The following is a 115,343-nucleotide window of genomic DNA, read 5'->3' on the forward strand; positions in this document are numbered from 1 at the left end:
CGATCAGCGTGCGGGAAGGGGAAGCGCTTCTGCTCTCTGCTCAGCCCGGAGTGAGTTACACCGAAATTAACCTGAGCAAAGATCGCCCGCTGACGCGCATGCAGCTCTGGCTGGCCGCCTGTCCGGAGCGCGAAAATCCGCGGATGCAGAAAATAGTCCTCACAGATGGCCGCGTGTCTCAGTTGATTGCTTCGCCGGATGGCGTGGACGACAGCCTGCAACTGCGTCAGCAGGTGTGGATCCATCAGGTCGAGCTGGCACCGGGCGAACATTACTCGCTGCCGATACAGGGGCCACGAGCCTACCTGCAGTCGATTCACGGTTCGCTGGAGGCGATGTCCGGCACGGATCATCAGGAGAAGCTGGGCTGTGGCGATGGTGCCTTTTTGCAGGAAGAGAAGCAGTTGCAGCTGACTGCAAAAACCGCGACCCGCGCGCTGGTGATCGACATTCCGGTCTGAAACGGTCTGAAAAAAAAGCAATAAAAAAGGCGGCCAGGGCCGCCTTTTTGCGTTTTTATCGGTTACTTCAGCATGGTAAAGGCGGTGGTGACGTGCTTCACGCCACTGACGCGGCTGGCAACATCGGCCGCGGCCTGCGCTTCCTGTTGCGTCACCAGACCCAGCAGGAACACTTCGCCATTCTCGGTCGTCACCTTCACGTTGGAGGATTTCACCTGATCGCTGCCCAGCAGCTGCGAGCGGATTTTGGTGGTGATCCAGGTATCTGAGGACGTGGTGCCCAGCGTCACTTTCTGGCCGATGCGGATCTCGTTGTAGACCTCGGTTGCGCCATCAACGCCCATGGTGATTTGTTTGGCACGATTGGCGATCTCCTGCGAAGGTGCCTGGCCGGTCAGCAGCACTTTGCCCTGATAAGCCGTGGCGATGACGCGGGCATCGGTTTTAATCTGCTGATCTTTCGCCAGCGCGTTAGTGACGCGCAGCTCCAGGGTGCCGTCATCAACCTGCGTCCCTACCGAGCGGGGATCGGTCGCCGTTTTGGTGGCAACCGCTGCGCCGCCAGCCACAACCGCAACGCAGCCCTGCAGCAGCATGGCGGTTAACAGAATAGCTATAGCATTCAATGCTTTCATTCGTGCTCCTTCGGTCATTCCTGATGGGGAAAGAGAGTGTTATCGATCAGATCGCATAAGCAATTAACGGTGAGCATATGCATCTCCTGAATACGGGCGCTGCGGTGCGACGGAATGCGGATTTCCACATCCTGCGGACCCAGCAGTCCGGCGAGCTCTCCGCCATCATACCCGGTAAGCGCAACGATAGTCATATCGCGTGTTACCGCCGCTTCTACCGCCTTGACGATGTCGCGGGTGTTGCCCCGGGTTGAGATAGCCAGTAACACATCGCCTGCGTGTCCCAGTGCGCGTACCTGCTTGGCATAGATTTCATCATGCAGACGGTCGTTACCAATCGCGGTCAGCATCACGTTGTCGGCACTTAAGGCCAGCGCCGGTAAGCTGGGGCGTTCGGTCTCAAAACGGTTGATCATGCTGGCGGCGAAGTGCTGGGCATTGGCAGATGAAGCACCGTTACCACAGCTCAGGATTTTATTGCCATTCAGTAGCGACTGCACCAGCGTCATGGCCGCGCGCGAGATAGCATCGGGCAACGCCTCGGCTGCGGCAATCTGGGTTTGAATACTTTCGGTAAAACACGCTTTAATTCTTTCCTGCACACGACCACCTGGTTCTAAACGTCTGCATTAAAGGCATTCGGCAGCCACTCGAGCGCCGTGCCGGTAATGGCGATGATGTCGAAACGGCAATTCACTGTTTCAAAACTGCCGCCGCGTTGCGCCAGCCAGAGAGCGGCAGCGCGCAGCAGCTTTTGTTGTTTATTCCGGGTAACGCTGGCAAGTGCGCCACCGTAACGCGCATCGCGCCGGTAGCGGACTTCAACAAACACCCAACAGTGCCCGTCACGCATAATCAGGTCAAGTTCACCATTGCGAAAGTGAACATTGCTGGCGACCCATATCAGGCCAGCCTGCTCCAGATAGCGCCGGGCATCTTCTTCATGCCCGGCACCAATCTGACGGCGATTTAGTTGGCCGGTGCGATTTCGCCCCGACGATACTGGTTCCATGTCAACTTCCTGTTGATCACACAATCCGTGTCGGCGCTGAGCTTGCCGGTATTGCCATCCAGCGTAAAGCCAGGAGACTGACGCATCTGGTTGAAGTGATTCGCCAGCGTCCAGGCATCCATACCCATGGCATAGAGACGCACCAGCGAGTAGTCATTATTGAATGACTTTGAGGTCTGCTGCATCAGGCCAGGGTTGCTGCCGGAGAGCAGCGGAATATCGCTGAACTGCAGGCCATCCATTTCCAGACGGAAGTCCGGGCCGGCACCCGCCTGCGCGCTGCGCGAGCTGGCATACAGCGAAATGTTGCTGCGGCTGCCGGTGCGCATGGCAATCATAGGCTTGATCAGCTGCAGTTCATCCTGCGTGGAGACGATGTAGACCGCATCGACGCCGCCACCGCTGCTGGTGCTGACCACATCTGGCGTGCTCTGTTGCGGTGCCGGAATGGTCAGGCCCGCAATCGAAACACCCTGCGGCTCAGCAGGTGCAGCGTTCACCGGCGTACCCGATAAGCTGATGCCCGCACCGCTGTTGATGCCCTGTTTCAGCTCAGATGTCGAGCCAAATCGCTGCTGCATGACGGTGCTGCCACCCAGTTTCTGCCACTCCTGAGCAAAAGCGTTGGTGACGCGATCGCCCAGTCCGCTGCGCGGCACCAGCAACAGCGGCTGGCGTTTGCCCTGATCCCAGATATGGTGCGCGGCATCGCGCGCTTCGTCTTCAGGAGAAAGCGCAAAGTAGCAGATATTCGGATGGTTCTGGATCTTCTCCGGCTCATTGAGCGCAAGCACATTCAGTGGCGTCTGGCTGTTGGCGACCTTTTCAACGTTGCTCTTCAGCAGCGGGCCGACCACGATAGTCGCGCCATCCTGCTGAGCCTGCTGCATGACCTGCTCAATAGGCTGGCTGCTGGTGTCATAGACTTTGATCTGGGCGTTGCTGGCCGGTGCGGCAGTAGCAGGCTGAGACTGGGGCTGTGACTGAGGTTGGGTTGTGGTGTCAGCAGACTGCTGCGGCGCGCTGATGGGATCGGCAGCCGATCCCGCTGCAGCGGCAGGTTGCGTGCTGGCCGTCGCATCTGCAGCGGCAGGCTGGGCAGCAGCAGGCTGAGCGACCGGTGCGGAGACGCCGTTCTTCGCGTCGTTAAAGCCTTTCTGAATCGCATTCGCGAACACCTGCGCCTGGCCGTTCAGCGGCAGCAACAGCGCGATGATGCTGGTTGAGGCTTTGGTGTAGTTCTGCATCTGGCTTAGCTGCGTCGGCAGCGTTTTGGCCGCCGGGTTCTGTGGATAGCGGGTCTGCCAGTCTTTGATAGCTGACTTCAGCATCTCCGCATCCTGCGCGTTGGCGCGCCAGACCGCGAGCAGATCGAGCCAGCCCTGCAGCACATTTTCGTCGGCATTAATCACCAGGTTGCTGGCCTCCTGCGGCGACATCTGCGTCAGTGTCTGCCAGGTGGCGTCAATGTTGGCCTGATGATCGGTGCCTTTCAGCAGCGGCTCATGCGCAATATAGGTGCGCAGCAGTGAGAGTGAAGGGCGACCCTGGGCGCTGGCGATCTGCAGGCTGTAATAACGCGCCAGCTGATCCTGCGACAGCGAACCGGTTTTCACGGCAGCTAATAGCGGTTCAGCTTCTTTGGTTTTCTGCTGTGAAATCAGCAATTGCGCTTTCAGCAGCAGGGATTCCTGTTGCTGCGTCTCAGAGAGTTGCTGCGGCAACTGGCTCAGTTGCTGGGTCGCCTCAGGATACTTTCCTTCCTTCAACAGGGCGCGGATTGCGAGTAATTGCCAGTCGGTCTTGCTATCATCGCTGCTTTGCTGCGCTTGCTGCAGATAGTAAGCGGAGCTGGCGGTGACTGGCCCCTGAATATTGACGGTTGAGGTTTGCGGCCCCTGACCGCTACATGCGGCTAAAATCAGCCCAGCAAGAATGACAGGCAGAAAGCGTCCTGCTTTATGACGAACGACTTTTGAAGGAAGCATACTGTATCCAGTGATGTTTTTTTCAAGATGCTCAATATTAAATCGGCAATTCGGATGAAACAATGAAACAACTCGATCGGGCAGAGATTTCTGCCAGCACGCTCTACATCGTTCCAACCCCGATTGGTAATTTGGGTGATATCACCCAGCGGGCGCTGACGGTGCTTTCGAGCGTCGATCTGGTCGCTGCGGAAGATACACGTCATACCGGGCTGTTGCTACAACATTTCGCCATCAATGCGCGACTCTTCTCACTTCATGACCACAACGAGCAGCACAAGGCTGAACTGCTGTTAACGAAGCTGCAGGAGGGTCAAAGCATAGCCTTAGTTTCCGATGCTGGCACGCCGCTGATCAACGATCCGGGCTACCATCTGGTGCGTCGCTGCCGTGAAGCGGGTATTCGTGTGGTGCCGCTGCCCGGTGCCTGTGCTGCCATTGCCGCGTTAAGTGCTGCAGGACTGCCATCCGATCGTTTCTGTTACGAAGGGTTTCTGCCCGCCAAAACCAAAGGCCGCTGCGATGCGCTGCGGGCGCTGGTACAGGAGCCACGCACGCTGATTTTTTATGAATCGACCCACCGTCTGATCGACAGTCTGCAGGATATGGTGAGTGAGCTGGGGGCTGAACGCTACGTCGTGCTGGCGCGCGAGCTGACCAAGACCTGGGAGTCAATTTACGGTGCACCGGTTGGCGAACTGCTGGCCTGGGTGAAAGAAGATGACAATCGTCGTAAAGGTGAAATGGTGCTGATTGTTGAAGGGCACAAGGTCGATGACGAAGACGCGTTACCGGCCGATGCGCTGCGTACGCTGGCGCTGCTGCAAAAAGAGCTGCCACTGAAGCGCGCCGCTGCGCTGACCGCTGAGATCCACAGCGTGAAGAAGAATGCCCTCTATAAGTATGCGCTGGAGCAGCAAGAGGCGTGACAAATGCCGGCGAATGTCCTATTATCCCGCGCCGAAGCTGACCAGACAGTCGCCGCTTTGTCGTCGTCCTCACTTGTGGGGAGACGGGCAGAGGGGAGGAAAGTCCGGGCTCCATAGGGCAGGGTGCCAGGTAACGCCTGGGAGGCGCAAGCCTACGACCAGTGCAACAGAGAGCAAACCGCCGATGGCCCAGAAATGGGATCAGGTAAGGGTGAAAGGGTGCGGTAAGAGCGCACCGCGCGACTGGCAACAGTTCGTGGCACGGTAAACTCCACCCGGAGCAAGGCCAAATAGGGGTTCACAAGGTACGGCCCGTACTGAACCCGGGTAGGCTGCTTGAGCCAGTGAGCGATTGCTGGCCTAGATGAATGACTGTCCACGACAGAACCCGGCTTAACGGTCAGCTTCGACTTTTTACCAGAAACCCCGCCTCGGCGGGGTTTTTGCTTTTGCGGGCCTGGTGCAGGCAGCGATGAATGACTGTCCACGACGCTCTCTATGAAAAGAACGCGGCTTAACGGTCAGCGTCGACTTTTTACCAGAAACCCCGCCTCGGCGGGGTTTTTGCTTTTTGGCGCTAACAACATTTAACCGCGGCCGTGCGGTTCATCCCAGTCAAACGCCGGGCCCAGCGAAATGACGCCGCTCGGGTTGATGGTCTTGTGGCTGCAGTAGTAGTGATGACGGATATGCGGCAGATTGACCGTCTCCGCAATGCCCGGCATCTGATAGATATCACGCAGGAAACCGCTGAGGTTTCTGTAGTCACCGATCCGGTGACGATCGCATTTGAAGTGGGTCACATAGACCGGATCAAAGCGCACCAGCGTGGTCCACAAACGTAGATCCGCTTCGGTCAATTGATCGCCGGTGAGATAGCGATGCTGGCCCAGGATCTGCTCCAGCCGTGACAGCGAATGGAACAGCGCAGTGACGGCCTCATCGTACGCGGATTGCGACGTGGCGAAGCCCGATTTATAGACGCCGTTATTCACGGTGTCGTAAATCCAGCCATTCAGCTCATCAATCTTTTCACGCAGCGCAACGGGATAGTAGTCACCGGCACGGGCGCCCACCGCATCAAACGCACTGTTGAACATGCGGATGATATCCGCTGATTCATTGCTGACGATGGTGTTCTGCTGCTTGTCCCACAATACCGGCACAGTAACGCGGCCACTGTATTGCGGGTCGGCGTGCAGATAGAGCTGATAAAGGAACTCGTTCTGGTAGAGCTTATCGCCGGTCGCATCCTGGAAGGTGTCATCGAACGTCCAGCCATTCTCCAGCATCAGTGGATTTACCACGGAGACATCGATCATGCTGTCCAGACCTTTCAGCTGACGCATCAGCAGCGTGCGGTGCGCCCAGGGGCAGGCCAGCGAGACATAAAGATGATAGCGATCGCGCTCAGCGGCAAATCCCGCTTTACCGACCGGACCGGCGCTGCCATCCGACGTTACCCAGTTGCGAAAAGCCGATTCTGAACGCTTGAAACGTCCGCCGGTAGATTTGGTGTCGTACCAGGTGTCATGCCAGACACCGTCAATTAACTGTCCCATAATGGCTCCAATGCAAGCAGGGCGGGGAAATGTCCCCGCCCTGTTAAGTATATGTGGCAATACGCTTTATGTGAGATTAGCGCGCAATTGATGCCTGTGGTTTTCTTTTGCTGATCAGGCGATCAAGGCTGTATGCACCCGGGCCCACCAGACCTAACACCAGGAAACCACCTGCGATAGAGAGGTTCTTCATGAACATCAGCTGGTTTACGCCTTCTGCGAAGTTACTGTGAAACAGAAACGCGGTCAGGATGGTGAAGCCGGCAGTGAACAGGGCAGTAAAACGGGTCAGGAAACCAAACAGAATCGCCAGACCGCCGCCAAACTCCAGCAGGATAACCAGTGGCAGCATAAAGCCAGGGACGCCCATCGCTTCCATATATTGCTGAGTACCTGCATAACCGGTGATTTTGCCCCAGCCGGCCGTAATGAACAGGATTGGCATCAGGATACGAGCCACTAATAAACCAACGTCTTCGAATTTTTTCATCATTTACTCCAGCGCTATCAGGGATGCAGGGCAAGCTGCCCGCAGGGTTTATGCCCGCTGAAAGCAGTTCTGCATTCATTGGGTTGATAGCTGGAGATGATAATCGCGGCGTGGAAAGGTTGTAAGCGAGATATACTGTCAGTGTTCTTCAGAAATTCTGAAGAAGAAAAGCCGGCCTTTTCAGGACCGGCTTTAAGCGGGATTAACGCGGGGGAAGAGCAGACTTGATCATGCGCCAGGTGCTCCAGGCACCGAATCCCCGCTTCGCCCAGCGCAACAGCTTGCTCGGACTGCGAATGGAGTAAACGGCGAGCGCGCTGCTGCCAATGGCCAGATAGCGACGTAAGCTGAGGAAAGTAAACCAGCCGCGATCGTAGTGGGCGGTGCCTTCCAGCCAGTCACGCCGCGCAGCGCTTAAATCCAGCCGCTGCTGCTGCACATGCTTAAGCAGTTCATGGATGCGTTCTTCACGCTCGCGGCGGCTCATCAGCGCTGGTCCTCAAGCAAATTACGGTCTGTTTCCAGCTCTTTGCGCGTATGGTGCAACAGCGTGGACTGACGTGATTTGTGAAGCGTCCAGAGCCCGAAAATAACCGCCAGCAAAAACAGCGTACCGGTCGTGATGCCAATCGCCATCAGACGATATTGTGCATCGACTGCCCAGATGATCAGGACCATCAGGCTCATCAGACCAAATGCAGTGAACAGCATTGTCAGGCCAATCATCAACAGCATCTGTATCAGATTCGCTTTCTCATGCTCCAGTTCCACTACTGCCAGACGAACGCGTGTCTCAACCATGCCAACCAGCGTGGTAACGATACGCTGGCCGATGTTAATGACCCCTTTAGCCGGGCCGTGGTTCTGCTGTGAGTCGGCCATGGTTAGCGACGCGAAATGAGCATGCCGAGTGCGACGCCAATCGCTGCAGCGATACCCACACCATGCCATGGATTCTCACGCACGTAGCCTTCGGCTTTCTGCGCCGCTTCGCGCGTAGTCGCTGCGATGCGCTCGCCTGATTCGCCCAGACGCTCACGTGAGCTGTCCAGCGCATCACGCGCTTTACTGCGAAGTTTATCCAGCTCGCCTTTGGATTTTTCGGTGCTGCTGCTCAGCACTTCTTCCAGGGTGTCGGCAAGGTTTTTCAGTTCAGCACGCAAATGTTCCGATGATGTGTCTTTAGACATAAAATACTCCTTTAACATCAGTTGGTTAATTCCGATTAATAGGGCTCCGCCTGTAACTTTTTCAGCTCCCGGCGCGCTTCATCCAGTTTTTGTTGTCGTTTGGCAATCTTCTCCCTGTCATGGCCCTCTTCACGCTCTTCCCTGAGTGCGTGCTCACGCTCAGCCACTTTCTGCTTCTGAGCATTAATTCTTTCCAGATGGGCGGCTTCCAGCTTTTTATCGCTGCAATCAGCCCGGACTTCGGTCAGCGCGCGCTCCAGGCCGTTAACCCGGCGCTGGTTGTTATGCTTCTGCGCCATCCCGATTTCACGCTGAATATCCTGTTCTTTCTGTTCACAAAGCGATTCTGCTGCCAGCAGCGAACCCGACAGCGAAAGCAGCGCGACGCCCAGCAATACTTGATATTTCATCGGTCCTGAACCTTCCATTGCGACCTGATTCGTCATCACGCGTCAGGCATTATGCCTGCAGGTGCTGAAAATCGACTCTCGGTTAAGCATAGACACCGATAGTAAAAAGTTCAAAGAAGACCGGGAGATAGAGAGCCTTTCAGACCGCCACACCCTGCCGCGGCGGTCTGAAAGCAAAGAGAGGGTCAGATTACGCCAGAGAGAGGTGCTGAGCGTGATCGTGCTGAGCGACGATAAAGCCCTGCGGCAGAAGGCGGCGTAATACCTTCTGTGCGGCCAGGCTCTGCTCTTCACTGTCAAAATGAATGATCAGTGCGTCACCCGCAGGCGTGATGCTTTTGATACGGATCCCCTGCGCGCTTAATTGCTGATAGAGATAAAAGCCATCAGGCAGCGTTGCGCCAGCATGAGAAACCCGAATCTGCACCACCGTCTCGTGCTGCATCAGAGGAGGAACCACACAAAGCGCGGTCAGCGCAAGCGCGCCAGCAATCAACCACGGTATCCACCGTTTAGGAATAGCCTGCAGCAGTTTCATTACTCGGCTTTCCCGTTCTGATTCGCCTGACGCTTACGCCATAACACGACCAGCGACCCCACCAGGCCAAAGACCAGCAGCGCCAGCGGCAGCATCATCAGGAAGAACATCATCTCATCTTCATAACGACGGAAAATGGGGGTTTTACCCAGCGCAAAGCCGATAACGGTCAGAATGACCACCCAGAGGAAAGCACTCACCCAGTTGAAGAACTGAAAGCGGGCATTGCTGAGGCCTGATAACCCGGCGATGGTCGGCAGCAGCGTTCGCACAAAGGCGATAAAGCGGCCAATCAACAGGGCAGATAAGCCGTGACGGTGGAACATGCTGTGCGCGCGCAGATGATACTGGGCGGGAAGGTGAGAAAGCCATTTCTGTACCGTAGGCGTATTGCCCAGCCAGCGGCCCTGAATGTAGCTCACCCAGCAGCCGAGGCTGGCTCCGGTGGTTAAAACCAGAATCGTTAATGGGAAACTCATGGTGCCTTTGGCAATCAGAACGCCGACCAGAATCAGCAGACTGTCACCCGGCAGAAATGCGGCAGGAAGCAGGCCATTTTCTAAAAACAAAATCATGAACAGCACGCCGTAAATGGCCCATACCAGCGTGGGGTCGGAGAGGGTTTCGTAGTCCTGTTGCCACAGGGCATGCAGCAACGCTTGCAAAATATCCATCAATCATTCCTGAACATCATTGTTAAACATGTCCCACAGGGACTTAAACGCAGACCGGCATTTCGTTATAAATTTTAGGAGCGCAGCCTGGGCGGGGTTTTCCGGATCCTTCCAGAATTGATTGTTAAATCAGCGACTTTATAAAACCCTGTCGCAAAGGGTAATAAAAGGGCGATAACTGTAACAAAAATCGCCTGTCTGAGACAGGAAAACTCTCTGGCGAACAGGAGTTTTACCTTGTGAAACGGCGTGTAAAAAGGAGCTTTACATGACCTGACATTATTGCAGATTAACTGACCATCTCAGGGTGTTTTCAGGCACGTTTAGCGGGCGTTATTGGACCCATCAGGCAGGATGACCGGATTTTCACCAAACATGTAACGATCCACGTTAAATTCAAAATCATCCGCCGTCGCGTTAAACAGCATCTGTTTAGTATTTTCCAGATGTTGCCACATCGCCAGTTTGCTGGCGGCGGGATCTTTACGCATCAGCGCTTTAAGAATCTGATCGTGGTCGTCGCACCAGCTGAGAATGCTGCGCTGGTCGATATGTTCGTGAAGTTTAAGCCAGTAGGGATTGTGCAGACGATGCAGCCACATTTTTTCAACGATGGCGGCTAAGGCACTGTTCTGGGTGGATTGCGCAATACGCACATGAAACTGCATGTCCCACTCGGAGTCGCGGAAGTGATCCTCCTGGCGGGCTTTTTCCTGTATCGCCATCAGATCGATAATGTCCTGACGCGTTACCTGGGTGGCAGCGAATTCCGCCACGTTACTCTCAATCAGCTGGCGCGCCTGAAGTAATTCAAACGGACCAAAGGTGGCAAACTCGAGCTGGCTGCTGGTGGCGGCGATACGATTCTGCTGCTGGCTGGCAATGACGTGAATGCCTGAACCTTTACGGACCTCAACATAGCCTTCCACTTCCAGCATGATGATCGCTTCGCGGACGACGGTACGGCTCACTTCCATCTCTTCGGCAATCAGGCGCTCAGCAGGCAGTTTGTCACCCACCGGATAGATTCCGGTTTCAATGCGGCTTTTCAGCTCGCTGGCCAGCTGTTGATAGAGTCGACGGGATTCAGTGATGTCCATAGCACAATCCTGGTAGCAGACAGATAAGTTGTTATACCACTTCAGGGCGTGCGAGGAAATGGGCTGGCGCAAGCCAGCCCGGCAGATTAACTGCGAACAATGCTAGCCTGTGGAATAACCGCTTCAGTATTCAGCTCTGAAATCGGTTTATTTTTCAGGACCGTCCAGATAACAACGGCACCCAGCAGATCAAACACCGCCAGTGCGGCAAACAGCGGGCTGAAGCCCAGCGTATCGGCCAGGGCGCCGACAACCAGCGCAAATAGGGTGCTGGCGGTCCAGGCGGCCATGCCGGTTAAGCCGTTAGCTGTCGCAACTTCGTTGCGGCCAAAAACGTCTGACGACAGGGTGATCAGCGCGCCAGAGAGGGCCTGATGCGCAAACCCGCCGACGCACAGCAGACCAATGGCGACGTAAGGACTGGTGAACAGCCCGATGGTGCCCGGCGCTATCATTAACACTGCACCCATTGTCACCACCAGCTTACGGGAGACGATCAGGTTAACGCCGAACCAGCGCTGAAACAGCGGCGGCAGATAGCCACCCAGAATGCAGCCGAAATCCGCAAACAGCATCGGCATCCAGGCGAACATCGCAATCTCTTTCAGGTTGAAGCCGTACACCTTGAACATGAACAGCGGAATCCAGGCGTTGAACGTACCCCATGCCGGTTCTGCCAGAAAACGCGGCAGGGCAATGCCCCAGAACTGGCGGTTACGGATAATCTGCAGGGCCGACATTTTGCGGGTGTTGCCGGTCTGATGCTGCGCTTCCTGACCGGAGAGAATATAGTCGCGCTCTTCATCGCTCAGCTTCTTCTGCTGTTTCGGGTGCTTGTAAAACACCAGCCAGCAGAGCGCCCAGGCCATGCTCAGTACGCCGGTCATGATAAAGGCCATCTGCCAGCTGTGCGCCACGATCGCCCAGACCACCAGCGGCGGAGCCAGCATCGCCCCGATAGACGAACCGACATTAAAATAACCCACTGCGACGGAACGCTCTTTGGCCGGGAACCACTCACTGCTTGCCTTCAGTCCAGCCGGAATCATCGCTGCTTCAGCTGCACCGACGGCGCCACGTGCCAGAGCCAGGCCGCCCCAGCTGCCTGCCATCGCGGTTGCGGCACAGAATATTGCCCACAACACGGCAAACATGGCATAGCCGACTTTGGTGCCGAGAAGATCCAGCACATAACCTGCCACCGGTTGCATCAGCGTGTAGCAGGCTGAATAGGCCGCAATGATGTAGGAGTACTGCTGCGTGGTGATATGCAGCTCTGACATTAATGTCGGAGCCGCCACGGCAATGGTGTTACGGGTCAGATACCCCAACACTGTGCCGATCGTCACCAGTCCAATCATGTACCAGCGTAACCCTTTGATCTTACGCATCCTCTACCTCTTCCAGTTCTGTATGCGGTCTTGCCGCTGTTGTTATCTGGAGCGGGACAGCACGTGATGCAGCTCTGCTCACGCCCGCAGGTTCTGTGTGAGCAACCCTGTTATGACCTTGCCGTTATCTGAGTCTCTAACGACCTCATGATGGAGCGAGAGCCTAACTTGTTATACAACTTTAAAAGTTGAGAGCCATCACAAAAACCCTTTCTGCACTGTGGGATACTGGAAACCTGCGTAATGACAGCCATTTAGCGCGCTGCGGGCGACAGAAACGTCCATAGCGGCAGTCAGGGACCGCCGTTTATGTGAGCAGGATCGCAAATAAATCCGTAACGGACTAAAATTGGTATGATAACTTTGGGCCATCAGTGGTTCAGTCGATGAGGAAGCTTGTATGTCACGTTTCATGACCGAGGATTTTTTACTGGATAGCGAATTCGCCCGTCGTCTCTATCACGACTACGCGAAGGATCAGCCGATTTTCGACTATCACTGCCACTTACCGCCGCAGCAGATTGCCGAAAACTATCGTTTTGCTAACCTTTATGACATCTGGCTGAAGGGCGATCACTACAAATGGCGGGCAATGCGCGCCAACGGTGTGGCTGAAGCGTTCTGTACCGGTAACGCCAGCGATCGTGAAAAATTTGATGCCTGGGCACGCACCGTGCCGCACACCATCGGCAACCCGCTTTATCACTGGACCCACCTGGAATTGCGCCGGCCTTTCGGCATTACCGATACGCTGCTTTCTGAGAAAACCGCCGACAGCATCTGGCATCGCTGCAATGAACTGCTGGCGCAGGATAGCTTTACCACGCGCGGCATCATGCAGCAGATGAAGGTGAAGATGGTCGGCACCACCGACGATCCACTGGATGACCTGCGCCATCACCGCGCACTGGCAGACGATGCCAGCTTCAGCGTCAAGGTGCTGCCGAGCTGGCGTCCGGACAAAGCCTTTAATATCGAAGCCGACACCTTCCTGCCGTGGATCGCGATGCTGGAGCAGCTGACCGACATCAGCATGCAGCGTTTTGACGATCTGCGCCGCGCACTATATCAGCGGCTGGATCACTTTGCGGCTCACGGCTGTAAAGTTTCCGATCACGCGCTGGATGTGGTCTGTTATGCCGAGGCGGATGACGCCACGCTGGATGCAATCCTGGCGCGTCGTCGTAGCGGTGCCGCGCCGAACCCGCAGGAAACGGCCCAGTTTAAAACGGCGGTACTGGTCTGGCTGGGCAGCGAATATGCCCGCCGTGGCTGGGTACAGCAGTACCACATTGGCGCACTGCGCAATAACAACCCGCGCCAGTATCAGCTGCTGGGGCCGGATGTGGGCTTTGACTCCATCAACGACCAGCCGCTGGCGGAACCGCTGGCACGCCTGCTGGGCGCGCAGAATCTCAACAATGCACTGCCGAAAACTATCCTCTATTGCCTGAATCCGCGCGACAACGAAGTGCTGGCCACCATGGCGGGCAATTTCCAGGGAGAAGGTCAGGCGGGTAAAATGCAGTTCGGTTCAGCCTGGTGGTTCAACGATCAGCTGGACGGTATGCAGCGTCAGATGACGCAGCTGGCGCAGATTGGCCTGCTGAGCCGCTTCGTCGGGATGCTGACCGACAGCCGCAGCTTCCTCTCCTACACCCGCCACGAATATTTCCGCCGGTTGCTGTGCCAGATGATTGGCCGCTGGGTAGAGCAGGGTGAAGCCCCCGCCGATGAAGCGCTGTTAGGTCAGATGGTACAGAACATCTGCTTTAACAACGCCCGCGATTACTTCGGTATCGAGCTGGGAGCCTGATAATGAAAAGGCTAAACCGCCACGACTTTCCCGGTGCAGTCTATCGCGACCGGGTGATCCAGTTTGGCGAAGGCAATTTCCTGCGCGCCTTTATCGACTGGCAGATTGACTGGCTGAATGAACATCAGGGCACCGATGCCGGGATCGTGGTGGTGCGGCCACGCAACCGTGAAGTCAGCGACAGCCTGAACCAGCAGGATGGCCTCTACACCACGCTGATCCGCGGACTGAACGATCAGGGCGAGCAGGTCAGCGAAACCCGGCTGATCCGCAGCCTCAACCGTGAAATCCAGCCCTGGCAGCAGTTCGGCGAATTTATGGCGCTGGCCCGGAATCCTGACCTGCGTATGGTCTTTTCCAACACCACTGAGGCGGGCATCACTTTTGTCGGCACGGACCAGCTCACCGATCAGCCTGCCAGTAGCTTCCCGGGCAAACTGACGCAACTGCTGTGGGCGCGCTATTCACACTTCAATGGGGCCAGCGATCGGGGCTGGCTGGTGGTGCCGTGCGAGCTGATTGACCATAACGGCGACGCGTTGCGCGATCTGGTTCTGCGCTACGCCGATCACTGGCATCTTCCATCCGAATTTAAAACCTGGATTCATCAGCACTGTGCTTTCTACAACACCCTGGTTGACCGCATCGTTACCGGCTTCCCGGCGGAAAGCGAGCAGCTGCAACGTGAGCTGGGTTATGAAGATCGCTATCTGGTGGCGGGTGAAGTCTACTATCAGTTTGTTATTCAGGGGCCGTCGGCGCTGTTCAGTGAGCTGAAGCTGGCGGCGCTGTCGCCGCAGGTCCGGCATGTGGATGACATTGCGCCCTATAAAGCGCAGAAAGTGGCCATCCTTAATGGCGCGCATACCGCGATGGTGCCGGTGGCGTTTCTGGCCGGGATTGAGAGCGTGGGTGAGGCGATGGCCGATCCGGCCATTGCCGGATTTGTGGACAACCTGCTGCGTTACGAAGTGATCCCGACGCTGGATCTGCCGACAAACGAACTGCACGCCTTTGCCGATGCGGTTCAGCGGCGCTTCCGCAATCCGTTCATTCGTCACGCGCTGCTGTCGATTGCCCTCAACGGCATGACCAAATTCCGCACCCGTCTCCTGACGCCACTGCTTGCCGCACATCAGCAAACCGGTGAATGGCCGACACACATCACGTTTGCGCTGGCGGCGCTGATTGCTTTCTACCGCGGTGAGTCAGCCGGAAAAAGCTGGCCGTTACAGGATGAGCCGCAGTGGCTACAGCGCTACGCCGACGGCTGGAAAGCGGTTGATGCGGACCAGATGTCGCCGCAACAGCTGGTGCACGCTGTGCTCAGCGACGCGCAACACTGGGGCGAAGATTTAACCCGTCAGCCCGGACTGGCTGCGGTTGTTACCCGACACCTGCAAAATATCATCGCTCACGGAATGCGTGAGGCGCTGAGCCAACTGAGATAACGCTATGCAAGATGCAATCAAAATTGATCCCCGCGACAACGTCGCCGTGGCGTTACGTGACCTGGATGCGGGCGCCACGATAGCGCTGCCGCCACTGAGCGTGGCGCTGCAACAGGCCGTGGGACGCGGGCATAAATTTGCCCTGAAGCCTATCGCGCAGGATGAGCTGGTAATCAAATATGGGCTGCCAATTGCCCATGCCACACAACCTGTGGCCGCCGGTGAGGTCATCCATTCGCAGAACGCCCGCACTAATCTCAGCGATCTGGATCATTATGCGTATCAGCCCGATTTTGTGACGCTGCCACCGCAGCCGGGTGACCGTGAGGTGCAGATCTACCGTCGCGCTAACGGCGAAGTCGGCATCCGCAATGAGCTGTGGATCCTGCCGACCGTTGGCTGCGTCAACGGGATTGCACGTCAGATCCTGCAGCGTTTCCTGAAAGAGACCCAGGAGGCAGAAGGCATTGACGGTGCATTCCTGTTCAGCCACACCTTCGGCTGCTCGCAGCTGGGGCAGGACCACGAAAACACCCGCACCATGCTGCAGAATATGGTGCGCCATCCCAACGCGGGCGCGGTGCTGGTGATTGGTCTGGGTTGTGAGAACAATCAGGTCGATGCCTTCCGCGATACGCTTGGCGCGTTCGAAAGTGACCGGGTCGAATTTATGGTCTGCCAGCAGCACGATGACGAGGTGGAAGCCGGGCTGGAGCGTCTGCATGCGTTGTATGAAAAAATGCGCCACGACCGGCGCGAGCCAGGCAAGCTCAGCGAGCTGAAGTTTGGTCTGGAGTGCGGCGGCTCAGACGGTTTTTCAGGTATCACTGCCAACCCGCTGCTGGGGCGTTTCTCAGATCAGATGATCGCTAATGGCGGCACGACCGTGCTGACCGAAGTGCCGGAGATGTTTGGCGCAGAGCGGATTCTGATGAGCCGCTGCCGCGACGAAGAGACCTTCGGCAAAACGGTGGCGATGATCAACGACTTTAAACAGTACTTTATCGATCACCAGCAGCCGATCTACGAGAACCCGTCACCGGGTAACAAAGCGGGCGGCATCACCACGCTGGAAGAGAAGTCGCTGGGCTGTACCCAGAAAGCAGGGCAGAGCCAGGTGGTCGATGTGCTGAAGTATGGCGAGCGGTTAAAAACGCCGGGGCTGAATCTGTTGAGCGCACCGGGTAATGATGCAGTTGCCACCAGTGCGCTGGCCGGAGCCGGTTGCCACATGGTGCTGTTCAGTACCGGACGCGGCACACCGTATGGGGGTTTTGTGCCGACGGTGAAGCTGGCGACCAACACGCCGCTGGCGGAGAAAAAACCGCACTGGATCGACTTTAATGCCGGACGGTTGATCGAGGGGATGAGCATGGATGCGATGCTGGAAGATTTTGTCGACAGCATTGTGGCAATTGCCAGCGGTCAGCAGACCAACAATGAGAAAAACGATTTCCGCGAGCTGGCGATTTTCAAAAGCGGTGTGACGCTCTAAACAAAAACGACCCGCCAGAGTGCGGGTCGTTTCAAATCGTTGATAAAATCTGGCCGGTTGCAGGACCTACGTTTTGCGTTGTTCAAAAAATGCTCATGGCGTTTTTATCCGGGGGGCGGACCGCTTATCCTGCTCTGCCCGTATTCCCTGCGCTTTAAGGCGAAGAGAATGTCAGACACAAAGAAACATCTTTTCGATCGCCTGGACTTAATTTTCCTTGTTTGCGAGCTATTGATGTGTGTAGTCTACCCACATCAATACGCACGCTGGAGGTTTATATGGGTGAAGTAGCCACAAAACCAACGAAAAACATCAACGTCACTATCGACACGAAACTGGCCCTGGAAGCGCGTGAAGCAGGGATTAACTTCTCTCAGACACTTGCTAAAGCGGTGCGCGCAGAGCTGAAATCTCTCGCAGCAGAACGCTGGAAACATGAAAACGCGGACGCTATCGACTATCTGAACCAGCTCAGTGACGAGCATGGCCTTTTCTCTGACGAACACAGGACGTTCTGATGCAGTTTGACGTTTACAGGAACACCGGGAAGGCGGAGATATACCCATTAGTTTTGGACGTTCAGAGCGATATCATTGGCCGGCGGAAAACCCGGATGGCTATTCCTCTGTTCCCGCATGAGAACTACAAAGGGCCACGTGCTGAACGGCTAACGCCAATTCTGGTCATAGAGGGGCAAAAATACGTGATGATGACCCACGAAATGGCGAGTGTACCGGAAAAGGCGCTACGCGAAGACGTGGAGAACATCAGCGGTCAGGCGGTGGTGATAAAATCTGCCCTCGATTTTCTGTTTGATGGTATCTGAAACCTTACTGAAAGGGCTGGTTTTAAGACACACGTTAAACCATATCGTGTTTATCACACCCTAACGTGTCCGCCATTTGAAATCCTGCCCGCTTTAAAGGACAGGCAGTATGCCAAAAACGTCAGGTCGCGCCCGGCTACCCATTGCCTGGTGATTCAGGCATTGAAGCGACCTTCTTGTTATCGGCTTATCAGGGTGAAACAGGCGTAAGACCCAAATCTGAATTCAAAAATGTAATCAGTTAACGAATTCAGTCGGTACTTGGTTCAGGCAAGGCGCAAAGGCTTACTGTGAGCCGTCCAGGGCCATATACCGACTAATCGTCTTTTTGTCTTCCAGAATCAGGCCCGGCTGGTTTCGCGCTCCGCTTCTGCCTGACAGACCGCGGCGGTAAACAGAATATCCGTTGAGGAGTTCAGCGCGGTTTCCGCTGAATCCTGCAGGACGCCGATAATAAAGCCCACGGCCACCACCTGCATCGCCAGATCATTCGGAATGCCGAACATATTGCAGGCCACCGGGATCAGCAGCAGCGAACCGCCCGCCACGCCCGATGCACCACAGGCACAGAGTGACGCCACCAGACTCAGCAGAATCGCCGTCGGCACATCAATGCTGATCCCCAGCGTATGCACCGCCGCTAGCGTCAGCACGGTAATGGTGATCGATGCACCCGCCATACTGATGGTCGCGCCCAGCGGAATCGACACCGAATAGGTATCCTCATCCAGATCCAGACGTTTCGCCAGCGCCATATTCACCGGAATGTTGGCGGCAGAACTGCGGGTAAAGAAGGCGGTCACGCCGCTTTCACGCAGGCAGGTGAAGACCAGCGGATAGGGGTTACGACGGATTTTCCAGAACACCAGCAGCGGGTTTACCACCAGCGCCATCAACACCATGCAGCCCAGCAGCAGCGCCAGCAGATGGGCATATTGCCACAGCGCGCCAAAGCCGGTTGAGGCCAGAATCGACGCCACCAGACCGAAAATACCAACCGGGGCGCAGCGGATGACGCAGCGCACCAGCCAGGTCACCGCCTCAGAGGCATCGTTGAGAAAGGCACGGGTGCTGTCACTGCTGTGACGGAACGCCAGCCCCAGGCCAATCGCCCATACCAGAATGCCGATGTAGTTCGCCTGCATCAGAGCCGTGATCGGATTCGACACCATGCTCATCAACAGTCCACGCAACACTTCGGTAATGCCGGAAGGGGGAACGATTTCCGTGCTGCCCACCGCCAGCGTCAGCGTTTGCGGGATCAGATGGCTGAAGACCACCGCGACGACCGCCGCGAAAAAGGTGCTCAGCAGATAGAGCATGATGATTGGCCGGATATTGGTTTTCTGGCCCTGCTGGTGGTTGGCAATCGAAGCGATTACCAGTACCAGAACCAGCAATGGCGCGACCGCTTTCAGCGCACTGACAAACAGTTCACCCAGCAGACCGACCGCCAGCGCGGCATCGTGTGAAATCCAGGCGAGCGCCACACCGGCGATCAGCCCAATCATGATTTGCTTCACCAGGCTTCCGGCGAGCAGTGTGCCCAGACGTGCGGAGAGAGTTTTCTGCATAATATTTTCTATATTTTGTCGCGGATGTAGTTTCAGACGCGATGTTTTACATCGGCTAAAACGGTTTGCCCGGCGGAGTATAAGGAAATGACAGGCTGAGAAAAGAGAAAGTTCTGTCGCTGTGGCACAGGTCAGGTTTTTATTATGCTGGATAGTGGAAGTGTGACAGAGAGATGAAATGGCGTGACAGGCTGCCACAAAATAAAACAGGGGCATCCGCTGCCCCCGCAGGTAATTATGGTGCGAGCTTTTTCTGGTCTCTTTTGCGGTTAACCCAGGCGTTGATCAGCAGGGTAGACGCCAGAATGGCACCGACTACACCCAGTGAGATCCCGACCGGGATATGGTAGAGGTCGACAATCAGCATCTTGAAGCCGATGAACACCAGCACAATCGCCAGGCCATACTTCAGCATCGAGAAACGTTCCGCCACGTTCGCCAGCAGGAAGTACATGGCACGCAGGCCCAGGATAGCGAACAGGTTTGAGGTCAGCACGATGAACGGGTCGGTGGTCACGGCGAAGATCGCCGGGATACTGTCGACGGCAAAGATCACGTCGCTGAGTTCCACCATAATCAGCACCAGCAGCAGTGGGGTCGCAAACAGCACGCCGTTTTTGCGGGTGAAGAACTTCTCGCCGTCGAGATCGTCGGTCATGCGTAAATGCTTACGCAGCCAGCGCACCACAGGCTTGTCGCCGACCGCACCGTCATCCTCTTTCGCCAGCGCCATTTTCACGCCGGTAAACAGCAGGAAGGCACCGAAGACATAGAGGATCCAGCTGAACTGCGTGACCAGCCAGCTACCCGCGAAGATCATGATGGTACGCAGTACGATAGCGCCCAATACGCCGTAGATCAGCACGCGGCGCTGCAGATTAGCCGGAATAGAGAAGTAGCTGAACAGCATCAGCCAGACGAAGACATTATCGACCGCCAGCGCTTTTTCCAGCACGTAACCGGTCAGAAAGGCGAGCGTCTGCGTATTAGCCACTTCACGTCCTGCGCTACCCTCCAGATACCACCAGAAGGCGGCGCTGAACAGCAGTGAGACAGAAACCCAGATCAGCGACCAGACAGCCGCCTGTTTGAAAGACATGGTCTGCGCGCCGCGGCGTCCCTGCAACAGCAGGTCGATAGCCAGCATGATCAGCACCACAACCGCAAAGCTGCCCCACAGTAGAGGCGTACCCACAGTTTGCATATTCGTATCCTGTCTTAAAAATAAAAAAACGGCTGAAGTCAGAAGACGTCAGCCGCTTATTTTTGTGTAAGCAAACCTCGCCTTCCGGCAAGGTCTCACTTACAACACAGAAATGGATTCCGGGTTGCCTGATGACCGGATGCTTGCGCAACGTAATGACGATCAATCAGCTTACAAGTTACTCCCCTTTGCAGGAGGGTAAGTTACGGTCTCGCCGCACAGGAAGCAACACCTCGCAGACATATTTAGAAATATTTACACAGCCGCCCGATCGGCCGGGAAGATCACGCCGGTCTGACGGCGGATTTCAGTCAGCAGTGCGGCGGTAATGCGCGAAACCTCAAGTCCCGGATGGTCCACCTGGCGCTGCTCAACCAGCCGGGCAAATGCGGCCGCTTCATACAGCATGGTATTGATATGCTGCGGCTGGCTCAGCGCCTGCTTTTCCGCACCGCGAGGGATAAAGGTCAGCTGCTGGCACTCCGATAGCTTTTCAATGACCAGCGCGCCCGCCTCCCCCTGAATCTCGCTGGGCAGGCTGGAATCGCTCACCTTTGAATGCAGGATCGTCACGTCGAAGTCGCCGTAGCTCAGCACGACGACGCCATGCGCATCCACGCCGCTCGCCAGCAAGGTCGCGGTGGCCTGCACACGATCCGGCTCGCCCCACAGCGCCACCGCCGAGGCCAGGCAGTAATACCCGATATCCATCACCGAGCCATTTGACCAGCGCGGATCAAAGGTATTGGGGTTCTCGCCGTTAAGATAGCGCGGATAACGTGAGGAGTACTGACAGTAATTCAGCAGCGCTTTTCGCAGTTTGCCCACGTCAGGCAGCGCCTGCTGCAGCCGCAGGAAATTCGGCAGGCTGGCGGTTTTAAACGCCTCAAATAGCACCACCTGATGCTCACGGGCGCAGGCGATCATCTTCTCTGCTTCCGCCAGATTCGAGGCCAGCGGTTTTTCGCAAATGACATGCTTGCCGTGCGACATAAACAACAGCGCCTGCTCGCAGTGCAGGGCATTGGGACTGGCAAGATAGACCGCATCAATCTCCGGGCTGGCGGCCAGGGCGTCCAGTGAAGTGAAGGTCTGTTTGCAGGGATAATCGGCAATAAAGCCGTCAGCCTGTTGCTGACTGCGTGAATAGACCGCGCAGAGCTTCATCGCTCCGGTTTCATGAGCGGCATCAATAAACTGGCGTGTAATCCAGTTTGTTCCCACAATGGCAAAACGAATCACGTCATCTCTCCGGCAGCGGTAAAGCGGCAGAGTAACATCTCACCGACGCGGTGCAAGCGCGCCGGGCAGGCAGGGATTGATCCTGCGATCCGCATTCCAATACTATGCGGAAGCGATAATAAACAGGCATCAACCAGGGAGCACAGGTGAAAGCAAGTAAGCACGCATTAAACTGGACCACATTGCTGATTGCCATTCCGGTCGGGTGTGCGGCGTCGCTGGTGACGCTGGCTTTTCGCGGCGTCATTGAGCTGATCAACCATCTGCTGTTTGCCCGCAGCGGCGACATTACCGAATCACTGCATCTCTGGCCGTGGATCTTCTGGCCGCTGCTGGTGGGCGCAGGCGGGGTGCTGGCGGGCTATTTCCTGCGTTATGCGGTAGCCATCGAGCAGCAGCAGACGGTGAAAACGGATTACCTTGAAGTGATCAACGCCCGGCTCGACGCGGTGCCGACCAAAACCTCGCTGTTCCGCGCCTTGTCGTCGATTGCCAGTATCGGCAGCGGTGCGTCGATCGGTAAAGAGGGGCCGATGGTGCAGCTCTCGGCACTGTGCGGCAGCGCGATTGGCCGCCTGTTACCGTCCTCGCTTAACCTGAAAAACAGTGACGTGGTGGCGATGGCGGCCGCGGCAGGCCTCGCGTCGGTCTACCATGCGCCGCTGGCCTCCGCGATTTTCGTCGCGGAGATCGCCTTCGGCATTTCCGCGTTGCAGCGGCTGATCCCCCTGATCATCGCCTCGGCAACGGCGGTGATGACCATGTGGACGCTGGGCTTTCGCAGCGCGCTCTATCCGCTGGCGGAGGCGAGCTTCGCCATGGATCTCAGCAGCCTGCTGATGACGGTAGTGATTGGTCTGAGCGCCGGACTGGCGGGCTGGATGCTGATTAAGTGCATCGCCCGTAGCAAAATGATGTTCAGCCAGGTTGCCTCGCTGCCCGTGCGTCTGGGCGTGGGCGGCTTTGCGGTAGGCTTACTGGCGCTGATCTCCACCGATATCCTCGGCAACGGCTATGAAGTCATCGTCAAAGTGATGGCGGGCAACTATCTGCTGCCGGGGCTGCTGCTGTTGCTGTTGCTGAAAACCCTCGCCACCAGCCTGTCGGTGGGATCGAACGCGGTCGGCGGACTCTTCACACCTTCGCTGCTGATTGGCGCACTGCTTGGCGTCATCATTGCCACGGTGGGGGCAGCGCTGCATCTGCCGCTGGGTAATGTGCTGCTTTATGCCGCGATTGGCATGGCGGCGGTGCTGGCGGCAGTCAGTCAGGCGCCGTTGATGGCGATGCTGATGGTGCTGGAGATGACGCTTAACAGCAGCCTGCTGTTCCCGCTGATGATCGCCACCGTGCTGGCTTCAATGGTGGTCTATCGCCTGCAATCGGCCAGTACCTATCCAGTAGTGAGTCATCATTTCAGCCGTTCAGAGGCGAAATATGATTTCGATAACATGCGCATTGCCGAGTTAATCATTCCCGGTGCGGCGCTGCAGCCGGAAGAGTCAGTGGGGCAGGCGCTGGCGGTCAGCTCGCTGAAGCGTGAACGCTACGTCTATGTCATTAATGCCGCCGGCGCTTTCCTCGGCGTGGTGTCGATTCATGAGATTTCGCGCCGGGTGCTGGCGCAGGAGATCACCCTCGATTCACCGGTGCAGTGCGTGATGGATCAGGATTTCCCGGTGGTGTTTGAGAATCAGAGTATGCGCGAGGGCTGGGAGGCGTTTGCGGCGGTCACGCTGGAGCGACTGCCGGTGCTGAACAATCCCCGGGAGCGACGCTTTCTGGGGGCGCTGACCAAAACCAGCCTGATTCAGAAAGCGCAGGAGTTTCTTTAAGCTGCGTTGCCGCGCATCGCCTGGTCAGTCATCCAGAGTCGCGCATCAAATTCGAGCTGGTGGTAATCCGGCTCCATATGGCAGCAGAGCTGATAGAACGCCTTATCGTGATCTTTCTCTTTCAGGTGCGCCAGCTCATGCACCACGATCATCCGCAGAAACGGCTCTGGCGCGAGGCGGAAAAAGGTCGAGATGCGGATCTCCGCTTTCGCCTTGAGTTTACCGCCCTGAATCCGTGAGATGGCCGTGTGCAGGCCAAGTGCGTGTTTCATCACCTTAATCTTGTTATCCCACATCACTTTGCTGATCGGTGGTGCGTTGCGCATATAGCGGCTTTTCAGCGCCTGGGTGTAGTCATACAGCGCTTTATCACTCATCACGTCGTGGGTGTCGGGATAACGTTCCTGCAGAAACGCACCTAAGCGCTGATGGGTAATCAGCGTCTGAACCTGCTCAAGCAGAGGGGCAGGATAGCCCTGAAGGTAGATCAGTGAGGACATTAGGGATTCCAGGCGAAAGACAGTATACTGCGCCCCCGTTTTTGGGGCGAAAATCAACCAAAGTGTACCACGCCGGAGAATTCATGAGCCAACTTGAACTGAACGATCGCACACTGATCCTGCATCGCTTCCCGCAGATGCGTGACGAAAGTCCATTACAAGCCTGGGATGCGGCTGATGAATATCTGTTACAGCAGGCGCTGCCGGGAGGACCGGTGCTGGTCTTCAACGACAGTTTCGGGGCATTAACCTGCGCCCTGAGTCCACGCACCGTCTGGCACGTCAGCGACTCCTGGCTCAGCCAGCAGGCCGCCCGTCAGAACCTTTCCTTTAATGGGCTGGATGACAGCGACGTACATTTTGTTGATAGCCTGGCTGAACTGCCGGCGGCTCCGGCGGCGGTGCTGATTAAGATACCGAAAACGCTGGCGCTGCTTGAGCATCAGCTGCGTGCCATTCGCGAAGTCGTCACACCTGATACGGTGATTCTGGCGGCGGCGCGCGCCAAAGAGATCCATAACTCGACTCTGCAGCTGTTCGAACAGATCATCGGTGAAACTAAAACCTCACTGGCGTGGAAAAAAGCGCGTCTGATTTTCAGCCAGTTCAGCAAGCCTGCACTGCGTGAGGCGACGCCGACGCTGGTCTGGCCGCTGGATGGCACCCCTTACCAGATTCACAACTACGCCAACGTCTTCTCACGTTCGTCGCTGGATATCGGCGCACGGCTGTTTGTGCAGCATCTGCCGGAAAACATTGAGGGTGAGATTGTCGATCTGGGCTGTGGCAACGGCGTGGTAGGGCTGGTGGCGCTGGAGCAGAATCCGCAGGCCGAAGTGCATTTCCTTGATGAGTCTTATATGGCGGTCGCCTCCAGCAAGCTTAACGTGGAAGTAAACCGCCCTGACGATCTGTCGCGCTGCCAGTTCCTGGTGAACAACGTGCTGAGCGGCTATCCGTCAGATCGGCTGCATGCGGTGCTGTGCAACCCGCCGTTCCATCAACAGCACGCCGTCACCGATCATCTGGCATGGCAGATGTTCCGCGATGCGAAACGCTGCCTTCAGTATGGCGGCGAGTTGCGCATTGTCGGCAACCGCCACCTCGATTATCACCACAAGCTGAAGAAGCTGTTCGGCAACTGCACGCTGATCGCCTCTAACCAGAAGTTTGTGGTGCTGCGCGCGGTGAAAATGCGCTAGTCAGACCGTTAACGCCAGCTGCGTCGCCTGCGCAATCGCGCGGCGCGCATCCAGCTCCTGCGCTACGTCTGCCCCACCTATAACCGTCACCACCTGTCCCTGTGCACGCAGCGCGGCTTCCAGTTCGCGCTGCGGCTCCTGTCCGGCACAGATAATGACGTTATCCACCGCCAGCAGCAGCGTTTCGCCGTTGCGCCGCAGATGCAGGCCGCTGTCATCAATCGCCAGATACTCCACGCCGCCCCACATCTCCACGCCGCGCGCCTGCAGACTGGCGCGATGGATCCAGCCGGTGGTTTTTGCCAGGCCGGCACCGGGTTTCCCCGTCCTGCGCTGCAGCAGCCAGATTTGCCGTAACGCGGCAGGCGGCTCAGGTTTCACGATGCCACCGCGCTGCGTCAGGCTGTGGTCGATGCCCCATTCGGCGTAAAATGCCGCCCGATCCTCGTCATGGGAAGGCTGTGACAGATACTCCGCCACATCAAAGCCAATCCCGCCCGCGCCGATAATCGCTACCCGTTTACCCACCGGGCGCTTATCGCGCAGCACCTCAAGATAGCTGAGCACGCTGGGATGATCGATGCCCGGAATATCGGGCGTGCGCGGCTGGATGCCGGTTGCCAGCACCACTTCATCGGCGTCACACAGCTGATCCGCCGTGACCCGACAGCCGGTTTTAACCGTCACGCCCGCTGCCGCCAGCTGATTGCGGAAATAGCGCAGGGTTTCGCTGAACTCAGATTTGCCGGGAATCTGCCGGGCAATATTGAACTGGCCGCCAATGTCGGGCGCGGCTTCATAGAGCGTCACCTGATGACCGCGCTGCGCTGCCTGCAACGCAAACGCCATTCCGGCGGGACCGGCACCTACCACCGCCAGCCTGCGCGGTGCGATGGTGGCAATGACCGGCATCAGCGACTCATGACAGGCGCGCGGATTGACCAGACAGGAGGTGATCTTCCCGGCAAACACCTGGTCGAGGCAGGCCTGGTTACAGGCAATGCAGGTGTTAATGCTGTCGGGTTCACCGCGCTGCGCTTTGCTGACAAAAGCAGGATCGGCGAGGAAAGGGCGCGCCATCGAGACCATATCGGTGCAGCCCGACTGCAACAGCTCTTCGGCAACGGCGGGGTGGTTAATGCGGTTGGTGGCGATCACCGGCACAGACACGTGGGCTCGCAGGCGCTGCGTTACCCAGGCAAAGGCTGCGCGCGGCACGCAGGTAGCGATGGTCGGGATGCGCGCCTCGTGCCAGCCAATGCCGGTATTGAACAGCGTGACGCCACACTGCTCCAGCTCGCCCGCCAGCAGCAGCGTCTCCTCCAGCGTGCTGCCCTCTTCGATCAGGTCGAGCATCGACAGCCGGAAGATGATGATAAAGGCGTCGCCGGTTGCGGCACGCACCGCGCGGGTAATTGCCAGCGCGAACTGCATCCGCTGGCGGAAGTCGCCGCCCCAGCGATCGGTGCGCTGATTGGTGTGCTTCACCAGAAACTGATTAATCAGGTAGCCTTCGGAACCCATAATCTCCACGCCATCGTAGCCCGCCTGCTGCGCCAGACGGGCACAGCGGGCAAAGTCCTCAATGGTCTGTTCAATCGCCGCCTCACTCATCGCCTGTGGCGTGAACGGGTTAATCGGGGCCTGACGTGCCGAAGGCGCAACCAGATCGGGCTGATAGCTGTAACGGCCGGTATGCAGGATCTGCAGGGCGATTTTGCCCTGATGCTGATGCACCGCCGCCGTGATCTGACGATGCCAGCTGCACTGCGCCTCATCGGTAAGCATCGCGCCATGCGCGGTGGTGACACCCTGCGCATTGGGCGCAATGCCGCCGGTGACGATCAGCGCGACGCCTTCACGCGCCCGCTCGCCATAGAACGCCGCCAGCCGGGCTGCGCCATCCGGATGCTCTTCCAGACCGGTGTGCATCGATCCCATCAGAAAGCGGTTTTTCAGTTGAGTAAAGCCAAGATCCAGCGGCGTAAACAGCGCAGGATAATCAGGATTGACGGACATGATAGTCACTCACAGTTAAGTGGTCGGATGAGTTTACTCTAGCCACTTCTGCGTTAAAAAAAAGTGAAAGAATGTCAGGGTGTGAGTGAAATCATAAACATCGGTGGGGAAAGGCGAATGAGTGGGAGCAGGGAGGTTGTGCGTTACGCAGCACCGCCATCTCCTGCATCGCTTTTGATGTTCAGACCGATTAACCGGCTCTGAAACCGCTAACGCCGCCGGATCCACGAATAGCGTGAGCGATAGCCGCTGCCATGGTGAGTATTAAAGCGGTAGCTTGATCCGCTCTCAGCCATGCAGTAGGTGCAGACATTCACGTTATCAATCTGCGCGGCCGGGACGCCCGCGTTCACCAGCAACTGCGTCGCCAGCGCAGGCAGATCGAACCAGACGCCCTGCTGGTGAGCAGAGGCCTGAGTACGCTGCGCCAGCGGGTTGACCGGCTGCTTCTGGTGCCAGCGCAGCCCGAGGGCAAACGCCGGGTTCTGCGCTATCGCCGCCAGTTGCGGTTCGGCCAGTTCATAGCAGCAGGGGCCCATCGCCGGGCCGATGGCCACCACCAGATCCTGCGGCTCACAGCCCTGCTCGCCCAGTTTTTCCACGGCGCGGGTCAGCACGCCCGCCAGCGTGCCCTTAAGTCCGGCATGCACCGCCGCCACGATTCGCTTATTGCGATCGGCGAACAGCACCGGCAGGCAGTCAGCGGTATAAACCGCCACCGGGCGCGTCCCGCTGCCGATTACACCATCTGACTCGCAGCTTTTCGGCGGGATGTTCTCAATGTCGGTGACCACGGTCGCGCTGTGGCGCTGATGGCCCCAGGCGGCATCGGCGGGAGGCGGCTCACCGGCGGGCTGAAACGCATAATCGAGCCACTCCAGCGAATCGAGCAATGGCGAGCGCGGGATCACGGCCATAAGAATCTCCTGTTATAACAGCGTGCGTTGGGCTGCCCACAGCTTACGTTAACTGCTACATTTTTGAAGCTTCTCCTCAGACCTTTATCACCTTAAGGATGAAATGATGAAAACCTCCGCAAAACTCGCTGCATCCGGACTGGTCGCATTGCTGCTGACCGGTTGCGCCTCGTCGTCACATCAGACCGCACAACAGCAGCTCGGCCAGCAATCGGTGCTGGCGCTGAACTGGTTCCAGCAGTCTGGTGAATATCAGGCGCTGACCTGGCAGGCGTTTAACACCGCGCGCATGGCGTTTGATCAGGCACCGTCGCTGACCGGCAAACCCAAAGCGGTGATTGTCGATCTGGATGAAACCATGCTGGATAACAGCGCCTACAGTGCATGGCAGGCGAAGAACGGCCAGCCGTTCAGCAGCAAAACCTGGTCAGCCTGGACGCAGGCGCGTCAGGCGAAAGCAGTGCCGGGTGCAGTAGAGTTCGCACGTCATGTGACAGAGAATGGCGGTACGCTGTTCTATGTGTCGAACCGCGATCAGAAAGATTACGCCGCCACGGTCGCCAATATGCAGCAGCTCGGCTTCCCGAACGTCAGCGATAAAACGGTACGTCTGAATACCGACAGCTCCAACAAGCAGGCGCGTTTCGATGCTATCAAAAACGCGGGCTACAACGTGGTGCTCTATGTCGGCGACAACCTCAACGATTTCGGTGGCTCGACCTGGCATAAGGGTAATCAGACGCGTCGCGATTTTGTGAATCTTAACCACCAGCAGTTTGGTACGCAGTTCATCGTGCTGCCGAATCCGCTCTACGGCGACTGGGAGAGTGGAATGGCGGAAAACTACAATAAACTGACACCCGAACAGCAACTGTCGGTGCGGGAATCACGGCTGCAGAGCTGGAACGGTAAATAATTCGTCAAGAAAAAGAGCCTGCCCGTTCAGGCTCTGTTCAGAAATGGCCCTGATTTACTTACTGCCGTCACTATTCTGCTGCAAATCAAATTAATCATCTCTTGCTTCATTCTTCTCTTATTACAGGCATATTTAACTGGCTGTCAGTAATTAAGCTGGTGGATTGTGCTAATGGTTAATCTTTTAATTAAGAGTATTCCTGGTAAAAAGCACGCCGGTTGGTATGGCAGTGAATATCCCCTTATTTAATGTTTGTATTTATTTGTCAGCGGCAACCTTAGTTTATTTTTACTTCTTTTTTAGCTAATTGATTTTAATGAATTAATAAGGCGATTGGTTTATCAGTCCTCATTTCTGCTGCTGAATTAAATTTACTTAATCCTGACCTTTACTGACCGTTGACTGACAAAAAACGCGTTGTTAAATCACTGTGAAATATTGCGCGTGCATTGAAATTGGTTAGCGTCTATAACCTTTTTCTGTGACTCAGTTCTTATTAACCTGGCGGCTCACGCTTTATTTGTGAGCCGATACACTTTGTGGTTAGCCAGGATGCGACATCCCGGTAGTAGAGAGAAGATGATTGTGACGACACTTAAACCCTTATTAGCGAAAAATCGCAGTTGGGCATTACAGCGCCGCCAGCGTAATCCGGATTATTTTAATAAATTCCTTCATCAGCAAAAGCCGCACTCACTCTGGATTGGCTGTTCTGACAGTCGCGTTCCGGCAGAAGTCTTAACCGGCTCCCATCCTGGCGAACTCTTTGTGCATCGCAATATCGCCAACATGGTGATCGAGGACGATGACAATTTACTGAGCGTGCTGCAATACGCACTCTTCTTTCTCGGCGTTAAACGCATTGTATTAAGCGGTCACTATGGCTGCGGCGGTGTAGAAGCCGCACAAAATCTGCCGGGCAGCGTACTGGACGGGCAGGAGAGCGCACTGGCGAGACGCATCCAGACCCTGCGTGATGATATTCAGCATGGCCTGGCAGAAATGCCTTCCTCAGACGCACCGCCGGGTGAACAGCTCGATCGGCTGGTTGAGGCCAATGTTAAGGCGCAATTCGCCAGACTGGTGAAATCTGAACCGGTCAGGCAAATCTGGCAATCGGGCCAGGAACTGGAGGTGTTTGGTTGTGTTTACGACCTGCGCTCCGGTCATCTCAAAGAGCTGATTCATCAATCTGCAGAGGAGCCTTCATTATGAACCTCGATACCCTGCGTCGCGATATTCCTGCGGGTCTGGTGGTTTTCCTGGTCGCCTTACCGCTCTGCCTTGGCATCGCACAGGCCAGCGGATTACCCCCGTTTGCCGGGCTGCTGACTGGTGTGATTGGTGGTCTGGTGGTGACGTCGCTGAGCCCATCCCGGTTTGCCGTCAGTGGCCCGGCGGCGGGTCTGGTCACCATCGTCGTCGCCTCAATGGCCTCACTGGGCAGTTTCTCCGCCTTTCTCACTGCGCTGATTATTGCCGGGGCACTGCAATGCGTGTTTGGTCTGCTGCGCGCCGGGCGGTTTATTTCGCTGGTGCCAGGTAGCGTCATCAAAGGGATGCTGGCGGCGATTGGCCTGCTGCTGATTATGCAGCAGATCCCGGTAGCGCTGGGTGCCGCTGGTGATGCAGAACTGGTGTCACTGGTGACCGGCCAGATGACTTTCTCGCTGCCCGCAATCGTGGTAGCGGGTGTCGGTCTGGCCATTTTGTGTCTCTGGACGACCGCGCCGGTGAAACGGATCAAAGCGCTCGCCTGGATCCCCGGCCCGCTGATTGCGGTGCTGATCGGTTGCCTGGCTACCGTGGTGGGAGGACGACTTTTTCCTGAGATGACCCAGGGGCTGGTGCGCATCTCTTTACCCGCTTTTGACAGCGTCTCTGCGCTGGTGGCTGAACTGGAAACGCCCGACTGGATGGCCTGGCAGAATCCGCAGGTCTGGGTGGTTGCGGTGACGCTGGCACTGGTCGCCAGTCTGGAGACCCTGCTGAGTCAGGAGGCGCTGAAAAAATTGCGTCCTCAGACACCCGCGCCATCGCCCAACAAAGAGATGTTCGCGCAGGGTATCGGTAATCTGGCGGCCGGTTTTCTTGGGACGATGCCGATAACGGCAGTGATTGTGCGCAGCTCAGTCAACGTCAGTGCGGGCGCGCAGACGAAGCTCTCGATCTTCATTCACGGCGTGCTGCTGCTGATTTGCGGCATGTGGTTCAGTGAGATGCTGAATGCCATTCCGCTGGCCAGCCTGGCTGCCGTGCTGCTCTATACCGGTTATAAACTGGCGACACCCAAACTGTTTGTTGAGCAGTTCCGGATGGGGGCACAGCAGTACGTGCCGTTTCTGGCCACCATCGTCGGCATTATCACGCTGGGTATGCTGGTCGGTATCGGCATCGGCATCGCCACGCAAATCCTCTACAGCATCTATAAGAGCCATCGTAACGCGCTGCAGCTTACCCGCTATGACGACCACTACGTGCTGCGTTTCCAGCAGAACCTGACCTTTATGCACAATCCAAAGCTGCAGGGATTGCTGGATGAGATCCCGGAGAACAGCGTCGTCATTGTTGATAACGACAATGCGGAGTATATCGATCCGGACGTTAAAGCGGTGCTGAAAGATTTTGGTGATAACGCCGACAAACGTGGCATCCGCCTGAGTCAGTGGCCGGTCGCGGTAAAATAGCGCTTAGCGCAACGGTAAAGTCGTTTAAAAGGCAAAAATCGGATATCTCGGATATCCGATTTTTTTATTTGCGAGGCATAATAAGTTCCTAATTTCTGCTGTCATCTGATGGGTTTAACCTCTGCAGGATAACTTTCCTGAATCAGCCCGTGAAATGAGGCTTTATCGCCGGATGACATTGAGGGTATTCAGGATTTAATCATTCTGATACCACGCGCCTGTTCAGGCTGGCGTGGACAGCCAGCCTCTCTGCGACAAGGTCCGGATGTATGCGCATACAGCTGTTTGAAGAGCACAACGCTAAGAAGAACGCATTTTTGCTGTTTTTGATCACGCTGCTGTTTTGCTTTATCGGCGGACACCTGCGTTTCCCCCAGGAGCTGTCTCTGTTCTGGCCGGTCAACGCGATCGTCACTGGCGTTATCGTCCGTAATCCTTTTCTGCATCAGACCCGCTCTTATTTGGCCATTTTTGCCGCGATGGTGTTTAACGACACCGTATTTTCTGGCTGGGCGCTCTCTGCATTTACCCTCAACCTGGCGAATCTTCTGTTTGTGCTGGTGGCTGCCACGCTGCTGGTAAAGCATCTTCAGCACGACTCCGGCAGCGAGCGTATTACCAGTGTGCTGCGTATTTTTCCGGCCTGTCTGCTGGCCGCGCTGGCCTGTGCCAGCTGGGGAGCACTGGCACAGCAGGCTGATTTTAATGCCGGACTGGCGGTGGCATGGGGTGACTGGTTCAGCGAGCAGTTCTCAACCGGGCTGATGCTGCTGCCCTTTTTGCTGACGCGCGACTGGTCGTCGCTGTCGCCCCGCCAGTTTCTGCAAATCCGCAAGCTGGCACCGGTCATCGCTGTGATGGTTTCGCTGATGATCGGCGCGATGATGGGCGGCGCGGGCAGTTTGACGCTGCCGGTTCCGGCGCTGGTCTGGTGCGCCATTGTGTTGCCGATGCCGCTGACCAGCCTGGTGATCCTGCTGACCGGCATTACCGAAATCATTCTGGTCTCTCATGGTGTGATGAACATTCAGGGCGACGATAATCTGTTGCCGATTAGCCATCTGACCTCTGCGCGGCTGGGCGTGGCAACCATCGCGATCAGTCCGCTGATCGTGGCCGCAAGCATGGATGCAATCCGCCAGCTTAATCAGCGTCTGGCGCTGCGCGCGAATTACGATTTCCTGACCCGCCTGCTGTCACGTTCCGGTTTATATGAAAGCCTGCGTGCGGAGCCGATTTTCCCGGATCGGAGAGTGGGCGTGATCCTGCTGGATGTCGATTACTTCAAAGCTATCAATGACAATTTTGGTCACGATGCAGGTGACAGCGTGCTGGAAGAGATCGCCCGCCGGATGCAGCGGGTAGTGGGTAAAGCGGGGCGTATCTGTCGCTTTGGCGGAGAGGAATTTGTGGTGGTGCTGTTCGACCAGAACGCGGAAAAGCTCTATTTTCTGGCGGAGGCAATCCGGCAGAAGATGGCGAAAGAGAAGTTCTGGCTGCAGGGCAGCACGGCCACGGTGACCGTCAGCCTGGGGCTGGCCCATGGCAGTGCCGATGAGGCGACGGAGTGGCATCGCGTGATCAACCGGCTGATCTCCGCGGCGGATAAAAATCTCTATCTGTCGAAGCGCAATGGCCGTAATCAGACTTCGCCGGTTAACTACCGCGCCATTACCAGCGACGTGGCATAGCGCCACGTCGCCGGGTTCGGTCAGCTGACGCTGCTTTTCAGGGTGCTGGCCTGCTGGTGGCGTTCAATCGCCAGGTCGATCAGACGGCTGATCAAATCCTGATAACTGAGTCCGGCCGCCTGCCACAGTTTCGGATACATGCTGATATTGGTGAAGCCGGGCAGAGTATTCACTTCATTGACGATAATCTCGCCATCATCAGTCAGGAACACATCGACGCGCGCCATGCCAAAGCACTCCAGCGCGGAGAAGGCTTTGATGGCGACGTCACGGATTGCATCGCTGGTTTCCGCTGCAATGGCTGCCGGAACCACCGTCTGTGCACCGCTTTCAGAGATATATTTGGTGTCATAAGAGTAGAAGGCGTCATGCACCACCACCTCGCCGCAGGGGCTGGCTTCAGGCGCATCGTTGCCGAGTACCGCGCACTCAATCTCCCGGCCTTTGATACCCTGCTCAATCAGCACTTTGCGGTCAAAGGAGAAGGCCAGCGCCAGCGCGGCATCAAATTCTTCAATGCTATCCACTTTGCTGACGCCAACTGATGAACCCTGGTTGGCAGGTTTGATAAACAGCGGCAGGCCAAAGCGGGCAATCACGGCTTCGGCGTCCAGTTGCGCGCGCTGCGCCTGGGTGACGCTCAGCCATGGCGCCACGTTGAGGCCAGCATCGCGTAACAGGCGTTTGGTAAAATCTTTATCCATGCTGACAGCAGAACCCAGCACGTCAGAGCCGACAAAGGGTAATGAAGCCATGCGCAACAGGCCCTGCAGGGAGCCATCTTCACCCAGCGTACCGTGCACGATAGGGAAGATAACGTCGATCTGCGACAGCGGATGGGCGTTGTGGCGGGTGATGATCTGCTGCTGCGTGTTACCCGGCACCAGCGCCACATCTTCAGCGGCGTGATTCAGCGCGATCAGCGCCGGGTTTTCAGCGTTCAGTAAGAAGTTCGACGCATCATTCAGACGCCAGTGTCCCTGTTTGTCGATGCCCAGCAACACTACGTCAAACCTGGTTTTGTCGATCGCCTCAAGGATATTTTTGGCCGACTGCAACGACACCTCATGCTCAGCCGATTTGCCGCCAAACACGATCCCTACCCGCAACTTTGTCATCTGTTTTGCCCACTGAAAAAATCAAAACCACAAGATAGCATGGGGTTTGCGCGGGTTAAATTACCTGAAATTCAAATGTCGGTGACAGAAATGGCCAGCTTATGCTGTTTTAATAGTGGCCACTCTTTTAGAACATTGTACAAAGCAGGCCTCAGGGATTACGTCGGATGAAAAACTGCCCTAAAAAGGATAATAAATGAGTAAATCTGATGATCAGGCAGAGGGCGGCGCAGGATATCGCCGCGTAAGACTGGAGGATATTGCTATCCGTTGTCGCACCTCGCTCAGTACGGTGTCGCGGGCACTTTCAGGAGAAAAAGGGGTTAGCCACGAACTGCGTACACGGATTCAGGATGTGGCGCGCGCTATGCGTTACACGCCAGCTCAGGAACTGGGCGGTGCGGGAATCGTGCTGGCCATTTCGCAGGTGGCGATGCTGGATTATCACCGCTATCAGTTTAGCTGGTACGTACTCCAGGGACTGAAGGCGCGGGCGACGTTGCTGGGTGTTGATCTCATCACTCATCCGCTCAACGATAACGATAATGGCGCTCTGCAGGCGCTGCTGGAAGAACCGGACGTCGGGGGCGTGCTGGCGCTGACGGTAGATGACAGCGGCTTTCTTGATATGCTGGTGAACCTGCAAAAACCGGCAGTATTGGTGAATACCGAAGATCCGCTGATGCGGTTATCCAGTGTGCTGCCCTGTAACCGTTCCGCCACGCGTATGGCCTGTGAATATCTGCTGGATCGCGGCCATCGCGACATTCTTTTTCTGACCCATCCTGGCAGACGACCTATCGAACAACGTGAGGAGGGCTGGCGTGAAGCGATGCGCTGCCGCCAGTTAATCTGCGACGATTCGCGCATACTGACGGTAACAGACTGGCTGCCGGAGCTGGCAGAGCGCGCGGTGATCGCCCGTTTCCGCGACAATCCGCACGAATGCACGGCGATACTGTGCGCCAATGATTCGCTGGCGCTTGGTGCGATGAATGGTATGCGGGCCTTGGGCGTGCGCGTGCCGGAAGAGATGTCGGTGATGGGGATGAATAACCTGCCGCAGGCGGAGTTTGCCACACCGCCATTGACCACTGTTCACCTCTCTGTGCAGGAGATTGGCACGCTGGCGCTGGAATTATTGCAGGACATCATAGAGGGCAGGATGGCAATCCCAAGGCGTGTTGAGCTGGCGTGTGCCATTGTCGAACGTCAATCGGTGGCTCGTATCGGGTGATAAGGGCCACCGGGAGAAGAGGCGGGTTACTCGAATTTAGCCCGATCCATTTTCGGTATTAACAGCAGATACATCACCGCCCATGCCAGCAGGTAAGCGACAGAGCTGATAGCAAACAGCGCCCAGTAGTTTCCTGAAGATTCAAGCACGGCGCCAATCACGGTAGAGAAGATCACACTGCCGATCATCCCGAAGGTACTGCCGATTCCCACGACCGACGCCACGGCTGCGCTCGGGAAGAGATCGGATACCGAGGTCAGAATATTAGCGGACCAGCCCTGATGCGCCGCCGCAGCCAGCCCGACCAGTGCGACCGCTGCCCACAGATTTTCGACCTGCGTGGCGGCAAAAATCGGCAGTACCAGACAGGCGCAGATCAGCATCGTGATTTTACGCGCGCTGGCGGTGCTAAACCCTTTACTCATCAGCTTACCGGGTAGCCAGCCTGCGCCCAGACTGCCGACGATGGCGAAGAGATAAATGACGATCAGCGGCAGACCCAGACCCTCCATCCTGATACCGCGTGATTCATTGAGCCATTTCGGCAGCCAGAAGAGGAAGAACCACCAGATGGGGTCAGTTAACATTTTGCCTATTGCCACGGCCCACAGCTGGCGATAGCCCAGCAGACGCGTCCATTTGATAGCGGAAACACTGACGACTTGTTCTTTATCCTGCGCAATCCAGGCCTGCTCTTCTGCGCTGGCTTTTGCTTTTACCGGGCCAAAGAAGAGGAACCAGGGAATCAGCCACAGGAAGCCGATGGCACCAAGAATTAAGAATGCGCCGTGCCAGCCATAGTGTACCGCGATAAGAGGGATAAGCGCTGGCGAGATGACCACGCCGACATTGACCGCGACGCCAAGAATGCCCGTTGCCAGCGTACGTTCCATTTTAGGATGCCACTCGGCAATCACCTTCATCGCGGCCGGGAAATTAGCGGATTCACCCAGTCCAAGCAGAATGCGAACCAGCGCAAAACCCGCGACTGAACCGACGACCGCATGTGCCATTGCCGCAGCACTCCAGACCACCATCGCCATCGCATAGCTGATTCTGGTGCCCAGCTTGTCGATAATACGCCCGCATACCAGGGTGCCAAGGCCGTAGGCCAGGGTAAATGCATTGACCAGCCAGCTGTACTCCATCTGCGTCCAGCCAATATCTTTTTGCAGCATCGGCGCCAGCAGGCCGAGAATCTGACGATCCATGTAGTTAACCGTCGTCGCAAATACCAGCATGGAGCAGATGATCCAGCGATAGTTGCTTTTGGGTCTGGCCACCTCACGAGCCGGATTGTGCAGCGCATTCGGATTAACATCACCGGAGGTCTGCCGGGAAGGAACAGCCTGTTTGTCGATTTGCGTATCCATTATTATTTTCCTTGCCCGGTCTCTGCCGGGCGTTGGTTACAGAGGAAGTTCACGGCTGCTGCCCACGACGCTCCACTGCTGTGGAGCAAGGGTCCGGTTTTCGGCGTTGACGCGTCCATCGGCCAGGAAGTGCACGGTTCCGTACAGTGGATCGTTCACGCTGATCGTGCCGTCATCGTCTTGCGTCATAGTCAGATCGCTGAAGCGCGCGCTAAAGGCATCCAGCGAGCTATCGACCTGGTCGTTGATACGAACCAGCCAGCAGGTTTGCTGTCCGTTAAGGCGAATTTCACAGCCGCGGGTGGGGCCGCTATTCACCGTTTCGAACGCCTGATTGCCCACCAGCAACGCCATACCCTCACCGCTGCGTACGAGCGCACGCCTGTCGCGGATAGCTACTTCATCGAACTGGCTTTGCGGCAGCCATGCGTGAGTAAAGGGCGGCTGATCGGCATGGAGATGGAAAGTCAGCACTGCCAGTCCGCGATATTGCTGAACGCGGGGCAGCGTGCCGCATCCACCCCAGTAGGAGGGGCGACCGAATCCACCGTGCAGGGTCTCGCCAGGATGATTGATCCAGATCTGCGCTTCGGGCTGGTTGCCCAGGCGTAAATGAAAGGGCGTCTCCTGATAGCCCCATTCCCCCCAGCGATAACCCGCTATCGATCCCATTGCCGCATGGCGATTTTTGTAGTGATAGAGTCGGGCAATCCGGTTAGCGCCCTGGGCAAAACACCACTCAAGGGCGCTCTCTTTTTGCCAGGCGGCAACCTCCCGGAGTTCTGCCGGAAGGGTGAGCAGGCCCTCGCGCAGCAGCAAGGCCAGTTGCGGCAGCGCATGGAAACGACAGCCGTAGTTGCCTTTGCCCCACAGCAAACGTGAAATGGCCGCCAGTTCCAGAGAACGCCCGGCGCGCAGGGTATGTTCGTAAGACCGTCCCTGAGTGGCGGTCAGAAAACCCTGGTGGGCAGAATGGGCAATCTGCGTCAGTAAACGCTTGATTGCCGCGATGGCTCGCTGACTGATCTGCGCATCGCCCGACAGCGCAGCCAGTGCAGTGAGGCCTTTGAGATCGATGGGGAAGTAGGGCGCGGAGTTCCATTCGGCCATTTCGCACTGTTCGAAATGGTCCAGCCAGCTGATGACACGTGCTTTACCCGCCGCCGCCTGCTCACGCCCACTGCGCCCGGAGCGGGTAAAAACGGCATTCGGGTGGAGGTTACCCGCCAGCAGCGCCGCAGTGTGGAACAGCAGTGCGTGGTTCTCAGAGAAGTACCACTGAACATCGTTGCCAGGTTCATCCATCCAGTAGCGGAAGCGCAGAATGGCATCATCAATACGCCCGCGAACCGCCGGATCGATGCTGTCGCCCCATACCGTGCGGCACCACAGCAGCGGCACGAGCGTAAAATCCGCACAATCATGGCAGTCGAGTACCGAGGGCAGGACGCCATCCAGCATCTGCTGGGTCTGATCATCGTTGAGGCCACAGGCCAGTCGTGCCAGCGCTTTGACGCTGCTGTATTCACCTTCATGAGCGACCACGTTCAGCGCTTCAGTAATCCGCGCTTCCTGTGTTGGCGGGATCGCTGTCTGGCGGTCGGCGTGGCAGATTTCAACGCCCAGCGTGCGGCTAATCCTGAACCCTTCACGTTGTAACGTGATATGGAAATTACGGAAGTCCGCTGGAATGGCTTCGCTTTCCGCAATGGCGACCAGCGACTCGTCCGCAGTCAGTCGGCTATGAAGTGTGACCGGCTCATCCAGCGAGATAAAGTCGCCCAGTACATCGACATGCAGATCGTAGTCCGTCGACGCAGGCTGAGGAAAGGCCAGACGAATAGTGCCGCGGTTGTAGACCGGGTGCTCAAAGGAAACGCCATCAAGTAACTGCTCAAGCTCTTTGACCTGCGCGGCGGGAAGCGGGGTTTCCAGCGCGATATGCAGCGGTTCACCGGCAAGGTAGTCGAGCTGAAAAAAGAAGCGGATATCGCGTTCGGCTAAGTCATCAAACCAGAGTTCCAGCTCGTTTTTTCCTGACTGAAGACACAGGCTGAATTCGCGCTGACTCTCCAGGTTACGCTGATAATCAGCCATCCAGAGCACATCTTTACCGTTCAGCTTCAGTAATGCCCCGCCGCACGTTGCCAGCCGAAAACGGTACTCGCCCGCCTGTGGGCAATCGATCAGTGTTCTGGCCCAGGCACCGACACGGGTTGGCCGGAACCAGAAGCCGGAGAGATCAACCCGATCTGAGGCGAAAGGGAACCACCAGCGAGAGTAAACTGCATTCGCGAACGGCTGCGGTTTCTGGCCAGCAAAATGCTGGTGAAAGTCGTCCCGGCACGGGTAGGTGTGAGGAATAAAATTTTTGTGCTTACTTAAAAAGAAAAACGGATCCATTTCGCCAGCCATCGGTGAATCCACCGTGTCATAACGCAGGCTGGTAATATCGGATAACTGCCAGTAGTGCACAGCATTACCTGCCGTTAAATTAAAATTGCTATATTCGATAGGCATTATTTTTCTCCCGAAGAGAAGGGTCATGTTTTATTTTTTATCAGCGAGGCGCAGACCTTCAGTCAGGCATAATATGGCTAGTGCCTGACCATATCCGGTAGGCTGCAATGGAATATCTTTATAAAACTGCAATGTCCGGCCCATTCGTGTGCCATAAGAAACATTGTGTACCGTCCCTTCGGCATCAATATTATTCTGAACAATTGTCAGCGCTTTTATTCCCGCCTGTTGCCATCGGTCATCGCCAATGCCAAGACGCGCGCCTTTTAATAAGCCGTAGCCAAAACCGGCGGTTGCGGAAATTTCGATATAGGAGTCAGGATGGTCGAGCAGGGTGTGCCAGGCACCGTTTTCCGCCTGCAGGTCGATCAGCGTATTAACCTGCTTTTTCAGGCACTCAATAAGGTATTCACGCACGCCCGCACTGACGTCAGCCAGCTCCAGCAGCTCAAGTATGCCAACGGTAATCCACGCATTGCCGCGCGCCCAGCGGGCTCTGGCAAAGTTACTGTTCTCAACAAAGCTCCAGCCGTGGAACCACAACCCGGATTGCGGATCGTTGAGGTAGCGCGCATGCAGCAGGAACTGTCGCACTGCCTCATCAACCAGCTCCTGACGCCCGGAGACTGTGCCGTAGTGGGCCAGGAACAGCACCACCATGAATAGCGTGTCGTCCCAGATTTCCATTTCGTTAACGCCGTCGGAAACCACATGCTGAAAGCCCTGTTCCGGCGTACGTGGGAGTTCAGTCATTACGCGCGTCGCCCATTTATCCAGTACCTGCTGATAGTGGGGCTGCCGGTGATGAGACCAGAACAGCGACAGGGGAAGCATCGGCGCGGTAGTATTTACGTTAAGGACTGGCAAACCCTTTTCAATATTGTTCTGGAACCACAGGTCGATAATTTTAAAAATCTCATCAGACTTCGTATTTTCCCATAAGCGAACCAGTCCAAATAGCCCAACGCCTTGTGGCCACTCCCAGCTGGAGAATGAAATATAATCTCCGGCGCTACCGTCAAGGTTGGGTTCATTAAATCGCCCATTATCTTTTAATTCAGTAAAGCCGCGCAGGAGTAATTGAATATTTTTATTTATCGAACGCCTTTCCATTTTTATCCCCAACTGTTTTTTAAAATAATTATTCAAAAGGGATTAAATCACTGTGCATTTCATATGCGCAATACGAAAAAATTTTGCGTTTATATTTTGTGAGCTTTACCTGAATTTATAAGACCTGAAGCACCCTCTGTTTTACAGTAAAAAAAACGGGAACCATTGATAAATAAATGATTTTATGAAACGTTATTTCATTTTTCAGGTTGGGTTTGCGCAAATTTTTTGCGTCATCGTTGAACAGGGTTTTAGGGCTGTTGATTAACAGCAGGTGTCACGGGTGTCAGGGGGCAGCGATCTGTGATGGGTCGATGATGTCGTATTCAGGATTGCATTGCGGCTGGTGATTGGCGGTGCTACAGGAGAAGGTAAAAGTTTGATCTGGCATACAGCAGTCATCATGGAAGGTGGCTTCTGCCCGGCCCGCTTGTGTTCAGGCCAGCAGGGATAAGGAAGAATACGTTTTCTCAGGTGCCCTCATCTTTGTGCGGCACAGCATCTTTTCTTTGATCGGACGTTATTTTGCATAGCGGTTTATAAGTAAGACCTGAGATCTTCCTGGCGTCCCTGACAGGCTTTCTCTCCTTTCGCTTTCCCGACATGAAAGGCCACGCGCTAAGTAACTCGGAAAGTATTTCGAAAAGCTGGTGCATGATTGTGTTCCTCTCTTCATCAGGTCCGGCAATGCCAATGACTTTAGCATGGCGCTAACATTTAGTGGGCTGGATTTATGAGAGGTGTTGAGGGTGAGTTGCAGGTGACAAAGCGGGTCGTTGTTGTACGTCTCGGTGATGGTTGATGAATGGTGGGTTCTTTGAAACCGTTCACCGGGTCTGCTGTATGACGCCTGGCCTGTCATTGATGATAAAGGCTGGCAGAAGGCACAATATCCACAGTCCTGATTCAGACTGTTCAAGGTAACCAGTCAGGTGTTTCCCGTAGCGGTGAAAATGCGCCGCCACGTTGCCGCCACTATAAAATGCAGGCACAAAAAAACCGCTTCGATGAGCGGCTTAACTCTATGTCTTCATAGGATAAATTTGGTGGCCCCTGCTGGGTTTGAACCAGCGACCAAGCGATTATGAGTCGCCTGCTCTAACCACTGAGCTAAGGGGCCAGCGGAGCGGGGATTATAAAGTATCTCTTCAGGGCAATCCAGCACTCCGCCACTGGTTGCTGAAATAAGCAGCAGTGATTTAGCTGCTGATTTCTATAACAAATCTGGCAACGCGTGAAGCTGAAGTCGCAAAACGGCACGGATAATGCTTCTCCGTACCGTTAACGAAACCGGACGTCAGCCGCGATAAGTTAACGCTGACTCAGTTCTGACGATAGCGGGATGCGGATTTATCCCGTGAAAGGTGAGGGACCATAGCACCACGCGCCCGATCGTAGTCGTGCCACATCTGCAGATCCTCCAGCGCCGGAATGGTTACCGCCTCTTTGCTGTCGAGACCAGCCAGCGCGGCGTCGACCATCTCATCAACGTTCATCAGCATCTCAGCCGGGATTTCATTGATCGACTGACCGGCACGGTCAAAGATTTCGGTGCGCGTCGCACCAGGTAATACGGCCTGTACCTGCACGCCGCTCTCTGCAAGTTCTCGCTGCATGGCGCGCGTCAGAGTCAGCACGTAAGATTTGGTGGCGTTATAGGCGCCATTGAACATCTCATGCATTAGCGACAGCACCGAGGCGATATTGATAATGATGCCGTGACCGCGTGCTTTGAATGCCCGGCCCGCCGCCTGTGCCAGTCGGGTTGGGGCCAGAATATTTAACGCCAGCATGCTGTTGATGCGTGTAATGTCTGCCTCCAGAAACTCGCCTTCCACGCTCATGCCAGCGTTGTTCAGCAGCAGCGTAATCTCTGGGTTGTTCGCCAGCTCAGACTCCACGCGCTTCAGGTCCTGCTCCTCCGTTAAGTCAGCCTTCATGACGGTCACCCGGATAGCGTGCTGTTGTGCCAGTACATCCGCCAGGGTGGTGAGTCGCGCCTGATCCCGGGCGACCAGGATCAGATCATAACCGCGTGCTGCCAGTCGTTTTGCATAAGTCGCGCCGATACCGCTGGATGCGCCAGTGATTAATGCTGTGCCTGATTTTGACATCTTTTCTTCCTCGTATGATGATCGTCATAATGGCTATAAATATGACGATCATCATATCAGCCGTCAAGCTGGAATATGATGACCGTAATAATTACTATAATAGCCAGAAGCTACCGGGCAGAAACCGAAGGAAATAAGATGGAGAAGCAGAGCAGCAAAGCACAGACGCGGCAGCGTATCCTTGACGAGGCGGCGCGTGTGATGCGTGAAACCGGTACCGAAGGGATCGGTGTGGCGGCGCTGATGAAGCGGGTAGGGCTGACACACGGCGGTTTTTATGCACATTTTGCGTCACGTGAGGAGCTGGTTGAGGAGGTGCTGAAACATATGTTCGCTGAAGCCGATACCTTTAAGCCCGCTCAGTCAGTGACCCAGCCAGCGCAGCAGCTGGCAGACTTTATTGATAGCTATCTTTCCGAGGCGCATCGCAATGCACCGGCGCATGGCTGTCCGCTGGCAGCGCTGGTGAGCGAAGTGGCGCATCTTCCCCAACCGACGCGACAGATCTTTGCCCAGGGCTTCAGTACGATGCATGCCCGTCTGACGCAGTTGCTGAGTGAGCTGGGGTGGACGGATGCGGATACGCTGGCTTCAAGCATGATGGCAGAGATGATTGGCGCGCTGGCGCTGGCGCGAGCCTGTCCGGATGCGGAGCAGGCCAGCCTGCTGCTGCAACGCAGTCGAGCAGCGCTGAAGCAGCGCACGCTGGAGGTCGCAACATGAGTGAACACGCTATCCGCGACATCATCAGTTCCGGTCTTGATGTGCTGTTCTGCGGCATTAACCCAGGCCAGTCAACGGCCCATCAGGGGTACCACTTTGCGCATCCCGGTAATCGCTTCTGGAAGGTAATCTATCTGGCGGGATTCACCCGGGAACAGCTGAAACCCGAAGAGGAGCAGCGCCTGACGGAAACCGGCTGCGGCATCACGATGCTGGTCGAGCGGCCCACGGTGCAGGCGAATGAGTTAGCACCTCATGAGCTGCGGGACGGCGGCAAGCGCTTGATGGAAAAGGTGCTGAATTATCAGCCCGCCGCGCTGGCGATTCTGGGTAAAGATGCGTTCCGTCGCGCCTTTAAGCAGAGCAAAGTCGAATGGGGGAAGCAGCCGATCTGTATGGGAAAGACGCAGGTGTGGGTGTTGCCCAATCCCAGCGGCCTGAATCGCGCATCACTGGACGAAATGGTTGAGGCGTATCGTCAGCTCTGGCTGGAACTGCATCCGGAGAGCAGTTGAACCTGCGAAGAGCAGGGGAGAGGCGCTAACAGGCAGGCATAAAAAACCCCGGCGAACCGGGGTTTTTGTCGGACTTAATCGTCGAGGAAGCTACGCAGCACTTCCGAACGGCTCGGATGGCGCAGTTTACGCAGGGCTTTCGCTTCAATCTGACGAATACGCTCACGCGTAACATCAAACTGTTTGCCCACTTCTTCCAGCGTATGGTCCGTGTTCATATCGATACCGAAACGCATGCGCAGTACTTTCGCTTCACGCGCGGTCAGGCCAGCCAGCACGTCGTGAGTAGCAGAACGCAGGCTCTCTGAGGTAGCAGAATCCAGCGGCAGCTCCAGCGTGGTGTCTTCAATAAAATCGCCCAGATGTGAATCTTCATCATCACCAATCGGCGTCTCCATCGAGATCGGCTCTTTAGCGATTTTCAGCACTTTGCGGATTTTATCTTCCGGCATCAGCATACGCTCAGCCAGCTCTTCCGGCGTCGGTTCACGGCCCATCTCCTGCAGCATCTGGCGCGAAATACGGTTGAGCTTGTTGATGGTCTCAATCATATGAACCGGAATACGGATGGTACGCGCCTGGTCAGCGATAGAGCGGGTGATAGCCTGACGGATCCACCAGGTCGCATAGGTCGAGAACTTGTAACCACGGCGATATTCAAACTTATCTACCGCTTTCATCAGGCCGATATTACCTTCCTGAATCAGGTCGAGGAACTGCAGACCGCGGTTGGTATATTTTTTGGCAATCGAAATAACCAGACGCAGGTTCGCTTCCACCATCTCTTTCTTGGCGCGACGGGCCTTAGCTTCACCGATCGACATGCGACGGTTAATGTCTTTAACCTGCTCAATGGTCAGGCCGGTCTCTTCTTCAACCTGTGCCAGTTTCTGCAGGGAACGCATCACGTCATCCTGCACTTCCAGCAGCTTCTCAGACCACGGCTTGTTCATTGCCAGTGCGGCTTTGAACCAGCTTTCATTGGTTTCGTTGCCGGTAAACAGCGTGATGAAGTTTTTCTTCGGCATTTTGCACAGCTCAATACAGAGCTTCATGATCAGACGTTCCTGAGTACGGACACGTTCCATCATGGTGCGCATGCTGCCTACCAGGTAGTCGAACTGCTTCGGTACCAGGCGGAACTGCTTGAAGACGTCGGAGAGGTTCTGGATTTCGGCAACGGCAGCAGCATGACTGCGACCTTTGCTTTTAATCACGTCGCGGGTAGTTTCATACTGCTTACGCAGGTCAGAAAACTTCTCGCGCGCCAGTTCCGGGTCGATAGAGTTATCGTCGTCGGAGCTGTCATCATCCTCTTCATCTTCTTCATCGTCGTCGTTACGATCGGCTTCAGAAAGTTCAGAACCCACGTGCGTTGCCGTCGGGGCCAGATCTTCTTCTGCGTTAGGATCGACGAAACCCGTGATCAGATCGGAGAGGCGTGATTCACCTGCTTCAACTTTGTCGTATTGATCCAGAAGATAAGTAATCGCTTCAGGGTATTCGGCTACAGAACACTGAACCTGGTTGATACCGTCTTCAATACGCTTGGCGATGTCGATTTCGCCTTCGCGCGTCAGCAGTTCAACGGTACCCATTTCACGCATATACATGCGAACCGGGTCAGTGGTGCGCCCGATTTCAGATTCAACGCTGGATAACACCTGAGCGGCAGCTTCCGCGGCATCTTCGTCAGTATCGGAGCTGTTTTCATTCAGCATCAGATCGTCGGCATCCGGGGCTTCTTCAACCACCTGAATACCCATGTCGTTAATCATCTGGATGATGTCTTCGATCTGATCTGAGTCGACGATATCTTCCGGCAGATGGTCATTGACCTCAGCATAGGTCAGATAGCCTTGCTCCTTACCACGGGTGACAAGAAGCTTGAGCTGTGACTGCGGGTTTTGCTCCATAAGACGGTATCCACACTTCTGTTAAATTAGATTGGTGTCGGTCGGCAGCGCGCCAACAATAGCAGTGAAGGCGTTTAATTCTTGCCGCTGCCTTCGTCGCGGCGTGGGCTTTGCCCAACAGTAATCGGCACTTAAGCCGCTTGTATAAATTTTTGGTGGTGCAGGCCTGGCTTATTCGCCATTCTGCTTCCCGGCAGTGCTCGCTCTCCTCACGTACTTCAGTACGCTGCGGGAGCTGTGCGCTGGCGGTAACCAGACTGGCTTTGACGCCTTGCCTTAAAACAGCCACGCCGCCCTTGGTCAGAACGGGCAGCGTGCAAAATTATTTCCTGGCAAACGCCTGACTGAGTGTCCAGAGTTCACGGCGCTCATCGGCGCTCAGTCCCTGGGTGCGCTCACGCGCAATTAAAAACTCCAGGCGCTCTTCAAGAGCAGAATCGTAGATGCTGGCCAGCGAGTCCTGAAACACCGCTTCGGCTTCTTCATCTACTATCATGTGGTTCCAGATCGCCAGCGTTTCAAGCGTCTGACTAAAATTTGTTCCGCGATATAACTCTAGTAGCTGTCCGGTGGTCAATCCAGGATTCTCAGTACAACGACCCACTAACTCAATAAATAGCGGTAAACCCGGCATTTTTGACTCAGACAGCCCATCAAGCGAAGGCACCAGGGTCGCCAGCTGCGGGTTCTGAATCAACAATGCTACCAGCACGCGCATGGTGGTCCGTTTCAGCGGTGGCGCAACCGGCGCCGTTCCGCTTGCGGCCAGCTTTGGCATCAGCTTTTCAAGCTGATTGTCGTCAAGAATACCGAGCTTGTTCCCCAGCTCCTGACGCATATAAATACGTAAGGTTTCACCGGGAATCTGTGTAATCAGCGGTAAAGCCAGCGTGCTCAGACGCGCTTTTCCGTCGCGTGAGCTCAGATCAACCTGCGGCAGCAGGCTATCAAATAAAAACGAAGAGAGCGGCATCGCCTGCTCCATCCTCGCTTCGAAGGCGGCTTTACCCTCTTTACGTACCAGCGTATCCGGGTCTTCACCATCGGGTAAAAACATAAAGCGTAGCTGACGACCATCATTCATGTAAGGCAATGCGGTCTCAAGCGCACGCCATGCTGCTTCACGACCCGCCCTGTCGCCGTCGTAACAGCAGATCACGGTGTCGGTACTGCGAAACAGCAACTGAATGTGTTCAGCCGTGGTGGAGGTGCCTAACGACGCAACAGCATAATCGATGCCGTACTGCGCCAGCGCAACCACGTCCATGTATCCCTCGACCACTAACAGGCGGGCGGGTTCAGGATGGTTCTTAACTGCTTCATACAGGCCATAAAGCTGGCGGCCTTTATGGAAAATAGGAGTTTCCGGTGAGTTCAGATACTTCGGTGTATCGTTACCCAGTACGCGACCACCAAAACCGATGACGCGTCCGCGTTTATCGCGGATCGGAAACATGACGCGGTCGCGAAACCGGTCATAGGTACGGCCTTTGTCATTGCTGACCAGCATGCCCGCTTCCATCAACGATTCGCGGTCTTCCGATTGCTTACCAAAACGCTTGAGAACATTATCCCAGCCGGCTGGCGCGTAACCTATGGCGAAATGATTGATGATGTCGGCGCTCAGACCACGACGATCCAGATAGTCGCGTGCTGGCTGCGCACTGGATTGCTGCAGACCCTGCTGATAAAAACCGTTCAGGTTCTCCATCAGCTGATACAGGCTCTGGCGCTGATGGCGTTCCATCTGGCTGGGCCCGCTGCCTGCTTCGTAAGGCACGTCTAAACCGTGAGAAGTGGCCAACTCTTCAATACTTTCAACAAACTCCAGACGATCAAAGTTCATTAAAAAGTCGATAGCGTTGCCGTGTGCACCACAGCCGAAACAGTGATAGAACTGCTTTTCGCCGTTTACGGTGAAAGAGGGCGTTTTTTCATTATGGAAAGGACAGCACGCATGGAAATTCTTACCCTGCTTTTTCAGCTTAACGCGGGCATCGATAAGATCCACGATATCCGTGCGGGCAAGTAAATCATTGATAAATACGCGTGGAATTCGTCCAGCCATACGCCCCAGATTTTCAGCTCATAAACGGCAACAAGCCGCGCTTCCTTTCGGAAAGCACGGCCTTTTACTTGACTCTGTCTGCGTGAATCACGCGGTGGAGGCGAACCTCCGGAACGACTTAGTACAGACGAGTGCGGCGTGCGTTTTCGCGAGCCAGTTTCTTGGCGTGACGCTTAACTGCTGACGCTTTAGCGCGCTTACGTTCGGTAGTCGGTTTTTCATAGAACTCACGACGACGAACTTCAGCCAGAACGCCTGCTTTCTCGCATGAACGCTTGAAGCGACGCAGTGCTACGTCAAATGGCTCGTTTTCACGTACTTTAATTACCGGCATGTAACTCTCACCTCGATAAAATTCGGTTTTGCTGCTGACTGCGGCGCCAGCACATTTCAAAATGGTGCAGCATTTTACTCCAACTCATGTTGGTTTGTAAAGCACCATGGATAATTTGAAACCAACAGGAGCGTTTGCCTGTGCGGCTGCCGGTTTTTCCAGGGGCGGGAGTATAGCGCACTCTTTAGCCGACAGAAAATGACTTTTTACGCGGGATGTCCGCGCTGCACATCACATTGCTGTGATAAACTGCGCGCCGCAAGAATGAGGTGATGCAATGCGAATTCTGGGTATTGAAACGTCGTGCGATGAAACCGGCATCGCAATCTATGATGATGGGGCTGGATTACTGGCTAACCAGCTCTACAGCCAGGTAAAACTGCACGCCGATTATGGCGGTGTGGTGCCGGAACTGGCCTCACGCGATCACGTGCGTAAAACCGTGCCGCTGATTCAGGCGGCGCTGAAAGAGGCGGGGCTTGAACCGCAACAGATTGATGCCGTGGCTTACACAGCCGGTCCCGGACTGGTGGGTGCGCTGCTGGTCGGCGCCACCATTGGCCGCGCGCTGGCGTTTGCGTGGAAAGTGCCTGCCGTGCCGGTTCATCATATGGAAGGCCACCTGCTGGCACCGATGCTGGAAGAGAATCCACCGGAATTTCCGTTTGTCGCACTGCTGGTCTCCGGCGGACATACCCAGCTGATTAGTGTCACTGGCGTCGGTGAATATGAATTGCTGGGTGAATCGATCGATGATGCAGCGGGCGAAGCCTTTGATAAGACGGCGAAGCTGCTGGGTCTGGATTATCCGGGCGGGCCGATGCTGTCGAAGATGGCGCAGCAGGGCACGGCGGGGCGTTTCACCTTCCCGCGGCCGATGACCGATCGTCCAGGTCTGGACTTCAGCTTCTCCGGCCTGAAAACCTTTGCCGCGAATACGATTCGCGCTAATCCTGATGATGCGCAGACCCGTGCTGACATCGCCCGCGCCTTTGAAGATGCGGTGGTGGATACGCTGTCGATAAAATGTAAGCGCGCGCTGGATCAGACCGGCTTTAAGCGTCTGGTCATTGCCGGGGGCGTCAGCGCTAACCGCACACTGCGCGAGCAGATGGCGGTCATGATGCAAAAGCGCGGCGGCGAAGTGTTTTACGCCCGCCCGGAGTTCTGTACCGACAACGGTGCGATGATCGCGTACGCGGGCATGGTGCGGTTAAAAGGCGGGACGCGGGGCGAGTTGAGTGTCAGCGTGCGACCGCGCTGGCCGCTGGCGGAGTTGCCCGCCATCTGACGTAAAAAAAGCCGGCTCAACAGCCTGAATGAGAGTGCCTCTGGCCGCAACGGATAAGCTCAACACGCAGGGAACTGGGTCAGAAGAGGAAAGCGTCACGCGCCATGGATGGCGCGGGCCGAGCGGTCAGGGATGACGGCTTTTGCGTCTTTCCGATCTGACCCTGTTTCCTGAGCAGTGCCGGTCGCACAGCCACATTTTTTGGACACCCTATTGCCGGCTTTTTTATGGCTGAGATTTCTTTTTGCGCTTCCAGATTTTGCCTTCCTGACCGCGCCACAGCCGCTGAATATTATCGTGATGACGCAGCAGGATCAGACAGGAGAGCATGGACACCGGAAAGGTGAACTGCGGTTTGAACCACCAGACATAGAATGGCGCGATCAGTGCACTGACAATCGCCCCCAGCGAGGAATAGCCGCTGAGTAAAACCGTGAGCAGCCACGTGCCGGTGACCAGCCCGGTTAAGTCCCAGCCAATCGGCGCAATCGCGCCAAATGCCGTCGCCACACCTTTGCCTCCGCGAAAGTGAAAGAAGACCGGATAGATATGTCCGAGACAGGCGGCAATGGCGGTCAGGCCAAGATAGAGCGGCGTCACGTGCATCAGATAAGCCAGCCAGACCGGCACCATCCCCTTCAGCACATCAAACACTAATACGGTTGCTGCTGCGGCTTTACCGCCCAGACGCAGTACGTTGGTGGCACCCGGATTACCGGAACCGTGTGTGCGGGGATCGGGCAGGCCAGCGAGTTTGCAAACCAGAATCGCACTGGAAATCGAACCGCAAAGATACGCGAAAATAATCATACCAAGCGCGAAAGCACTCATAACACCGTACCGTTCCCTTTAGGGTCGTTTTGATCTCATCAACCGTGGATAATACGCATAATCCGCCGGAAGTGGTATCCGGCTTAGCCAAAAACAGAGACCCTCATCATGGATATCGTATTTATAGAACAACTCACGGTGTTCACCACCATTGGCGTTTACGACTGGGAACAGGGTATACAGCAGAAGCTGGTGCTCGATGTCGAAATGGCCTGGGATAACCGTCTGGCGGCCAGCAGCGACGATGTTAAAGATTGTCTCAGCTATGCCGATGTCTCCTCGGCGATTCTGACCCATCTGAACGGGGGGCGTTTTGCCCTGGTTGAGCGGGTAGCTGAAGAAATCGCGGATCTGTTGATGAACCGTTTCAATTCGCCTGGCGTACGCATAAAGGTAAGCAAACCGGGCGCTGTAGCCCAGGCGGCGCAGGTTGGCGTGCGAATTGAGCGCGGGACTATTCCTAAATAAATACGATGTGATTGCCATCACAATGAAACCAAACCAAATTACTGTCTGTCATAGCGTGAACCGTTTCGTTACAGCAGGCGAAACGGAGCGGACCTTAAGGTTTAATTCAGGCTAATTGCGGCATGATTTCAGGCGATAGCAACGCGCTACCGCCTTTTTAATGGTTTTGAAACGGATAGAGGGAACATTTGATGGCAGATATTCATCAGCTTTGGGTAGCTGCAATCCTGGGCGTTGTGGAAGGGCTGACCGAATTTTTACCGGTCTCTTCCACAGGGCACATGATTATAGTGGGTCACCTGCTGGGCTTTGAAGGTGAAAAAGCCGAGACCTTTGAAGTTGTGATCCAGTTAGGATCGATTCTGGCTGTAGTAGTGATGTTCTGGCGCCGTCTGTTTGGCCTGATCGGCATTCACTTTGGCGAAGTCAAACATGAAGGTGTCGGCACCGGGCGCCTGTCGCTGATCCATATCCTGCTGGGTATGGTTCCGGCTGTGGTAGTGGGTCTGGTGCTGCACGATCAGATCAAAACGCTGTTCAATCCGATCAACGTGATGTACGCGCTGGTGGTGGGGGGGGTGCTGCTGCTGGCCGCAGAGTATCTTAAGCCAAAACAGCCGAAAGCCGTCGGCGTCGATGATATTACCTATCGTCAGGCCTTCATGATTGGCTGCTTCCAGTGCTTAGCGCTGTGGCCGGGCTTCTCACGTTCCGGTGCAACCATCTCCGGCGGAATGCTGATGGGTGTGAGCCGCTATGCCGCGTCAGAGTTCTCCTTCATCCTGGCGGTGCCAATGATGATGGGTGCGACCGTACTGGACATGTACAAGAGCATCGGCTTCCTGACCATGGCAGACTTTCCGATGTTCGCCGTGGGCTTCGTAACGGCATTTATCGTGGCGCTGATTGCGATTAAAGCTTTCCTTGAGCTGATCAAACGCATCTCGTTTGTCTCGTTCGCCATTTACCGCTTTATCGTGGCGGCAGCGGTTTACATGATCTTCATGTAAACCCGTGGCAGCCTGCTAGTCAGGCTGCCCGATCGCCAGACCCTGCGCGACGGCGGCAATGCGTCGTCGCGTCATCTCTTCCCTCACTTCCATCCCTTTAAATCCCGCTTCGACCACCGCTCTGGTCGGCACCGCCTGCGCCAGCGCAAAAGCACGACGCAGATAGTCGCCCTGCGGATAAGGCATACTCTCCAGCCCGGCACGTCCGCGCGCATCTGCTTCGCTGGTCAGCGCCATCTGCTCAACGCGCTGCGGCTTACGCCAGGCATCAATGCGGTCAAACAGCGCTACCAGTGACGCCGCAGATTGCCGCTCAATGGTGTGCACAATGTCGTGAAACTCGGTCACGATCAGCGCCAGATCGCGAATTGCATTGGGCACCCGCAGCCGCTGGCACAGCGCCTCGACCAGCGGAACGCCTGCCAGACCATGACCGTGATGGCTCGGCCACAGCTCAGGCGGCGTCAGCGCTTTACCGACGTCATGAAACAGTGTGGCGAAGCGCACATCGATCTCACTGGAGAGCGCGGCGGCCATCGCCAGCGTCATCAGCGTATGTACACCGGTGTCGATCTCCGGGTGCCATTTAATCGGTGCAGGAATACCAAACAGATTATCCAGCTCAGGAAACAGTACCTGCAACGCCCCGCAGTCGCGCAGCACCTGAAAATAGACCTGTGGATTGCGTGAACTCAGCGCTTTTTCCGTCTCTTTCCACACCCGTTCGGCAGTGAGATTCGACAGCTCACCGCTTTCGGCCATCTGCTGCATCAGCTGCTGGGTTTCGGGGGCAATACGAAAGTTGAGATGGGCAAAACGCGCAGCAAAGCGCGCGACGCGCAATACCCGCAGCGGGTCTTCACTGAAGGCTTCTGAGACGTGACGCAGCAGGCGCTGTGCAATATCACGCTGGCCGTTGTAGGGATCAACCAGCTCGCCGTTTTCATCCTGCGCAATAGCATTGATGGTCAGATCGCGGCGCTGTAAGTCCTGCTCCAGCGTCACGTCGGGCGCAGACCAGGTGACAAAGCCGGTGTAGCCTTTCCCGTTTTTCCGCTCGGTCCGGGCCAGCGCATACTCTTCGCGACTGACGGGATGCAGGAAAACGGGAAAATCGCGACCGACCTGTTGATAACCCTGCTCAAGCATGACTTCGGGCGTGGAGCCTGTTACCACCCAATCTTTGTCTGTAACCGGCAGATTCAGCAGCGCATCACGCACCGCACCGCCAACAAGAAACGTCTTCACGCAAAACTCCAGAGAAAAAGAAATGACCTGCACGCCGGGCGTATCCCGCGCCTGAAATCAGCGGTGCATCTCATTTTATTGTTGCACAGATTCCCCGGATTGCAGACATGCCAAAAGGGGGATCCTGCGATCCCCTGCTCAAACCCGACAGAAGGGGGTCAGTTCATCCAGCGATCGCTTTTCTTACGGCGCGGCAGCATGTGCGGCAATAAGAGTCCCAGCAGCAGGCCAACACCCAGCACGCCGCCGCCATACATAAACCACTGCATGATGATGGTGCGCTGCTTGTCATCCAGCTGAACGTTAGCGGCGCTGACTTTCTTCTGGGCGACGATCAGCTCATTTTTCAGCTTCTGATTCTCGCCTTTCAGCCCGTTGATCACGCCGTCGCTGCTGGCGACTTTGTTCTGCATCTCAGCAGTACGCTGATTCCAGCTGTTGTCGATGTTATCCAGCTTGGCCGTCAGATCTTTCACCTGCTGCTCAAGCTGCGGCACCCGGGTACGCAGGCTCGGATTGGCACTGAGCTGCGACAGGGGGATCCAGGTGGTGCGGCCTTCCGAATCACGGATCTGGCCATAATGGGTGTCATTGTTAGTCTGTAGCAGCTGCACCTCTTCCCCGGCGTTCAGCTTACCGAGCAGGCGGAACTGATCGCCCGGCCCGCTGCGGACCCAGGTTGAGAGTTCATCAGAAACATAGCGTTTTTCGTCGGCATGGGCAGGTGCAAGGGTGCTGAGGGCCAGCAAAGTGAGTCCAGCGAGTGTGATTTTTTTCATTCGATTTCGTTTGGCTTAGTCTGACTTAAAATTTACCGGCACAGTCTGGAGAGGCCTCGCATAAATCTGAATGAGAACTATCCTGGTCTCATGAGAGTGCGAAAAGGTCTGCGAAAGAGCAAAGAAAGCAGAGACAGCGCGGCTTCTGTGCATTAATCTTCGCCTCATAAACCCCTTGCCCTCCAGGCGGCAGCGTGAGTAACCTGCTGATAATCGCCTGAAATATGCAGGAAAAACCCTCTTAAGTGCCAGCGGCGTAGTGAATAAAAAATTATGACCATCGAAATCGAACTAAAGTTCATTGCAACTCCACAGGCAGCCGGGAAACTGGCTGAACTGCTCTCCACTCTGCCGCATCAGCATCAGGCTGCTCGCGAGCTGACCAACATCTACTTCGAAACTGACGACAACCAGCTTCGGCGCTGGGACATGGGATTACGTATCCGTGGCGTCGACCAGCGTTATGAAATGACGCTGAAAGCGGCGGGGCAGACGCTCGGCGGCCTGCATCAGCGTCCGGAATATAACGTTGAGCTCAGCGAGCCGGTGCTGGATATTGCGCGCCTGCCCGCAGAGATCTGGCCTAAGGGCACTGATGTCGCGGCGTTGCAACAGCGGTTACAGCCGCTATTCACCACCCATTTCCAGCGTGAAGTCTGGCTGATCACCACAGGCAATAGTGAAATTGAAGTCGCATTTGATCAGGGTGCGGTCACGGCGGGTGAGCTCAGCGAACCGCTGTGCGAGATCGAACTGGAGCTGAAAAGTGGCGAACGCCAGGATCTGCTGGCCTTTGCGCAGCAACTGGTGGCGCTGGGCGGTCTGCGTATGGGCAGCCTGAGCAAAGCCGCCCGCGGTTATCAACTGGCGCAGGGTAATCCGCCGCGCCAGATTGAGGCTTTCCCGCTGCTGAAAGCAGGCGCTAAAGCGACCGTTGAGCAGGGCATGGTCGCTTCAATGTCGGCGGGGCTGCGTCACTGGCAATATCATGAAGAAGTCTGGCTGCGCGGCAACGCGGCGGCGCAGGATGCAGTGCGCGAAGCGCTGGATCTGTTGCGTCAGGCGTTCAGCCTGTTTGGTGCGCTGGTGCCACGCAAAGCCAGCAGTGCTCTGCGTCAGCAGCTGACCACGCTGGAAGAGACGCTGGTAAACGAAGAGCAGGAGGCGGCGACGTTCTGCTTATCTTCCCTCTCGGTTGAAACGCAGCTGGCGCTGACCCACTGGCTGGCGGAGTCTCAGTGGCGTCAGTGGATCGATGCCAAAGGAGAAGCCAAGCTGCAGGGTTCGTTTAAGCGTTTCAGCGACATCATGCTGAGCCGCGTCAATGCCGATCTGAGAGAGACATTCATCACGGTCAAACAGCCCAATGAGTATCAGGACAAAGCTACCCGTCTGGCGCGTCAGCTGCTGACGGTGCACCTGCTGGCGGGTTCCTATCCCGTGGAAACGGTGATGGCCTGGCTCGAACCCTGGCAGCAACTACTGTCGGCGATTCATGAAAAGCAGTCATCCGGATTAGCCTGGCTGACGTCGCAGGCACTGAAACAGCAGCCATTCTGGCTCACCAGCGGCGCTAGCCGCTAACGGGTAATTCGTACCGCCATCAAGGAGGGCGTTATGTTGGCAGCACTTCCCGCGTTGCTACGCGACCAGGCCGACCAGGCCGCCCGACAGCTTGGGGTTCCGCCGACTTCGCTTAGCCCGGAGCAGGCCGCCGGGCTGGCTTTCAGCGATTTCGTGCTGGAAAACCTGCAACAACATCCCGACTGGTGGCAGACGATGCTCGACCAGCCGCTGCAGCCTGATGAGTGGCAGCACTACGCTGTATGGCTAAATGAGGTACTCAGCGGCATTGACAGTGAAGCGAGCCTGATGCGCGAACTGCGGCTGTTTCGCCGCCGTATGCTGGTGCGTATCGCCTGGATGCAGGCTCTGCAACACGCCACGACTGAACAGAGTCTGCAACAGCTTAGTGTCTTAGCTGAGGTGCTGGTCAGCAGGGCGCGCGACTGGGTATATCAGGATTGCTGCCGTGATTTTGGTACGCCCTGTAATGCCGATGGCGACGCTCAGCCGCTGCTGATTCTGGGCATGGGCAAGCTGGGTGGCGGTGAACTGAACTTCTCCTCTGACATTGACCTTATTTTCGCCTGGCCAGAAAACGGCACCACGCGCGGCGGACGGCGTGAGCTCGATAATGCTCAGTTCTTTACCCGTATGGGCCAGCGGCTGATCAAAGTCCTGGATCAACCCACCATGGATGGCTTTGTCTACCGTGTGGATATGCGGCTGCGGCCGTTTGGCGACAGCGGTCCGCTGGTCATGAGCTTTGCCGCACTGGAAGATTACTACCAGGAGCAGGGACGTGACTGGGAGCGTTACGCCATGGTCAAGGCCCGCCTGATGGGCGATGACCACGACCGCTGGAGCCTGGAGCTGCAGCAGATGCTGCGGCCGTTCGTATATCGGCGTTACATCGATTTCAGCGTGATCCAGTCGCTGCGTAACATGAAAGGGATGATCAGCCGTGAAGTCCGGCGACGCGGGCTGAAAAACAATATCAAACTCGGCGCGGGCGGCATCCGTGAAACCGAGTTTATCGTGCAGGTGTTCCAGCTGATTCGCGGCGGACGTGAACGCTCGCTTCAGTTGCGTTCGCTGCTGCCGACGCTTGAGGCGATCAAAACGCTGGCCCTGCTGCCTGCTGAGCAGGTGGATGCGCTGCGTGACGCCTATCTGTTCCTGCGGCGGCTGGAGAATCTGCTGCAAAGCCTGGGCGACGAGCAGACCCAGACGCTGCCCGAGGATGAGCTGCATCGCGCCCGGCTGGCGTGGGCGATGGATTGTGCCGACTGGCCTGCGCTGATGACCCAACTTGATGCTCAGATGGCAGCGGTACGGACAATCTTTGATGAGCTGATTGGGGAAGATACGCCTGAGATTGGCGATCAGCGTGAGCTGGCGGAGTTTCAGGTGCTGTGGCAGGACCAGCTGGAAGATAGTGAACTGGCTCCGCTGGTGCCGCAGCTCAGCGACGATCAGCGGCTTACGCTGCATCAGACGCTGGAGGCGTTTCGTCAGGACATCAGCCGGCGCACCATCGGCCCGCGTGGCCGTCAGGCGCTGGATCAGCTGATGCCGCGCCTGCTGAGCGAGGTCTGCCCGCGTGAAGACGCGGCGGTCACGCTGAGCCGTCTGACGCCACTGCTGCTCGGCGTGCTGACCCGCAGCACCTATCTGGAGCTGCTGACCGAATATCACGGTGCCCTGCGTCACCTGATTCGCCTGTGTGCGGCCTCACCGATGGTAGCCAGCCAGCTGGCGCGTCACCCCCTGTTGCTGGATGAACTGCTCGATCCCGCCACGCTCTATCAGCCGACTGCCACCGACGCCTATCGTGACGAGCTGCGGCAGTATCTGCTGCGCATCCCCACTGAGGATGAGGAGCAGCAGCTGGAAGCGGTGCGGCAGTTTAAGCAGGCGCAGCATCTGCGTATCGCTGCTGCTGACATCGCGGGCACGCTGCCGGTGATGAAAGTCAGCGATCATCTCACCTGGCTGGCGGAAGCAATCATCGACTCTGTGGTGCGTCAGGCGTGGAACATGATGGTGCAGCGCTACGGTCGTCCCTCTCACCTGAGCAATGAACATGAACGCGGTTTTGCGGTGCTGGGTTACGGCAAACTGGGTGGCTGGGAGCTGGGTTACAGTTCTGATCTCGATTTAGTCTTCCTGCATGACTGTCCGGCAGACGCCGTGACCGAAGGGGATCGCAGCATCGATGGTCGTCAGTTCTATCTGCGGCTCGCTCAGCGCATTATGCATCTCTTTAGTACCCGCACTGCCTCCGGCATTCTCTACGAAGTGGACGCGCGGCTGCGCCCTTCTGGCGCGGCGGGGATGCTGGTCAGTACCTTTGAGGCATTTGAAGAGTATCAGCGCAGTGAAGCCTGGACATGGGAACATCAGGCGCTGGTCCGGGCGCGCGTGGTGTTTGGTGAGGCGGCACTGGGTGACCGTTTCAACGCGATTCGTCAGACGATTCTGTCGCTGCCACGTCCTGCAGACGCGCTGCAAACCGAAGTGCGTGAGATGCGTGAAAAGATGCGCGCTCACCTCAGCAACAAACATAAAGGTCGCTGGGATATCAAAGCCGATGCGGGAGGCATCACCGATATTGAATTCATCGCCCAATATCTTGTCTTACGCTACGCCGCTGAGCAGCCTGAACTGACGCGCTGGTCTGACAATGTGCGCATTTTCGAGCTGATGGCGAAGTACCATAAAATGCCCGCCGATGAAGCGCAGGCGCTGACGCAGGCTTATGTCACGCTGCGCGACGCCCTGCACCATCGCGCCCTGCAGGAGCTGCCGGGCCACGTTGAGCCAGAGGCTTACGCAGCGGAGCGGCAGACGGTTCTGAACAGCTGGCAGCGCTGGCTGATAACGCCTGCGTCTATCCTGGCGTGATGCTGATAGCACAAATCGCAACTGTGCTATCATCCGCGCACTATTTTTAATGCAGTCTGGAGTGTCTGGAATGAAAGTGACTCTGCCCGCGTTCGGCCAAGCCTCAGTGCTGGTTGTTGGCGATGTAATGTTGGATCGTTACTGGTATGGCCCAACCAGCCGTATCTCCCCTGAAGCACCGGTTCCGGTGGTGAAAGTGGACACGGTTGAAGAGCGCCCTGGCGGCGCGGCAAACGTAGCGATGAACATTGCAGCACTCGGTGCCGCGTCCCGGCTAATCGGCCTGACCGGCGAAGATGATGCGGCGCGCGTGTTGAGCAACACGCTGAAAGACGTCAACGTTCATTGTGACTTCGTGGCGGTCAAAAGCCATCCGACCATTACCAAACTGCGCGTGCTTTCCCGCAACCAGCAGCTGATCCGCCTCGACTTTGAAGAGGGCTTTGAACAGGTCGATCCGGAGCCAATTCATCAGAAAATGCGTGATTCACTGGCCGCAGCGGGTGCGCTGGTGCTGTCCGATTATGCCAAAGGCGCGCTCTCCAGCGTGCAGACCATGATTACCCTTGCGCGCGAAGCGGGCGTGCCGGTATTGATTGATCCGAAAGGCACTGATTTTGCGCGCTACCGTGGCGCGACGCTGCTGACGCCGAACCTCTCCGAATTTGAAGCCGTGGTCGGCAAATGCAAAAACGAAGAGGAGATCGTGGCGCGTGGCACCCAACTGATCGCTGATTTTGATCTCTCCGCACTGCTGGTGACCCGTTCCGAAAACGGTATGACGCTGCTGCAGCCGGGCAAAGCGCCTCTGCATCTGCCAACCCAGGCGCAGGAAGTCTATGACGTCACCGGTGCCGGCGATACGGTGATTGGCGTGCTGGCGGCAGCGCTGGCAGCCGGCGACTCGCTGGAAGAAGCCTGTTTCCTGGCCAACGCGGCAGCGGGCGTGGTGGTGGGTAAACTCGGTACCTCGACCGTCAGCACCGTTGAACTGGAAAATGCGATTCATGCCCGCCCGGAACAGGGTTTTGGCATCATGACGGAAGCGCAGTTAAAAGCCGCCGTTGAGATGGCCCGCCGTCGTGGCGAAAAAGTGGTGATGACTAACGGCGTGTTCGACATTCTGCATGCGGGACATGTCTCTTATCTGGCCAACGCCCGCAAGCTCGGCGATCGACTGATCGTTGCGGTGAACAGCGATGCGTCGACTAAGCGTCTGAAAGGTGAAAGCCGTCCGGTCAATCCGCAGGAAAACCGGATGATCGTGCTGGGTGCGCTGGAAGCGGTCGACTGGGTGGTCGTATTTGAAGAGGATACGCCGCAGAGGCTGATTGCGGGCATTCTGCCTGACCTGCTGGTCAAAGGCGGTGATTACAAGCCGGAAGATATCGCGGGCAGTAAAGAAGTCTGGGCAAATGGCGGCGACGTGCAGGTGCTGAACTTCGAGGATGGTATCTCCACTACCAACATCATCAAAACCATTCGCGGCAGCTAACGCAGAGGGTAAGCGGGAGCCTGGCTCCCGCTTAACGCTTATTCTGACTTGTTGTCCGGAACAGGTTTCACGACATCGGCAACCGGTGGCGGTGAAACAGCGGGTGAGGTGGCTACTGAAGCAGATGGTGTGGCCGCTGCAACAGGTGTTGCCGGTGCGGTTGCCGTCGGAGGCGTACCCGCTGATGAACCCTGACTTTCCAGCTGGGCCAGACGTTGCTCCAGCGCCGCCAGTTTCTCCCGCGTACGCAGTAATACCTGCGTCTGCACATCAAACTCTTCACGGTTGACCAGATCCATCCGGGTCAGCTGCGCCTGAAGAACCTGACGAATTTTCTTTTCGACATCATCACCAAACTCACGAACACCTTTAGGCATCGCTTCGTGAACCTGACGGGCAAGTTGTTCAATTTTTTTCGTGTCGATCATGATGATTTCCTGGTTACGGGGAGCTGTGTCAGCGTGTTTACCAACGTAATAAGTGTTAAGTGTAATGCCAGAAATGAAAAGGATAAACCTCAAATCCGTAACGCAGGAAATGCAAAAGCAATTGCGCTATTGATGATTGCCGCCTCAAACGATCGGCGTTATAGTTGAAAGGCTTATTCTCAGGGCGGGGCGCAATTCCCCACCGGCGGTAAATCAGCTTTGGCTGAAAGCCCGCGAGCGCTTTATCTTGATGAAAAGAGAGATAAAGGTCAGCAGATCCGGTGTAATTCCGGGGCCGACGGTTACAGTCCGGATGGGAGAGGGTAACGACATCTGTCGGACAATTGTGTCTGCATCACGTTATTGCCACGTCTTTTTGACGTCACTCCTAAGCACGCCCTGATTCTGGTAACCCATACATTTTAAGGTTTTTATTACCATGAATCAGACGCTACTTTCTGAATTTGGCACGCCTGAACAGCGTGTAGAACGTGCTATCGCCGCCCTGCGTGAGGGACGCGGTGTGATGGTACTCGACGATGAAAATCGTGAAAACGAAGGCGATATGATCTTCGCCGCAGAAACCATGACCGTTGAACAAATGGCACTGACTATTCGTCACGGCAGCGGCATCGTCTGCCTCTGCCTGACCGAAGCGCGTCGCCAGCAGCTCGACCTGCCGATGATGGTAGAAAACAACACCAGCTCCTTTGGCACCGGCTTCACCGTGACCATTGAGGCCGCAGAAGGTGTCACGACGGGTGTTTCCGCGCAGGACCGTATCACCACCATCCGCGCGGCGATTGCCGACGATGCAAAACCAGCCGATTTGCATCGCCCAGGTCATGTCTTCCCGTTGCGTGCCAGCGAAGGCGGCGTGTTAACCCGTGGCGGACACACTGAAGCAACCATCGATTTAGTAACGCTGGCCGGCTTTAAGCCTGCAGGTGTTCTGTGTGAACTGACTAACGATGATGGCACTATGGCCCATGCGCCTGAAGCGATTACGTTCGCGCGTCAGCACAACATGCCGGTAGTGACAATCGAAGATCTGATCGCCTGGCGTCGTACGCACGAAACGCGCCACGCCAGTTAATCTTTCTGCTGCGATAAACAGGCCCCGATCAGGGCCTGTTTCATTTTTTTCATACCGCCATGACGCCTGAACTCTCGCTTTTCCACACTTCTCTCTGCTGAATACCTGTGCCAGCTGTTACGTCAGATTTCATTCAAATTTCCTGGTGATCATCATCATGGTTATCCGCGTGATAACCTGGCAAATGCGCGTATCGTAGTGGCTATTAAACCACCGGATGCCGGAGAGTACGAATGAGCCAGTTACGCATGCCAGCCCTGTTTTTAGGCCACGGCAGCCCGATGAATGCCCTTGAAGAGAACCGCTATACCGCCGCGTGGCGTCACGCAGGCGACACGCTGCCACGTCCACGCGCCATTATTGCGGTTTCGGCGCACTGGTATACGCGTGGCACCGCCGTGACGGCAATGGCACAGCCGAAGACCATTCATGATTTTGGTGGCTTCCCACAGGCGCTGTTTGATACGCGCTATCCGGCACCCGGATCGCCTGAACTGGCTCAGCAGCTGGTGGAGCAGTTAGCGCCCGTTGAGGTGAAGCTGGATCAGGACTGGGGACTGGACCATGGCTCCTGGGGCGTCCTGATTAAGATGTACCCGGATGCCGATATTCCGGTGGTACAGCTCAGCGTTGATGGCACTAAACCTGCGGCATGGCATTTTGAGATGGGCCAGAAACTGTCTGCACTGCGCGATCAGGGCGTAATGATTGTCGCCAGCGGCAACGTGGTGCACAACCTGCGTAAAGTGCGCTGGGATGGCAACAGCGAAGTCTATCCGTGGGCCAGCAGTTTTGAACAGTTCGTCCGCGATAACCTGGCGGTACAGAGCGATGCGGCTTCTCATCCGCTGGTCAACTTTATGAATCACCCTGGCGCGGCGCTCTCTAACCCGACGCCTGAGCACTATCTGCCGCTGCTCTATGTGCTGGGCGCACGTCAGCCGGATGACGTCATCAGTATTCCGGTTGATGGCATGGAGATGGGTGCTATCAGCATGCTGTCGGTTCAGGTAGGTTAGGGCGAAGCTGAGAGAAAACAGGCCAGAAGCTGGCCTGTTATTATCGCGGTGCGTTAACCGATAAAGGCGTGCGGATAGAAACGGGAAAGATCCTGAGTGATCAGGTCGCGATCTTCACGCAGGCCGATCCCAGCCGGTTGATCGTCGATCAGCCAGCTACCAATCAGCGTATAACTGTCGCCAAATTTTGGCAGCGGATGGAACTGCTGGACGATCATTCCCTCTTCGCCGTACGGCCCATCAACGCGGGCAATCTCCTGACCATTCTCTACGATGCGGATGTTAGCCCCTTCACGTGAAAACAGCGGCTTCACCACATATTTTTCCATGTGTGGCACGTCATCTTCCGCGAACCAGGCGGGCAGCAGGTTAGGGTGATTCGGGAACATCTCCCACAGCAGCGGCAGAAGAGCTTTGTTCGAAATGATGCTTTTCCATGCCGGTTCCAGCCAGCGCACGCCCGCATCGCCCAGCTTAGTAGAGAACATTTCACGCAACATGAACTCCCATGGATAGAGCTTGAACAGGTTACTAATCACCTGATCATGAGCGTCGGTGAATTCACCTTTTTCGCCCAAGCCAATCTCATCAATATAGAGAAACTCACTCGGCAGACCCGCTTCGGTAGCGCAATCCTGAAGGTACTGCACGGTGCCACGATCTTCGTCGGTGTCGCGGCAGCAGGCGAAGTGCAGCCAGTTAAAGCCGTGCTGCTGATGTAACGCGGCAAAGCGTTCAATCAGCTTTTCCTGCAGGCTATTAAACTGATCGCTGCCAGCGGGGAGCTGACCGGCATTAAGCTGGTCTTCCAGCCAGAGCCACTGGAAAAATGCTGCTTCATACAGCGAGGTCGGCGTATCAGCATTGTTCTCCAGCAGCTTCACATCACCCTTGCCATCCCAGGCGAGATCCAGACGAGAGTACAGCGATGGCTGACGCTGATGCCATGAATCGCGCACGAAATCCCAGGTATGCTTAGGGATGCGGAATTTAGTCAGCAGCGCTTCGCTGTTGACCACTTTTTCCACCACCTGCAGGCACATCTGATGCAACTCGGCGGTGACCTCTTCCAGATGCTCGATTTGCGCCAGCGTGAACTGGTAATAGGCCTCTTCACACCAGTAGGGTTCGCCATGCATGGTGTGAAAACGAAAACCGAACTCGGTGGCTTTTTCGCGCCAGCCCGGGCGCTCTGAAATGGCAATGCGTTCCATCGGGGCGTTAGCCTCCCATTGAGCGGCTGGAGGTGCCGGTGGCGCTGCTGCGCTGCATGCTGTTCTGCTTCGCGACGGTTTCACCGAAGCCACCACGGGTAATGGTCGACGTGGTGGCCGGTTTTGGTGCCAGCGCCGTTTTCGGCACGGTCATGGTTTTGCCGGAGGTAGCTGCGCCGTAGTTACGGCCCGATGCATCAACAAACTGACCATTGGCCGGGCTACGGGCATTTTTCGGCGAGAACAGCGGTTGCTGCGCAAAGCCTGAACCACCGCCCATCATGCGGCCCATCATGTAACCCGCCATCAGTGGCATCCAGAAGCTTCCGCCGCTCTGCTGTGATTCCGCATTGGTGGTGCCTACACCTGCCTGAGCCGGTGTCTGCTGACACTGGTTTTCGCCAAATTCAGCGACACAATCTTCACGGGTGGCATATTTTGGCGCGGTGCGTTCTGCCTCTTTTTTAGCCTCATTGAATGCGGTGGTACATTGCGCACTCTGGCCCGGATTGGCTTTCGAACAGTCATCGGCGTTCTGGTACATCGAAACCGTTTCATCGTTCTGTTCACAGCCAGCCAGCATAAATACCGCCGAAACGGCGATAGCAACGGGCGTTAAATGGCGTGCCTGCCAGCTCTTACGAAAAGCGGCATAGCGAATAGATTTTGTGCGTTTCATTATGATTATCCTGTGCCCAAAGGTAGCGCATAGAATAGGGGATGGGGGGGTAAAATTGAAGCTGGAGGCCTGATACAACAGGGATCTTTACTTAGTTATACGTTCAACAGAGAGGCGGGCCGCAAAGCAGCCCGCCCGCAGATTAATTACCGAAAGGATTACCGCTGCTGTGGCGAGCTGCAGGACGCGCTGCCTCAGAAGAGCCGGTTGCCGCCGGACCGCTATCCACACGTGCGGTCTGCTGGGCATTTTCCGGTGCCACGGTTTCCGGTGACGTCGGGATCTCTTTACCCAACTGACTGTTCAGTTTCTGCAGGCTCTGCTCATTGAGCGTACCCAGCGCATAGCTGATATTCAGCTGGTTAATCAGGTAGCTATAGCGCGCATCGGAAAGCTGCTGCTTCGCGTTATAGAGCACAGTCGTCGCATCAAGCACATCGACGATAGTACGCGTACCCACCTGATAGCCTGCTTCTGACGCATCCAGAGAGCTTTGCGCAGAAACGACGGCCTGTTTGTAGGCATTGATACTGCTGATAGACGCATTCACGTTGTTAAACGATGAACGTACGGTCTGAACCGCTGAGCGGTGGGCGCTTTCCAGCTGTTCGCTGGCGCTGACGAAGCTGTACTGCGCCTGCTTCACTCGGGAAGTTACGCTGCCACCACTGTAAAGTGGCAGTGAGAAGCTCAGACCCACCTGGTTTGAACCAGTAATGGAGTCAGTAGAACCGGCGCTCTGGTTCGCACGGCTGCCGCCATATTTGCTGTTTGACATGCCGGTAGAGGCGGTCAGATCCAGCGTCGGCATATGACCAGTTTCCTCGGAGCGGATCTGCTCACGGGCTAGATCCTGGTTCAGACGGGCAGAGAGCAACGACAGGTTACGGCTTTCCGCCTGCTTAAGCAGTGCGCTGACCGCTTCAGGCTTATCGGTTCTGAAGCGATCGATGCTCAGCGAAGCCAGCGACATGTAATCCATACCGGTGATCTGACGCAGCGTTTCTACGTTATTATCAAGGTTGTTACGCGCGGTGACTTCGTTAGCCAGTACGCTGTCATATTGCGCGCGGGCGTTCTGTACGTCAGTGATGGCAACCAGGCCAACGTTAAAGCGCTGCGTGGTCTGATCCAGCTCGCGATAGATCGACTGTTTCTGCGCTTCGGTGTAAGAAAGCGTATCAATCGCTTTCAGTACGTTGAAGTACGCAGTAGCGGTGTTCAGAATCAGATCCTGCTGCGCCACCTGGTAGGTCACATCCTGAATACCGGCTGCTTTTTCCTGCAGGGTCAGCGCGCGCCATTTCGACATGTCGAAAATAGTCTGAGTCAATTGCAGTGTGCCGCTGGTCGTGTTGGAATGAAGACCGCTGCTGTCGCGATAGCCGTTGTTATAGGTGTAGTCTGCACCCAGGCCGAGCTGGGGTAATAATGGGCTACGCGCTTCGTTGATTTTCTCAAAAGCAGAATCGCGATCGGCAGCGGCACTGCGCAGATCCGGGTTGCTCAGACGCGCTTGTTGATAAACCTGAAGCAGGTCTTCTGCCTGGCTGGCGAAGCTGAAACCGCCCAGGCTCAGCCCAATAAAAAATGGGAGCAGTTTTTTCATTTGCATTCCTTTTGTTGCAGCAAATTGCAGTGGGTGCGCTGCCGGGTAAGCCAAAAAATTATCGCCGATTCTAGCAGAGGGCAACTGTGAGATAAGTTGGCTGAACGTGCCTTCTCCCCCTAATTTACGTAAATAATTCAGAAAGAACTACTTACATGGAGCACAGTTACAGGCTTTTTTCGCTCCACTCCAATCTGCACAAGGAACCTGATGATGCCGGAAGAAAAAAAATCCCCTGTGACTTTCACAAAAAACGATGTAGAAATTATTGCACGCGAAACCGTCTATGATGGTTTTTTTTCCGTCGAACGTTACCGCTTCCGCCACCGCCAGTTTAATGGCGAAATGAGTGGGGAAGTGCAGCGTGAAGTTTTTGAGCGCGGACATGCCGCCGTGCTGCTACCTTATGATCCCTTACGCGATGAAGTGGTGCTGATTGAACAGATCCGCATCCCGGCTTATGACAGCAGTGCTTCACCCTGGCTGCTGGAGATGGTCGCCGGCATTATTGAACCCGGCGAATCGGTTGAGCAGGTTGCGCGCCGTGAAGCCGTTGAAGAAGCAGGTTTAGACGTTGGCCGGGTTAAGCCTGTGCTTAGCTATCTGGCCAGCCCTGGTGGCACCAGCGAACGTCTGTCGGTGCTGATTGGGGAAGTGGATGCCAGCCAGGCAGAGGGATGCCATGGTCTGGAGGAAGAGAATGAGGATATTCTTGTGCATGTGGTGAGCCGCGAACAGGCTTATCGCTGGGTGGAAGAGGGGATAATCGACAATGCGGCGTCTGTCATCGCCCTGCAATGGCTGGCGTTGCACCATGAAAAACTACGCGAAGAGTGGATACAAAAATGAAACAGCGCTATACCCCTGACTTTCCCGAAATGATGCGGCTCTGCGAAACCAACTTCGCCCAGTTACGCCGCCTGCTGCCGCGCAACGATGAGGCGGGCGAATCGGTGATTTATCAGGTGAGTGGCGCCCGTTATCAGCTGACGATTCAGGAGTCGACGCGCTACACCACGCTGGTGGAGATCCGCCAGGTCGCGCCTGCCGTGAGTTACTGGAGCCTGCCCTCAATGTCGGTCCGGCTCTATCACGATGCGATGGTCGCCGAAGTGTGTTCAACTCAACAGATCTATCGCTTCAAAGCGCGCTATGATTATCCTAATAAAAAATTGCATCAGCGCGATGAAAAGCATCAGATAAACCAGTTTCTTGCAGACTGGCTGCGCTACTGCCTGGCGCATGGCGCAATGGCAGTTCCGGTCTGCTGATGCGTATAATGCAGTAAATGGCGTGGAGACGAAGGAAACGCTTTGGATAGCCTGCTAACTCTTCCTGCAGCGAACGGTTCCGAAATCAGGATTTTGCAAATCACGGATACTCACCTGTTCGCGGGAAAACATGAATCGCTGCTTGGCGTGAACACCTGGTCGAGTTATGACGCGGTGCTGGATGCGATTATTGCGCAACAGCGCGACTATGACCTGATCATCGCCACCGGCGATCTCGCCCAGGATCACTCTGTCGAAGCCTATCAGCATTTTGCTGAGGGTATCTCACGTTTACCGCGCCCCTGTGTCTGGCTGCCCGGTAATCACGACTTTCAGCCCGCGATGGTCGACACGCTGGCGGCAGCGCACATCAATGCCCACAAGCAGGTGCTGGTGGGTGAGCAGTGGCAGATTGTGTTGCTCGACAGCCAGGTTTACGGTGTCCCGCATGGGATGCTGAGCGACTATCAGCTGGAGTGGCTCGACAACGCACTGTCCCGCTTTCCGCAACGTCATACGCTGGTCCTGCTGCATCACCATCCGCTGGCCTCGGGCTGTACCTGGCTCGATCAGCACAGCCTGCGTAATTCCCATCAGCTCGATGCGGTGTTACAGCGCTACCCCTTAGCCCGGACGCTGGTCTGTGGTCATATTCATCAGGAGCTGGATCTGGAGTGGCACGGTCGCCGCGTGCTGGCGACGCCGTCAACCTGCGTCCAGTTCAAACCGCACTGCACCAGCTTTACGATTGACACGGTGGCACCGGGCTGGCGCTGGTTTACCCTGCATCCGGATGGCGGCCTTGAGACCGAGGTCAACCGGCTCGACACCGACGCTTTTCGTCCCGATTTAGACTCAGAAGGATACTGACGCGTGGCGGCATTGCTTTATCTGCACGGTTTTAACAGCTCGCCGCAGTCGGCGAAGGCAACGCAGTTCCGGCAATGGTTAGAGACGCAGCATCCCGGGCTCGAGATGATCGTGCCTCAGTTGCCGACTTTTCCGGCCGATGCCGCGGCCATGCTGGAAGATCTGGTACTAAGCCGTAGTGGCGAAACGCTGGGGCTGGTGGGCTCCTCGCTGGGCGGTTATTACGCCACCTGGCTGTCGCAATGCTTTATGCTGCCTGCCGTGGTCGTTAATCCTGCGGTGCGACCTTTTGAGCTGCTGGCGGATTTCCTGGGCGAAAATCAGAATCCCTACACCGGCCAGCAATATGTGTTAGAGTCACGCCACATTTACGATCTCAAAGTAATGCAGATTGAACCGCTGGAAGCGCCCGATTTACTCTGGCTGCTGCAACAGACCGGCGATGAAGTTCTCGATTACCGCCAGGCGCTCGACTATTACAGCGCGTGCCGTCATACGGTAGAAGAGGGCGGTAATCATGCATTTACTGGATTCGAGCGCCATTTCCCGCAGATTCTGGACTTTCTCGGTCTGAATCATCCCTGAGTAATGCGGAAATCGCACCCCATTTCACCCTTCTAATCAGACATTTACGATGAGTCAATCTAACTATAACGCGGATGCCATTGAGGTCCTGACTGGCCTTGAGCCTGTTCGCCGTCGTCCGGGCATGTACACCGATACGACGCGTCCCAACCATTTGGGTCAGGAAGTGATTGATAACAGCGTCGATGAGGCGCTGGGCGGCCATGCGAAGCGGGTTGAAGTGATTCTGCACGCTGATCAGTCGCTGGAAGTGATTGATGATGGTCGCGGCATGCCGGTGGACATCCACCCGGAAGAGGGCGTGCCCGCTGTCGAGCTGATCCTGTGTCGTCTGCATGCGGGTGGCAAGTTCTCCAACAAAAACTATCAGTTCTCGGGCGGCCTGCACGGCGTCGGCATTTCTGTGGTTAATGCCCTGTCAAAACGTGTTGAAGTCACGGTGCGCCGTAATGGCGAAATCTATGACATGGCGTTTGAAAATGGCGACAAAGTGCAGGATCTCACCGTCACCGGCACGGTGGCGAAACGTAATACCGGCACGCGCGTCCATTTCTGGCCTGATGAAAGCTTCTTCGACAGCCCGCGTTTCTCGGTATCGCGTCTTTCCCATCTGCTGAAAGCCAAAGCGGTGCTCTGCCCTGGCGTTGAGATTGTCTTCAAAGACAAGCTGAACAATACCGAGCAGCGCTGGTGCTACGAAGATGGCCTGACCGACTATCTGTGTGAAGCGGTGAATGGCCTGCCGACGCTGCCGGAAAAACCTTTTGTCGGCAGCTTTGCCGGTGATGTGGAAGCGGTGGACTGGGCGCTGTTGTGGCTGCCGGAAGGCGGCGAGCTGTTAACGGAAAGCTACGTTAACCTGATCCCGACCATGCAGGGCGGGACGCACGTCAACGGCCTGCGTCAGGGGCTGCTGGATGCGATGCGTGAATTCTGCGAATACCGCAACATTCTGCCGCGTGGCGTGAAGCTCTCAGCGGAAGATATCTGGGATCGCTGCGCCTATGTGCTGTCGGTGAAGATGCAGGATCCGCAATTCGCCGGACAGACCAAAGAGCGTCTCTCTTCCCGTCAGTGTGCTGCCTTTGTCTCTGGCGTCGTAAAAGATGCCTTCAGCCTGTGGCTGAACCAGAATATTCAGACGGCGGAAATGCTGGCTGAGCTGGCGATCTCCAGCGCCCAGCGGCGTATGCGGGCAGCCAAAAAAGTGGTGCGTAAAAAGCTCACCAGCGGACCGGCACTGCCGGGTAAACTGGCGGACTGCACCGCACAGGATCTGAATAAAACAGAACTGTTCCTGGTCGAAGGGGACTCGGCAGGTGGCTCGGCCAAACAGGCGCGCGATCGTGAATATCAGGCGATTATGCCGCTGAAAGGCAAGATCCTGAACACCTGGGAAGTCTCTTCCGATGAGGTGCTGGCGTCGCAGGAAGTGCATGATATTTCCGTGGCGATCGGCATCGATCCTGACAGCGAAGATCTGTCGCAGCTGCGCTATGGCAAGATCTGCATTCTGGCGGATGCGGACTCCGATGGTCTGCACATTGCTACGCTGCTCTGTGCGCTGTTCGTGAAACATTTCCGTTCACTGGTCAGAAATGGTCACGTCTACGTTGCGATGCCGCCGCTCTACCGCATCGATCTCGGCAAAGAGGTCTACTACGCGCTGGACGAAGATGAGAAAGAGGGCGTGCTGGAGCAGTTGAAACGCAAAAAGGGCAAACCGAACGTTCAGCGCTTTAAAGGGCTGGGCGAGATGAACCCGTTACAGCTGCGTGAAACGACGCTGGATCCGAATACCCGCCGTCTGGTCCAGCTGACGATCAGTGAAGAGGATGTTGACCAGACGCTGCGCATGATGGATATGCTGCTCGCGAAAAAACGTTCCGAAGACCGGCGTAACTGGTTGCAGGAAAAAGGCGATTTGGCCGATATTGAAGTGTAAAAAACAGGACGCGAAAGCGTCCTGTTCTCTTTGTGCTTCAGCCCGCACATCCTCAGAGAACCCGGCAGATTCAGAGCAGAGACAGTAACCCTTGTGAAAATTACCCTGGAAGAGCTACGCGCCTGGGTGGCGGTGGTGGACAGCGGTTCCATTACGGCGGCGGCAACCCAGCTGGCGCAGACCAGTTCGGGCATTAGCCGGGCGTTGTCGCGGCTGGAGAGTAAGCTGCAGACCACGCTGTTGCATCGGACTACCCGACGGCTGGCGCTGACCGAAGAGGGACAGGTCTTTCTGGAGCATGCGCGCCACATCCTGGCCTCGGTTGAGCAGGCGGAAGAGCAGATTGCGCTGCGGCGCGAGATGCCGTCAGGACGGCTGCGGGTGAACGCTGCGACGCCCTTTATGCTGCATGTGATTGTGCCGCTGGTGGACGATTTTCGCGCCCGCTATCCGCTGATCCAGCTTGAGCTGAATACCGACGATATTATGATCGATCTGCTGGAGCAGCAGACCGACATTGCCATTCGTATCGGGGAATTGCGCGACTCCACGCTGCGCGCCCGGCTGCTTGGCAGTAGTGCAATCCGGCTGATGGCCAGTCCGGCCTATCTGGCGAAAGCGGGCACGCCACAGAGTGTTGCCGATCTCGCGCAGCATCAGACCATCGGCTTCAGTTATCCTGACAGCCTCAACGTCTGGCCGATCTGGCAGCCTGATGGGGATTTTATGCGCGTCAAGCCGACACTCGTAGCCTCCAGCGGTGAAACCATCCGGCAGCTGGCGCTGGCAGGACAGGGTATCGCACGGCTCTCCGACTTTGTCAGCCGGGAAGATTGTGCCGCTGGCCGACTGGTGCCGGTTCTTACCGCGGAAACCCGCGATTTGCGGTTGCCAGTGCATGCGGTTTATTACCGTAATACCACGCTCTCGTCGCGTATCGGCTGTTTTCTCGATTTTCTCCGCACCGAGATTGATCGGCGTCAGATGCTTTAAACCGGTATGTCAGAAACAAAAAACCTCTGTCACATAACAGAGGTTTGAGGTGGGTGACAAAGTCTGGCCGGTTTTGCTTTCTGATTGTGCCCGCTCAGGGAATATGGACAGATCGGAAAGACGCTCAAGCCAGTCCCTGGTCGCTCTACCCGCGCGATTACGCACCTCATCCCTGAGGTGCGCCCCTGTCGGGCCAACGCTTTGCGTTGTTCAAAAACGCTCCCGGCGTTTTTGTCCCTGACGCGGGACGCTTTCCTCTTCTGCCCATATTCCCTTCGGGTTGAGCTAATGCGTTGCTGCCAGAGCCACTCAGCTTTGAGTTTGCCAGCAGCCTCCGGCACGAATACAGGAGCATTAGCAATCAGCTTATTAGTCAGGCACTCGGTTCCAGCACCAGAATCTTCACATCCACCACATCATCTTTAATGATGGCGCGATGCGCATCCATGTGCGGCATCTGCTGATGCTGCTCAAGATGGCGCAGCGTTTCCCACTGCTCCAGCATGAAAATAGAGTCTGGCGAGTTCTGCTTCCATGGCACCTGCGCCTGGTGATCCAGCAGCGCGTCATACTGATGGCAGCCATCTTCTTCTAAGACCTGCGGGATCAGCTTTTTCACTGCATCCAGCACAGCCTGACGGCGACCGGGTTTAACACAAATTTCAGCAACGACTGTTAACATTCGCGAATTCCTCTTTCGTGGGAAAATAGGGGATAGCCCCTTACCATCTTACGCAAAAACGCGGCTAAGATGGGTCCGATAAGCGGCAATATCGCGTGGCACGTCCGGCGCTTTAATCACGTCGTTGCAGATAAAGGTCGGCAGCGCGTCCATTCCCAGGAACTGGTTGGCCTTGTGGAAGTGCAGATAGAGACCATCGACGCCGACGCCTTCAAAGAACTGCTCCGGGTCGGTAAAGGCCTGCAGCGGCGCATTCCAGGTGAGCGACAGCATATATTTTTTGCCCTGCAGCAGACCGCCGGAACCATATTTTTTTGCTGCATCGGAACGGGTACGGCCATCGCTGGCATAGAGCGAACCGTGGCCTTCAGTAAAGACTTCATCGATGTAACGCTTCACCGTCCAGGGCTCGCCCATCCACCAGCCCGGCATCTGATAAATCACCACATCGCTGTCGACATATTTCTGCACTTCATCGGCGATCACGTAATCGCTGTCAGCTACGGTGACTGACACCTCATGTCCCATGTCACGCAGCTGGCTGGCCGCAACATCGGTCAGCGTGTGGTTCAGTTCGCCTTTAGAGTGGGCAAAAGTTTTGCCGCCATCGATAATTAAAATCCTGCTCATGAATAGGTTGCCTCGTTTCCTGAATATGGCGCTCAGCTTACGCGCGCCGCAGCCGCAGAAAAATGCGAGGTTGATCACAACACTTTTGCTGTAGCAGCAACAATACGCCGGTTTATGGCACCATCGGTGGGCAAACTCACCATAAAAAATCATAGAAAATAATCAGAATGAAAAAATTAATCCTCGCTTTGCTGCTGGCCAGCGGTGCTGTCCATGCGCAGTCTCATCTCGACACCGTTCTCAGTTCTAAGACGCTCAAAGTCTGCACCACCGGCGATTACAAACCCTACAGCTATCTGCGACCCGATGGTCAGTATGAAGGGCTGGATATCAGCATGGCGAACGCGCTGGCGACGTCGCTTGGTGCGAAGGTGGAGTGGGTACAGACCAGCTGGAAAAACCTGATGCCAGACTTTCTGGCAAAGCAGTGTGACATCGCCGTTGGCGGCGTCTCCGTCACGCTGAAACGCCAGCAGACCGCCTGGTTCGCGCAGCCGCTGGACGTGGATGGCAAAATCCCGCTGGTGCGCTGCAGTGATAAAGAGCGCTTCCAGACCATCGAACAGCTCAACCGGCCTGATGTGCGGCTGATTGAACCGGCTGGCGGCACCAACGAAGCCTTTGTCCACAGCCATCTGCCAGAAGCCTCACTGACGCTATTCCACGATAACGTCACCATCTTTCAGCAGCTGGTCGATAACAAGGCGGATGTGATGATCACCGATGCCTCTGAAGCGCGTTTTCAGCAGCAGCATTACCCGACGCTGTGCGCGATCAATCCTGATAAACCGCTGCAGTATGGCGAGAAGGCTTACATGATCCCGCGTGACGACATCAGCTGGAAGCTCTATGTCGATCAGTGGGTGCATCTCAGCACCGCCACCGGTGAATATCGCGATATTGCCCGGCAGTGGATAGGGGCAAAGCCCTGATTCACTTCCGCAGAGAGGTCAGGGACTTGCCGGTCTGAATCCGGCGTGCCTCCGGCACATGAAATCGCCCGGCGGGACGCCTCTTGTCCCGTGCTTCCCCTGTGACTAACACCAGGGAATAAGGTACTATCCTCGCCAAACCACCGCCGGGTGTCCCGCCGTTGTGGGTCACGATGTGAGGATGAAAAATTCATGAGTGAACTGACGCAGGATGGTGCAGAGCGTCTTGCCCTGCATACCTTTACCGAAGATGCGTATTTAAAATATTCGATGTACGTCATCATGGACCGCGCGTTGCCTTATATCGGCGACGGGCTGAAGCCTGTACAGCGACGCATTATCTACGCCATGTCGGAACTGGGCCTCAATGCCAGCGCCAAATTTAAAAAATCGGCGCGTACCGTGGGTGACGTGCTGGGTAAATACCATCCGCACGGCGACAGCGCCTGCTATGAAGCAATGGTATTGATGGCGCAGCCGTTCTCCTATCGTTATCCGCTGGTCGACGGTCAGGGTAACTGGGGTGCGCCGGATGATCCTAAGTCGTTTGCAGCTATGCGTTACACCGAATCACGCCTGTCAAAATATGCCGAGCTGTTGTTAGGTGAGTTAGGCCAGGGAACGGTAGAATATCAGCCAAATTTTGACGGCACGCTGCAGGAGCCGAAAATTCTGCCAGCGCGTCTGCCCAATATTCTGCTCAATGGCACCACCGGTATTGCCGTAGGTATGGCGACCGATATTCCGCCGCACAATCTGCGCGAAGTCGCTCAGGCTGCCATTGCGCTGATTGACGCCCCGAAAACCACGCTGGAACAGCTGCTGGATATTGTTCAGGGGCCTGATTACCCGACCGAGGCTGAGATCATTACGCCGCGTGACGAAATCCGCAAAATTTATCAGACCGGGCGCGGCTCCATCCGCCAGCGTGCGGTATGGAAGAAAGAAGAGGGCGAGGTGGTTATCACCGCGCTGCCGCATCAGGTATCAGGTGCGCGCGTGCTGGAGCAGATTGCTAACCAGATGCGCAACAAAAAGCTGCCGATGGTGGAGGATCTGCGTGATGAATCAGATCACGAGAACCCGACCCGCCTGGTGATCGTGCCGCGCTCTAACCGCGTCGATCTCGATCAGGTGATGAACCATCTGTTCGCCACCACCGATCTGGAGAAGAGTTACCGCGTTAACCTCAATATGATCGGCCTGGATAACCGCCCGGCGGTGAAAAACCTGCACGAGATCCTGACCGAATGGCTGGTGTTCCGCCGCGACACGGTTAAACGTCGTCTGAACTACCGACTGGATCGCGTGCTGCGCCGCCTGCATATCCTGGAAGGTTTGCTGGTCGCATTCCTGAACATCGATGAAGTGATCGAGATCATCCGTACTGAGGATGAGCCGAAGCCGGTCCTGATGTCGCGTTTTGGCATCAGTGAAACGCAGGCCGAATCGATCCTTGAACTGAAGTTGCGCCACCTGGCAAAACTGGAAGAGATGAAGATCCGTGGCGAGCAGGCGGATCTGGAAAAAGAGCGCGATCAGCTGCAGGCGACGCTGGCGTCTGAACGCAAGATGAATACCCTGCTGAAAAAAGAGTTACAGGCTGACAGCGCCAGCTACGGCGACGAGCGTCGTTCGCCGCTCTGTGAGCGTGAAGAAGCCAAAGCCCTGAGCGAAACCGAGCTGGTGCCGTCTGAACCGGTCACCATTGTGCTGTCGCAGATGGGCTGGGTGCGCAGCGCTAAAGGCCACGATATCGATCCCGCCGGACTGAGCTACAAAGCGGGCGACAGCTATCTGGCTGCCGCACGCGGCAAGAGCAATCAGCCGGTGGCCTTTATCGACTCCACGGGCCGCAGCTATACGCTGGATCCGACATCGCTGCCTTCTGCGCGCGGACAGGGCGAGCCGCTGACCGGTAAGCTGACGCCACCGCCGGGTGCGGTGGTTGAACAGGTGCTGATGGAGCCAGATGACCAGCGTCTGCTGATGGCGTCTGATGCGGGCTACGGCTTTATCTGTACCTTTAGCGATCTGATATCGCGCAACCGCGCCGGTAAAGCGCTGCTGACGCTGCCCGACAATGCCCGCGTGATGACGCCAATGGCGGTGCATCATGAAGATGACATGCTGCTGGCGATTACCCAGGCGGGACGCATGCTGATGTTCCCGGTTGGCGAACTGCCGCAGATGTCGAAAGGCAAAGGCAACAAAATCATCTCCATCCCGTCAGCAGAAGCCGCCGCCGGTCAGGACAAACTGGCCTGGCTGATGATTCTGCCGCCGGGCAGCGCGATCACACTGCACGTGGGCAAGCGTAAAATGCTGCTGCGCAGTGAAGAGCTACAGAAATTCCGCGCCGATCGCGGACGTCGAGGCACGCTGTTACCGCGCGGCCTGCAAAAAATTGATCGTGTTGAACTGGATGCGCCTGCACGTCCGGCGAGCCCGGATAGCGAAGCGTAAACTACCCGGCTGACCCTGCGTCAGCCGTGGCTCAATGAGGGAACTATGTTACTGATTCTGCGTGCTATTATCGTCATCATTTATTCGATCCTGATCTGTATCTTTGGCTGTATCTGGTGTCTTTTTTCACCTCGCGATCCGCGCCACGTCGCCACTTTTGGCCATCTGTTCGGCAAATTGTCGACGGTATTTGGTCTTAAAGTCGATCTGCGCAGACCGGAAGGCGCGGAGAATTATGGTAATGCGATCTATATCGCCAACCATCAGAACAACTACGACATGGTCACCGCGGCCAAAATGGTGCAGCCCTATACGGTCACCGTGGGCAAGAAGAGCCTGCTGTGGGTGCCGTTTTTTGGCCTGCTCTACTGGCTGACCGGCAACCTGCTGATTGACCGCGATGACCGGGCGAAAGCGCGCGGCACCATCGGTGAGCTGGTGGATCAGTTTAACCGCAAGCGCATCTCTATCTGGATGTTCCCGGAAGGGACGCGCAGCCGTGGCCGTGGCCTGCTGCCGTTTAAAACCGGTGCCTTCCACGCTGCCGTGGCGGCGGGCGTGCCGATCATTCCGATTGTGGTCTCCAATACCCATGGCAAGATCGATCTCAATCGCTGGAACAACGGTCTGGTCATTGTTGAGATGCTGCCGCCGGTTGATGTAAAAGCATTCGAGTCTTCGTCGGTGCGTAAGCTGGCAACTCACTGCCGCGAACTGATGGCGGCGAAGCTGGAAGAGCTCAATGCCGAAGTCGCAGAACGCGAAAAAAACGGAAAAATCTGACCGGCGAGTCATTCGCCGAACTATCCTGCATGGATGCCGCGCGGCGAGCCTTATCCGGCTCGTCGTGAACGCAGCACAGCAAAAACAGATCAATAAAAACAGGGCAGGCGCTTAGCGCCACGCGTAAAGGGTCAGAAGTTTTATGTCTTTCAGCAGACGTCAGTTCATCCAGCTTTCTGCCGGAGCGGCGCTTAGCGCCAGTTTACTCCCTCATGCGGCACATGCCGCTTCTTCAGCTAATGGCGATACGCCACTTCCGGTTCCGCCGTTGCTGGAATCCCGTCGCGGCCAGCCGCTGTTCCTGACGATGCAGCGCAGCCACTGGTCATTTAATGGCGACAATAACAAAGTGCCGGTGTGGGGCATTAATGGCCTCTACCTTGGCCCGACCGTCCGGGTTTACAGCGGTGACGACGTTAAGCTGATCTACAGCAACCGGCTGAATGAGTCCGTCTCCATGACCGTCAGCGGTTTGCAGCTGCCGGGTGCGTTAATGGGTGGCGCGCCACGTATGATGTCGGCCGGTGTCGACTGGGCGCCGGTGCTGCCGATTCGTCAGGCAGCCTCAACCTGCTGGTATCACGCCAATACCCCAAACCGCATGGCGCCGCATATCTATAACGGTCTGGCGGGCATGTGGCTGGTGGAAGATGACATCGGCAAACAGCTGCCGCTGCCGAAGCATTACGGCGTCGATGACTTCCCCATCATCATTCAGGACAAGCGGCTCGATAACTTTGCCACGCCGGTCTATGACCCGCCGCAGGATGGTGGTTTCCTGGGTGATACGCTGCTGGTGAATGGGGTACGCAATCCTTATGTTGAGGTGTCACGCGGCTGGGTGCGCCTGCGTCTGCTGAACGCCTCGAATGCGCGACGCTATGAGATGGTGCTCAGCGACAATCGTCCGTTTATGGTGATTGCCAGCGATCAGGGCTATCTGCCTGCGCCGGTTGCGGTGCAGCGTCTGTCACTGGCGCCGGGCGAACGTCGTGAAGTGCTGGTGGATATGTCGCAGGGTGACGAAGTGTCGATTACTGCCGGAACGGCGGCAGGCATTATGGATCGGCTGCGAGGTTTCTTTGAGCCATCTTCTATTCTGACTTCCACCCTGATCCTGACGCTGCGCCCAACCGGCTTACTGCCGCTGGTGACGGATAATCTGCCGATGCGGCTGCTGGCCGACCAGATTCTGGATGGCGTGGCGGTGCGCACCCGTGAATTCCGCATCGGTGATAGCATGCCGGGCATCAACGGCGCGCTCTGGGATATGAACCGCATTGACACCACTGCGCAGCAGGGCACCTTTGAGCGCTGGATCCTGCACGCCGATCGGCCGCAGTCGCTGCATATTCAGGGCGTGATGTTCCTGATTAAAAGTGTGAATGGCGCACAACCGATGGGTGAAGATCGTGGCTGGAAAGATACGGTGTGGGTCGATGGCAGCGTGGAACTGATGGTCAGCTTCCCGCAAAGTTCGTCAGATCACTTCCCGTTTGTCTACCACAGTCAGACCCTGGAACTGGCCGATCGCGGTACGGCGGGTCAGCTGGTGGTGCAGCCCACGGCATAACAGCGCGGTCAGGCGAGAAGAACCCGTCTGACCGCGTTACTCTCTCAGCCCGGCAACGGCAGGGCTGAGGGTTTTTAGTTAAAGGTTTCCGGATCCGGTCCCAGACGATTGCCGCTGTCCAGTTTCGCAATATCACTCACTTCATGCTTATCCAGACGGAAGTCGAACACCTTAAAGTTCTCTTCGATACGCGCTGGCGTCACCGACTTCGGAATCACCACCAGACCGCTATCCAGATGCCAGCGGATCACGATCTGCGCCGGGGTCTTGCCATATTTCTTCGCCAGCGACTTGATGATCTCCTGGTCGAAGACCCCTTTGCCGCCCTGGGCCAGCGGACTCCAGGATTCGGTCTGGATCTGGTGCAGCGCGTTCCACGCATGCAGCGTGCGCTGTTGTAGCATCGGGTGCAGCTCAATCTGGTTCACGACCGGCGTCACACCGGTTTCATCCAGCAGACGCTTCAGGTGCGCTTCATGGAAGTTACAGACGCCGATGCTTTTGGTCAGCCCCTGCTGCTGCAGTTCGATCATCTTCTTCCAGGCATCAACGTAATGGTCTTTTTCCGGGCACGGCCAGTGCATCAGATAGAGATCGACCTGATCCAGTTTGAGTTTCTCCAGACTGGTTTCCATCGCCTGCTGAACATTCTGCTGATCGTCGTTCCACAGTTTGGTGGTCACGAAAATCTCTTCGCGCGGTACGTCGGTTTCCTGCAGAGCCTGGCCAATCGCCTCTTCATTCTTATAGGCGGCGGCGGTATCGATTGAGCGATAGCCGACCTCAAGCGCTTTCAGCACCGCATGACGCGCATCTTCGATGCTGGCCTGCCATACACCGAGTCCGAGTTGCGGCATCATATTGCCATCGCGCAGTTTGATAATGGGTTGGTCTGCCATAGTTGCTCCTTTCCGTTGCGGTTAACCCGTGAGAATTCACTGTGCTTAAGTCTAGCCAACAATTTTCAGCCTGCTCAGCGCCAGCAACAACAGCGAGTCTGCTCTTCTGCCCGATTCGGTAAATTTCTTGCCTGATTCTCCAGGCTGCTGGCGGTTCAGGCATTAGCACGGCACACTGGCTTTTTGCCCGTAAAGGAGTCGCTATGGCGCACGATGCACTGTGTCACCGGCTGGCACAGCAGGTAGTCACCTTAATGACCCATGGTCGCGACCGTCTTTGCCCGGTCGAAAATGTGTCGCTGATTTATGCTAATCAATATCGTCCCCGTACGCCGATGATGTATCAGCCCGGCATTGTCATCCTGTTTCAGGGCAGCAAAACCGGCTATCTCGGCAGCACCGTGTTTCAGTATGACGCCAGCAAATACCTGATGCTGACCGTGCCGCTGCCGGTGGAGTGCGAAACCTGGGCCTCGCCGGAGATCCCTATTGCCGGGCTGTGTCTCAGGGTTGATACCGCCAGCCTGCAGGATCTGCTGATTGAAATTGGCGACGACGATCAGTTTCAGCCGCAGCCGCAGACTTCGGGTATTCACTCGGCCTGGCTGACGGAACCGATGCTGTGCGCCGCGGAGCGACTGCTGGATGTGATGACCCAGTCGCGCGATGCGCGCGTGCTGGGGCCGCATATCGTGCGGGAAATTATCTACTATGTGCTGACCGGCCCGATTGGCGGCGCGCTGCTTTCGCTGGTGAGCCGACAGACGCAGTTCAGCCTCATCGCGCGCGCCCTGCGACGGATTGAGAATCACTATGCGGAAAACCTCAGCGTCGATGCGCTGGCCGCGGAAGTGAACATGAGCGTCTCAGCCTTTCACCATAACTTCAAAGCGGTGACGCAGACCTCGCCGTTACAGTATCTCAAGCGCTATCGCCTGCATCAGGCGCGACTGCTGATGCTGCACGATGGACTCAAGGCGAGTGCGGCGGCGGTGCGGGTGGGCTATGAAAGCCCTTCGCAATTTTCGCGGGAGTTTAAACGCTATTTCGGCGTGACGCCGGGGGAAGAGGTGAGTCGTGTCAGGCAGACGGTAGCGGATCCGTCCGCCTGAGTGGCGGCGGATCCGAAAGCCAGACGCGCGTCAGGCGCGTTTCTGGCGACGCTTTTTCCAGATCACCACAATGCTGCCGGACAGGCCAAGCACCAGTAGCACCATCGGCAGTATCATCAGAATCGCCATTACCTGATCTTCATGACGCTTGATAAACGGTACCTGGCTGATGCCATAACCAAAGGCAACCACAATGCCGACCCACAGCACGCCGCTGAGCCAGTTAAACAGCTGAAAGCGGCCATTCTGCAGGCCTGCAATGCCCGCCATGGTCGGCAGGATAGTGCGGATAAAGGCAAGAAAACGGCCGACCAGCAGCGCCATCAGCCCGTGACGGTTAAACATATTCCAGGCGCGCTGGTGATACTGTGCCGGCAGATGCATCAGCCAGCTTTTCACCAGTCGGGTATTCCCCAGCCAGCGGCCCTGCAGATAGCTCAGCCAGCAGCCGAGGCTGGCGGCGGTCGTGAGGATCACCATCGTCGGCACAAAATCCATCACGCCTTTAGCCACCATCGCTCCGGCCAGCAGCAGCAGGCTGTCGCCCGGCAGGAAAGAGGCGGGCAACAGACCATTTTCCAGAAACAGCGTCAGAAACATCACGCCGTACACCACCCACACTACATCCGGATTTGCCAGCGCGGCAAAATCCTGATGCCAGAGCGCCTGGACAATCTCGTGTAAAACACCCATTAGCGATTCCATCACGTCACAAGGAACAATCCGTCTGCGTTCAGGCAGCACGGCAATCTCACCGGTAAGCTGAACGATGCGGGATAAATTTTAACAACAAATGAGCCGGTGCCCGGCAAACTCTCCGGGCCGCCGCTACGTGGTTTATCTTCTGTTTACTTTCTGTTTATCTGACTTAGCGCATCAGGCGCGCAAAACCGGCTTCCAGGTCAGCCAGCAAATCATCAACGTGCTCCAGACCAATGTGCAGCCGCACCAGCGTGCCGGTGAAATCCACACCGCCCGCCGGTCGAATCTCAGCCAGCTCTTCCGGCTGATTCGCCAGGATCAGCGATTCATAGCCGCCCCAGGAGTAAGCCATGCTGAAATGATGGAAGTGATCGAGATATTCCGCCAGTTGGGGCGCGTCTAATTTTTCCTGCAGGATGAACGAGAACAGGCCGCTGCTGCCGTTAAAATCGCGCTGCCAGAATGCATGACCTTTGCTTTGCGCCAGCGCCGGGTGATTGACACGTGCCACTTCCGGGCGCGCCGCCAGCCACTCAGCCACCTGAATTGCGCTCTCTTCATGCTGACGCAGACGGGTGCCCAGTGTACGCAGACCGCGGCTCGCCATGTAGGCGGTATCGGCATCCACCATCTGGCCCATCAGATAAGAGTTCTCACGCAGCTGGTCGATACAGCGTGCATTGGCGACCGCCGTGCCGATCATCGCATCGCTGTGACCAATCAGATATTTGGTGCCAGCCTGAATCGAAATGTCGATGCCGTACGCCAGCGCGTTAAACAGAATACCGGCCGCCCAGGTGTTGTCGATCATGATGATCGCCTCGGGCGCTTTAGCGCGTACCGCTGCCACAATCGCCGGAATATCCTGAACTTCCATCGTGATTGAAGCGGGCGACTCCAGGAAGACAACACGGGTGTTGGGTTGCACCAGCTCACCGATTTCACTGCCGATGCAGTGATCGAACCAGCCCGTGGAAACCTGCAGCTTAGCGAGAATTTTAGTACAGAAGTCCTGCGTCGGTTCATAGACCGCACCGCTCATCAGTACGTGGTCGCCCGCCTCGACAAACGCCAGAATCGCGTTTGCCACGGCAGCCGCGCCGCAGGGATAGAGCACACAGCCCGCACCGCCTTCCAGCTCGGTCATCGCATCCTGTAGCGCAAAGTGCGTCAGGGTGCCGCGACGGCCATAAAAGAGTTCGCCTTTTGCCCGACCGGCGGTGGCGCGTTTCTTCTCCGCAACCGTATCAAAAACCAGCGAAGAGGCGCGCTGAATGACGCTGTTCACCGAGCCCTGGGTATAACGCTTGCTGCGTCCTGCACTGACGAGCGTGGTATCAATTTTTCTGGTGGTCATGAGTCGCCTTTACCGCTTCAGACTAAGTCCTCACGTTATCACGAAACGGCCAGCAGGGTTGAGACTCAATGGTGATTATCAGAGTGCGTCGCAGGAAAAAAACCGGCCCGCGAGCGGGCCGGTTTTCATTGCCTTACATCACGCCCATCAGGCGCGGCAACCAGAGTGAAATAGCGGGAATATAGGTAATCAGCATCAGCACCAGGAACAGCATGCCGTAGAACGGCAGCATCGCCCCGACGACCTGCTCAATCTTCTGCTTACTCACCGCGCTGGCCACAAACAGCACGGTGCCGACCGGCGGCGTAATCAGCCCGATGCCCAGGTTCGTCAGCATGATCATGCCAAAGTGAACCGGATCGACCCCCAGCGCGGTGGCTACCGGCAGCAGCACCGGCGTCAGGATCAGAATCAGCGGCGCCATATCCATCAGCGTGCCCACCACCAGCAGCAGGATGTTGATACACATCAGGATCACATATTTGTTATCGGAGAGGCTGGTGAACGCTTCGGTAATAATGGTTGGCAGCTGCATAAAGGTCATTACCGCGCCAAACCCGGCCGCGAAAGCGATCAGCACCATTACGATGGTGACGGTTTTAATGGTGCGGAACAGCAGGATATGCAGCTGACTCCATTTAAAGTCGCGATAGATAAACATGGTGACGAAGAACGCCCAGATACAGGCAATCGCAGCGGACTCCGAGGCGGTAAAGATGCCGGAGAGGATCCCCCCCATGATGATCACGACGGTAAACAGCCCCCAGAACGCGTCGAAGAAAATCTTCAGCGCCTGACGAAACGGAATACGCTCGCCTTTGGGGTAGCCGCGTTTACGGGCAAAGCCCAGACACATCACCATCAGGCAGGCCCCCAGCAGCAGGCCAGGAAAAATCCCGGCGACAAACAGCGAGGAGATAGTCACCATGCCGCCGGTCGCCAGCGAGTAAATCACCGAGTTGTGGCTGGGGGGCGTCAGCACCGCCTGAACGGAGCCGCTGGCGGTTACGGCCGCCGCAAAGTCACGCGGATAGCCTTTCTCCTCCATCTGCGGAATCATCACCGAACCAATCGAGGCGGTATCGGCTACCGACGATCCGGAGATAGCGCCAAAAAAGGTTGAAGCGACGATATTAACCAGCGACAGCCCGCCGCGAATAAAACCGACAAAGATATAGGCGAAGTTGACCAGGCGACGGGCAATGCCGCCCTCTGCCATAATCGCGCCAGCGAGGATAAAGAACGGAATGGTCAGCAGCGAAAATTTGTTAATTCCGTTGGTCACCTGAATCACCACCGCTTCCAGCGGCAGATCGATCCACCAGGCCCCGATAAAGGCGCTCAGTCCCACCGCAAAGGCGACCGGAAAACCCACCATCAGCAACACCAGCAAACTGCCTATCAAGATCAATGCATTCATTTTTCTGCTCCGCGTTAGTGGGTGCCGCCCAGCGTGACAATCGGCCGCTGGCTCTGATCGCCGCTCAGCAGACGCTCAATAACAAACAGCAGGGTGAAAATTGCACCAATCGGGATCGGCAGATACATCTCGCCGTAGGTCACTGCCGGGAGTGAGGCGAGGGTCTGCACCCACATCGCTTCGCACAGGCTGTAACTGGCCTGGAAGATCACCAGACAGGTGACGATCATCAGCAGATCGCTGACGCGCAGCATCAGGCGCTGCCGGGCAGGCGACAGGCGGTCAGTGACCATCGATACGCAGATATGGGTTCCGGCGCGCAGACCCACCGGTGCGCCAATAAAGGTAAAAATAATCATGCAGATAATGGCAACCGGCTCCGGCCAGGAGAGCGCGCCGTTCATCACGTAACGGGCGAAGATCCCAATCGGGATTACCGTCACCATGATCAACAGCGCCACGGCGGCCACCAGCATGCAGAGCAGATAAAGCCCATCCATCAGACGCGTATAAGCAGACATAATTGATACCTGATTAAATACGCCACACGGCAGCGCGGCGCGGGAAGGGTTATTTCACCTCAGCGATCCGGGTCATCAGATCCTGATATTTGCCGCCAAACTGATCGCGTACTGGCTGAGTCGCTTTGACGAAATAGTCGCGGTCGGTCTGCTGGAAGGTGACGCCGCCCGCCTTCATTTTGGCGATCGACGCTTCGGTATAGGTCGCCCAGAGCTGGCGCTCCTCATCCTGTGCCTCTTTGCCAAGCTTTTTCAGCAGCGCCTGTTCCTCAGGCTTAAGGCGATCCCAGGCGCGTTTTGAAAACAGGATCATCTCTGGCTGGATAAAGTGGCCGCTGAGGGTGTAATACTTCGCGACCGGCATATAGTTATGGGCGACAAAGGTTGGTGGGTTGTTTTCGGTGCCATCAACCACGCCGGTCTGCATCGCACTGAACACTTCACTGACGCCCATCGCCACCGGATTGGCGCCCATCGCTTTCAGGGTTGCCAGCGAGATGGCGCTGTTCTGCACCCGGATTTTCATGCCCCTGAGATCGTCCGGCTTCACCAGTGGCTTCTTGGTGATCATGTTGCGCTCACCGGCATCGGTCCAGCCCAGGAACACCATGCGGGCGTTGGGATCGTTATCGAATTTGTCGGCAATCTCGCGGCCTATATCGCCATCCAGCACGTTGTGCATGTGGTCAACGTCGCGGAAAATGTAGGGCAGGGTCAGCACGCTGGTTTCCGGGGCAATCGAGGTGACCGGGGCCAGCGAGACGCGGATCATATCGATAGCCCCCAGCTGCACCTGTTGCAGCGTCTGATCTTCATCACCCAGCACGCCACCGGCGTAGAGCTTCATCTCCAGCCGTCCATCGGTGGCCTGTTTCAGTTTGTCGCCCATGTGTTGCAGAGCGACCACGGTGGGATAACCCGCAGGCTGCACTTCAGCCACTTTAATCACCTGTGCCGTGGCGGTGGCACTCGCTATCATCGCTGCCAGGGCACTGGCCACGCATGTTTTCATCATTCTCATTATATTGTCTCCCGCAGAGGTAAGACGGCCTGCGGTCAGGGCTAACCGCAGAGGGCCGTAAGGAGCCAGCATAGTGAAAACGTGTCTGAGTAAAATGCAGCAATGCTGATTGAATGAATTCCATCACATTTTGAAACGTTGTTTTAATAAATTTTCATGCGGCTTCACATTTTAGAAACATCCTCACAAACCGTGCCTGAACCTGCTCAACATCAGGTCAATAGCGCGGATCAGCTTTGTAAATAGTAATGAGAACGACTATCAATTCGCCGCCATTTTGCTATTATTTGCGCTTGTTTCGCATCCCTGAATCAGAAGTTGGAGAAGCAGCGTGGTAGCCAGTGATTTGATGCAAACGGACCTCTCCGTTTGGGGCATGTATCAACATGCCGATATCGTGGTAAAGGTGGTCATGATTGGCCTGTTATTGGCCTCAGTGGTGACCTGGGCGATCTTCTTCGGCAAATATGCCGAACTCAGCGCGGCTAAGCGTCGCCTGAAGCGTGAGCAACTGGCACTGGGCGAAGCCCGCAATCTGAATGACGCCGCTCGCATTGCCAAAGTCTTTACCGGGCACAGCCACTCTGTGGTGCTGTTGAACGATGCGCAGAATGAACTTGAACTGTCGGCTGGCGTGGAAGATACCAACGGCATTAAAGATCGCACCAGTTTCCGCCTTGAGCGCCGCGTAGCCGCCTTCAGCCGTCATGCGGGTCGTGGCAACGGTTTCCTGGCGACCATCGGGTCTGTCGCTCCGTTTATCGGCCTGTTCGGCACCGTCTGGGGCATCATGAACAGCTTTATCGGCATCGCGAAAACCCAGACCACCAACCTTGCGGTGGTGGCACCGGGTATTGCCGAAGCGCTGCTGGCGACCGCGATTGGTCTGGTTGCTGCGATCCCGGCCGTCGTCATCTATAACGTTTTTGCCCGCATGATTGCCAACTACAAAGCCTCGCTGGGTGATGTCGCCGCGCAGGTGATGCTGCTGCAGAGTCGTGATATCGATCTGGGCACCGTCGCCACAGAGGTTCCGCGTCCTGCGACCGCCCAGAAACTGCGCTTAGGGTAAGTTGTTATGGCCATGCGATTAAACGACGATCTGGAAACCGATGGTGAAATGCATGAGATCAACGTGACGCCGTTTATCGACGTCATGCTGGTGCTGCTAATCATCTTTATGGTGGCCGCGCCACTGGCTACGGTCGATGTGCGCGTTAATCTGCCTGCTTCCACCAGCGCGCCGCAACCGCGTCCGGAAAAGCCGGTCTATCTGTCGATTAAAGCAGATAAACAGCTTTACGTGGGTAACGATCAGGTCACCCCGGACTCGCTGGTTAACGTGCTGACCAGCCAGACGCAGGGCAACAAAGAGACCACCATTTTCTTCCAGGCTGACAAGTCGGTAGATTATGAAACGCTGATGAGCGTCATGGATAAGCTGCGCACGGCGGGCTATCTGAAAATCGGCCTGATGGGCATGGAAACCGTGAAGAAATAGCGGGTTATCCGGCAACATGAAAAGGCGACTGTTAAGGTCGCCTTTTTTTATGGCGACTCTTCAGCCAGATAAAATCAGGCAGATCAGCCGCCTGGCGGATCACTTATGCTGGCTGATCTGAATTGTTAATTGGTTGTTACTTATGTACACAGAATTGTAAAGTGCAATGGTGAGCCAGGTCACATTAATCTCGCCTCAGGCAGGCTAAAACGGCTAAAAAACAACAGGAAGCCGTTATGAGTCACACCTCGTCTTTACAAAAGCCGCCGAAAAGTGCTGCCCGAACCATCTTTAACGTCACCAGTGGTAACTTTCTGGAGATGTACGATTTTATGGTGTTTGGCTATTACGCCACCGCCATCGCCAAAACCTTCTTTCCCGGTGATGACCCGTTTGCTTCCCTGATGCTCACCCTGATGACCTTTGGTGCCGGCTTCCTGATGCGCCCGCTGGGGGCGATCATTCTGGGTGCCTACATCGACCATCATGGTCGTCGTAAAGGCTTATTACTGACGCTGGGCTTAATGGCGATAGGTACCCTGACCATTGCGCTGGTGCCAGGCTACGCCACGCTGGGCGCGGCGGCACCGATTCTGATTCTGCTGGGACGCCTGTTGCAGGGCTTTTCTGCAGGCGTCGAGCTGGGTGGCGTATCGGTCTATCTGGCGGAAGTCGCGCCGAAAGGTCGCAAAGGCTTTTTCGTCAGCTGGCAATCAGGCAGTCAGCAGATTGCGGTGATTTTTGCCGCCCTGCTGGGCCTGATGCTCAATCATCTGCTGGCGAAAGAGGCGGTGACGGAGTGGGGCTGGCGTATCCCGTTTGTGGTCGGCTGCCTGATTGTGCCGTTCCTGTTCTACATTCGCCGGATGCTGGAAGAGACCGAAGCGTTCAGCAAACGTAAACATCATCCGAGCATGACGGAAATTATGCGGTCAGTTGCCAGCAACTGGGCACTGGTGCTGGCGGGTATGCTGATGGTGGTCACCACTACGGTGATGTTCTACATGATCACTGCCTTTACCCCGACCTTTGGTAAAACCGTGCTGATGATGAGCGATAAGCAGGCGTTTCTGGTCACCCTCTGCGTGGGTGTCTCAAACCTGTTCTGGCTGCCGCTGATGGGCGCGCTGTCGGACCGCGTCGGTCGCCGTCCGCTGCTGATCATTTTTACCCTGCTGATGATTGTGACCACCTGGCCGGTGTTGCACTGGCTGGTGGGATCGGCCAGCTTTGCTCATCTGCTGGAAGCGGAACTGTGGCTGTCGTTTCTTTATGCCAGTTACAACGGGGCAATGGTGGTGTATCTGGCGGAGATTATGCCTGCTGAGGTGCGCGCCGCCGGTTTCTCTATGGCCTACAGTCTGGCGACGGCGCTGTTTGGCGGCTTCACGCCTGCCATCTCCAGCTATCTGATCCACGCCACCGGTGATAAGGCGATGCCGGGCGTCTGGCTGACCTTTGCTGCCGTCTGCGGGCTGATCGGTACACTGTTGATTGGCCGGATGGTGAAACAGTATCAGTTGCGCCACAGCGCGACGCCGGCCAGCGCTTCCCTTTAAAAAGACAAATCGACCACCACGCTGTCGCTGTAGTTACCGGCAGGCGGCGTGTTCTGCGTGGTCAGGATGCGCGCGGTGTAGTTAAAGCCGCGCGTCAGTCCATCCGTAGATACCGCCGTCGAGGTGGTACTGCTCCAGCGTTCCGTACCTGCCGGGCCCCAGCGATTGCTGGTGGTACTCTTATAAATCTCATAGCTCAGCCGATTCGTCCCGCTCGCCATATTCCTGACGCTGCTCACCGCATAGCTGCCATTGCTCAGTCCGACGGTATAGGTGCTGCCTTTACTGCACAATACATTGATGGTCTGCGAGACGGCGGAAAAGCTGCCCACCAGCGGCGCGCTGCCAAAGCTGATATTGGGCGAGGTAATCGTCGTGCAGTCATTGGTCAGGATAGCGGTGATGTTAATCGGGATTACGCCGCTGCCGGTCTGCTCACTTAAGCAAAGGTTGCCCACGCCGACGCTGGTGCAGATGCGATAAGTCACCGCCATGTTCAGCGTCACCTGATAGGTTCCGGCGGCAACCACCTGACCGGGAACGGTGCGCAGATAGACCGGAATGGCGAAGTTAAGGCTGCCCAGCAATCCCGCCAGGTTAATCAGCGTTTGTGAGCCATAGACAAAGGGCGTGCCACCGATGGTCAGTTCGGTGGCGCAGGCACTATCGGTGCAGAGTTGCACCGGCACATTATCGCTGCCGGTGTCACCGCTACGCTTGAGGATACCGCGCGTACCGCTGACAGTGGTTGCGCCGGTCAGCTGAAAGGTTATCTGGTTATTGCCGAGCAGCGACAGCGACGAGCCGGAGCCACAGTTGACGTTGGCGTTGGTGGTGACCGAGCTGACGGTGGTATTCGCCACAAAGGTGGTGACCGAACCAAAGCTTGCCGTGGAGGCGGGCAGGGTACAGGCGGCGTAGCTCAGTGACGGCAGTAGCAGCAACAGGCCAGCCAGTAACAGCGATCTCATCATAGTGGATTTCCGGACGTAAAAGGTTCAGCAGGCGCGGCGGCGCTGCCTGCAACAGGAGCCGGCAGCGCGCAGGTCAGAGGGCCATAGGTTTTCAGCGCCTGCGGCTGACCGCTGGCGATATGCAATTCGGTTTCGCAGCGTCGACCATCTGGCGTCACTACCTCGATCGGATTGCTGGCGGTAAGATCTTCCATCCAGACGATGCCATCCCAGCCGACATATCCGGTGGGATGGTCAGGACGCTGCACCAGGCTTGAGACCGGCAGCGGCTGGCCCTGCGCATCGACCAGGATCACGCTGGCGGCGCGCAGTTTCTCCACCGGGAAGTTGAGCAGGTAGCCGCTCTGACGTTTTACCGCGAAGCGCTGCTCAACCTGCGGCGTGGTCATATCGGCGGGCAGGTCGAGGGTGTCGATATCATATTTGGCCGGATAGTAGCTGCTGATGGCGGGCACCAGCAGATAGCCCTGTTGATTGGTGCGTCCCATCGACTGATTTTCGTAGCGCACGTTCACGTCGGGATAGCTTGTTTTCACCAGCACAAAGGCGTCGTTGATGGCGTTAGCGGCAAAGACGCTGTTATCCATTAATACCAGCGCACCGGAGAGATCGGCCCATTGCGTGAGGTTGTCATCATCGCCATAAAAACCGCCGGAGGTATCAATCTGGTTATTGCGATAGCGCAGACTGCCCTGACGATAATCGCCGCTGTCACCGCTCTGATTCGCCCATGAGGCATCCCAGGCGAACCCGCCGTCGCTGGGCATGGCGCTGGAGGCGTAGATACGCTGGCTGTCGCGACCGCGCTGATCGCGTTCGGTGCTGATGGCCGCGCTACCCTGTTCACCAAACGGGATCACCAGCGAGAGGGCACCGGTCCAGCTCTTCTCCTGCTGATCGCGGCTGGCAGAGACATAGAGGCTGCTGTTACCCCACAGGTTTTTACTCCATGAGAGGTTCCACAGGCGGGTGCGGTCGCCCTGGCCGTCGGTGATATCGATGAAAGCGGCACCGACGCTGCCAAACTGGTTCAGCGAGACGCTGGCGCTGTACTGCGCACTCCGGCGCGACAGCGCGTAACGGCTATCCGCCTGGCTTCCGGCTCGGCTGCCGACCAGCGCCAGATTGCCGAAGTCGCTGCTGCGCTGGGTCTGCTGCGTGCCGATGTTGAACCAGCTATTGTTGTACTGATAACCCCAGCTGTATTGCCTGCCGCTCTCGCCCTCAAGCTGACTCTGCGCTACCGCGCCGTTGACCACGCCCCAGCTGCCGACGCGCAGCTGACCGCCCAGCCCGCCCATCGCCAGGCTTTCGCTGCCTTCAGCGTGACTCTCCAGCGTCAGCCAGTCGGTCATGCCATATCGGTAAGAACCGCTGGCGGCGGCCTGCCCATAATCGAAGTTTTTTATGCCGTAGTTCTCGCGGATCGCGCCAGCGGAAAAGGCATAATCCGACAGGCCCGACTTCAGCAGATTACTGGAGACGTAAAACGGCATGGTGGTAGTGACGCGACGGCCCACCGCATCGGTGGTGGTGATCACCGCGTCACCCGCGCCGTTAACAAACGGCACATTGGTCATCGACCAGGGGCCTGGCTGCACATTTTCCTGGCTGGAACGATAGCCGTTGATAAAGAGATCAACGGTGGAGGGAACAGCTGCCTGGCCGGAAAAAGCGGGCAGCGGATAGGTCACCAGATCGGGACGGACGCTGAAGTCGCGGCCGACGCGGATGCCGCCAAGCCGCACGCTGCTGCTCCACGCCAGCGAATCGGTGACCAGATCGCCAACCCGCCAGCTTACCGCCGTGTTCTCATCTTCATTGCTCCACCAGCTGTCGTAGCGGATGTAGCCATCGTTCTGATAAGTCTTGCTGCCCTCCAGCTGTTGCTGCCAGACACCGTTAGTGGAGACGTGTCCGGTCTCACCAAACATCCGCAGTTCATGTCCGGCGGCAAGGCGGGTGCCGCTGTTATCGGTGCGGCTGGCGTAAAGATCGTAGTTAATCAGCGCACCGCTGCTGGTGCGGCCTGGATAACGCGGTCCGTTCTTTGCCTCACCAATGACCTGACCGGGCAGCCAGTCAGGCGGCACGGTCAGCAGCAGGCGCTGCCGCGCAGCGTCATACTCCACGCTGATGGATGGCAGGCTGCTGACATCAATCTCTGGCTGCTGGCCCAGCTTAGCCGGTGGCAGACCGGCACGCCGCAGATCGCCGCTGCGCAGCCAGAAATGACCGTTGCGCTGCTCCACCGCCACAATGTTGCCATTCGCCTGCTGGTTAATCACCAGCTCCAGCATATAACGCTGACCGCTGCCGGTGCTCTGCAGGCTGGGCGGCGGGGGCAGGGATGAGTAAGTCTCCGCCAGTACCGGATCCGGCGTAAGCGTGTAAATCACGCTGGCCACCGCCAGCGCGCAGGGATGCAGGGAAAAGGGTCTCATTCAGCGCTTACTTCTGAGCAGCGCTGCGCCACTGGCTTTTGTTCACGTCAGCGGTAAGTTCGCCCCCCACTGGCGAGGTGAGCGGCCAGCGATGCGTGCTGTCTGCCAGCACATAGCCGTATAAGCCTTCGCCCAGTTTGCGACCGCCAATCGCCACATTGCTGAGCCGGGCGTGGCCGTTGCCGCTGTTGGTCAGCTGAAGCCAGCGCTTGCCGCCCTCGCTGATCTGTTGCCAGCGCAGAGCAGGGCGGGCGCTGTCGGTGGAGAGCCCGGTACCATACACAAACAGCGGCACCGAATAGCGCATCTGAAAGGTCAGCCCGGCCTGATTCTCGCCAGGATTGTTCGGCGTCGGGATCTCATCCAGCACCACCCGATAGGCCAGCTCTTTACCGGCCGCCGGGGGCGTCTGTTTAATCAGCCTGACCAGCTGTTTCTGGCCCGGCTCCATTCGTACCATCGGCGGGCTGGCGACCACCTGCTGCTGGGTCTGATACTGCTCCTGACTGTTAATCTGCTGCCAGCTGAAAACCCGGATCTGCATCATGGTCGTACTGTTACCGCGATTCTCCAGCCAGAGTTCGCTGGCTTTCTCTTCAGGGTTAATGGCGGGGTCGATAGGCCAGATCATCACCGAGTTAGCGGCGAAGGCCGGAGAGAGCAGGGTGGGACTCAGCAGCAGCAGGGCGCGCAGTGGCTTCATGATCATATCCTTGTTTTCTATCGCCTCACCAGCTCAGGGTGACGGTCAGCGTGTCGGTATAGACGCCGGCGCGCGCAGTGCCGGGCAGTTGTAGCTGGCCATAGATCGGCAGCGTAATGTTATTGGCATTGCTATAGCTCAGCGACACCGCCTGGTTTACCGGGATGACCGTGGTGCGGCTGGCGTTGCTAAAGAGCGTATAGGGAACGGTATTGGTGAAATTGGGCAGCTTCAGATTACGGGTCGTCGTGAAGTTGCTGCCCTGATTGATGCTCATGCTCAGCGTGGTGCCTGGCGTACAGGCAAGGTTAATGGAAGTGCTCTGCACGAAGCTGGCGTTGACGGTGCTGGTCGCCACACCAGACTGCGTGCCGAAATCAAGCGTGCCGAAAACGCCGGTATTGGTACCGGATATCACGCAGCCTGCCACAATCGACGCCGTAACCTGGAAAGTGCTGGTAGGCAGACTCCAGGCGTTAACGCTCCCTATCAGCAGAGGCAGACCGCGTGCGATCGTCAGGCAGGCTCGCCAGAGAACCACCTTTATTTACCTGCGAGAGCAGTTAATAGTTCACGGCAACGTTGATCGTATCGGTATAGGTTCCGGCAGGGATCAGGGGGTTAAAGCCGCCGCCGACCACCCGGCCATAAATGGCGTAGTTGGTTCCCCGCGTCGGATCCGTCGTACCACTGGAGGCGATCGGCGTATTGTTGGCGATAGCCGTGGTGAAGGAGGCGTCACTGTAGAGGGTATAGGCGATACCCTGCGCATTATTCGATCCCAGAATCAGATAACGCGGCGAGGTAGAGGCAGTGCCATAGATAGTAGCTGGCGCAGCATTGCTGCTGGTCACCACCACGTTGTAATCCTGACCGGTGGTGCAGCGCACAAAAATACCGTTACCGGCTGCACCGACCAGGGTGGCGTTCAGGGTATCAAAGGTGGCGGCGCTGCTACCAAAGTTCAGGGTACCAAAGTTAACGCCCGCCGTGGCTGACTGTCCGTTTACCAGACAACCGGTGGTCAGTGTTAACGTGGCATTGATGGTTCCTGAGGTCGTAGCCGCCTGGGTTAATGATGGAACAGCAACAGTTAATCCTGCAGCGGCAAACAGAAAAAGCTTGAGTTTCATAATATTTCCTTACGGATTATCGAGAGTCAGTGCTTTTTCACCCGGTGTTTATTAACGATTCAACCCAAAGTAAGGAAATAAAAATAACAAGTCCGGCAGCGCCGTAGTCCTAAGAAAAATCTCAGACTTAAGAATGATGATTTATATCAGTTTTATTTACTATAGATCAGTTAAAGCGTTACGCGAAGTGCGGCTGTTTATTTTTCGTTAATCAAATGGTCTTTCTGGCCGATAACCCAGTTACAGCAAGGCGTAAAAGCGAGACGGCAAAACAAAATCCCTTGTTTTTTCGGCCTCTGGTATGCTTTCTGCTTCGGTGATATGTTCCTGTACCAATCAGACATAATAACGATTTACCGCCAGAGACAGCAGGCGGTTAATAAGATGCAGGTCACAAATGGCCCTGCGTTTATGGGCCTGTTTTGCCCGGTCTTCAGGGCCAGTAAATACTGAAGTTAATTAACTTTCACCCATTGGGTGTTTTTAAAATTACTTTTCTGACTTTACACAGCACCTGCTTTTCTGCGGGTGGTGAGGAGTTGTACATGTTGCTTGTCACCTGGGATAGCGTGCTGATCTGCGTTTCGCTGCTCGTGGCGTTTATTGCCTCTTTTACAGCGCTGGACACTGCCGGACGGGTGGCGGTCTCCCATGGCTGGAGCGCGCGGTTCTGGCTGCTGGTGGGCGGCACGGCAATGGGGATTGGCATCTGGGCCATGCATTTTATCGGGATGCTGGCAATGATGATGCCGATGACGATGCGCTATGACACGCGGCTGACGATCCTCTCGCTGCTGGTGGCGATCCTGGCGTCAATATTCGCCTTCGGCCAGACGGTTGGCGGCCTGCATCTCACCCGTCAGCGGCTGCTGCGCGGCACGCTGATCCTGGGCGCGGGCGTGGTGGTGATGCACTATTTTGGTATGTCGGCCCTGCTGATTGATCCGCAACCTGAGTGGAATACGCTGCTGGTGGCGCTCTCGGTGCTGATTGCGTTCGTCGCCTCGGGCGTGGCGCTGTGGCTGGCGTTTCATCTGCGGCAGGGTGACCATCATCTGCTGCTGATGCGTGGGCTGGCCTCAATAGTGATGGGGATCGCGATTGCAGGCATGCACTATGTGGGCATGGCGGCGGCGGCGTTCAGCCACGACAGCACAATGCTACCGCACGGCGTCAGTAATCCGGGACTGGCGGTATGGGTCTCGCTGATTACGCTGAGTATTCTGGGGATCACCCTGCTGAGTTCGATGCTGGACGCTCAGGTGCGCGCCGCGCGGCTGGCAACCCGGCTCAATCGCGCTAACCAGGAGCTGCGTCAGCTGGCGATGCATGACAACCTGACGGCGCTGCCCAACCGGGTGATGCTGGAGCAGCAGCTTGATCTCGCCATCAAACAGGCGACGCTGAATGAAGATCGCTTTGCCGTGATCTATATGGATCTGGACGGCTTCAAGGCGGTCAATGACACCTGGGGACATCACGTCGGTGACCGGCTACTGGTGGCAGTGGCGGAACGGCTACGCAGTCAGCTCAGTAACACCATGCTGCTGGTGCGGCTGGGCGGGGATGAGTTTGTGCTGATGGCGGAGTGTGATATCAGCCCGGCCCGGCAGCTGGCGCAAAAACTGGTGAAAGTAATCGGTTCGCCGTTTGAACTTGACCGCTATGTACTGCACGTTTCACTCAGTGCCGGTATTGCGATCTTTCCACTGCATGGCCGCAGCCGGCAGGAGCTGTTGTTTAATGCCGACGCGGCGATGTACCACACCAAACACAGTGGGCGAAACGGCTGGTGCCTGTTTGAGCCCGCCATGAGCGCGGCAACGCAGCATCAGCTGGAGCTGGCCAACGATCTGTGGGAAGCGATCGATCGCCAGCAGATGCGGCTATTCTATCAGCCCAAATTCCGTTCCGGCGGCACACGATTAATGGGATTTGAAGCGCTGCTGCGCTGGCAGCATCCGCAGCGTGGTCTGCTGACGCCTGAGCTGTTTTTGCCGCGCGCCGAAAAAACCGGTCAGATTGTGGCGCTGGGCAACTGGGTGATTGAGGAGGCGTGCCGTCAGTTAAGGATCTGGCACAGCCAGGGACACAGCGACTGGACGGTCTCGGTGAATCTCTCGGCATTGCAGTTTCACCAGCGTGATCTCCTCAGCACGCTGACCGGGACGCTGGCGCGTTACCAGCTGTCAGGGAGCGCGCTGATGCTGGAGATCACCGAAACGATTGCCATGCGCGACCCTGTTTTCAGCCAGCAGCGGATTCGGGAGTTGCAGCAGGCAGGCGTCAGCGTCGCCATTGATAACTTCGGTATCGGCTATGCCAACCTGTTGCATCTTAAGCATCTGGATGCCAGTGAACTTAAAATTGATCGCAGCTTTATCAACTGCCTGCGACCTGGCAGCGAAGATGCGACCGTGGTCAGCGCCATGCTGACGCTGGCGCAGAGTCTCAACCTGCGCATGGTAGCGGAAGGCGTTGAGACGGAAGAGCAGCAGCATCTGCTCACCAGCTTAGGCTTTGATGCATTGCAGGGATATCTGCTGGGCAAGCCAACGCCTCCGGATCGGGTTGACGCGTTCAGTTTTCCCGCACTGCGGCAGCCGGTGTCGTCGGTTTCTGGCTGAAGCTGACGATAGATTTCATCACTCAGAATGAGTGGAAAGGATGCAGGGTTCGCGGCTCATTAACCGCCGGGCTATGCCGATAACTCATACAAATTTAAAAAAACCTCTGCCCAACCACCAGCACGGCTTTCGCGGGAATGCACTATGTTAGCAACCTCATACGACTCTTTTATCGTCATCGTCTCAGTTCTTGTCGCGATGCTGGCTTCGTTTACCGCCTTAGATATGGCGGGACGGGTGGTACATTCTACCGGCAAAGTGGCGCTGGTCTGGCTGTTCGGCGGCGGTTTCTCCATGGGTATTGGCATCTGGGCGATGCACTTTATCGGCATGCTGTCGATGAGCATGGAGATGGTCATGAGCTACAACGCCGGACTTACCGCCCTCTCCGCCGCCATTGCCGTCTGCGCGTCGATATTTGCACTGTGGCTGGTCTGCAGCAGTGGCGATCTGCCTTTGCCGCGCCTGGCGGGCGGCGCGCTGATCCTCGGCAGTGGTGTCGCGGCGATGCACTACACCGGCATGGCGGCGCTGATGTTCTCGCCCGGTATCGTCTGGCAATGGGGCTGGGTAGCGCTGTCGGTGGCGATTGCTCTGGCCGCTTCGGGCGCGGCGCTGTGGCTGGCGTTTAACCTGCGTGAGGGTCAGACCGGCCGGGTCACACTGCTGCGCATTGGCGCTTCGGTGGTGATGGGCTGTGCGATTGCAGGCATGCACTATACCGGCATGATGGCAGCAGAGTTTCCCACCCACAGTCATTCGGTCGGGCAGGGCGTTAACAGCAACTGGCTGGCGATTCTGGTCACGGTGGTCACCATTTCGATTCTGGGCATTACCCTGCTGGTCTCGATGCTGGATGCGCGGATGCAGGCGCGTACCTCGATTCTCGCCAGTTCGCTGGCTGAAGCGAATCGCGAGCTGGCTCAGCTGGCGCTGCACGATAACCTGACCCGGCTGCCGAACCGTATCCTGCTGGAGGATCGACTGGAGCAGGCGATCAACAAAGCGAACCGTGAGCAGACGCAGTTTGCCCTGATGTTTATGGATCTCGATGGGTTTAAGGCGGTTAACGACGCCTTCGGACATCACATTGGCGACAGTCTGCTGGTCGGTGTGACCGAGCGGATGAGTCAGCAGATGACCGGCTACTACACCCTGGCGCGGCTCGGTGGTGATGAGTTTGTGCTGCTGGTTGAGATAGACGATCCCAATGATGCAGCTGCCATCGCCGATAAACTGGTTAAAGCGGTGGATCGCCCGTTTGATATCTCACGCTATGAACTGGTGGTCTCACTGAGTCTGGGTATCGCCGTCTATCCCGGTGATGGCGTGGATGAGCGGGAACTGATGTTCAACGCCGATGCGGCGATGTACCACACCAAAAATAATGGCCGCAACGGCTACACCTTCTTCCAGCCCTCAATGAACATTCAGGCGCAGAGCCAGCTTCAGCTGAATAACGATCTCTGGCATGCGCTGGAGAACCACGAACTGCGCCTGTTCTATCAGCCAAAATATTGTGCGCCGCGCGGCCCGATCCTCGGTTTTGAGGCGTTGCTGCGCTGGCAGCATCCGAAGCGTGGCCTGCTGTCACCCGATAAATTCCTGCCGATGGCGGAAAAAACCGGCATGATTGTCAGCATCGGCAACTGGGTGATCCATGAAGCCTGTCGTCAGCTGCGGCAGTGGCATCTGCAGGGCCATCCGGACTGGTCGGTGGCGGTGAACCTGTCGGCGCTGCAGTTTGAACAATCGAATCTGGTAGAGACGGTGGTGGATGCGCTGGCAAAACATCAGATTCCGGCCGAACTGCTGACGCTGGAAGTGACGGAGACCACTGCGATGCGCGATCCCGATGAGAGCGTGCGTATTCTCACCGAGCTGACCCAGCTCGGCGTAAAAGCCTCGATTGATGACTTTGGTACCGGCTACTCCAGCCTGCTCTATCTGAAACGGCTGCCGGCCAGCGAGCTTAAGATCGACCGGGCCTTTGTGAATGAGCTGCAGCATCAGAAAGAAGATGCCACCATCGTGTCGGCGATTGTGGCGCTGGCGCAGTCGCTGCAGCTGAAAGTGGTGGCTGAAGGCGTTGAAACCGCTGAGCAGCAGGCCTTTCTGACCAGCCTGGGCTGCAATACGCTGCAGGGCTATCTGCTGGGCAAGCCGGTTCCTCCTGAGCGGGTGCCGGATCTGGCTAATTTTGTGGTGCCAGAAACGGAAGCGGCGATGGCAAATGTGAGCCCGATGACTGAGGCCGATCAGCCCCTGACGCCACAGGTGGCGGTGATCTGACGCGCCTGAGCAGCGCCGAATCAGCGTAATCGGAGACGATAAGCGATGCGCGCCGCCTGTCATTGGTCGCCGTGCGTGGTAAAGTCTCGCGGTCAGACGACTCGCGGTAAACAAGGAGAGGCGACCCGTGGCGAAATACCAGCGCTTGATGGATGAGATTCAGCAGCAGATAGAGGCCGGCATCTGGCTGCCGGGCACCCGATTACCGTCGCTGCGTCAGCAGGTCGCGCAGCAGGGGGTCAGCCTGATGACGGTACTGCATGCCTATGAACTGCTGGAAAGTCAGGGCTGGATCGTCTCGCGTCCACAGTCGGGTTACTACGTGGCACCGCGTGCCTTAGCGGCTGCACCGCTGAGTGTGGCGATCAGCGAGCAGGTCGATATCAACGACTTTGTGTTTGATGTACTGCAGGCCACGCGCGATCCCGCCATCGTGCCGTTTGGCTCTGCGTTCCCCGATCCGGCACTCTTTCCGCAGCGTCAGCTGATGCGCTCGCTGGCGAACGTCTCTCATCATCTGACCCCAACCGATGCGCTGCACAATCTGCCACCCGGCAACGCTACGCTGCGACAGCTGCTGGCGCAGCGCTATGCGCGTCAGGGCATCACCCTGTCGCCGGATGAAATTGTCATCACCAGCGGGGCACTGGAGGCGCTGAACCTCAGCCTGCAATCTCTGACCGAGCCTGGCGACTATGTGGTGATTGAGCAACCGAGTTTTTATGGCGCGCTGCAGGCGATTGAGCGGCTCAAGCTCAAGGCGCTGGCGATCCCGGTCGATGCAAAGCAGGGCATCGATCTCATCCAGCTGGAGGAGGCGCTGCAACGCTGGCCGGTAAAAGCCTGCTGGCTGATGACGACGCTGCAGAATCCGCTGAGCGTAACGTTAACGCCGGAGCGCAAACAGCAACTGGTGACGCTGCTGGCGCGTTATCAGGTGCCGATGATTGAAGATGATGTCTATGCCGAACTCTGGGCGGGTGAGGCTGCGCCGCTGCCCGCGAAGGCCTGGGATCGCCAGGGAAACGTGCTGCACTGTGGCTCGTTTTCCAAGTCGCTGGTGGCGGGTTTCCGCGTCGGCTGGGTGGCAGCGGGACAGCATGCGCAGCGCATTCAGCGCCTGCAGCTGATGAGCACGCTCTCGACCAGCGCACCGATGCAGCTGGCGCTGGCCGACTTTCTTGCCACGCGGCGTTACGACACCCATCTGAAGCGGCTGCGACAGATACTGGCGAAGCGACAGCAGATGGTGCGTCAGGCGCTGCTGAAGGTGCTGCCGCCGCAGGCGACGGTCAGCGAAGCGCGCGGCGGCTATTTTCTCTGGGTGACGTTGCCGGACAGCATCAATACTACCCGGCTCTACCAGCAGGCGCTGGCGCAGGGGATCAGTATTGCACCGGGGCAGTTGTTTTCGGCAGGTGAGCAGTTCAGTCACTGCTTCAGACTGAATACCGCCTGGCCGTGGGATAGCCGGGCCGAGGCGGCAATAGCAACGCTGGGTCAGTTAATGGCGCAACCGCAGGCGCATTAGACGCGTGCCGCTTCCTGGTGGCCCCAGGTCAGGTAGTAGACATCATAAAAGTCCACTTCCCCTTTTTGCGTCAGCAGACGCTGGATACCACTTTTCACCCGCTCCGGCGTTTCAGGCAGCGACAGAATGCGTGAGATAGCCTGTTCGCGCACCGGCTGAACGTAATACCACTCACCGTTGTAGCAGACACGCAGATCGAGCGCATCGATATCTTCAAAGCGATATTTCGGGTTGATATCAAGCAGCATCAGCACGCTCATCACCAGCACAAATGCGGTGGCAAACCAGAAGGCGGGCCAGCCGAGCATCTCGGTGGTGAAGATCAGCGCCACGCACAGGCCGTAGCAGAGATACATAACTGCCCAGAGGCCGGGATGGTTCTTCAGAAACGAGAGGCTAAAGCGCGGCAAATTGTCGCGACGTTCTTCGCGGTTAAGCGTGGCGATCTCGTCAATCAGGATTTGTTTAATAGCGTCCATTTGTTACCTCACTGTCATCTGTTAGCTATTACAACAAATAACAGTCAAGCATATCAGAAACAGATCTGTGCGATTTTTGTATAACAGTTTATCAAAAGAGTGTCCGGACATCAGGCTGCCGTATCTGCGTGCCGGGCCGCCTGACATTTTGCAACACTTTGCCGCAGTAAGAACCGCTATCTGCAGGCGTACAGGCACTATCTGGCCCTATTGTTAACGACACATTTGGCTTTAGTCAGCAATATCAGTCGATTATCTCAATTGTGTCGTCCGGCGCACATTGCATTGTGCTGCGGGTTTGCCACACTTAGAAAAAAACCGGAGAACCTGTATGCGTGCCTCATCCTCCAGTCTGTTATTAATGATGTCCTTTGCCGCGGGTACTTTTTCGGCCGGGGCCTCTGATAATCCTCAGCATCTGATGCTCGCCATCCCGTCGGGCGGCGTACCTAATAACCCGTTACCTCTGATTATCTGGCCGCGCGTGGTGCCGGAAGAGGAGGAGATCGCAGCGTGGTTTGAGAAAACTTTCGACGAAAACGGCTGGCCACCCGCCTGGCGCTATCCGATTTTCCCCTATACCCACTTCCATCCCAACACCCATGAAATGCTCGGGGTTGCGGAAGGCTGGGCGGAAGTGCTGTTTGGCGGCGACAGTGGCCGGATGGTCACCCTGCGCGCAGGCGATGCGGTGCTCATCCCGGCGGGTGTCGGTCATCGCCAGGTCAGCGCCAGCGAAGATTTTATGGTAATTGGTGCCTATCCGCACGGCATGTCGCCTGAGACGCTGCGCGACGAACCCGCGCAGCTGAAAATGGCGCAGGAGCAGGTGAAAAAAGTGCCGTTGCCGACACAGGATCCGTTCACCGGTAAAGAGGGCGCGTTAACCGAGATCTGGCAGCCGATTGCCTCGATGCATTTACAGCAACAGATGGACCTGTAAACGTCGTTTCTGCCGCGAAATGATTAAGCGCGAGCCAGTCTCGCGCTCTGACCTGGCTCGCTGTAAAACCTGCCTTAACGCCTGACCTCAGGCGCTTATCCCGATCATCACATCATTGAACATTTGCTCGCCGCTGCCGATAACTCCCCTGTTAAGATTAGTTATTCTTCTTAATACGCTTGTCTTCGCAGACCTTTTCCGCTTTAGTCTCGGCTCGCGATTAAGAACATTCCTAAGCCTTTACCGGGCTACCGATCAGCAGGCAAATAACAATGGATAATAACTCTGATGTCATGTATCGCATGCTGGTACAAAGCGTGATCGACTACGCGATCACCATGCTTAAACCGGACGGAACTGTCGCCAGCTGGAACGGCGGGGGTCTGCACGTCCTTGGTTACAGGCCAGACGAAATTATTGGACAGCACGCCGCCCTGTTTTACAACGACGAGGATCGCCGTCGCGGTCAGCCGCAGCGCGAACTCGATATCGCCGTCACCACCGGACGTTATGAAAACGAAGGCTGGCGCTGCCGCAAAGATGGCAGCAGCTTCTGGGCACACGTGGTCATCTATCCGATCCGCGACGAGACCGCTCAGCTGATAGGATTTGCTGCTGTCTGCCGTGACTGCACCCGGCAGCAGGAGCAGCAGCGCAAAGAGCGGGAGCAGGAGATGCGCTTCCGCCTGCTGGTGGAGGGCGTCACCGATTACGCCATCTACATGCTCGATCAGGACGGAAACGTAGTGAACTGGAACGCCGGCGCACAGCGGGCCAAAGGCTATGTGGCGGAAGAGATTGTTGGCCAGCATTTTTCCCGTTTCTACAGCGCGCAGGATCGACTCAATCATATCCCCAGCCAGAATCTGCAAACTGCGTATCGTACCGGCCGTTTTGAAGATGAGGGCTGGCGCTACCGCAAAGATGGCAGCGCGTTCTGGGCCCATGTGGTGATCGACACGATCCGTGACGATCAGGGTAAATTGCTGGGCTACGCCAAAATCACCCGTGACTGCACCGAACAGCAGCGTGTCCGCAGCGAGCAACGGGAACAGGAGCAGCGTTTTCGCCTGCTGGTAGAGGGCGTTACCGATTACGCCATCTATATGCTCGATGTCGACGGCGTGGTGGTCAACTGGAATGCCGGTGCCCAGCGCGCCAAAGGGTATAAAGCGGAAGAAGTAGTGGGTCAGCACTTCTCGCTGTTTTACAGCGCTCAGGAGCGACTGAACCGCACGCCGGAAGCCAACCTCGGTATCGCGCTGAAAACCGGCCGCTTTGAGGATGAAGGCTGGCGCTACCGTAAAGATGGCAGCGCGTTCTGGGCGCATGTGGTCATCGACGCGATCCATGATGATGACGGTAAGCTGATCGGTTTCGCCAAGATCACCCGCGACCGCACGGAAGGCCGTGAGCAGGAGCAGCAGATCCTGCGCGCCCGGGATCTGGCCGAAGCCCAGAGCACGCAGAAAACCGCCTTATCTAAATTCCTGGACAATATCATTGCTAATATTCCCTCCTGCGTGATTGTTGAAGATGCGATCACCCGCGAGATCCTGCTGGTGAATGACCGTACTCAGCAACTGTTTGGCCTGTCGAAAGCACTGATCGTCAACAAGCGTCCGCACGAATGCATGTCGCCTGAACTCAGTGACTATTTTAACAATCTGGCGGACGTTGCACTGCGTAGTGAGGGCATGCATGAGCGTGAGCAGTTACTGATGACCGCCAGCGGCGAACGCATTCTGCATACCCGCGCCACCGCGATTAATGGCCAGGATGCACGCCGCAACTACCTGATGCTGCTGGTGGAAGATGTCACCGACCAGCGTGCCGCCGATGCCCGTATTCACCATATGGCGCACCACGACAACCTGACCAGCCTGCCGAACCGCATTCTGTTCCGCCAGCGTCTGAGTGAGGCGTTGCGCACCGCGAATCAGACGCAGCGCCAGACCGCCGCGCTGTGCCTTGATCTGGATAACTTCAAAAATGTGAACGATGCGCTGGGCCATCAGATTGGCGATGAGCTGCTGCGCAGCGTGGCTAAACGTCTGCGTAACACGCTGCGCGATCAGGATACGCTGGCGCGCATCGGTGGCGATGAGTTCGCTATCGTGCTGCCCTCGGTCGCGAACAGTGAGGAGGCGAGCATTGTGGCGCAGCGTCTGATCGAGGCGATTCGTCCGCCGGTTAACGTTGAGGGGCATAATCTGTCGGTCGGGCTCAGCGTAGGCATTGCGCTCAGCACCACCATCACCAATACGCCGGAGCAGCTGCTGCGCTGTGCGGATATGGCGCTGTATGAAGCCAAGCGTAATGGCCGCAACCGCTATGAGCACTTTACGCTGGAGATGGATGATGTGGCGCGCAGCCGCCGCCTGATTGAAAACGATCTGCGCGATGCAATCAGCGGCGGGCATCTGCGGCTCTACTATCAGCCCATCACCAATGGCGATCATCGCACGATTATTGGCTATGAGGCGCTGATGCGCTGGCATCATCCGATCCGCGGGCTGATCATGCCCAACGACTTCATCCCGATTGCAGAAGAGACCGGCCTGATTCATATGCTGGGAGCTTTTGCGCTCTATGAAGCCTGTCGTGAAGCGGCGAGCTGGGAAGGGGAGCAGTCGGTCTCGGTCAACCTCTCACCGCTGCAGTTTAAAAACAGCTCGCTGGTGCCGGTGGTCGAAGGCGCGCTGAAAGAGTCGGGTCTCGATCCGGCGCGACTGGAAGTCGAGATCACCGAATCGGTGCTGCTGGATGACTCACTGGGGAATATCCGTACCCTGCAGAATCTCAAGGCGCTGGGCGTACAGATTGCGCTGGATGATTTCGGCACCGGCTATTCGTCGCTGAGCTATCTGCGATCCTTCCCGTTCGACAAAATCAAAATCGACAAATCGTTTATCAACGATATGGGCGACAGCCGCGAGGCGCTGGCGATTATCCGCGCGATTACCGGCATGAGCCGCAGTCTGGATATCCAGATTACCGCTGAAGGCGTGGAGAGCGATGAGCAGTTCGCGAAGCTGCGCGATGAGGGCTGTACGCTGTTCCAGGGCTTCCTGTTCGGACGGCCTCAGCCGTCGGAATTGCGACTGAAAACGCTGGATTAATCAGCACCGGGTTAATCATAAAGGCCATGCTGCTGAACCGGCGCATGGCTGAGATTATCGCGGATGCGGCGCACCGACTCGCGCACCACCAGCCTGCCATTCAGCAGCAGGCTGCCATTGGGTGTGCCGGGATTCAGCCGCATCTCCTGCAGCATTCTGACTGCTGCGGCGCCCAGCTCATCACGTGGCACCTGCACCGAGGTCAGCGGAATGTCGTGGATAGCGGCCAGGTTAAACCCGTCCATGCTCATTACTGAGATATCCTGCGGCACCCGCAACCCGGCCTGCTCCAGCGCGGTGACGGCACCTGCGGCGATGTAATCCCCGCTGGCGAGAATCGCGGTCGGGCGCAGCGCGTCAGGACAGTGGCGCAGATATTCCCCCAGCCGTTCCGCCGCCTCATTGCTGCTGAAGCTGTTCAGGGTCAGCAGATGCTGGCGGCTGTCAAAGCGCAGATTCATGGCGTGCCAGGCGTCACGTACGCCCTGTAAGCGCTGCTCCATGGTGTAGCGGCGCAGGCAGTGCAGCGACAGGATCTGCCGGTGTCCCTGCTCAAACAGATAGCGCGCGGAGAATTCCCCAATCAGCTGATGATGTGGTGAGACCGAGGGCAGGCGCATACGGCGATCGCGGGCGTTAATCAGTACGCAGGGTTTGTTCATCTCCGCCGCCAGCTGATGAATATGCTCATCATCAATGCCGATCAGCAGGGCGGCTTCGGTCTGCTGCATCTTATCGATAAACAGCGCGGCATTACTCTCCACCTCTTCCAGCGGGCAGTAGCGCAGCCGCACCTCATGTGGCTCCACCGCCTGGCTGATCCCCTGAATCACCTTGTAGTAGAAAATGTCGCTGCGTACGTCAAAGGCGCGCGGCGGGGCAAAGACCATCAGGTTATTCAGCAGCAGGCGACCGCTGTGCAGGTTATCCAGCACGCCCTGCTGCTGCGCCACGGCCAGCACTTTGTCCCGCGTCGCGGGCCGGGTGTTCGCTTTCCCCGCCAGCACCCGCGATACCGTGCTGATAGAGACCCCGCTCAGCGCCGCAATCTCACCGATTTTCAGCCTTTGTTTCATTCTGTGATCGCCTTCAAATCTGCCAATGAAAAATTTTTCATAGCCTGCTGAATCGCGTCAGATAAGCGTTTCAGAGCCATTTTCTGTCGGTATCAAGCCTGCCATGAAAAGCGTTGCAAAAAAGTGGCTGTACCCACGTTTCGCACTTTTCTAAGTTCGATAAAAGGACACGCGGTACGCCAGCAGGCGGTGTGCGTCATCAATGGCAATCAGGAGTGGCACAATGAGCCTCGAATCAACAACGAAACCCATCAGTGCATCACGCACGGTGCGCGTGATTAAAAATTTGCGCTGGTGGATGCTGGGAATGTTTTTGCTGGGTGTAACCGTCAACTACATCACCCGTAACTCCCTCGGCATTCTGGCACCGGAACTGAAAACCAGTCTGAACATGACCACCGAACAGTATTCGTGGGTCGTAGCCGCATTTCAGCTCGCCTATACCCTGTTTCAGCCGATTTGCGGCTGGCTGATCGATGTAATCGGACTGAAGATGGGCTTCCTGATCTGCGCGCTGATCTGGTCGGTAACCTGTCTGCTGCATGCCGGTGCGGGAAGCTGGCTGCATCTGGCGCTGCTGCGTTTTGTCATGGGCGCTTCCGAAGCGGCGGCCACGCCCGCTAACGCCAAAGCGATCGGTGACTGGTTTCCGAAAAAGGAGCGTCCGGTTGCGGCGGGCTGGGCGGGTGTCGGCTTTTCGATTGGTGCGATGCTGGCACCACCGATTATCTATGTTGCCCACATTACCTTTGGCTGGCAGGGCGCATTTCTGCTGACCGGCGGCCTGGGCCTGCTGTGGGTGGGACTCTGGTGGTGGGGCTATCACTCGCCGGAGAGCCATCCCCGTCTTTCCGATGATGAACGCGCCTTTATTAACCAGGACAACGAGGCGATGGGTGAAAAGCTGCCGTTCTTCACCGCGCTGAAAGTGATTGGTAAAGAGAAGAAATTCTACGGCATCGCCATTCCAGCCTTTCTGGCTGAACCCGCCTGGGCGGTGCTGAGCTTCTGGGTGCCACTCTATCTTGCCAACGAGCGCGGCATGGATCTTAAGCAGATCGTCATGTTCGCCTGGCTGCCGTTTCTGGCCGCCGACCTCGGCAGCGTCGCCAGCGGCTATCTCACCAGAATCTATGTGCGCTGGTTTGGTATGACCCGCGTGAATTCCATTGTCGCCAGTTCCGTCACCGGTGCGCTGCTGATGGTGTCGCTGGCGCTGATGACGCTGGTGAAAGATCCCTGGCTGGCTATCGCCCTGATCTCCGTCGGCGGCTTCGGTCATCAGGTGATCTCCTGCATGCTGAGTGCGCTGGTGGTGGAGCGCTTTGATCGCCGGCAGATGGCCACCGTTAACGGCATGCGCGGCTCCTGCGCCTGGATCGCCAGCTTTATCTTCTCGCTGATTATCGGTGTTACCGCCGATACCATCGGCTTTAATCCGCTGTTTGTGGCGATGGGCTTCTTTGACCTGATTGGTGCCGTTTTCCTGGTGATGCTGATCGCCGAACGCCGCCAGCGCCCTGCTAACCCATAAGGATATCGCGATGAAAACCCTGAAGAACTGGACGCTGCATCAGCAGGCCGATCACTTTGTTGAACTCAAGGTCGACGCTCGACATTTCCTGCGACTTTACGTGCTGGAAGAGAAGCTGGTGCGCGTGCTGCTGAAGCGCGACGGCGAGCTGGCGCTGAACCGCACCTGGAGCATTGCGCCAGAGCACGATGTGCCCTGGCAGGGACGTGACCGTGAGGCGCTGGATGGCTTTACGCTGCCCGCGTTTCAGGTGGAGCATGATGCGCAGCAACTGCGCATCAGCACCCGACAGCTGCGGGTCACCGTGCATCAGCCGCTCTGCCTGAGCTGGGAGCAGTTTGATGGTGAGAGCTGGCAGCCGCTGACCGCCGATCGTCACACCGGTGCCTATCTGCTCAATGCCCACGGCGATGGCGTCGAGCACTATCAGCGTCGTCAGCCGCAGGATCGGGTGTATGGTCTGGGCGAGAAGAGCGGCGACCTGAACCGCGTTAACCGGCGTTTCGAAATGCGTAATCTCGACGCGATGGGCTATAACGCCGCCAGCACCGATCCGCTCTATAAACATATTCCGTTTACCCTGACGCAGCGCGATGGCGTCAGCTTCGGCCTGTTTTATGACAACCTCAGCAGCAGCTGGCTCGATCTGGGTAACGAGCTGGATAACTACCATCTGCCTTATCGCCGTTACCGTGCCGAGGCGGGCGATCTCGATTACTATATGATGCTCGGCCCGACGCTGCTCGACGTCACCAAAGCTTTTGTCCGTCTGACCGGGCGTACGCTGTTTCAGCCGAAGTGGAGCCTGGGCTACAGCGGTTCGACCATGCACTACACTGACGCGCCCGACGCACAGCAGCAGCTGCAATCCTTTATCCGCCTGTGTCGCGAGCATGAAATCCCCTGCGACTCGTTCCAGCTCTCTTCCGGTTATACCTCGATCAATAACAAGCGCTATGTTTTCAACTGGAACTACGACAAAGTCCCGAACCCCAACGCGCTGAGCGACGCATTTCACACTGCCGGAATGAAGCTGGCGGCCAACATCAAGCCCTGTCTGCTGCAGGATCATCCGCGCTACCAGGAAGTGGCGACGCAGGGGCTGTTTATTCGTGACTCTGAGTTCGATCGTCCCGAGCGTTCGGTGTTCTGGGATGATGAGGGATCGCACCTTGATTTCACCCATCCGCAAGCGGTGCGCTGGTGGCAGGAGAATGTCACGCAGCAGCTGCTGGAGAAAGGCATCGATTCCACCTGGAACGATAACAACGAATATGAAGTGTGGGATGGTGAGGCGCGCTGTCACGGTTTTGGTCAGCCGATCGCCATCAAGCATATCCGGCCGGTGATGCCGCTGCTGATGATGCGCGCCTCGATGGAAGCGCAGCAGCAGTTTGCGCCAGACAAACGCCCCTATCTGATCTCCCGTTCCGGCTGTGCCGGGATGCAGCGCTATGTGCAGACCTGGAGCGGCGATAACCGTACCAGCTGGCAGACCCTGCGCTATAACATCCGCATGGGGCTGGGAATGAGTCTCTCCGGGCTGTTTAACGTCGGACACGATGTCGGCGGCTTCTCTGGCGACAAGCCGGACGCTGAATTGTTTGTGCGCTGGGTTCAGAATGGCGTGATGCATCCGCGCTTTACCATCCACTCGTGGAATGACGATCACACGGTGAACGAGCCGTGGATGTACCCGGACGTGACACCGATGATCCGCGAAGCGATCCGCCTGCGTTATCGTCTGATGCCTTATCTCTACAACCTGGCATGGCAGGCGAGCGTGGAAGATGAGCCAATGCTGCGTCCGACCTTCCTCGACCATGAGCAGGATCCGCTGACGTATGAGGAGTGTGATGACTTTATGCTGGGCCGCGATCTGCTGGTCGCCAGCGTCGTGGAGCAGGGCGCGCGCAGTCGGAAAGTCTATCTGCCACGTAACCAGGGCGGCTGGTATGACTGGCACAGCGGCAAAGCGTTTGCGGGCGGCGAGACCATCACCCTTGATGCGCCGCTGGATCGGCTGCCGCTGCTGGTGCGGGCGGGTGCGGTGATCCCGCTGGGTGAGTGCGAAACCACCACCGATGCGCGGCGCGATACTGTGCGGCAGTGGCAGCTGTGGCCGGCACCGGAAGGCGTAACAACTCAGGGCGAAATGTTTGACGATGACGGTGAGAGTCACGGCTGGCAGCAGGGCAACGCGCTGTGGCTGAGCTGGACGTTGTGCAGCAGCGCCAGCCGAATCGACCTGACGGTAGAAAAACGCGGCGATTATCAACCTGCCTGGCGGGAGATCGCGCTGTTACTGCCTGCGGGTGAACGTCGTGAGCTGTGGGTAAATGGCGAGAAAGCGGCGAGTTACCGGCTGGGATAGCGGTGTTGAGGAGGCAGTGAAGAAAAGTCCGGCCCCGAAGCGGGGGCCGTTAAGGGCAACAGCAAAATCGGACCTGCTTCGCTGTGAGATCGTGCTTGAGCAGGAAATACGGTCAGATCGGAAAGACGCAAAAGCCGTCATCCATGACACGCTCGACCCGCGCGATTACGCACCTCATCCCTGAGGTGCGCCCCTGGCCGGGCCAACGCGTTGCGTTGTTCAAAAACGCTCCCGGCATTTTTTGTCCATGGCGTGGGACGCTTTCCTCCTCTGACCGTATTCCCTGCTACTTAAGCTTTATCATTGCTTCCTGAAAGCGTACCAGGGAATTGTCAGCAGTCTGAACCGACCTGAAAGATATTATTCTGCGTGGTTCTCGGTGCTCATGCGGCCCAGGTCTTTATCGACCAGGAACAGACCGTTGCCGCTGTTGCTGACCAGCGCCAGTTTATCCAGCACGGTTTTGAACAGCTTCTCTTCTTCGTGCTGCTCGGCAACATACCACTGCAGGAAGTTGAAGGTAGAGTAATCCTGTGACGTCATAGCGGCGTGTGCCAGCTCATTGATTTTGCTGGTGATCAGCTGCTCATGCTCCAGCGCCTGCTGCAGGATTTCATTCAGCGAGGTGAAAGAAACCGGTGGCGCTGCGATGGTGCCCAGCACCGGCATGCCGCCGGTATCGCTCAGGTAGTCAAACAGACGCTGCATGTGCTGCATTTCTTCGCGTGAATGCATCTTCAGGAAGGAAGCGGCACCCTCAAAGCCTTTGTCGCTGCACCAGGCGCTCATTTGCAGATAAAGATTGGCAGAGAAAAATTCCAGGTTCAGCTGGTCGTTTAAACGCCCAGTCATTTCAGCAGTCAGCATGGCCGAGTCCTTTTAAGAAGATGTTAAATAAACAGGTGGATGCGGTGAATTATGCATCATACATGTTAGTAAAGTGAAGCCTTTTCCGCAAAATAAGTCAATTTATCTGATTGATTTAAATAGAATTATTTCGGAAATTGAATGCGACCAATTCTCATTCTGTATCGCGCAACATCAGGCAACAATGTCAGGAGAATCAGCACCATGATAGTGCGGGCGATAGCTATTCTGCTGGTGCAATGGTCGCTGCGGCAGACGAAAGACCCACCCTCTGATGCCGTCCCGGAAATATAACGTTGTGTTCTGAATAATCATTTTCAGAGCGCGATAAGAGGTATGGCGTGGATTAAACGTCCTGTGTCGGCAAATAAGGCGTTAACAATCCTTCTCCTGGCGGCTCTGGCATAAATCCTGCTTAGAACTGAGTTCCATATATTGAAACTTGCCACGGCAGGGAACGGGCGGCAGGCCATGTTATCAGGAGAAAATAATGTCAGATGAGAGTGTGGTTAATCCGGTAAAAATGACGGCGACCAAAGGCAGTTATATCGCTTTAATTTTTGCCATTCTGTTTTTCTCAGGGCTGTTTTATAACGTCGAGGGCCTTAAATGGCTGGGGGCGTTTGACTTCACCACGCTGGGCGGCAGCTTCGGCACCATGAAAGATCCCGCCAGCAACACCTTTCTCGGCGCAGGCGGACTCAGTGCCAAAGCGGGTTTTCTGTTTGCCCTGTCGCTGACGCCGACGGTAATGCTGGCGCTGGGCGTGCTGGAAATCTTTACCCACTATGGCGCGATTCGCGCGGCACATCGCTTACTGACGCCGCTGCTTAAACCGCTGATGGGATTACCGGGTCGCTGCGGTCTGGCGTTAATCACTGACCTGCAAAGCACCGACGCGGGCGCGGCATTAACCAAAGAGATGGCTGACCAGAAACAGATTGGCAAAAAAGAGCTGGTGGTGATGAGTGCCTGGCAATATTCCGGTGCCGGATTAATCAATAATTACTTCGCCATCGGTTCGGCGCTATTCGCCTCAATGACGCTGCCGATCATTATTCCGCTGTTATTAATGTTCGTGCTGAAATTTGTCGGTGCGGCGATAACGCGCGCTGTGTTAAACAGTGTTTATAAGAAGGATTTCGCCGATGGAAAATAAAATTGCGACAAGCAGTAATCCGTTCGATGTGTTTGTGACCGGTGCGCGTAAAGGCTTTCATATCGCCATTCACAACCTGATGCCGAATGTGGTGATGGCCTATGTGCTGGCAGAAGTCCTGAATCTGCTCGGCATCATGCAGTTTCTCGGGCATGTGTTTGCGCCGGTGATGGGGCTGTTTGGCCTGCCGGGCGAGGCGATTACTGTGTTGCTCACCGCCTGGCTCTCCTCGTCGGCGGGCACCGGCGTCGCGGTAAGCCTGCTGACCAAAGGGCTGCTGACCGGCGCGGATATCACCATTCTGGCGCCGGCGATTTTCCTGATGGGATCGCAGCTGCAATATATGGGGCGGCTGCTGGGCGTGGCCGATGTGCCCAAAAAATACTGGCCGCTGCTGATGCTGGTGAGCATCATCAACGCGCTGATCGCAATGTCTGTTATGCGTCTGTTTATTCAGGAGTAACGCTGTGTCTAAGGTATTAGAGCATTACCACTATCTGCATGAAATTCCGGAGCTGGGTTTTCAGGAGGTGAAAACTTCGGCCTACATCGCCGATCAGCTCGAGAAAGCGGGCCTGAAGGTGACGCGCAACATCAATAACACCACCGGCATTGTGGCGGAGATCGACAGCGGTGTGCCGGGGCCGGTGCTGGCGCTGCGTGCGGATATGGATGCGCTGGGCCACATCATTGATGGCGTGCCGTGCGCGCGTCACACCTGTGGTCACGACGGTCATTCGTCGGTGGTGCTGACGGCAGCATCGGCGCTGCTGCAGGAGGGCACGGTGAAACGTGGCCGGCTGAAGATTCTGTTCCAGCCCGCCGAGGAGCTGGGTGCGGGTGCGCTCTCGATGATCGAAGGTGGCGCACTGGATGATGTGGAGATGATTCTGGGCTTCCATCTGCGTCCGCTGGAGGAGTGCGTGGTTGGTCAGGCGGTGCCTGCGGTGCTCTACTCCGCCTGCAGCACGCTGGAAGCGACGATCACAGGTCAGCCCGCTCATGCGGCGCGACCGCATCTTGGCGTGAACGCGCTGGATGCCGCCGTGCAGGCGGTTCAGGCCGTCAACGCCCTCCATCTTTCACCCGGCCTGACCTGGAGCGTCAAGGCGACCCGCTTCCTGTGTGATGCCGGTGTCACCAACTCGGTGCCGGATGAAGCCCGCGTGGTGTGGGATCTGCGTTCGCAGGAAAACGGGCCGATGACGCAGCTGAAAGAGCAGGTCACGCGTGCCATTACTCACAGCGTGGCGGCACTGGGTGCCACCGCCGAGGTCCGCGTGCTGAAAGAGATGCCCGCCGCCGAGATTGATGATGAGGCGACGGCGGTAATCCGCGCGGCCATCGTTGAAGTGCTGGGTGAAGAGGGCGCACTGCCGACCCGAACCACGCCGGGCAGCGAGGACTTTTTCTACTATCCGGTGAAGCGTCCGGGTGTGAAGGCGGGCTTCTGGGGGCTGGGCACTAACCTGACGCCAGGACTGCATCATCCCGACATGCGTTTCGATCTCAGCTCGCTGGAGATTGGTGTGCAGATCTTCAAAGCCTGCGTCAGAAGGGTATTGGGATAACAGTGTGGGGCGGGTGCAGACCCGCCTGATTCTGTTGCCGCATCCGCTGTTCTCCGATTCTCCCTCTGCGAAATCCCGCCCCCTTCCCTGTAGGCCGCGCGCGCAAAATATTGTATGCTATGCCGCCTTAAAGCTGACCAGGTAACCGGACTTCACGCCAATGTAACTTCGCGCTGACCCGCCAACGATAAAACATCGTTTTGGCACCGTTTACCCGCCGGTAAGGTTCTGCCGGCCACCGTGATTTATCAGCAGCGCCAGTACGTTGCGCTGCCTATTGAGAAGAATTCCATGTCTAATCCCTTTTTAGAAGAGGTGGCACGCCGCCGCACCTTCGCGATCATTTCTCACCCGGATGCCGGTAAAACCACCATTACCGAAAAAGTGTTGTTGTTCGGACAGGCTATCCAGACCGCCGGTACGGTAAAAGGCCGTGGCTCTAACCAGCACGCCAAGTCGGACTGGATGGAGATGGAGAAACAGCGTGGTATCTCCATTACCACCTCGGTGATGCAGTTCCCTTACCGCGATAGCCTGGTGAACCTGCTGGATACCCCAGGTCACGAAGACTTCTCGGAAGATACCTACCGTACGCTGACTGCGGTTGACTGCTGTCTGATGGTGATCGATGCCGCCAAAGGCGTCGAGGATCGTACCCGCAAGCTGATGGAAGTGACCCGTCTGCGCGATACGCCCATCCTGACCTTTATGAACAAACTTGACCGTGACATCCGCGATCCGATGGAGCTGCTGGATGAGGTGGAAAGCGAGCTGAAAATCGCCTGTGCACCGATCACCTGGCCTATCGGCTGTGGCAAGCTGTTCAAAGGGGTTTACCATCTCTACAAAGATGAGACCTATCTCTACCAGACCGGTAAAGGCCACACCATTCAGGATGTGCGCATCGTGAAGGGGCTTAACAACCCGGATCTCGACACCGCGGTCGGTGAAGATCTGGCGGCACAGCTGCGTGAAGAGCTGGAGCTGGTGCAGGGCGCCTCGCACGAGTTCGAGCAGGAGGCCTTCCTGAGTGGCGAACTGTCGCCGGTCTTCTTCGGCACCGCGCTGGGTAACTTCGGCGTTGACCACATGCTGGATGGCCTGGTTTCCTGGGCGCCGCGTCCGATGCCCCGTGAGACCGATACCCGTACGGTTGAAGCGAAAGAAGAGAAGTTCACCGGCTTCGTGTTTAAGATTCAGGCCAACATGGACCCGAAACACCGTGACCGCGTGGCCTTTATGCGTGTGGTCTCCGGTAAATATGAAAAA

100 protein-coding genes, 1 tRNA gene, 1 other RNA gene and 1 riboswitch (2 of these 103 running past the window's edge) are annotated in these 115,343 nt (G+C 56.6%); of the genes, 50 read left to right on the plus strand and 52 right to left on the minus strand.

Features of this window, described 5'->3' with window-relative positions:
- Positions 1-461, plus strand: the 3' portion of a protein-coding gene (locus IBT54_RS16075; RefSeq protein ID WP_061063456.1) for a pirin family protein. 244 nt of this gene lie to the left of the window's left edge; 461 of the gene's 705 nt are visible here — the last part of the coding sequence; its start codon lies off the left edge, out of view; its stop codon occupies positions 459-461.
- A gap of 62 nt (positions 462-523) precedes the next feature.
- On the opposite strand, the gene dolP is transcribed toward IBT54_RS16075, so the two are convergent.
- The 4 genes from dolP to IBT54_RS16095 are packed head-to-tail and all read right to left on the minus strand — an operon-like array spanning position 524 to position 4,096.
- On the minus strand, positions 524-1,096 hold the full coding sequence (gene dolP, locus IBT54_RS16080) for a division/outer membrane stress-associated lipid-binding lipoprotein (protein ID WP_013359140.1): 573 nt from the start codon (positions 1,094-1,096) through the stop codon (positions 524-526).
- Positions 1,097-1,110: 14 nt separating this feature from the next.
- The gene (gene diaA, locus IBT54_RS16085) at positions 1,111-1,698 is read right to left on the minus strand and encodes a DnaA initiator-associating protein DiaA (protein ID WP_003855538.1); all 588 of its coding nucleotides are present in this window, start codon (positions 1,696-1,698) and stop codon (positions 1,111-1,113) included.
- A gap of 14 nt (positions 1,699-1,712) precedes the next feature.
- Positions 1,713-2,108, minus strand: coding sequence for a YraN family protein (locus tag IBT54_RS16090; RefSeq protein ID WP_033784093.1), 396 nt, complete (start codon positions 2,106-2,108; stop codon positions 1,713-1,715).
- Positions 2,066-4,096 carry a penicillin-binding protein activator gene (locus IBT54_RS16095; protein ID WP_201252457.1) on the minus strand — a complete coding sequence of 677 codons (2,031 nt, stop codon included), beginning with the start codon at positions 4,094-4,096 and terminating at the stop codon, positions 2,066-2,068. The genes IBT54_RS16090 and IBT54_RS16095 overlap by 43 nt, the downstream gene beginning before the upstream one ends.
- 62 nt (positions 4,097-4,158) lie before the next feature.
- Here IBT54_RS16095 and rsmI point away from each other — a divergent pair, with 62 nt between their 5' ends.
- Positions 4,159-5,025 (plus strand): 16S rRNA (cytidine(1402)-2'-O)-methyltransferase, encoded by an 867-nt coding sequence (rsmI, locus tag IBT54_RS16100; RefSeq protein ID WP_013359137.1) that lies wholly within the window; start codon positions 4,159-4,161, stop codon positions 5,023-5,025.
- A 33-nt stretch (positions 5,026-5,058) separates the two neighbouring features.
- Positions 5,059-5,437, plus strand: an RNA gene (gene rnpB, locus IBT54_RS16105) — RNase P RNA component class A.
- A 175-nt stretch (positions 5,438-5,612) separates the two neighbouring features.
- Here the strand turns inward: rnpB and IBT54_RS16110 are convergent.
- From IBT54_RS16110 to IBT54_RS16155, 10 genes are all read right to left on the minus strand, one after another.
- Positions 5,613-6,587: a glutathione S-transferase family protein gene (locus IBT54_RS16110; protein WP_201252458.1), complete on the minus strand. Its 975-nt coding sequence runs from the start codon at positions 6,585-6,587 to the stop codon at positions 5,613-5,615.
- Between the two features lie 76 nt (positions 6,588-6,663).
- A complete protein-coding gene (locus IBT54_RS16115) occupies positions 6,664-7,077 on the minus strand; it encodes a DoxX family protein (RefSeq protein WP_013359135.1) in 414 nt (137 codons plus the stop codon).
- A gap of 202 nt (positions 7,078-7,279) precedes the next feature.
- On the minus strand, positions 7,280-7,564 hold the full coding sequence (locus IBT54_RS16120; protein ID WP_033733988.1) for a YqjK-like family protein: 285 nt from the start codon (positions 7,562-7,564) through the stop codon (positions 7,280-7,282).
- Positions 7,564-7,959, minus strand: a complete 396-nt coding sequence (locus IBT54_RS16125) for a phage holin family protein (RefSeq protein ID WP_201252459.1) — start codon at positions 7,957-7,959, stop codon at positions 7,564-7,566. The genes IBT54_RS16120 and IBT54_RS16125 overlap by 1 nt, the downstream gene beginning before the upstream one ends.
- Before the next feature lie 2 nt (positions 7,960-7,961).
- Complete coding sequence (locus IBT54_RS16130) at positions 7,962-8,267, minus strand: YqjD family protein (RefSeq protein ID WP_201252460.1); 306 nt, start codon at positions 8,265-8,267, stop codon at positions 7,962-7,964.
- A gap of 35 nt (positions 8,268-8,302) precedes the next feature.
- Entirely contained in the window at positions 8,303-8,677 is a 375-nt protein-coding gene (locus IBT54_RS16135; RefSeq protein WP_033784674.1) for a DUF1090 domain-containing protein, read from the minus strand.
- 190 nt (positions 8,678-8,867) lie between these two features.
- On the minus strand, positions 8,868-9,215 hold the full coding sequence (gene mzrA, locus IBT54_RS16140) for an EnvZ/OmpR regulon moderator MzrA (RefSeq protein WP_013359131.1): 348 nt from the start codon (positions 9,213-9,215) through the stop codon (positions 8,868-8,870).
- The gene (locus tag IBT54_RS16145; protein ID WP_003850219.1) at positions 9,215-9,889 is read right to left on the minus strand and encodes a DedA family protein; all 675 of its coding nucleotides are present in this window, start codon (positions 9,887-9,889) and stop codon (positions 9,215-9,217) included. The genes mzrA and IBT54_RS16145 overlap by 1 nt, the downstream gene beginning before the upstream one ends.
- A gap of 323 nt (positions 9,890-10,212) precedes the next feature.
- Entirely contained in the window at positions 10,213-10,989 is a 777-nt protein-coding gene (exuR, locus tag IBT54_RS16150; protein WP_013359130.1) for a transcriptional regulator ExuR, read from the minus strand.
- Between the two features lie 86 nt (positions 10,990-11,075).
- Positions 11,076-12,380, minus strand: a complete 1,305-nt coding sequence (locus tag IBT54_RS16155; RefSeq protein WP_095706629.1) for an MFS transporter — start codon at positions 12,378-12,380, stop codon at positions 11,076-11,078.
- Positions 12,381-12,780: 400 nt separating this feature from the next.
- On the opposite strand from IBT54_RS16155, the gene uxaC reads away from it, so the two are divergent.
- The 5 genes from uxaC (at position 12,781) to IBT54_RS16180 (ending at position 17,968) form a co-directional block, all read left to right on the plus strand.
- Entirely contained in the window at positions 12,781-14,196 is a 1,416-nt protein-coding gene (gene uxaC / locus IBT54_RS16160; protein WP_201252461.1) for a glucuronate isomerase, read from the plus strand.
- A gap of 2 nt (positions 14,197-14,198) precedes the next feature.
- Positions 14,199-15,647, plus strand: coding sequence for a tagaturonate reductase (locus IBT54_RS16165; RefSeq protein ID WP_195857655.1), 1,449 nt, complete (start codon positions 14,199-14,201; stop codon positions 15,645-15,647).
- 4 nt (positions 15,648-15,651) lie between these two features.
- A complete protein-coding gene (locus tag IBT54_RS16170; protein ID WP_095706632.1) occupies positions 15,652-17,142 on the plus strand; it encodes a UxaA family hydrolase in 1,491 nt (496 codons plus the stop codon).
- Between the two features lie 278 nt (positions 17,143-17,420).
- Positions 17,421-17,660: a type II toxin-antitoxin system CcdA family antitoxin gene (locus tag IBT54_RS16175; RefSeq protein WP_013359125.1), complete on the plus strand. Its 240-nt coding sequence runs from the start codon at positions 17,421-17,423 to the stop codon at positions 17,658-17,660.
- Positions 17,660-17,968, plus strand: coding sequence for a CcdB family protein (locus tag IBT54_RS16180; protein ID WP_041457112.1), 309 nt, complete (start codon positions 17,660-17,662; stop codon positions 17,966-17,968). Before IBT54_RS16175 ends, IBT54_RS16180 begins: the two co-directional genes overlap by 1 nt.
- 341 nt (positions 17,969-18,309) lie before the next feature.
- Here the strand turns inward: IBT54_RS16180 and sstT are convergent, their stop codons facing one another.
- From sstT to IBT54_RS16195, 3 genes are all read right to left on the minus strand, one after another.
- Complete coding sequence (gene sstT / locus IBT54_RS16185; protein ID WP_033784084.1) at positions 18,310-19,542, minus strand: serine/threonine transporter SstT; 1,233 nt, start codon at positions 19,540-19,542, stop codon at positions 18,310-18,312.
- A 235-nt stretch (positions 19,543-19,777) separates the two neighbouring features.
- Positions 19,778-20,746 carry a TerC family protein gene (locus IBT54_RS16190; protein WP_013359123.1) on the minus strand — a complete coding sequence of 323 codons (969 nt, stop codon included), beginning with the start codon at positions 20,744-20,746 and terminating at the stop codon, positions 19,778-19,780.
- A gap of 255 nt (positions 20,747-21,001) precedes the next feature.
- Positions 21,002-21,988, minus strand: a complete 987-nt coding sequence (locus IBT54_RS16195) for a Gfo/Idh/MocA family protein (RefSeq protein WP_201252462.1) — start codon at positions 21,986-21,988, stop codon at positions 21,002-21,004.
- Between the two features lie 146 nt (positions 21,989-22,134).
- On the opposite strand from IBT54_RS16195, the gene IBT54_RS16200 reads away from it, so the two are divergent.
- Complete coding sequence (locus tag IBT54_RS16200) at positions 22,135-23,823, plus strand: chloride channel protein (RefSeq protein WP_201252463.1); 1,689 nt, start codon at positions 22,135-22,137, stop codon at positions 23,821-23,823.
- On the opposite strand, the gene IBT54_RS16205 is transcribed toward IBT54_RS16200, so the two are convergent.
- Positions 23,820-24,323: a M48 family metallopeptidase gene (locus IBT54_RS16205; protein WP_201252464.1), complete on the minus strand. Its 504-nt coding sequence runs from the start codon at positions 24,321-24,323 to the stop codon at positions 23,820-23,822. The genes IBT54_RS16200 and IBT54_RS16205 overlap by 4 nt on opposite strands.
- Positions 24,324-24,406: 83 nt before the next feature.
- Between IBT54_RS16205 and rlmG the strand changes: the two genes are divergently transcribed.
- Positions 24,407-25,525, plus strand: coding sequence for a 23S rRNA (guanine(1835)-N(2))-methyltransferase RlmG (rlmG, locus tag IBT54_RS16210; RefSeq protein ID WP_013359119.1), 1,119 nt, complete (start codon positions 24,407-24,409; stop codon positions 25,523-25,525).
- On the opposite strand, the gene IBT54_RS16215 is transcribed toward rlmG, so the two are convergent.
- Both IBT54_RS16215 and IBT54_RS16220 read right to left on the minus strand, forming a co-directional pair.
- Positions 25,526-27,544 (minus strand): NADPH-dependent 2,4-dienoyl-CoA reductase, encoded by a 2,019-nt coding sequence (locus IBT54_RS16215; protein ID WP_201252465.1) that lies wholly within the window; start codon positions 27,542-27,544, stop codon positions 25,526-25,528.
- Positions 27,545-27,753: 209 nt separating this feature from the next.
- Entirely contained in the window at positions 27,754-28,461 is a 708-nt protein-coding gene (locus tag IBT54_RS16220) for a polyphenol oxidase family protein (RefSeq protein ID WP_201252466.1), read from the minus strand.
- Between the two features lie 106 nt (positions 28,462-28,567).
- Here IBT54_RS16220 and IBT54_RS16225 point away from each other — a divergent pair, with 106 nt between their 5' ends.
- The 4 genes from IBT54_RS16225 (at position 28,568) to IBT54_RS16240 (ending at position 33,755) form a co-directional block, all read left to right on the plus strand.
- Positions 28,568-29,377: a 5'-nucleotidase, lipoprotein e(P4) family gene (locus IBT54_RS16225; protein WP_195858143.1), complete on the plus strand. Its 810-nt coding sequence runs from the start codon at positions 28,568-28,570 to the stop codon at positions 29,375-29,377.
- Positions 29,378-29,956: 579 nt separating this feature from the next.
- Positions 29,957-30,592 carry a carbonic anhydrase gene (locus IBT54_RS16230; protein ID WP_095706637.1) on the plus strand — a complete coding sequence of 212 codons (636 nt, stop codon included), beginning with the start codon at positions 29,957-29,959 and terminating at the stop codon, positions 30,590-30,592.
- Complete coding sequence (locus IBT54_RS16235) at positions 30,589-32,064, plus strand: SulP family inorganic anion transporter (RefSeq protein ID WP_201252467.1); 1,476 nt, start codon at positions 30,589-30,591, stop codon at positions 32,062-32,064. The genes IBT54_RS16230 and IBT54_RS16235 overlap by 4 nt, the downstream gene beginning before the upstream one ends.
- Before the next feature lie 269 nt (positions 32,065-32,333).
- Positions 32,334-33,755 carry a GGDEF domain-containing protein gene (locus tag IBT54_RS16240; RefSeq protein ID WP_013359113.1) on the plus strand — a complete coding sequence of 474 codons (1,422 nt, stop codon included), beginning with the start codon at positions 32,334-32,336 and terminating at the stop codon, positions 33,753-33,755.
- Between the two features lie 20 nt (positions 33,756-33,775).
- Here the strand turns inward: IBT54_RS16240 and ddlA are convergent, their stop codons facing one another.
- Positions 33,776-34,873: a D-alanine--D-alanine ligase gene (ddlA, locus tag IBT54_RS16245; RefSeq protein WP_033784074.1), complete on the minus strand. Its 1,098-nt coding sequence runs from the start codon at positions 34,871-34,873 to the stop codon at positions 33,776-33,778.
- Positions 34,874-35,069: 196 nt separating this feature from the next.
- Here ddlA and IBT54_RS16250 point away from each other — a divergent pair, with 196 nt between their 5' ends.
- Entirely contained in the window at positions 35,070-36,110 is a 1,041-nt protein-coding gene (locus IBT54_RS16250; RefSeq protein WP_201252468.1) for a LacI family DNA-binding transcriptional regulator, read from the plus strand.
- A 26-nt stretch (positions 36,111-36,136) separates the two neighbouring features.
- On the opposite strand, the gene IBT54_RS16255 is transcribed toward IBT54_RS16250, so the two are convergent.
- The 5 genes from IBT54_RS16255 to IBT54_RS16275 all read right to left on the minus strand — a co-directional run bounded on the left by IBT54_RS16255 (position 36,137) and on the right by IBT54_RS16275 (position 43,230).
- Positions 36,137-37,483, minus strand: coding sequence for an MFS transporter (locus tag IBT54_RS16255; RefSeq protein ID WP_201252469.1), 1,347 nt, complete (start codon positions 37,481-37,483; stop codon positions 36,137-36,139).
- 36 nt (positions 37,484-37,519) lie between these two features.
- On the minus strand, positions 37,520-40,003 hold the full coding sequence (locus IBT54_RS16260) for a hypothetical protein (RefSeq protein WP_201252470.1): 2,484 nt from the start codon (positions 40,001-40,003) through the stop codon (positions 37,520-37,522).
- A gap of 30 nt (positions 40,004-40,033) precedes the next feature.
- Positions 40,034-41,116 carry a glycoside hydrolase family 105 protein gene (locus IBT54_RS16265; protein WP_201252471.1) on the minus strand — a complete coding sequence of 361 codons (1,083 nt, stop codon included), beginning with the start codon at positions 41,114-41,116 and terminating at the stop codon, positions 40,034-40,036.
- Between the two features lie 1,044 nt (positions 41,117-42,160).
- A tRNA-Ile gene (locus tag IBT54_RS16270) sits at positions 42,161-42,236 on the minus strand.
- Positions 42,237-42,438: 202 nt separating this feature from the next.
- The gene (locus IBT54_RS16275; RefSeq protein WP_201252472.1) at positions 42,439-43,230 is read right to left on the minus strand and encodes an SDR family oxidoreductase; all 792 of its coding nucleotides are present in this window, start codon (positions 43,228-43,230) and stop codon (positions 42,439-42,441) included.
- Positions 43,231-43,368: 138 nt separating this feature from the next.
- Here IBT54_RS16275 and IBT54_RS16280 point away from each other — a divergent pair, with 138 nt between their 5' ends.
- A complete protein-coding gene (locus IBT54_RS16280) occupies positions 43,369-43,953 on the plus strand; it encodes a TetR/AcrR family transcriptional regulator (RefSeq protein WP_201252473.1) in 585 nt (194 codons plus the stop codon).
- Positions 43,950-44,468, plus strand: a complete 519-nt coding sequence (mug, locus tag IBT54_RS16285) for a G/U mismatch-specific DNA glycosylase (RefSeq protein WP_201252474.1) — start codon at positions 43,950-43,952, stop codon at positions 44,466-44,468. The genes IBT54_RS16280 and mug overlap by 4 nt, the downstream gene beginning before the upstream one ends.
- A gap of 74 nt (positions 44,469-44,542) precedes the next feature.
- Here mug and rpoD read toward each other — a convergent pair whose 3' ends face one another.
- From rpoD to rpsU, 3 genes are all read right to left on the minus strand, one after another.
- Positions 44,543-46,384, minus strand: coding sequence for an RNA polymerase sigma factor RpoD (gene rpoD / locus IBT54_RS16290; protein ID WP_013359071.1), 1,842 nt, complete (start codon positions 46,382-46,384; stop codon positions 44,543-44,545).
- Positions 46,385-46,706: 322 nt separating this feature from the next.
- Complete coding sequence (gene dnaG / locus IBT54_RS16295; RefSeq protein WP_095706648.1) at positions 46,707-48,452, minus strand: DNA primase; 1,746 nt, start codon at positions 48,450-48,452, stop codon at positions 46,707-46,709.
- A gap of 118 nt (positions 48,453-48,570) precedes the next feature.
- Entirely contained in the window at positions 48,571-48,786 is a 216-nt protein-coding gene (rpsU, locus tag IBT54_RS16300) for a 30S ribosomal protein S21 (protein ID WP_001144069.1), read from the minus strand.
- A gap of 277 nt (positions 48,787-49,063) precedes the next feature.
- Between rpsU and tsaD the strand changes: the two genes are divergently transcribed.
- The gene (gene tsaD, locus IBT54_RS16305; RefSeq protein WP_095706649.1) at positions 49,064-50,077 is read left to right on the plus strand and encodes a tRNA (adenosine(37)-N6)-threonylcarbamoyltransferase complex transferase subunit TsaD; all 1,014 of its coding nucleotides are present in this window, start codon (positions 49,064-49,066) and stop codon (positions 50,075-50,077) included.
- 225 nt (positions 50,078-50,302) lie between these two features.
- On the opposite strand, the gene plsY is transcribed toward tsaD, so the two are convergent.
- Positions 50,303-50,908 (minus strand): glycerol-3-phosphate 1-O-acyltransferase PlsY, encoded by a 606-nt coding sequence (plsY, locus tag IBT54_RS16310; protein ID WP_003848436.1) that lies wholly within the window; start codon positions 50,906-50,908, stop codon positions 50,303-50,305.
- 108 nt (positions 50,909-51,016) lie between these two features.
- Between plsY and folB the strand changes: the two genes are divergently transcribed.
- Both folB and bacA read left to right on the plus strand, forming a co-directional pair.
- A complete protein-coding gene (gene folB, locus IBT54_RS16315; RefSeq protein WP_013359068.1) occupies positions 51,017-51,376 on the plus strand; it encodes a bifunctional dihydroneopterin aldolase/7,8-dihydroneopterin epimerase in 360 nt (119 codons plus the stop codon).
- A gap of 191 nt (positions 51,377-51,567) precedes the next feature.
- Positions 51,568-52,386: an undecaprenyl-diphosphate phosphatase gene (bacA, locus tag IBT54_RS16320; protein WP_013359067.1), complete on the plus strand. Its 819-nt coding sequence runs from the start codon at positions 51,568-51,570 to the stop codon at positions 52,384-52,386.
- A 15-nt stretch (positions 52,387-52,401) separates the two neighbouring features.
- Here the strand turns inward: bacA and IBT54_RS16325 are convergent, their stop codons facing one another.
- Complete coding sequence (locus IBT54_RS16325; protein WP_201252475.1) at positions 52,402-53,634, minus strand: multifunctional CCA addition/repair protein; 1,233 nt, start codon at positions 53,632-53,634, stop codon at positions 52,402-52,404.
- Between the two features lie 158 nt (positions 53,635-53,792).
- Entirely contained in the window at positions 53,793-54,413 is a 621-nt protein-coding gene (locus IBT54_RS16330) for a TIGR04211 family SH3 domain-containing protein (RefSeq protein ID WP_008925741.1), read from the minus strand.
- 273 nt (positions 54,414-54,686) lie between these two features.
- On the opposite strand from IBT54_RS16330, the gene IBT54_RS16335 reads away from it, so the two are divergent.
- The 3 genes from IBT54_RS16335 (at position 54,687) to hldE (ending at position 60,378) form a co-directional block, all read left to right on the plus strand.
- Positions 54,687-55,997, plus strand: coding sequence for an inorganic triphosphatase (locus tag IBT54_RS16335; RefSeq protein ID WP_013359065.1), 1,311 nt, complete (start codon positions 54,687-54,689; stop codon positions 55,995-55,997).
- Positions 55,998-56,030: 33 nt separating this feature from the next.
- Positions 56,031-58,883: a bifunctional [glutamate--ammonia ligase]-adenylyl-L-tyrosine phosphorylase/[glutamate--ammonia-ligase] adenylyltransferase gene (glnE, locus tag IBT54_RS16340; protein ID WP_201252476.1), complete on the plus strand. Its 2,853-nt coding sequence runs from the start codon at positions 56,031-56,033 to the stop codon at positions 58,881-58,883.
- Positions 58,884-58,953: 70 nt separating this feature from the next.
- Positions 58,954-60,378: a bifunctional D-glycero-beta-D-manno-heptose-7-phosphate kinase/D-glycero-beta-D-manno-heptose 1-phosphate adenylyltransferase HldE gene (hldE, locus tag IBT54_RS16345; RefSeq protein ID WP_013359063.1), complete on the plus strand. Its 1,425-nt coding sequence runs from the start codon at positions 58,954-58,956 to the stop codon at positions 60,376-60,378.
- 38 nt (positions 60,379-60,416) lie between these two features.
- Here the strand turns inward: hldE and IBT54_RS16350 are convergent, their stop codons facing one another.
- Positions 60,417-60,806, minus strand: a complete 390-nt coding sequence (locus tag IBT54_RS16350; RefSeq protein WP_095706653.1) for an accessory factor UbiK family protein — start codon at positions 60,804-60,806, stop codon at positions 60,417-60,419.
- Positions 60,807-60,977: 171 nt separating this feature from the next.
- Positions 60,978-61,135, plus strand: a riboswitch (FMN riboswitch).
- A 110-nt stretch (positions 61,136-61,245) separates the two neighbouring features.
- Between IBT54_RS16350 and ribB the strand changes: the two genes are divergently transcribed.
- Positions 61,246-61,902: a 3,4-dihydroxy-2-butanone-4-phosphate synthase gene (gene ribB, locus IBT54_RS16355; RefSeq protein ID WP_033784063.1), complete on the plus strand. Its 657-nt coding sequence runs from the start codon at positions 61,246-61,248 to the stop codon at positions 61,900-61,902.
- Between the two features lie 233 nt (positions 61,903-62,135).
- On the plus strand, positions 62,136-62,921 hold the full coding sequence (gene ygiD / locus IBT54_RS16360; RefSeq protein ID WP_013359059.1) for a 4,5-DOPA dioxygenase extradiol: 786 nt from the start codon (positions 62,136-62,138) through the stop codon (positions 62,919-62,921).
- A 53-nt stretch (positions 62,922-62,974) separates the two neighbouring features.
- Here ygiD and IBT54_RS16365 read toward each other — a convergent pair whose 3' ends face one another.
- The 3 genes from IBT54_RS16365 to tolC form a co-directional block, all read right to left on the minus strand.
- Positions 62,975-64,135: a glutathionylspermidine synthase family protein gene (locus IBT54_RS16365; protein ID WP_013359058.1), complete on the minus strand. Its 1,161-nt coding sequence runs from the start codon at positions 64,133-64,135 to the stop codon at positions 62,975-62,977.
- Between the two features lie 7 nt (positions 64,136-64,142).
- Positions 64,143-64,814, minus strand: a complete 672-nt coding sequence (locus IBT54_RS16370; RefSeq protein WP_033733914.1) for a DUF1190 family protein — start codon at positions 64,812-64,814, stop codon at positions 64,143-64,145.
- A gap of 142 nt (positions 64,815-64,956) precedes the next feature.
- Positions 64,957-66,423, minus strand: a complete 1,467-nt coding sequence (gene tolC, locus IBT54_RS16375) for an outer membrane channel protein TolC (RefSeq protein ID WP_201252477.1) — start codon at positions 66,421-66,423, stop codon at positions 64,957-64,959.
- Positions 66,424-66,636: 213 nt separating this feature from the next.
- Here tolC and nudF point away from each other — a divergent pair, with 213 nt between their 5' ends.
- From nudF to IBT54_RS16405, 6 genes are all read left to right on the plus strand, one after another.
- Positions 66,637-67,272 (plus strand): ADP-ribose diphosphatase, encoded by a 636-nt coding sequence (nudF, locus tag IBT54_RS16380; RefSeq protein ID WP_033734725.1) that lies wholly within the window; start codon positions 66,637-66,639, stop codon positions 67,270-67,272.
- A complete protein-coding gene (locus IBT54_RS16385; RefSeq protein WP_008925735.1) occupies positions 67,269-67,694 on the plus strand; it encodes a DUF1249 family protein in 426 nt (141 codons plus the stop codon). The genes nudF and IBT54_RS16385 overlap by 4 nt, the downstream gene beginning before the upstream one ends.
- A gap of 42 nt (positions 67,695-67,736) precedes the next feature.
- Complete coding sequence (gene cpdA / locus IBT54_RS16390) at positions 67,737-68,564, plus strand: 3',5'-cyclic-AMP phosphodiesterase (protein ID WP_013359054.1); 828 nt, start codon at positions 67,737-67,739, stop codon at positions 68,562-68,564.
- Positions 68,565-68,567: 3 nt separating this feature from the next.
- Complete coding sequence (yqiA, locus tag IBT54_RS16395) at positions 68,568-69,149, plus strand: esterase YqiA (protein ID WP_201252478.1); 582 nt, start codon at positions 68,568-68,570, stop codon at positions 69,147-69,149.
- A 49-nt stretch (positions 69,150-69,198) separates the two neighbouring features.
- Positions 69,199-71,094, plus strand: coding sequence for a DNA topoisomerase IV subunit B (gene parE / locus IBT54_RS16400; RefSeq protein ID WP_033784060.1), 1,896 nt, complete (start codon positions 69,199-69,201; stop codon positions 71,092-71,094).
- A gap of 93 nt (positions 71,095-71,187) precedes the next feature.
- A complete protein-coding gene (locus IBT54_RS16405) occupies positions 71,188-72,087 on the plus strand; it encodes a LysR substrate-binding domain-containing protein (protein WP_201252479.1) in 900 nt (299 codons plus the stop codon).
- 373 nt (positions 72,088-72,460) lie between these two features.
- Here IBT54_RS16405 and IBT54_RS16410 read toward each other — a convergent pair whose 3' ends face one another.
- Both IBT54_RS16410 and IBT54_RS16415 read right to left on the minus strand, forming a co-directional pair.
- Entirely contained in the window at positions 72,461-72,769 is a 309-nt protein-coding gene (locus IBT54_RS16410; RefSeq protein WP_013359050.1) for a putative quinol monooxygenase, read from the minus strand.
- Positions 72,770-72,817: 48 nt separating this feature from the next.
- Complete coding sequence (locus tag IBT54_RS16415; protein ID WP_013359049.1) at positions 72,818-73,399, minus strand: NAD(P)H-dependent oxidoreductase; 582 nt, start codon at positions 73,397-73,399, stop codon at positions 72,818-72,820.
- Positions 73,400-73,566: 167 nt separating this feature from the next.
- Between IBT54_RS16415 and IBT54_RS16420 the strand changes: the two genes are divergently transcribed.
- The 4 genes from IBT54_RS16420 to ftsP all read left to right on the plus strand — a co-directional run bounded on the left by IBT54_RS16420 (position 73,567) and on the right by ftsP (position 79,153).
- Complete coding sequence (locus tag IBT54_RS16420; RefSeq protein WP_095706662.1) at positions 73,567-74,331, plus strand: transporter substrate-binding domain-containing protein; 765 nt, start codon at positions 73,567-73,569, stop codon at positions 74,329-74,331.
- 192 nt (positions 74,332-74,523) lie between these two features.
- Positions 74,524-76,797: a DNA topoisomerase IV subunit A gene (parC, locus tag IBT54_RS16425; RefSeq protein WP_013359047.1), complete on the plus strand. Its 2,274-nt coding sequence runs from the start codon at positions 74,524-74,526 to the stop codon at positions 76,795-76,797.
- A 45-nt stretch (positions 76,798-76,842) separates the two neighbouring features.
- On the plus strand, positions 76,843-77,580 hold the full coding sequence (locus tag IBT54_RS16430; RefSeq protein ID WP_013359046.1) for a 1-acylglycerol-3-phosphate O-acyltransferase: 738 nt from the start codon (positions 76,843-76,845) through the stop codon (positions 77,578-77,580).
- 142 nt (positions 77,581-77,722) lie between these two features.
- A complete protein-coding gene (gene ftsP, locus IBT54_RS16435) occupies positions 77,723-79,153 on the plus strand; it encodes a cell division protein FtsP (protein ID WP_013359045.1) in 1,431 nt (476 codons plus the stop codon).
- Positions 79,154-79,227: 74 nt separating this feature from the next.
- Here ftsP and dkgA read toward each other — a convergent pair whose 3' ends face one another.
- Positions 79,228-80,052 carry a 2,5-didehydrogluconate reductase DkgA gene (gene dkgA, locus IBT54_RS16440; RefSeq protein WP_013359044.1) on the minus strand — a complete coding sequence of 275 codons (825 nt, stop codon included), beginning with the start codon at positions 80,050-80,052 and terminating at the stop codon, positions 79,228-79,230.
- Positions 80,053-80,255: 203 nt separating this feature from the next.
- Between dkgA and IBT54_RS16445 the strand changes: the two genes are divergently transcribed.
- On the plus strand, positions 80,256-81,164 hold the full coding sequence (locus IBT54_RS16445) for an AraC family transcriptional regulator (protein ID WP_201252480.1): 909 nt from the start codon (positions 80,256-80,258) through the stop codon (positions 81,162-81,164).
- A 30-nt stretch (positions 81,165-81,194) separates the two neighbouring features.
- Here IBT54_RS16445 and IBT54_RS16450 read toward each other — a convergent pair whose 3' ends face one another.
- The 5 genes from IBT54_RS16450 to IBT54_RS16470 all read right to left on the minus strand — a co-directional run bounded on the left by IBT54_RS16450 (position 81,195) and on the right by IBT54_RS16470 (position 86,185).
- A complete protein-coding gene (locus IBT54_RS16450) occupies positions 81,195-81,857 on the minus strand; it encodes a DedA family protein (RefSeq protein WP_033733897.1) in 663 nt (220 codons plus the stop codon).
- A gap of 175 nt (positions 81,858-82,032) precedes the next feature.
- Positions 82,033-83,223 carry a cystathionine beta-lyase gene (gene metC / locus IBT54_RS16455; protein WP_201252481.1) on the minus strand — a complete coding sequence of 397 codons (1,191 nt, stop codon included), beginning with the start codon at positions 83,221-83,223 and terminating at the stop codon, positions 82,033-82,035.
- A 133-nt stretch (positions 83,224-83,356) separates the two neighbouring features.
- Complete coding sequence (locus tag IBT54_RS16460) at positions 83,357-84,643, minus strand: TRAP transporter large permease (protein ID WP_201252482.1); 1,287 nt, start codon at positions 84,641-84,643, stop codon at positions 83,357-83,359.
- Positions 84,644-84,657: 14 nt separating this feature from the next.
- A complete protein-coding gene (locus IBT54_RS16465; protein ID WP_013359039.1) occupies positions 84,658-85,164 on the minus strand; it encodes a TRAP transporter small permease in 507 nt (168 codons plus the stop codon).
- A 49-nt stretch (positions 85,165-85,213) separates the two neighbouring features.
- A complete protein-coding gene (locus tag IBT54_RS16470; protein WP_201252483.1) occupies positions 85,214-86,185 on the minus strand; it encodes a TRAP transporter substrate-binding protein in 972 nt (323 codons plus the stop codon).
- Between the two features lie 349 nt (positions 86,186-86,534).
- On the opposite strand from IBT54_RS16470, the gene exbB reads away from it, so the two are divergent.
- The 3 genes from exbB (at position 86,535) to IBT54_RS16485 (ending at position 89,245) form a co-directional block, all read left to right on the plus strand.
- Complete coding sequence (gene exbB, locus IBT54_RS16475; RefSeq protein WP_201252491.1) at positions 86,535-87,257, plus strand: tol-pal system-associated acyl-CoA thioesterase; 723 nt, start codon at positions 86,535-86,537, stop codon at positions 87,255-87,257.
- A gap of 6 nt (positions 87,258-87,263) precedes the next feature.
- Entirely contained in the window at positions 87,264-87,686 is a 423-nt protein-coding gene (gene exbD, locus IBT54_RS16480) for a TonB system transport protein ExbD (protein ID WP_013359036.1), read from the plus strand.
- A 236-nt stretch (positions 87,687-87,922) separates the two neighbouring features.
- On the plus strand, positions 87,923-89,245 hold the full coding sequence (locus tag IBT54_RS16485) for an MFS transporter (RefSeq protein WP_201252484.1): 1,323 nt from the start codon (positions 87,923-87,925) through the stop codon (positions 89,243-89,245).
- Here the strand turns inward: IBT54_RS16485 and IBT54_RS16490 are convergent.
- Genes IBT54_RS16490 through IBT54_RS16510 form a run of 5 tightly spaced genes read right to left on the minus strand, consistent with a single transcriptional unit; the run spans position 89,242 to position 94,499 of the window.
- A complete protein-coding gene (locus IBT54_RS16490) occupies positions 89,242-90,219 on the minus strand; it encodes a spore coat U domain-containing protein (RefSeq protein WP_195857674.1) in 978 nt (325 codons plus the stop codon). The two genes, IBT54_RS16485 and IBT54_RS16490, sit on opposite strands and share 4 nt — an antisense overlap.
- On the minus strand, positions 90,216-92,663 hold the full coding sequence (locus tag IBT54_RS16495) for a fimbria/pilus outer membrane usher protein (RefSeq protein ID WP_195857675.1): 2,448 nt from the start codon (positions 92,661-92,663) through the stop codon (positions 90,216-90,218). The genes IBT54_RS16490 and IBT54_RS16495 overlap by 4 nt, the downstream gene beginning before the upstream one ends.
- A gap of 7 nt (positions 92,664-92,670) precedes the next feature.
- Positions 92,671-93,366, minus strand: a complete 696-nt coding sequence (locus IBT54_RS16500; RefSeq protein ID WP_147789801.1) for a molecular chaperone — start codon at positions 93,364-93,366, stop codon at positions 92,671-92,673.
- A gap of 25 nt (positions 93,367-93,391) precedes the next feature.
- Complete coding sequence (locus IBT54_RS16505; RefSeq protein ID WP_013359031.1) at positions 93,392-93,907, minus strand: spore coat U domain-containing protein; 516 nt, start codon at positions 93,905-93,907, stop codon at positions 93,392-93,394.
- A gap of 22 nt (positions 93,908-93,929) precedes the next feature.
- Positions 93,930-94,499 carry a spore coat protein U domain-containing protein gene (locus tag IBT54_RS16510; RefSeq protein WP_013359030.1) on the minus strand — a complete coding sequence of 190 codons (570 nt, stop codon included), beginning with the start codon at positions 94,497-94,499 and terminating at the stop codon, positions 93,930-93,932.
- A gap of 545 nt (positions 94,500-95,044) precedes the next feature.
- Here IBT54_RS16510 and IBT54_RS16515 point away from each other — a divergent pair.
- The 3 genes from IBT54_RS16515 to IBT54_RS16525 all read left to right on the plus strand — a co-directional run bounded on the left by IBT54_RS16515 (position 95,045) and on the right by IBT54_RS16525 (position 100,949).
- The gene (locus IBT54_RS16515) at positions 95,045-97,126 is read left to right on the plus strand and encodes a bifunctional diguanylate cyclase/phosphodiesterase (RefSeq protein ID WP_147789799.1); all 2,082 of its coding nucleotides are present in this window, start codon (positions 95,045-95,047) and stop codon (positions 97,124-97,126) included.
- Positions 97,127-97,270: 144 nt separating this feature from the next.
- On the plus strand, positions 97,271-99,418 hold the full coding sequence (locus tag IBT54_RS16520) for a bifunctional diguanylate cyclase/phosphodiesterase (RefSeq protein ID WP_201252485.1): 2,148 nt from the start codon (positions 97,271-97,273) through the stop codon (positions 99,416-99,418).
- A gap of 127 nt (positions 99,419-99,545) precedes the next feature.
- Positions 99,546-100,949, plus strand: a complete 1,404-nt coding sequence (locus tag IBT54_RS16525; RefSeq protein WP_110330884.1) for a PLP-dependent aminotransferase family protein — start codon at positions 99,546-99,548, stop codon at positions 100,947-100,949.
- Here the strand turns inward: IBT54_RS16525 and IBT54_RS16530 are convergent.
- The gene (locus tag IBT54_RS16530) at positions 100,946-101,428 is read right to left on the minus strand and encodes a YlaC family protein (protein WP_013359026.1); all 483 of its coding nucleotides are present in this window, start codon (positions 101,426-101,428) and stop codon (positions 100,946-100,948) included. The two genes, IBT54_RS16525 and IBT54_RS16530, sit on opposite strands and share 4 nt — an antisense overlap.
- A 331-nt stretch (positions 101,429-101,759) precedes the next feature.
- Between IBT54_RS16530 and IBT54_RS16535 the strand changes: the two genes are divergently transcribed.
- Positions 101,760-102,371 (plus strand): cupin domain-containing protein, encoded by a 612-nt coding sequence (locus IBT54_RS16535; protein ID WP_201252486.1) that lies wholly within the window; start codon positions 101,760-101,762, stop codon positions 102,369-102,371.
- Positions 102,372-102,643: 272 nt separating this feature from the next.
- Positions 102,644-105,493 carry a bifunctional diguanylate cyclase/phosphodiesterase gene (locus IBT54_RS16540; RefSeq protein ID WP_033784043.1) on the plus strand — a complete coding sequence of 950 codons (2,850 nt, stop codon included), beginning with the start codon at positions 102,644-102,646 and terminating at the stop codon, positions 105,491-105,493.
- 11 nt (positions 105,494-105,504) lie between these two features.
- On the opposite strand, the gene IBT54_RS16545 is transcribed toward IBT54_RS16540, so the two are convergent.
- Positions 105,505-106,569 (minus strand): LacI family DNA-binding transcriptional regulator, encoded by a 1,065-nt coding sequence (locus IBT54_RS16545; RefSeq protein ID WP_201252487.1) that lies wholly within the window; start codon positions 106,567-106,569, stop codon positions 105,505-105,507.
- Between the two features lie 223 nt (positions 106,570-106,792).
- Between IBT54_RS16545 and IBT54_RS16550 the strand changes: the two genes are divergently transcribed.
- Both IBT54_RS16550 and IBT54_RS16555 read left to right on the plus strand, forming a co-directional pair.
- Entirely contained in the window at positions 106,793-108,103 is a 1,311-nt protein-coding gene (locus IBT54_RS16550) for an MFS transporter (protein WP_013359022.1), read from the plus strand.
- Positions 108,104-108,113: 10 nt separating this feature from the next.
- Entirely contained in the window at positions 108,114-110,477 is a 2,364-nt protein-coding gene (locus tag IBT54_RS16555; protein ID WP_033784041.1) for a TIM-barrel domain-containing protein, read from the plus strand.
- 360 nt (positions 110,478-110,837) lie between these two features.
- Here the strand turns inward: IBT54_RS16555 and ftnA are convergent, their stop codons facing one another.
- Positions 110,838-111,344: a non-heme ferritin gene (gene ftnA, locus IBT54_RS16560; RefSeq protein ID WP_010248984.1), complete on the minus strand. Its 507-nt coding sequence runs from the start codon at positions 111,342-111,344 to the stop codon at positions 110,838-110,840.
- 490 nt (positions 111,345-111,834) lie between these two features.
- On the opposite strand from ftnA, the gene IBT54_RS16565 reads away from it, so the two are divergent.
- The 4 genes from IBT54_RS16565 to prfC all read left to right on the plus strand — a co-directional run.
- Entirely contained in the window at positions 111,835-112,503 is a 669-nt protein-coding gene (locus tag IBT54_RS16565; protein ID WP_033733869.1) for a nucleoside recognition domain-containing protein, read from the plus strand.
- A complete protein-coding gene (locus tag IBT54_RS16570; RefSeq protein WP_003848518.1) occupies positions 112,493-112,966 on the plus strand; it encodes a YjiG family protein in 474 nt (157 codons plus the stop codon). Before IBT54_RS16565 ends, IBT54_RS16570 begins: the two co-directional genes overlap by 11 nt.
- A 4-nt stretch (positions 112,967-112,970) precedes the next feature.
- On the plus strand, positions 112,971-114,074 hold the full coding sequence (locus tag IBT54_RS16575) for a M20 peptidase aminoacylase family protein (RefSeq protein WP_201252488.1): 1,104 nt from the start codon (positions 112,971-112,973) through the stop codon (positions 114,072-114,074).
- A gap of 291 nt (positions 114,075-114,365) precedes the next feature.
- Positions 114,366-115,343, plus strand: the 5' portion of a protein-coding gene (prfC, locus tag IBT54_RS16580; RefSeq protein ID WP_033784671.1) for a peptide chain release factor 3. 609 nt of this gene lie beyond the right edge of the window; only the first 978 of its 1,587 coding nucleotides appear in the window; the start codon lies at positions 114,366-114,368; the stop codon falls past the right edge of the window.

Source organism: Pantoea sp. S62 (genome assembly GCF_016658625.1).
Lineage (GTDB): Bacteria > Pseudomonadota > Gammaproteobacteria > Enterobacterales > Enterobacteriaceae > Pantoea > Pantoea vagans.

Coding starts and splice junctions, on each gene's coding strand:
- dolP (WP_013359140.1), bottom strand. CDS start 1,096: ATGAAAGCATTGAATGCTATAGCTATTCTGTTAACCGCCATGCTGCTG.
- IBT54_RS16090 (WP_033784093.1), bottom strand. CDS start 2,108: ATGGAACCAGTATCGTCGGGGCGAAATCGCACCGGCCAACTAAATCGC.
- IBT54_RS16095 (WP_201252457.1), bottom strand. CDS start 4,096: ATGCTTCCTTCAAAAGTCGTTCGTCATAAAGCAGGACGCTTTCTGCCT.
- rsmI (WP_013359137.1), top strand. CDS start 4,159: ATGAAACAACTCGATCGGGCAGAGATTTCTGCCAGCACGCTCTACATC.
- IBT54_RS16110 (WP_201252458.1), bottom strand. CDS start 6,587: ATGGGACAGTTAATTGACGGTGTCTGGCATGACACCTGGTACGACACC.
- IBT54_RS16115 (WP_013359135.1), bottom strand. CDS start 7,077: ATGAAAAAATTCGAAGACGTTGGTTTATTAGTGGCTCGTATCCTGATG.
- IBT54_RS16120 (WP_033733988.1), bottom strand. CDS start 7,564: ATGAGCCGCCGCGAGCGTGAAGAACGCATCCATGAACTGCTTAAGCAT.
- IBT54_RS16125 (WP_201252459.1), bottom strand. CDS start 7,959: ATGGCCGACTCACAGCAGAACCACGGCCCGGCTAAAGGGGTCATTAAC.
- IBT54_RS16130 (WP_201252460.1), bottom strand. CDS start 8,267: ATGTCTAAAGACACATCATCGGAACATTTGCGTGCTGAACTGAAAAAC.
- IBT54_RS16135 (WP_033784674.1), bottom strand. CDS start 8,677: ATGAAATATCAAGTATTGCTGGGCGTCGCGCTGCTTTCGCTGTCGGGT.
- mzrA (WP_013359131.1), bottom strand. CDS start 9,215: ATGAAACTGCTGCAGGCTATTCCTAAACGGTGGATACCGTGGTTGATT.
- IBT54_RS16145 (WP_003850219.1), bottom strand. CDS start 9,889: ATGGATATTTTGCAAGCGTTGCTGCATGCCCTGTGGCAACAGGACTAC.
- exuR (WP_013359130.1), bottom strand. CDS start 10,989: ATGGACATCACTGAATCCCGTCGACTCTATCAACAGCTGGCCAGCGAG.
- IBT54_RS16155 (WP_095706629.1), bottom strand. CDS start 12,380: ATGCGTAAGATCAAAGGGTTACGCTGGTACATGATTGGACTGGTGACG.
- uxaC (WP_201252461.1), top strand. CDS start 12,781: ATGTCACGTTTCATGACCGAGGATTTTTTACTGGATAGCGAATTCGCC.
- IBT54_RS16165 (WP_195857655.1), top strand. CDS start 14,199: ATGAAAAGGCTAAACCGCCACGACTTTCCCGGTGCAGTCTATCGCGAC.
- IBT54_RS16170 (WP_095706632.1), top strand. CDS start 15,652: ATGCAAGATGCAATCAAAATTGATCCCCGCGACAACGTCGCCGTGGCG.
- IBT54_RS16175 (WP_013359125.1), top strand. CDS start 17,421: ATGGGTGAAGTAGCCACAAAACCAACGAAAAACATCAACGTCACTATC.
- IBT54_RS16180 (WP_041457112.1), top strand. CDS start 17,660: ATGCAGTTTGACGTTTACAGGAACACCGGGAAGGCGGAGATATACCCA.
- sstT (WP_033784084.1), bottom strand. CDS start 19,542: ATGCAGAAAACTCTCTCCGCACGTCTGGGCACACTGCTCGCCGGAAGC.
- IBT54_RS16190 (WP_013359123.1), bottom strand. CDS start 20,746: ATGCAAACTGTGGGTACGCCTCTACTGTGGGGCAGCTTTGCGGTTGTG.
- IBT54_RS16205 (WP_201252464.1), bottom strand. CDS start 24,323: ATGTCCTCACTGATCTACCTTCAGGGCTATCCTGCCCCTCTGCTTGAG.
- rlmG (WP_013359119.1), top strand. CDS start 24,407: ATGAGCCAACTTGAACTGAACGATCGCACACTGATCCTGCATCGCTTC.
- IBT54_RS16215 (WP_201252465.1), bottom strand. CDS start 27,544: ATGTCCGTCAATCCTGATTATCCTGCGCTGTTTACGCCGCTGGATCTT.
- IBT54_RS16220 (WP_201252466.1), bottom strand. CDS start 28,461: ATGGCCGTGATCCCGCGCTCGCCATTGCTCGATTCGCTGGAGTGGCTC.
- IBT54_RS16225 (WP_195858143.1), top strand. CDS start 28,568: ATGAAAACCTCCGCAAAACTCGCTGCATCCGGACTGGTCGCATTGCTG.
- IBT54_RS16230 (WP_095706637.1), top strand. CDS start 29,957: ATGATTGTGACGACACTTAAACCCTTATTAGCGAAAAATCGCAGTTGG.
- IBT54_RS16235 (WP_201252467.1), top strand. CDS start 30,589: ATGAACCTCGATACCCTGCGTCGCGATATTCCTGCGGGTCTGGTGGTT.
- IBT54_RS16240 (WP_013359113.1), top strand. CDS start 32,334: ATGCGCATACAGCTGTTTGAAGAGCACAACGCTAAGAAGAACGCATTT.
- ddlA (WP_033784074.1), bottom strand. CDS start 34,873: ATGACAAAGTTGCGGGTAGGGATCGTGTTTGGCGGCAAATCGGCTGAG.
- IBT54_RS16250 (WP_201252468.1), top strand. CDS start 35,070: ATGAGTAAATCTGATGATCAGGCAGAGGGCGGCGCAGGATATCGCCGC.
- IBT54_RS16255 (WP_201252469.1), bottom strand. CDS start 37,483: ATGGATACGCAAATCGACAAACAGGCTGTTCCTTCCCGGCAGACCTCC.
- IBT54_RS16260 (WP_201252470.1), bottom strand. CDS start 40,003: ATGCCTATCGAATATAGCAATTTTAATTTAACGGCAGGTAATGCTGTG.
- IBT54_RS16265 (WP_201252471.1), bottom strand. CDS start 41,116: ATGGAAAGGCGTTCGATAAATAAAAATATTCAATTACTCCTGCGCGGC.
- IBT54_RS16275 (WP_201252472.1), bottom strand. CDS start 43,230: ATGTCAAAATCAGGCACAGCATTAATCACTGGCGCATCCAGCGGTATC.
- IBT54_RS16280 (WP_201252473.1), top strand. CDS start 43,369: ATGGAGAAGCAGAGCAGCAAAGCACAGACGCGGCAGCGTATCCTTGAC.
- mug (WP_201252474.1), top strand. CDS start 43,950: ATGAGTGAACACGCTATCCGCGACATCATCAGTTCCGGTCTTGATGTG.
- rpoD (WP_013359071.1), bottom strand. CDS start 46,384: ATGGAGCAAAACCCGCAGTCACAGCTCAAGCTTCTTGTCACCCGTGGT.
- dnaG (WP_095706648.1), bottom strand. CDS start 48,452: ATGGCTGGACGAATTCCACGCGTATTTATCAATGATTTACTTGCCCGC.
- rpsU (WP_001144069.1), bottom strand. CDS start 48,786: ATGCCGGTAATTAAAGTACGTGAAAACGAGCCATTTGACGTAGCACTG.
- tsaD (WP_095706649.1), top strand. CDS start 49,064: ATGCGAATTCTGGGTATTGAAACGTCGTGCGATGAAACCGGCATCGCA.
- plsY (WP_003848436.1), bottom strand. CDS start 50,908: ATGAGTGCTTTCGCGCTTGGTATGATTATTTTCGCGTATCTTTGCGGT.
- folB (WP_013359068.1), top strand. CDS start 51,017: ATGGATATCGTATTTATAGAACAACTCACGGTGTTCACCACCATTGGC.
- bacA (WP_013359067.1), top strand. CDS start 51,568: ATGGCAGATATTCATCAGCTTTGGGTAGCTGCAATCCTGGGCGTTGTG.
- IBT54_RS16330 (WP_008925741.1), bottom strand. CDS start 54,413: ATGAAAAAAATCACACTCGCTGGACTCACTTTGCTGGCCCTCAGCACC.
- IBT54_RS16335 (WP_013359065.1), top strand. CDS start 54,687: ATGACCATCGAAATCGAACTAAAGTTCATTGCAACTCCACAGGCAGCC.
- glnE (WP_201252476.1), top strand. CDS start 56,031: ATGTTGGCAGCACTTCCCGCGTTGCTACGCGACCAGGCCGACCAGGCC.
- hldE (WP_013359063.1), top strand. CDS start 58,954: ATGAAAGTGACTCTGCCCGCGTTCGGCCAAGCCTCAGTGCTGGTTGTT.
- IBT54_RS16350 (WP_095706653.1), bottom strand. CDS start 60,806: ATGATCGACACGAAAAAAATTGAACAACTTGCCCGTCAGGTTCACGAA.
- ribB (WP_033784063.1), top strand. CDS start 61,246: ATGAATCAGACGCTACTTTCTGAATTTGGCACGCCTGAACAGCGTGTA.
- ygiD (WP_013359059.1), top strand. CDS start 62,136: ATGAGCCAGTTACGCATGCCAGCCCTGTTTTTAGGCCACGGCAGCCCG.
- IBT54_RS16365 (WP_013359058.1), bottom strand. CDS start 64,135: ATGGAACGCATTGCCATTTCAGAGCGCCCGGGCTGGCGCGAAAAAGCC.
- IBT54_RS16370 (WP_033733914.1), bottom strand. CDS start 64,814: ATGAAACGCACAAAATCTATTCGCTATGCCGCTTTTCGTAAGAGCTGG.
- tolC (WP_201252477.1), bottom strand. CDS start 66,423: ATGAAAAAACTGCTCCCATTTTTTATTGGGCTGAGCCTGGGCGGTTTC.
- nudF (WP_033734725.1), top strand. CDS start 66,637: ATGCCGGAAGAAAAAAAATCCCCTGTGACTTTCACAAAAAACGATGTA.
- IBT54_RS16385 (WP_008925735.1), top strand. CDS start 67,269: ATGAAACAGCGCTATACCCCTGACTTTCCCGAAATGATGCGGCTCTGC.
- parE (WP_033784060.1), top strand. CDS start 69,199: ATGAGTCAATCTAACTATAACGCGGATGCCATTGAGGTCCTGACTGGC.
- IBT54_RS16410 (WP_013359050.1), bottom strand. CDS start 72,769: ATGTTAACAGTCGTTGCTGAAATTTGTGTTAAACCCGGTCGCCGTCAG.
- IBT54_RS16415 (WP_013359049.1), bottom strand. CDS start 73,399: ATGAGCAGGATTTTAATTATCGATGGCGGCAAAACTTTTGCCCACTCT.
- IBT54_RS16420 (WP_095706662.1), top strand. CDS start 73,567: ATGAAAAAATTAATCCTCGCTTTGCTGCTGGCCAGCGGTGCTGTCCAT.
- parC (WP_013359047.1), top strand. CDS start 74,524: ATGAGTGAACTGACGCAGGATGGTGCAGAGCGTCTTGCCCTGCATACC.
- IBT54_RS16430 (WP_013359046.1), top strand. CDS start 76,843: ATGTTACTGATTCTGCGTGCTATTATCGTCATCATTTATTCGATCCTG.
- ftsP (WP_013359045.1), top strand. CDS start 77,723: ATGTCTTTCAGCAGACGTCAGTTCATCCAGCTTTCTGCCGGAGCGGCG.
- dkgA (WP_013359044.1), bottom strand. CDS start 80,052: ATGGCAGACCAACCCATTATCAAACTGCGCGATGGCAATATGATGCCG.
- IBT54_RS16445 (WP_201252480.1), top strand. CDS start 80,256: ATGGCGCACGATGCACTGTGTCACCGGCTGGCACAGCAGGTAGTCACC.
- IBT54_RS16450 (WP_033733897.1), bottom strand. CDS start 81,857: ATGGGTGTTTTACACGAGATTGTCCAGGCGCTCTGGCATCAGGATTTT.
- metC (WP_201252481.1), bottom strand. CDS start 83,223: ATGACCACCAGAAAAATTGATACCACGCTCGTCAGTGCAGGACGCAGC.
- IBT54_RS16460 (WP_201252482.1), bottom strand. CDS start 84,643: ATGAATGCATTGATCTTGATAGGCAGTTTGCTGGTGTTGCTGATGGTG.
- IBT54_RS16465 (WP_013359039.1), bottom strand. CDS start 85,164: ATGTCTGCTTATACGCGTCTGATGGATGGGCTTTATCTGCTCTGCATG.
- IBT54_RS16470 (WP_201252483.1), bottom strand. CDS start 86,185: ATGAGAATGATGAAAACATGCGTGGCCAGTGCCCTGGCAGCGATGATA.
- exbB (WP_201252491.1), top strand. CDS start 86,535: ATGCAAACGGACCTCTCCGTTTGGGGCATGTATCAACATGCCGATATC.
- exbD (WP_013359036.1), top strand. CDS start 87,264: ATGGCCATGCGATTAAACGACGATCTGGAAACCGATGGTGAAATGCAT.
- IBT54_RS16485 (WP_201252484.1), top strand. CDS start 87,923: ATGAGTCACACCTCGTCTTTACAAAAGCCGCCGAAAAGTGCTGCCCGA.
- IBT54_RS16490 (WP_195857674.1), bottom strand. CDS start 90,219: ATGATGAGATCGCTGTTACTGGCTGGCCTGTTGCTGCTACTGCCGTCA.
- IBT54_RS16495 (WP_195857675.1), bottom strand. CDS start 92,663: ATGAGACCCTTTTCCCTGCATCCCTGCGCGCTGGCGGTGGCCAGCGTG.
- IBT54_RS16500 (WP_147789801.1), bottom strand. CDS start 93,366: ATGAAGCCACTGCGCGCCCTGCTGCTGCTGAGTCCCACCCTGCTCTCT.
- IBT54_RS16510 (WP_013359030.1), bottom strand. CDS start 94,499: ATGAAACTCAAGCTTTTTCTGTTTGCCGCTGCAGGATTAACTGTTGCT.
- IBT54_RS16515 (WP_147789799.1), top strand. CDS start 95,045: ATGTTGCTTGTCACCTGGGATAGCGTGCTGATCTGCGTTTCGCTGCTC.
- IBT54_RS16520 (WP_201252485.1), top strand. CDS start 97,271: ATGTTAGCAACCTCATACGACTCTTTTATCGTCATCGTCTCAGTTCTT.
- IBT54_RS16530 (WP_013359026.1), bottom strand. CDS start 101,428: ATGGACGCTATTAAACAAATCCTGATTGACGAGATCGCCACGCTTAAC.
- IBT54_RS16535 (WP_201252486.1), top strand. CDS start 101,760: ATGCGTGCCTCATCCTCCAGTCTGTTATTAATGATGTCCTTTGCCGCG.
- IBT54_RS16540 (WP_033784043.1), top strand. CDS start 102,644: ATGGATAATAACTCTGATGTCATGTATCGCATGCTGGTACAAAGCGTG.
- IBT54_RS16545 (WP_201252487.1), bottom strand. CDS start 106,569: ATGAAACAAAGGCTGAAAATCGGTGAGATTGCGGCGCTGAGCGGGGTC.
- IBT54_RS16550 (WP_013359022.1), top strand. CDS start 106,793: ATGAGCCTCGAATCAACAACGAAACCCATCAGTGCATCACGCACGGTG.
- IBT54_RS16555 (WP_033784041.1), top strand. CDS start 108,114: ATGAAAACCCTGAAGAACTGGACGCTGCATCAGCAGGCCGATCACTTT.
- ftnA (WP_010248984.1), bottom strand. CDS start 111,344: ATGCTGACTGCTGAAATGACTGGGCGTTTAAACGACCAGCTGAACCTG.
- IBT54_RS16565 (WP_033733869.1), top strand. CDS start 111,835: ATGTCAGATGAGAGTGTGGTTAATCCGGTAAAAATGACGGCGACCAAA.
- IBT54_RS16570 (WP_003848518.1), top strand. CDS start 112,493: ATGGAAAATAAAATTGCGACAAGCAGTAATCCGTTCGATGTGTTTGTG.